Genomic DNA, 115343 nt, shown 5'->3' on the forward strand with positions numbered 1-115343 from the left:
CAACATTCTATGCTAACTAAACCGATCTCCTTTTCCTTGAAGCATATATCTTTCACCTTCAAAAGTCCCTTATTTCATCTTCAAAACATATATCTTTCGCATCCAAAATAAGGGACTTTCAAATTTTCAATCTTCAATTCTCCATTTTCAATTAAATCACGGTTCCCCTAAAAAATCGACAATCACCCCAACCTGTTTCGGTGTCAGTTTCCGTTGTCGTTCGCAGAACCCGGCTGCTCTTAATGTTTTAACCAGTTTCTCGTTTCTTACTATCCAACGATGTAACAAACGTGATGCAGAGTTCGGATGCAGATTCGGATTATAACAAAGTGCCAGTTCCGTCCATCCGTAACTGCGGATTTTAAATTTTTCGTCTTCCATTTCCATGTGTATTAATTACCTCTAAGATAAGAAATAAATACCATATAAAGAAATGAAAATCAAGGTTTAAACGTGCTATTTGTATATTTATTCTCCCTTATTAAACTCTTTATAACCGGTAATGCCATTTCATGTCACAGCCGTTTTTCTGGGTTCATATCTTTGTCATGTTATCGATAACCAACCAGTAATTTTCAATTATCAACTTTCAATTAATAAATTATGGCTTTAAGTTTCCACTTAGTAAAACGCCCCGACATGCGCAAAGACGCTGCCGCCGGTTCTAAATTATTTTATGCACAGGTCCGTTCATTGAAGAAACTCGATTTCAACAAGCTCTGTGATCTGATTGCCGTTCGAAGCACCGCTTTTATTGGTGATGTGATGCTCGTCATCGAAGGTCTTCTTTCCGTCATGGAAGAACGCCTGGAAGAAGGCGATGTAATCCAGATGGGCCGCCTGGGTAACTTCCGTATGGTTGCAGGCAGCAAAGGAACTGAAAACGAAAAGGACTTCAATGTCTCCCTCTTCAATAAGGCTCGTATCGTCTTCTCACCGGGTACCATGCTCAACGAGATCCGCAAAAATGCCAAATATGAAAAGATGGATACCGAAACCGTCACTCCGCCTACAGGAGGTGGTTCGGACCGTCCGGAAATCGAATAGTAACGTATCAATCATCCGTCATGTTAAAACAGGAATTTATCAAACTATATCACTCTCCCGCCCAAAAGGCGGGGGAATGTTTCGGAATCAATCCGGTCGTTATCCTTGCCCAATCCGCCATCGAAACAGGGTGGGGGGAAAGCACCCTGGCAAAGGAGTATAATAATTTCTTCGGTATCACTGCCTACGGACGTCCCAACGCCTTCTGGAAAGGAACAAAGACCGATCTTTCAGAAAACAGCGGTCATGCCTCTCTATGGTTCCGCTCTTACGAATCGATGGAAGACAGTTTCATGGACTTCGCCCGTCTGATCCACACCGCTTATCCGGTGGCTGCCTCACTCAGTGCCCATCCTTCGGCCTATGCCAAAGAGATTGCTTACAGCAAATACATCAGCGAAGTGAACGGAGACAACCGTGCCGCTTATCAAAGAATGTTGGTGTCGATCTGCCGATCGATCGAAAGGATGGCTGTTTAATTTTCAATCTTCAATTTATAATTTTCAATTAACATGAAGTACCTTGAAACCATTCTCAACTTCCTCGCCAGTCTTGCCCGGATCATCTTTCCCCGCAAACAAAAGCCAGCAGCCGGTAACTGCCCTTGTCCCTATCCTCGTCCTCTTCCTGATGGTGATCACCTTGTTGTCTCTCCTGACGGAACAGACGGAAGTGACGCTGACAGCTATCGGAGCGATACTCTCGCTCTCAACCAGGGCGACTTGGGAACCAAACAACATGTCGAACCTATAGATATTGCCGGTTACAGCCTGATGGCTGCGGGACTGATCGGCGGTCTGTACAAATTATTTACTACATGAGTTACAAAGAAAATTACCAACGCATGATCTGTTGCAACAAAGCGACCGGATATGCCATTTATCATTGCCTGTTGAAGGCTTACGACCAACATTGCCGTGAAATGGATATCTCCGGCATCACCGACCGTGATATTACCGCTATCAGTGAGAAGCTCTTGGTCAGCGAACGATGGATCCGTCATGTGATCTGCAGATATCATCTATTCTATATCATCCTCGATCAGTATTATCCGGAGCCGGGATGGGAGAAACAGAAGGATATTTGAAGATGAATGCCTATTGTCATATTGTATGGCGGTAGGCATTTTATTATAAACTCCAGATATTTTTATCTATTCACTCTTGAAAGTAATCCCTTCTGAAGCGTCATGAATAAATTCAAACTCTAATGTCCGGGCAAGTCCTTCCCCTAAAGTATAAGGAGCTTTAAATCCGGATTGCTGCACTTTACTTGCATCAAATTGTGTTGTGGCACAAAATTTTTTTACACGTACAGAACTTACAGTTAATTTTTTCCGGGTTAAGAGAGCCAGTACATCAAAACAATACCCTCCCATCATTCCCAACCAAAGTGGGAAATGAGTTGCCGGAATATGCTTCTTTAAAACTTTACTTACATGATCGACCAATTCATTCATCGTGAAATCCGGCTTATCAATGTAATTATATACATTATACCCCTCTGTCTTATTTTCAATTAGAAATTTAATAAAAGCAACAATGTTTCCCACATAGGCCATTGACTTTTTATTATTTCCTTTTCCAACCATAAGAAACTTTCCTCCGGAGATTTGTCGCAACAGGTTATAGACATTCCCTCTGTTACGTTCACCAAATATAACCGTTGGACGAAGAATATTTATATTCCAGTCCGGATGTGTTTTATACCATTCCTGAAGAACTTCTTCTGCCTGCCATTTGCTCTTACCATAATGGTTGAATGGATCAGCCGGATGTTCTTCGTTTGGATTCTTTTTATTCAAACCGTAGACAGCAACTGAGCTGGTAAAGACAATACGTTTGACACCATTAGCCTCCATTGCTTCCAATGTGTTCCGCATACCTCCGACATTAACGTCGTAGTAAAGTGAAGTAGGGGAGACATCATCACGGTGTTCAGCTGCAAGTAAGACAACTAAATTTGTTCCAACCAATAGTTCTGTTAGTTTATCTTTATCTAATACATTTGCTATTGTTGTTATTTCTGGATGGAAATGACTTTGTTGTTTGTCAATATTAGTAATATTTAGAGAAAAATCCTCTTTCAGTACTTCTATAAGACGAGTACCTACGAAACCTGAAGCACCAATGATTGTTATTTTCATATTAATTTTAGCTTACCTTTGATTATATTATATACTTTGGGAGCTAACCTGTATATTGGATAAAAAATAGAAACAGGAATTTTATTCTTCTTAAATGCTCGAAGAACATTTTTATTTCCTTCTATGATTTTGGATAAAGAGGAAGTACTTTCTCCTCCCATTCTCATTTTTACTATAGTTTTATCTAAATAATAAGTAGAGATTTGATATTTCTGAATAAATCTAAGCATTAATTCAAAATCAGCTGAAATATTGAATGAAGTATCAAAGTCTCCATATTTATCATAAATAATTTTTTTAACGAAAAAAGTAGGATGAGCAGGATGCCAACCATATTTAAATCCACATAAAGGATATTGACAACCTTTCCACGTTCTTATAACAGTGTTGAGATCATTTGCTTTTACAAATTCTAGATTAGCATAGACTGCATCTATGTTTTTATCACGGAATGCATTAGCAATATTGGTGAGAACTGTTTTATCAAAAAATATATCATCAGAATTCAAAATACCTACAATATAACCACTTGCTAATTTTATACCTTTATTCATTGCATGATAAATACCTTCATCTTTTTCAGATATCCATTTCATATTTCCTCTAAATAGCGGTTCATATTCTTTTATTATATCTAGAGTATTATCAGTAGAATTACCATCAATTACTATATACTCCAATTTAGAATAAGATTGAGCTAATACGGATTCGAAAGTATCACGAAGTGTACGTTCACTGTTATAGGTTACAGTAATTAAGGATATCTTAAGCATTCGATTGTTATTTTGTATCATACTTTATTTTATATAAGACAGATTTATTATTCTACTGTATCAGTATGAGTATTTATTCTCATGACTAAAATCTACCATTATTTAAAAGAATGAAAAAATTTTTAATAACTCCAGGTATTCTATAAACAAACAAGGAAAAATTGTAATTTCTCCAGTCGTTAAAATAGATATGTATATACTCTAAAATCAACAGAATAGTATCTTTACACAAACTTGAGATATTTACTTTCTTACGAGAAGCTGATCCATGCCTAATACGAACATAATAATAAGTATTAGTAAATCGTAACTTCTTAATTGAATTTGTAATTGAAGTGATAAATAAGGCGTCTTCACCATTTGTAAATCTCATATCAAAAGAATGATTTCCTATAGCCGTACGTGGAATCAACTTTGCCCATGGAACAGATAATATCGATCTATACCTGCAAAAATCAGAAGTGTCCTGAAAATTGTGATTTTTCAACCATTCATTTAAAAAAAAACTTTGCTCTTTTATATTATTAAAAGAATGTACATTACAAACTACTATGGCATTTTTAAAAGCTAGTTTATACAAATCGGACAAATAGCTGTTCGAAACGTAATCATCATCATCGACAAAAGCTATATATTCTCCACTAGCATATTTCAATCCCATATTTCTAGCATTTGATACACTCGGAATATCCGAATACAGGAGCCTGTAACAAAAGGTATATGTTCCTAAAAGATTATTCAAATATTCCCAATAAGGTTCTTTAGGACCATTTAAAACAATTAGGACTTCAAATTCATCATATCCAAAAGTTTGATTAGAAATTGAATTTAAACAATCCTGAATATAAAATGACGGAGAAAAGGAAGGTATAATAACTGAAATTTTTTTCATAATTATAATTAGGAAAATAACCAAAACGTTTGTTGAATTAATATTTCAATAACTTTTTCTGTTGTAACAAATACATATAAAATGTAAAATAGATATTTTTATTAGTATTATTTCGTTTTAGGAATGAACGCAAAAAATGAAGTCGATACAAATTAATATATTTGCATAAAGCTTTATGCCGATTTAAAGACATCTTTTCGCATACATACATGTAGGTAATAAAGCGTTGTTGTAATTCTTTTAAAGTCTCAGATCTACTGTGCATAGGATGAATATAAAAGAGTTTATTTTCATATTTTATATTGTATTTTCCTTGATGTAATAAGCGATAATGTATATCCATTTCTTCATTGTATAAAAATATATTTTCATCAAATTTTCCGATTTCTTCCAATGCTTTTTTTCTAATAAAAAAACAAGCACCATGGATGCAAAAATAACGAGGAGAATACTTATGAATCCATGTATATATTTTATACAATATTAATCCTCTAACAGAAGGTTGTAAAGGTAAAAATGATTGACGGAGAACTTCCTTCTGTTCACATTGCTGCATTCCTAATATTCCCATATTTTTATCAGAAAAATATGTCAGAGCATTTTTAAATATTGGACAAAATAATCTTACATCTGGATTCATTATCAAGATGACGGGTGAAGTTGCTGCTTCAACCCCAATGTTATTTCCCTGACCATATCCTCCGTTCCGATCATTAAACAGAATGTGAATATTTTTATTTGAAAACAATTTTACCATTTCTAGCATCTCTTCACGATCCTCACTGTTATTATCTACAATAATAACTTCGAGAGAATTTCCTATATCATTGTTTTTGAATAAAGAATCCAGACAGTCGTAAATATCGTTACTAGAATTATATGTCACAATTATAACAGAAACCAATTTTTCAAACATACGCGCAAAATAAAATAACCGATTAAGGTATAATAACCCTATAGAATAAAATCAATTGATAAAGTATAGCGCCAGAACTAATAATGAAAACCAACCGGAATGGAAGTTTGGTTGATTGTACCCAAAACATATACAAAATGAAGGTCAGAATCAAAAAATAATCCAGAACTCTGTACATCATTGTTATGGGGGCAAGAAAGGCGCCTAATACCAATCCTATGTAATAAATATTTAAAAAATAGAAATACATCTTGGGCATAGATATAAATCGGACAGATAGGAACAGAAAACCAGAAAACAGTTGAAACATAAACTTGAATGAAAGTTTTGTCTCCTCTTCAGTTATTGTCTCTCGATAAAGACTAATGGTATCTAAGTTGCTGTTAGATAGTATGTTTATGATCTTTTCAAAAAAGGAGTTAAATACATTCAATACCAAAATGTTTACTCTAGAAAAGAAAATCAAACAAGAGAATAAAATAATCAACAGGTATGTTCTCTTCGATAAACGAGGCATAAAATGAGCCAAAAATAATATCATCCAGAAAATAACAGATGATTTATGAAAGAAATAAGCTAGGAAACAAATTATGAATATCTTTATCTTATCACTTGTCGCTAAATCATCTTTGCACAAAAAGGAGAATGCTTGTATATATAATGCCATTGCTATACCTGCCCGTATCGTTATCGCATTGTAAAATAAACCATAGTAGGAAAATAGAAACACTAAACCATATAATAAAGGATTAATTGCAGAGTTTGTGTTGCTTTTTATTAATTGTTGAATTCTTTTTAAAGCATCAAATATTAAAATAGAATTCATAAATGTAATGCAAAAAAAATACAATTTGTCATTTCCTTTTAAAATGATTTTTAAAATGTAACTATAGCATTGAAAACCCAATTCAAATGTGTAAAATATAAAACTTTCAATCCCTTCTAGTGCATTATAATATTCCCTGTAATTTTTTGTATCGGGAACGCTATCATTTCTAATTGATGTTAAAAAAGATATAGCAATAATAAATAAGAAAATAGTTGTTTTATTGTGATTATTCTTAATAAAAGACCAAGATAAGAACAAAATGAAGAATATTATAATTATTATTATATTCATTGATCAATGAAATTATATTGACTTCTATTAATTTAAGAATGGTAAAATCTTTTTTACTTGCTGTATATAAGAAAGGCTTGTTGGTGAAAATTCATCTCCATAAACATTTATATCGATATCACCATTCACTATTTCTTGTAATATATTAGTTAAGTCTTCGGCATCATCCTGATTCACTATTCTACCATATTTGCCATTTTCATATAAATCTTTAAAAGCTCCAACATCCGTTGACAATAGGTAATTTCTGAATCTTTTGGCTTCATTTAGAACTAACCCGTAACTTTCCCAACGCGAAGTAAAAACAAAAACTTTTGCACGATTATACCATTCCCATAAGTCTTTTTTTTCGATAATATTTCCTATAAATATGACATCGTGTTTTTTAGTCGGATTTTTTTTATAAAATAAATCTATTTCTTGTTGGAATTCTTTTTCTATAGGACCTATTAAGCAAAATTTCCAGGATTTTAAGTCGACTTTTTCCAAAGCTTTCAAAATCATGTTCGTGTTTTTAGGAAGACTCCCTAAACGTCCTACTGTAATGATTAAATTTTCTTTTGACGAAAATAATCGTTCGGTAATGTTGTATGAATTTAACTTGTTTTCATCAAAACCATTTGGGACTAAAATTAATTTTTTCGCTAAATTATCTCCTAACAGACTATTTAAACACAAATTCTTATAAGTTTGGGAAGTCTCACAAGAAATTACATTTGATAGTTTTACGATCTGAGTGTATATACATTTACGTATGAATGAAATTATAGGTTTTCGTCCTATTGAAAATTCTTTTCCTAAATTTGAATCTAATTTTAAATATACTTTTCCTTTGTGATTCAGGGATTTATATAATATGATTTTCATTGCAGAACTTAATGTCCAATGGAAACACATTAATAAATCAATTTTTTTTGCATTAGTTAATAAGTAATATATATGTGAACAAAATATGGACCATCGACTATTTCCCATATTTCTATTAATAAAATTTATTTCATTATTTACATCATTTTCTTGTATCAGAAAAGTCTCCACTCCGTCTGTAAATTCACAAACTATATTTGTTTGAAAATTGAGAATCTTTCCCAAATAGTAAGGGAGTAAAACTACATCCTTTCCAACTTCCATTGGAATTAAAGTTCCCCATAATAAGGTTAAATTATTCATTTGTAGTTTTATTTTAAAGCTTTATCTAAAAAATAAAGAGATTTTTCTCGTTCATTTTGCAAAATCTCATTTACCAGTGTAAAGTCAATCCTATTCCAGATGCGATTAGAATAATCATTATAACAGTAAACTAGTCTATCAGTCAAATTGAAAGTATTCAATAACGACTCCATGCGTGTTATTCCCCTCCCTGGATTTGCTATTGCAATAAACTGTTTATTGAAAATAATAGAGAATACGATGCCGTGGAAACTATCTGTTACCACAAAGTTCGCTTCAACAAATTTTGTTAACCATGCTCTGATTGAAGGATACATGTAGTGTAGCAAATTTAAATCTCTTAGTAAAAATAAATTTTTAATTCTTTTTCGTTCTCTATATGCAAAAACATTTAAACCATTTGTTCTTGAATAAGATTCTATAATCTTTTCTTTATCTTTATTCTCATCAAGAATGTATGCGAATAAAAAATTTTTCTGAGAAACCTTTTTGCACAAATTTTCATACACCTCCCTCGGTTGGAGTAAAGTAGGATCTAGAACATGAATAGCTTTTTTCTTCAAATATTTATCACAAAGTTTCACACCCGAGGCCTCCCGTACAGATACAGCAATAAAAGAATCCAGTAGTTCATATATTTTCTTACGTTCTTCTTCACTATATTCCCAGTCTGAAATGCCAAAAGATGCGGCATAAGCAATTTTTTTAGAGTCATTACCTACAAATTCCAAAAAATAGTCATAAAGGCACCCATCGGTACATCCTTTCCTCCATACTTGATCACTACCTACGATGAATGCATCGTAATGATCTTTAATCTTTAGAAAATCATGGTGTGTACATATAGTTTGTTGTCCTAGGGTAATATACTTCTTTATAAAAAGAGATTGAAATAATGTTGTAAATTTCCTATAAGTACGCATCACCCTTCCTATTTCAGCACTATTCAATTTATTATTAATAGTTTCTACTTTATATCCCATATCACGTAAGGTCTTGTTTAAAGCGAATGCTTGCAATGTTCCTCCAACATTCATTCCAATAGGCAATGTTAGTATTCCAACTCGGTTCATCTTATCCATTTAATCGGTTCCACATTTATGTACATTTTCTTTAACAGTCATTATTATCGAATTGTCTTTTAAGGTTTATCTAATTTCATCATAGAATAAAAACGGAAAAATGAATTATCCCATGTGAAACTTTGAATAGACTCATATCCAGCCTGAGCTATCCGCAAACGTAAGTCATCATTATTAATTAATTTAATAATATTAATTGCCAATGCATGAGGATTCTTTATAGGAGAAAGCAATGCATTTTTGCCATCTGTACACATCATTTTGAATCCCCCATTATCCGTACAAGCGACAGCAGTTCCACACATCATCGCTTCACCTACCGTAAGTCCCCAACCTTCTTCATGGCTAGCTGCGATAAAGATGGATGATTCGTTATAAATACGATTATGCGTCTCTTTATCAGGATGGCGGAAGTAAGTAAACCATTCAGGTAAGTGGGCTGGAGCTTCAGAAACACCAAACATGTATACTTGTAGTTCGGGGATGATTTGTTTCACTTCATGTAATGCCTCTATTGCGTCTTTACACCCTTTTCGTTCCATATGATGGTACATCATAGTAACTAAATATTTATTCCTTTTCGAAAAATCTTTAAACTTGAAGAATTGTGAGAAGTTAAAACCATTTGGAATAACGGTAGCAGTACTTCCCATTTGCTCCACTTTATCCCGAAGCCAGTCTGCTATAACAATTTTTTGCAAATCCGGGAAATTATATGCCTCATTTACTTTAGTTTCCGGCATAGTAAAAATTTCATGATCTTGAATAAAATAGAATTTTTTTATATCTCTATTTAACGGTTTATAAGCATGAAGATAGTAGGCTGTGCTAACCGCTGTTGCTATATATAAATCTCCCAAAAGTAGATTCTTTTTATAAAGAGACCACACAACCTTGTTTGTTATACGTTCATCGAGCGGAAACCATGAGTAGAAGTGACATCCACGAAAAATAAATAAAATTATATTAGTCAACAATGACTTCAGTTTTTTTAAAAATGTAACCTGTGTATAATGACAAATTAAAGGATAGACAATAGTCACTTCATGACCAACAGCTACAAGTCTGTTAGCATATTCATAAACTACTTTAAATCCACCCACTGGTGACCATGCTAAACAAGGGAGTAAAATAATAATTTTTTTCTTTTTCATTATTTTCGTATTCTGTTTATTATCCTTTTCATTATCCTGCGTATCAGCCTGTTCCATCTCCCTTTTTTTAATGCTATTCTTGTTGATTTACTTGGAGAGTGTTTCTTCAATAAAGAGAAAAAATAAGCCCTATTAGGATGTTGATAAGGAGAGTGTTCTAAGGGTGAATTTCCAACGAAAACATCCTGATAAGTCAATTCTCGGTAATTCTCAATGAAAGGCTTCTGTATCATTTTACACGAAATGGAATTGTAGGCCAATACAGCACTAATTCCTTGTTCGTCATCATAGTCTGGTAATACATTTTCTATTCCCCAAAAATCACCTAATGTAATATCACTTCCACTCTTTCCGCACTTACTAGGGCAAGAGTAACAACTAGGACGTAGATATAGATCTGCTAAAAAACCTTTCATGAATATATTATTAGAGAATATATCTGAAAGCAAAATTTGTTTTTTTACTCTAGCTATATCGGGTATGAAAAGGGAGATAGCAAAACTGAATTTTTTCCATCCTAAATGTTTATCCCTAAAAGATATATTTTCTATAATAGCTTTCTCTTTGCATTCACGTGTGATTGTTTCTTTCAAATACATCCGCCATACTCCAGGACTGGGGACGCCATGGCAAATTATGTCTACCGTCAACAAATTATTATATTCTTTTCTCAAAAAACATTTTAACCCAGCTACCTGACAAGGTGTACCGGAAAACAGAACTTCACGGTCTTGTTCCAAAAAAGCCTTTACTAGACGATAGTTGTCTCCGATACGACTTTGAACATATTTACTTCCCCGGAATGCAGCCAATCCCTCCAATGTTTCTGTATAATCGTGTATCACTTCCCATTTCTCATTGAAACGAGCACCGAAAACAACACCGTTCCGTTGCAATATCTGCTCTGCAAGCATTGTAAAAAGACCTCCAGAGGAACTTGCCTGACGGATTATTTCGTTTGGGTTTTTTGCTGCATATACTTTCAGAGGTAATCTCGGATCACTCTGATTGATAACCGGACAAACTTGTTCACATAAACCACAGTTTATACAAAGCGAAGTATCAATATAAGGATAAAGAAAACCTTCCTCATCCTCTCGCATCAAAATGCATTGTTTAGGACAACGCTGTACACAAGCATGGCAACCACAGCAATCCTTTTTGTCATTCAGAATAATCATTTATATACTCGTTTTAGCGTCAATGTTATTTTTCTCAAAATGCTATAGAATAAAGGAACCTTTATTAATACGTTCAATAAGCGTTCTTTGGTTGTTAAATGTACGCCTCGGACAGATAATTCCCTGCCAATAAATCCAGCCTCCTCTTTTTTACAATGCTTAAAGCTGATTTTCAGTCTCTCACGCAAATACTTTTTGCGTATATTTTCTTTCAGTTCTTCTCTTTCCTGATCACACATTTCTTTGATTCTGTCCAAGGTATTCAGAATTGTATTTTCGTAAGAAGAGATTTTTTGAATTTCTTGGTTATAACTTTTGTATAACCCACGCGAATGAGAATTTGAACGTTCTAATACATTGAAATAAGAATCTTCTAACGTATAACATTTGAAAGAGTAAAATAACGGTAAGTACATCTGCCAGTTTTGACCTGCATCTTTCTCTACATAAATTTCACGGGCAGGATTAACTTTGTCAAGAGCCGATGTTCTAATCATATAGTTCCCTGGTGGCCAGATGAAATTTTGACTGAAAAGACATTTGTAAAATTGATTGTAATTTAGGTCGATGCCTTTAGAATGGATACTTCCTGTCATCTTTTTATCATCTATATAAGTAGGAAAGCATCTAACCGCACCAAACTCGATATCTAGCTCATTTAATTTATTTACAAAAGAAGATATAGCATCCGGTCTGTTATAAAAATCATCACTATCAGGCCATGTAAGAAATTTGCCTTTTACCCATTTCAAAGCATTATTTATTGCAACAGATTGGCCTTGATTACTTTGATAATAGTATTCAAGGCTGTATCCTTTTTTTTCAAAAAAAGGAATATAAGAGAGTATTACTTCTTTCGAATTATCTGTAGATCCATCATCTACAACAAGCATTTCTATCAAAGGAAAGTCTTGATTAAGTATGGAGTCTAGCAAACGATGAATGATATCTCCTGCATTATAACATGGAGTTATGATGCTGACTAAATCTTTTTGCATAGTTTATTCTTTATATATTGAAGAATCATCGTTCTCATTGGTCTATTTAAAACAATATAAAAGCCAAGTAAGGAAATGGAAATCGTAGAAACAGTAAGCACTACTATGAAACGAATGAGACCTTCTTCATGGAAAAGCTCCTTACCCCACCATACTAAACCATATGACATTAAAAATACGACTATACAGCGGGCAAAAACAGAAAAGAAATATTTTTTAAAAGAAAAAGTAGGTATATATTTATGTATTGTCCATACATTAGAAAACATACCTGCAATTACAGCTAATATATTAAAAATATAGGATGTCACGGGGGAAAATCCTAATTTGAAAGCTAAATAGGAAATAGGAATTACTGAAAGATACAGAGTCCCATTAATCAAACTTGGGCGCTTTATTCTTCCTATAGCATGTGCTGCCGTTACAACAACAATAGACATCGTAGCAAAGAAGTTAAACAGTAGTGTACATATACAGAATAAGACTGTATAGTCTGGTACTTCCTTCAACCATAAAGACAAAACGAAGTGCATTTCTATTATTAAAGGTAAGGATAATAGTAAAAGTAAAAGAAAAGTCAATTTAGAAGCATTTATCACAAGACTTTCCATACGCTCAAATTCTCCGGCAGCATAACTTTTTATTATCTGAGGCTTAACTGCTGTAACAATGTTTCCGGCAAATCCCATTACTGCGTTCTGAACTTGGCTGGCTATGCCGCTTGCAGCATTCAGTGCCGGTCCAAAAAATATATTAAGTAACATATTGACTCCTTGCGTACGAGCTACTGTTGACATATTACCGTATAAATCCCATCCTGAAAAAGAAAGCATAGGTTTGATAATCTCAAAATTCCAATGATAACGGAATTTACTTTCTTCAAAATGACGAACGCAATAAATACGATAAATAAATGCGATAATGGTTGAAACAGCAAAGACTAATAAGGCATATAAAATGAGTTTATCGAAGCCACTAATAACCAATAAATAAACTATTAGTAACTTCAAAATGACATTTATGATTTCTACATAAGCATAAACATTCATTTTTTCATGTGCTATGATGCAAGCATTATAGGGTACTTGTGTGACTGCTACTGCTGTGGAAAATATAGAAAATTGATATACCCATATAGCTGCATCCATCCTGTTTTCCGGAATAACAAGTTGTGTCTTTAAGAACCAAAGTCCAATAGTTTCTGCTATTAGAATGATTAATAATGCAATGGAAATATGGATTAATAGAGCTGAACTGAAAGTTACTTTTAGTTTCTCCTTATCTTCTGTTCCCATTTCATACATTAAAAAACGGGCAGTAGCTCCACTCATAGACGCGTTGAGAAATGAAAATAGAGCAACAATTCCACCAATAACATTATATATACCAAAATCTTCAATTCCTAAAACTTCTAATACTATACGCGATGTATAGAGAGTTACAGCCATAACCAAGAGCATTCTTATATAAAGTAATGCTGTATTCTTAGTTATTCGCTTGTTACTTTCAGATATATTAGATGTCATATTGAATTGTTAGAACTTAAGAATCAAAATTTACTTTTTGTCTCGTATCCAATCAAACCATACATTCAATCCAATCCAAACAACTATATCTGCCATAAGTAGCAGATTGTTGTCTATGACAGACGCCAATATAATATTAATAATACTAAATGATAATGCCATCGTTAGTATACAGATCATTGCTCTGCGGGGACTAAAGCCCATATCTAGAAATTTGTGATGTATATGATTTCTATCTGGTTGGAATAGGTGCTTACGTGTTCGCGCGCGTACAAGAATTACCCGAATCACATCAAACATAGGAACAATTAAGGTCGAGAAAGCGATAACGATAGCCCCTTCTGAATAAGGGGCTCTTTCCGGGTTGTTATTGGTATAGGAGATTGCTAAAAAAGCTAATATGTAGCCGAGTGTCAAACTCCCGGTATCACCCATAAATATCTTTTTGCAGCGATCTACATTTCCAAATACGTTGTAATAAAAGAAAGGAAGCAGTACCCCAAGAGTGGAAAACGCAAGCGTAGCATATATCCATTGATTGTAATAAACGTATATACTGCCCAAAGTCAACAACGATATGCTGCTAAGTCCTGAGGCTAACCCGTCGATACCATCGATCAGGTTAATCGCATTGACGATGAATACAGTTAATAGGATCGTAAGAGGGATTCCCAGCCAGGGGGCGAGTTCGTCAATGCCGAAGATGCCGTATAAGTTGTTGATCCATAAGCCGGATAGGGGAATGAGGCTGGCTGCTATGATCTGTATGACGAATTTACTTCTATAGCGTAGTCCTACCAGATCGTCTTTTATGCCTGATAAATACAATAACGTCAGGCCACAGGCCATGAAATAAAATTCAGGGATTATGAAATGAAGACTCTCTGAAGGGATTTCATAACCGATTAAATAACGAAGACCGGTCGTGAAACAGAGGGCAAAGAGGATAGTAGGGACAAAAGTGATGCCGCCTAAACGGGGAATTATGCCACTATGGACTTTCCGTTCATCTGGTATGTCAAATAACTTTTTTCGGAATGCAACTACCAGAACGCGCGGAATTATCAGTGCTGATAGGAATATTGATATAAGTAAGGATATAGCTATAAGTAGGTAAGCCATTATTTAATACTAGTTGTTTTTATACGACAAAGTTCGTCAGTCCCAGAGGTAGGATGACGAAATAGTGACTAGCCAAAACGATCGTTTTTTCTAGTCACTATTTTGTTCGCTTTAACAATTAGGATTATTTTTATGGATCTTTTGATTATTAGAATCTTACTACTTTTTCTTTGTTGTGGATATAAATAAAATGTATACCTTTGCAATGACTAAAAAAAACGATCGTTTTTTCTAGTCACTATTTTGTATTCTATATCTATGTGATATAGCTGTTTATCTATTAAAATGAATACTGAGTGTTGTTACAGTTTTGCGGTTTTTCGGAGAGTGTAATTATGTGTTAAACATTACAATAAGAAGCCGCTTTTTTATATATATTAAAAACTTCTTTTTACAGTATCTGAAATTTTAACCCAAACGATAAACTTAAAAAATCTTTCGGCTTTAGATATTTGTTCCCGATTTTGTTCAATATGTACAGGTCGCATGAGCTAAGTTCGTAAAATAACGTGACGGATTTATGCCAGCGTCCCGGATTATTGAACTTGAAAGTGACACGTTCGCCCAAAAAGATATGGGTTCGTATCCGGGTTGAAAAAAAGTAATATCCTTCGGGATATTTGTCCGGGCTATGGACCCAAAACTGCCTGTTGAGCAGAGTGTTTATGTATAGTCCTGTTGTTAACGGTTCGAAATCGATGTTTTTGTGCAATGGAACTCTCCAGGGAATATAATTTTGCTTTAATGTAAATGTAGCCATAGCATGACGCTTTTTGGCACTTTCTGCTTTCAGGTTACGGGTGGTTTTGGGGACAAAGCCGAGTAAAAGGTCTGTTTCCCAATGATGGCGGTAATAGTTCCAGCCGACTCCGAAGGAAAACATTCCCATCGATCCGGCAAATTGTATTTTGCTGTATCGGGGAATCAGATGATCCCATAATGACGTGTATCTTTCTATGCGTTTTTCATACCCTGTTATTGCCGGGATACTGTCCTGAGCTGTTGTGTAAAACGATAAAAGTATGAATATGAGTAGTAAGGGTGTTTTAAAATTTAATGATTTCATAGGAGTAGCTATCTGGTGTTACAGTAAAGAGTAAATAGGTACGTTTGCCGATATTGTCGCAGCAATAATAAATAATCCCGTCGTTGAATAACTCGCGGGCGGCAAAGTTATGATCATGGGCATGCAGGCAAAAAAGTGGGTTGGGGAATTCCCGAATCTTTTCCTGGAAGATATCTGCCACATTATTATTGAATTGCTCGCTTCCGGGTGGGACATGCATGACAAAGATCGTACATTTATCATCTTCCGTTGTACTGTTCAGTTCGCTCTTTATAAAGGAAAAATCAGGTACGGGGATAGAATAATCGTATTCGAGGGCATTCGTATTCAGGCAGATGAAACGAAATGCGGCTCCTCCGCCATAACTATGTGAAGGTCCGACCCGGAACGAAAAGTTTTTGGGACCGTACATGTCTTCGTATACCAGTTCCCCGTTACCAATAATATCATGATTACCGATCAGGGCGACATAAGGCATTTTTAGTTTGGACAGGATCGAATGTTGCCAGATATATTCTTTCTTAATACCGAAATCGGTCAGGTCTCCTCCATGAATGACAAAATCGATGGAATCCTGTTGATTGATATGCTTCACGAAATCGTTTGTTTCGTCCAACCAGCGTTGTGTGTCGCCTGTAAAGGCAAAACGAATGGTGTCTTTATTTTGGCAGGTGTTCTGTATCTTAAAGATATTCGTTTCATTAATATCTTTATCTTCTTTGTACGATATTCTTCCGTCGTACGGATGGTAGTCTATCAGATCGCATGAGGTGAGTAGAACGAATAGTAAAAAAACACATCTTTTCAACATAATAAAGCCCTATCTTTTTTATATGCAAAGATAGGGCGGCTTTTATTTTCTGAAAGGTTCTTATTGAACCATTGATGGTCAAAATGTCTACAGGGCGAAAGCCTTTTCCAGCTCAGGGAAATCCGTAATAACGAGATCAGCTGTTTCATTTCCTTCGTAATCGCTCCAGCCGATGCTTTTCAACCAGATTGTTTGGCATCCGATAGTAGTGGCCGGGACAATATCTTTGTCGTAGGAATCGCCGATAACGACGATCTCTTCAGCAGGAAGCGATAACTCTTTTACTCCTAATCCGAATATGGCAGGATCGGGTTTGCGGATACCGACTACGGCCGATTCGACAATCGACTGGAAATAGCTGTCCAGGTGGAAGTCCTTCAGGACCGATTCGATGTTTCCGTAGAAATTGGATACCAGTACCAGCGGGTATTTCTGCGATAAAGCCTCGAGTATGGGACGGGCTGTGTCGATGGATTTACGTGCATACGCATAGCACCAGTCGGCAAGCCGTTGTTTTAATCCGGATGTTGCGTATGCTTCCGGGATAAAATCACCTGCTTTGAGCCATTCGATCTGTATGTCTGTTTTCAGGCGCAGCATGTCGAGGAAAGTATGATGGGGTTTTACGATCGGATTTTTACCTAACGTCCGTTCGCCGTGCACATAAGCATTCCGGAAAGTTTCTTTACTGACCGGTACTTCCTCTGTCTGGTAAGCCATCCAGATCACTTCGGCCCAATGCATGCCATTGCTGTCGATGGTGCCGCCGTAATCGAATATGATTCCTTTTATCTTGTCTGGTTCGAACATATATTTATGATTTTGATTCAAGCTCTTTGGTGAATGCGGTACATATACGTTCGTGTTTGACGATCATATATGCCAGCATGATATTCAATACTGTCATCTCAAATACGAAATATAACCACGGCATGTCGATGAACAGACTGACAAATAGGGCAATGACACGCGTGTTGAAAGACAGCATATTGGTGTATTTCATCAACGGCAGACTTTTTTCACGGAAAGCTTTACGGAACCATTCCGGCGCTTCGTCGTGATATTTGGTGCGGATTATGTGCATCATTTTCTGAAACCTGGGCGACAGCGATTCCTGTCCGACCGTATAGTTGATATAAAATGTTTCAAAAAGTTTGTAGATGAAATCCTTTTTCCAGCTCATGGTCTTGTATTTCTCTTTCAGGGCAGGAGAGTGGGAGAGTTCGCTGCCCGCCTTTCCTTTCAGGAAGAGCAGGTGGATGTTCCGGTAATAATCTGCCATAGCTGCCTGTTTACTGTGGAAAAATCCGGTGATGGCTGCAAATATCCAGATCCAGATGCCCCATTCCGGTGTCAGGCGAAGGCAGATGGCTGCGTAGATGGCTATAAACCAGCAGTCTCCGGCTGTCCCGTCCAGGATACGTCCCAGAGGTGTTTTTTTACCGGTCATACGTGCCAGCTGACCGTCGGCACTGTCGTATGAGTTTGCCCAGATCAGCAGCAGCATACCTATTATATTAATAGTCAGGCTCTGGTAATAGAAGCAGATACCGGCGGCGATGCCGATGAATATGCTGGCGACCGTGATCGCATTGGGAGATACTCCCAGTTTATTGAAGAATAACGCCCAACGGTAACCGATCGGGCGATAGAAATGGATATCGATGAACTCTTCGGTATCCAGGGATTTGAGTGTGGACTCTATATCAGGTTTCTTTGTTGTCTCTTCCATTATTTGCTGATTAAATTATAGATACGGCGGGCAATGTGGGGGGCAGCCTCGTCACGGCAAGGGGCAAAGCTGGGCCAGTCGTTAAAATCGATCAGGCGGATCGAACCGTCTTCGGATATAATGCAGTCGCCTCCGTAAATATGTATATTCAGTACTTCCGCAGCCTGGCTACAAAGCTGCTGCAGCTTTGGCTTGTCAAACGGAATGCCTTTGGCTGTTCCGTTTATTTGTTCTAAACCGAACTTGCTGTGATGCTGGTTAGACGGATAGAACCAATAAAAGAAATCTGTTCCCGTCACGCCGTAAAATTTGACCAGGTCGCCGACCAGGTGTTCGTTGATCACGGCTGTTTTGATTCCGCGGATCGCGTATTCTTTCAGGATCGTTTTGGCTTCTTCCGGGTTTCTGACGTAAGTGACGTCTTCCCGGTGGATGGCATGAAAGTCACCCCGTTTGATCCAGCTGTTGAAAAAACCCGCTTCTTCAAGGGCGGCAGTCGGATCTTCGTCGGTCGGAAGGATCAGGCTGGCAGGATGTGAGATGTTGTTCGACATTAACAGGCGGGTCATTTTCTCACGTGTACAGTTCTCAATTCCATAACCGGAGTTGATAACCGTATAGCCCCGGTCTTCCATTTGCTGGAGTTTATGGATAGAGGTCCAGTTCCTTACCATATTGAAAATGGCTGATTCCTGGAAATGACGGACTATCAGGTCTGATTCTATGTATTCGTTTACTTCACATCCCAGATCGCGCAGGTGCTGAACGGTCAGGGCAAAGATGGCGGCATCGTTCCCGATATGATTGGGGGAAAACTGATTTTCCCGACGAATACCTGCTATAGTTAGTTTGCTCATTACTTTTTTAGTTGACAGTTGATAGTTGACAGATGACAGATGACAAGTGAGAGTTACCGAACGAACTGTCAATTGTCACTTGTCAACTGTTAACTGTTTAAAAACTCTTCGGCTTTTTGGATATCTTCTGCATGGTCTACGTCTACGATCTTGCTGAAAGGATATGCCTTTAGCTTTAATCCTTCGGCTATCAGTTGGCGCTGGTAATTGCGCATGCGCGACATGCCTTGTTCAATGGCATTGTTCAGCACTTTCAATCCGGAACGCCGCAGGCAGTAGATGCCGCCGGATATGTAGGTGCATGCCGGTTCTCCCTGTTTGTCCAGAAAGCCGCGGATCGTTAGATCTTCATCGGTATCTACGTATAACGGCTTTTCGTCGTCGATGAAATCCGTTACAGCCATCAAACCGTCCAGTTGGTTGTCTTTCAGGAATTCACGGATATATCCGCCGAATTCTTCTTCTCTGAAAATGGTATCGACGGTAGTCAGGCAGATGTTATCGCTGTCCAGATAGTGACTTAGCTCGTAAAAGCTGTGCATGGAACTGGGCGTGGACTTTACCAGCAGGTAAAAGGGAACGGGTAGTTCCATCTTACGCAGGTGTTCCTGTACTTCCGTCATTTCTTCATTGACGATAATACTGATAGACGATGCGTCGTTTTTCAGAAAAACATCGATCAACCGGTCTATTAATGTCGTACCGTTCAGTTGTACCAGTGGTTTGGGGCATTTTACTCCTTCTTGCACCAGCCGGGAACCCTCGCCTGCCGCAATGATTGCATAATCCATATTTTATCAGAAACTATTTGAATAAAGATGATTGATATATGAAAAAGAATTTCTTCTATCCGTGGAAAAACTTTTTGAACGGATAGAAGAAATCTTTCTTATATGTGTGTATCAATCCAGATAGCTAGGTGCTTTTTCTCCGATCATATCACGCAAAGTCTGTTTAACCATTCTCCACTGCTGGAACAGGTCGTGAACAGGCTGGTGTTCGAAGTCGTGCATCGGACTCTTGCAGAAGAATGACAGCCAGGTCTGGATACCAGACATGCCGGCACGCATGGCAAGATCGCTGAACAATACCAGGTCGAGGGCGATAGGAGCAGCGAGGATGGAGTCGCGGCAAAGGAAGTTTACCTTGATTTCCATCGGGTAACCCATCCATCCGAAGATATCGATGTTATCCCATGCTTCTTTGTTGTCTTTACGGGGCGGATAGTAGTTGATACGTACCTTATGATATACGTCACCGTACAGATCCGGATATTTTTCAGGTTCGAAGATGTTGTCGATCACTGACAGTTTACTTACTTCTTTTGTCTTGAAGTTTGCAGGATCATCCAATACTTCACCGTCGCGGTTTCCTAAGATGTTGGTAGAGAACCAGCCGCTTACACCCAGCATACGTGTTTTGAACATCGGAGCCAGTACGGTCTTCATCAGTGTCTGTCCACTCTTGAAGTCCTTACCGGAGATAGGGACATTCATCTGTTTGGAGAATTCCCACATAGCAGGTGTATCTACGCACAGGTTAGGAGCACCCATGATGAACGGAGCACCTTCTGCAATGGCTGCGTAAGCATAACACATACTCGGAGAAACAGCCTCGGTGTTGTTTTCCTTCATGGCTTTCTCCAATGCGGCAAGCGACATGTGTTCTTCTGACAGCGGAATGTAGATTTCCGTACTTGCTGCCCACAGAACTGCCATACGTTCGCAGTTATTTGCGGCTTTGAAGTCGCGGATATCCTGGCGCAGTTGTTCTACCATTTCCCAACGGGTCGCCGCTTTTTTAATGTGCGTTCCGTTTAAGCGTTTTGCCCAATTGTGATCGAATGCAGCCGGCATCGGTTTGATGGCCTGCAATTCTTCTTTCACGTTGTTCAGGTCTTTTTCTTTCAATACTTCTGCATACATGGCAGCCTCGTATGCATTATCGGGGAATATATCCCAACCGCCGAATACAATATCGTTCAGATCAGCCAAAGGCACGATGTCTTTGATTGCTTTCTCTTCTCCGTTCTCCAAACGCATAGTCGCCATCTGCGCGATCGAGCCGATTGGTTTTGCTACTCCCTTACGAGCAGCCAGAGTACCTGTAATCATGGTGGTTGATACTGCTCCACCTACACCCACAACGAGAATGCCAAGTTTACCTTTAGCTTCTTTTACTTCGATTTTTTCCATGTCAATTTAAGTTCAAAAAATAATTGTGCAAATTTAGCCCTTCTTAATCGGATTAAAAAGGAAAAATATGCGATATAATTGGTCAAAAATACTATAATTTTCAATAACTCGCCAATGTTGAAGGCAAATGGTTACCGTTTTTAGTTCTAAAGGCTTGTTTTTTGAGCCTTCTGCACGATGAAAAAATATTTCCTCCCTTGGTTATTTGTTACAAAAATATAAAAAGAGATTCGATTGACAAATAATTTAGGTGAATATAGTTGGTTATCGAATAAAAATACTTTCCTTTGCGACGTGTAAACAACATAGTTTTCAGAAATAGTTCTTTTATCTCAGATGTAATATTCAACAATGAATTTATTTTGTAGTAATCGACCTTTCCAAGATTATTTGTTACAAGTTTTTTTTATTAATTATTTTATATTATTTTTTGTATGAATATTTACATTGGTAACCTGAACTATCGGGTTAGAGAATCTGACTTACAGCAGGTTTTGGAAGAGTATGGCGTTGTAGAATCAGTTAAGTTGATCATCGATCGCGACACAAACAGATCTAAAGGTTTTGCATTCGCTGAATTCACAAACGAAAATGAAGGCAGAAATGCAATCAACGAACTGAACGGCGCAGAATACGAAGGTCGTCAGATGGTTGTTAAAGAAGCTACTCCGAGACGTTGAGATAGTTTTAACAAATAGCATAGGAAGGGATATGGAAGTTAAACTCCATGTCCCTTTTTTTATTGACGATTATTTCTTACGTTTGCTGCAAATTTTAAAATAGATGAAAACTCTTCTTATGAAACCTGCCCGCCTTCTTTTATCGGGCGTATGTCTCTTGATTATAAATCTGTTTATTATATCTCCGGTCCGTGCACAGATACCCGACCGGGTCTTTAAGTCGGACCATCGTATCGATCCGGAAAAGAAAGGACAGTTGCTTGTCGAGGTGGACAATATTAGTTTTTTTAAAGATAATGAATATTCAGGTTCTATTATGAAGGGATATTCGTTGCCGGGCTTCTGGTTACAGCCGAAAGCTGTCTTTTATCCTTTGAGTAATATTAAACTGGAGTTGGGCGTACATATGTTACGTTATTGGGGTGCCAAAAAATATCCGGCTTTGGCTTATCAGGATATTGCCAGATGGAAAGGCGACCAATTTCAGCATGGTTTTCATGTGCTTCCTTTTTTTCGTGCGCAGATAGCTTTGTCTGATCATGTGAATATCGTTCTCGGAGATATTTATGGCGGGGCTAATCATAATTTGATTGAGCCCTTGTATAATCCGGAGCTGAACCTGACGGCTGATCCGGAAGCTGGGTTGCAGTTATTATATGATTCACGCCGGTTCGATCTGGATGTGTGGGTGAATTGGGAGAGTTTTATTTTCCGTGACGATACACATCAGGAGGCATTTACCGTGGGGTTGTCGGGACGTTATAAGCTGAATGACCCGGATGCCCGCTTTCATTTCTATGCGCCGGTGCAAGGGTTGGCCCAGCATCGGGGAGGGGAGATCGATACGATTCTTACCAATTCGGTACAGACGCTGATGAATGGTTCGGTGGGTGTAGGGACAGTCTGGAATACGGGAAATCGGGTTTTCCGGAGCGTGAACCTGGAGTTTGACGTGACGGGCTATTATCAGCAGGCCGGAAAGTTATGGCCTTATGGTAGTGGTTCCGGTTTTTATGCCCGGGCTTCTGCGGATATTTATGATTTCCGGGTGAAAGCATCTTACTGGAACAGTAATAAGTTCATTTCAATGTTCGGAAGTCCGTTTTACGGGGCGGTGTCGACTTCGAAAGAAGGGGTTTCTTTTGACGGACAGAATATGGTTTATTTAGGACTGGAATATTCCAGGAGTTTCGGAAAGGGATTTTCTTTGGGCGTAGATGTGGATGTGTATCAGCATTTGTCGGTGAATAAGTTCGGTCCGGCTGCCGGTGAGGTCGGGAAATCCGGTAGTGCGACCAGCTTCTCTGCCGGTGTTTACCTCCGGATCAATCCGTCGTTCCTCATTAAGCGTTTCTGATCGGAAACATAGAAAGTAAATAAAGGTCTAATTCAAATTAGACCTTTTTTCTTTCTGATAGGATTCAAGCAGGAAAATCGTTTTTGCTAATGATGGAAAAGTGGGTAGAACCACCGGACGTTCCGGGTTCCATTCCGGGTCTTCCGTGATCATTGTCGATAATGTTCCTGCATGCATAAGTACCGTTTGTACATCTGTGATAGCCGTTACGATATGACGTTTTTCTGCCGGTAACAGGACGAAATAACCTGCATTGACTTCTACTACCGGCGTTGCTATCGAACAAATAAGAAGTTTTCCTGCTGTGACAAAAAGTAATATGTTTCCCATTTGTTCTGTGTCATATACTACTTCACCGGCTTTTACTTCTTTACACTCAAATTGATTAATAAAATTCTTCATAAAAAATTGCTACTCGCTCAGTAGTGCTTCGATCTTCCTGTTCGGAAGGAATTGGAGCATACCGGTAGAGTATTCTATCTGATGTTTACCGTTTTCGTCGGTGTAGATAACATAGTATTCGATTCCGGGGATATTCTTTGCAGCTTCGCGGGCTTTTTCGAGGCCCATAGCCATGAATGCTGTGGCATAAGCGTCTGCGGTGATACAGTCGTCCGCAACAATCGTCGCACTTAATATGCTTTGTTCGGATGGATAGCCCGTACGCGGATCGATGGTGTGGGCATATTTCTTACCGTCTTTGATATAATAGTTACGATAGTTGCCGGAGGTAGCTACGCCTCCTTTTTTGCATAATTCGACCACTTCGCCGACATCGTTCTTTATTCCTGTCGAATCGTCTTCAGGTTTGTTTATGCCTATACGCCAGCATTTTCCATTCTGGTTGACACCTTTCATCGTGACTTCGCCTCCGATTTCGACCATGTAATTTTCGACTCCTTCCCGTTCGAGCAGGCGTGCTATCACGTCGCTGGCATATCCCTTGGCAATGGCGGAGCAGTTCAGCAGGATACGGGGATCGTCTTTTATTACTTTCCGTCCGTCGAGCCTGACTTTCTGATAACCGACAAATTGTTTGATGCTGTCGATCATCTGAGGGGTTACGCTGTCCATTTTGCTGAAACCGAATCCCCACAGGTTGACGAGCGGGGCGCAGGTTATGTCGAAGACTCCTTCCGAATGATCGGATACTTCCTTGGCTTTGTTGAATACCTCGATGAACCAGTCGTCTGCTTCGACAGGTTCGTTCTGGTTCACTTTCGATATGATTGAGTTCGGATTGAACGGATTCAGAGAAAGATTGAATTTCTGAAGTTCGGCATCGATCTTTTCAGTCAATAATTCAGAACCTTCATATTTGATATGATAGATTGTATGGAAAACGGAACCACTTTCTTCAAAATATTGTTTCTGTTTTGTACAGGCTGTGAAAATGAGTATCCATAAGCTGAGCACCAGGTAAATCTTCTTGTACATCTCTTTAAATTTTAGCGCTGCAAAGATACTAAAATTTATTGTAATTCAACCAAGGTCAATGGTTAAGCCTTTCTGTTTTCCATATAGGCCCCTTTCATGGGAGAAGCACAATTGTGTGTGAAAATATCCAGGATGCCGTTTGTATGGCGGGATGCAGGTTGTATCCATCGCTTCCGGCGTTCTGACAAGATACGTTCTGTTTCTTCAGGGAGCAGTTGCTGTCCGTTTGTTCCGATGATGTCGAGCTTGCGTGCCGGGATGTCGATACGGATCAGGTCGTTGTCTTCCACCAGGGCGATAGGGCCACCCTCGTAGGCTTCCGGTGAGACGTGGCCGATGGCGGGACCACGGGTGGCTCCGGAAAAACGTCCGTCGGTAATGAGGGCGATGCTTTCCGCGAGTTCAGGATCGGAGGCGATCGCTTCCGTCGTGTAGAACATTTCAGGCATACCGCTGCCTTTCGGACCCTCGTAGCGGATAAATACGGCATCTCCCGGGTGGATATCTTTTTGTAATACGGCATGCAATGCTTCCTCTTCGCTGTTGAATACACGGGCTGTCAATGTTGCCTGCATCAGGTTGGGGGAGATGGCGGCGTGTTTGACAACGGCTCCTTCCGGCGCAAGATTACCTTTTAATATGGCAATGGCTCCTTGTTTCCGGATCGGGGTTTCAAAAGATTTGATAATATCTCCGGATTTTACTCCAAGCGGGGATAGGTATTTGTTGCATCCTTCGTAGAAGCCGTTTCTTTGCAGGGTTTCGAGGTTTTCTCCCAGGCATTTGCCGGTGACTGTCCGGACATCCAGGTTTAGTACGCCTTTTAGTTGTTCCATAATGGCAGGAACGCCACCGGCATACCAGAAGTATTCGCCCGGCCAGAATCCGCTCGGACGGATATTCAGCAGGAATGGGATTTGCCGGTGTATTTCATCGAACAGTTCTGCCGGAAGTTCGATGCCTAGTTCGTGAGCGATGGCAGGCAGATGCAGCAGGCTGTTGCTGGAACCGGCGATGGCGGCATGTACCATGATCGCATTCCTGAAAGCATCGATCGTCAGGATGTCGGATGGTGCTAATTCTTCTTTAGCCAATTCGACGGAACGTTGACCGGCATAGCGGGATACCTCTTTTAAATAATGTATATGAGTCGGGATCAAGGCTGAACCGGGGAGCGCGATGCCTAGTGCTTCAGCCATGACCTGCATGGTGGAAGCCGTTCCCATGAACGAGCAGGCCCCGCAAGTAGGGCAAGCCTCTTTCTTGTAGGTGAAGAATTGTTCTTCGGTAATCTCTTTCCGTTCATATTGGGCACTGTACGTTCCGATCTGTTCCAATGTCAGCAGATTGGGACCGGCTTTCATAATGCCTCCCGGTATGAGAAGGGCCGGCATATTCAGGCGGGCGATTGCCATCAGGTGAGCCGGGACCGATTTATCGCAACTGGTGATGAAAACGCCTGCATCGAAAGGGGTTGCTTTGACGTGTATCTCCATCATGGCTGCCATCAGGTCGCGCGATACGAGTGAGTAGTTCATTCCGTCATGGCCTTGTGCTTCACCGTCGCAAATGTCAGTAACATAGTAATTGGCTGCCCGTCCTCCGGCGTCGTTGATTCCTTTTCCGGCTTCTTCCACCAGTTTGTTCAGATGGGCGCTTCCGGGATGGCTGTGCCCGTAGCTGCTTTCAACGATGATCTGTGGTTTGCTCAGGTCTTCGATGCTCCAGCCGCTGCCAAGGCGAAGCGAGTCGAGTTCCGGTGCCAGTTTACGTAATTCCTGACTTTTCATATATTTCCTTTATTAGCTTAAGAACAGGTGTTCTATTAATATTTTTGCTCCGATACCTATCAGGATCAGTCCGCCGAGCAGATCGAGTTTCAAATCTACTTTCCGTCCGAAGCGGCTTCCGAAATAAACGCCGAAGGCCGACATCAGGAAAGTGACGATACCGATCAGGGATGCCTGGATAACGATATCCGATTTCAGGATTGCCAACGAGATACCGATAGCCAGCGCATCGATACTGGTGGCTATGGATAGTCCGAACAATGTTTTGTTGCAGAGCGGATTCGTTTTGCAATCCTCATCTTCCTCCTGGGTGCTGTCGTAAATCATCTTGCCGCCCAGGTAAAGCAACAGGACAAATGCGATCCAGTGGTCGAAGGCTGTAATGTATTTCTGGAATCCGACGCCAGCCAAATAGCCTAAAACCGTCATTGTGGCTTGTGTGATACCCATAAAAGAGCCGATCTTAACCATATTACAAACGGTGCAGTTCCGGATGACGGCACCGCCGGTTACAGACACGGCTAAACTGTCCATCGATAATCCGATGGCTAGTAACACTATTTCTATAATTGACATAAATTAAAATGTTTCCCTTTTGCTAACCTCGTCCGTCGCTTTCCTTTTCTTCGGAGTCTTAGCGAACAGATCCGGATTTTCGGGGTAACCTATCGCCAGGATTACCACCGGTTCTACCGTTTCCGGCAGATTGAAATGTTTCCGGCACAGGGCCGTATCGAAATTACAAACCCAGCAACTTCCCAAACCTTGTTCGGTAGCTGCCAGGCAGATATGTTCCGTAGCAATAGCTACGTCGATGTCCATGTGATCTTTACCGTCGGATTGCCGTTTCCACGACTGGCTGTGGTCTCCGCAAGCCAGTATCAGCAACGGGGCCTGTTTGAACCATTCCCGCGGATAGCATTCCTGTAGTTTGCGGCGTCCCTCGTCTTCCTTTACCACCAGAAAATACCAGGGTTGGAAATTAACAGCCGAAGGGGCCAGGCGTGCTGCTTCCAGAAGGTAGTCTATTTTTTCCTCTTCCACCGCAGTGGGTGCATATTGGCGGATCGAACAGCGTTTCTGTATCAGCTCAAGTGTATTCATATTTCTGATTCTATCTTATAGTTGTTTCTGTTGGGCGAGTTCCTCGAGATCAGTTCACCGATAAATCCAGCCAGGAACATTTGTGTTCCGAGGATCATCGCGGTAAGCGAGATATAGAAATACGGGGAATTGGTCACCAAAGGACGCAGATCGCCGGAGAACATAGAGATCAGCTTCATGGTTAATACGAAGACCAGGGCGATAAAGCCGATGAAGAACATCACGCTACCCCATAGTCCGAAGAAGTGCATCGGTTTCTTTCCGAATTTGGAAGTGAACCATAGTGTGATCAGGTCGAGATAGCCGTTCACGAAGCGGTTCAGCCCGAATTTGGTGGTCCCGTATTTGCGTGCCTGGTGTTGTACGACTTTTTCACCGATCTTGTGGAATCCGGCTATCTTAGCCAGATAGGGGATATAGCGGTGCATATCGTTATACACTTCGATATTTTTAATCACGACACTTTTGTAGGCTTTCAGTCCGCAGTTGAAGTCGTGCAGGTTGTCGATCCCGGAAAATTTGCGTGCTGTAGCATTGAACAGTTTGGTCGGGAGTGTCTTCGACAGCGGGTCATACCGTTTCTTTTTCCATCCGGAGACAAGATCGTATCCGTCTTCCTTAATCATACGGTACAGTTCAGGTATTTCATCCGGGCTGTCCTGCAGATCGGCATCCATTGTGATGACGACATCGCCTTTTGCCCGTTGGAAACCGCAATGCAATCCGGGGGATTTACCGTAATTCCGGCGGAACTTGATGGCTTTGATGCATGAGTTCTTTTGTTGTAACTCCTGGATCACTTCCCATGAATTGTCTGTGCTGCCGTCGTTTACAAATATTATTTCGTAAGTAAAGTTATGTTCTTTCATCACCCGCTCTATCCATGCTTCCAATTCGGGTAGAGACTCGGCTTCGTTGTACAACGGAATAACTACTGATATGTCCATTATTTGTATTGTTTCTCCTTATTGTTCTTGTCTGATTGCACCGGTTTCATTGTTCCTGCACAAGATGGCTGCTACCGGTATCGATAGTATGATTCCGTAGAATATATTATTGAAAATACCTTGAATAGCCATATGGATAGGAGTGAAATTGGTTTTTCCTATTGCTTCCATTACTTCGGTGCTTACCTGTGAATCTTTCAGGACATCTATCATCTGGTTGACCGAATTACTCAGGAAATCAGCCGGAGCGATGAACTGGAAGAATACGAAATGTTCCAAAGCAACGATCAGTGCGGCAAAAAAGTACAACATCGTACCGAAACGCCAGGCATGAAAGAAACTGATCTTACCGCCGATATCCTGTTTGTAACGTTTCGTCAGATAATAAGCGATGAACGGTACTGTCAGAGTGAGTACTATATATATAATGTTAAGCGCAGGAACCGTGTTGCTGAAAATAAAGAACAGATATTTTATCACCCAAAAGATTCCCATGGCTAATCCATAAGTCATCGCGCTTTTTAATAATAGACCTTTATTTTCTTCCATTATATTGCTGTTTTAAAGTTTCTATCAGCAAAATTAATCCTTTTGTTATAATATACAAGGTATATAATAATAAAAAAGAGGAAGCTTATTTAAATAAACTTCCTCATTTCTGAGCCTCTTGTCGGATTCGAACCAACGACCCCGAGATTACAAATCACGTGCTCTGGCCAACTGAGCTAAAGAGGCAGGTGGGTAAGCTTACTACATCGCGCCGCTACAACCAAGTACCCTTGCTGCGGTCAAGCCCTGGGGGATTCCGAGGGAGCATGCCGTGTAGGACTTACCCGGGTGCAAAAGTAGATATTATTTTTTACAATGCAAGTGTTTTTATGCTCCGGAGCATATTTTTATTTATAAATGGCTGTATTCCTTAATGTTTTATCATAGTTAAAAAATGTAATTAAATTAAAGCTCGGAAGTACGGGGTAGTAATAACCCGCTTTTTTCGATTGACAAAATGATATTTCTATAGCGGGAAAATAGGATTACTATACCGGATAAATAAAAATACCCCCGCGGGTAATATATTTTAACGTATCAAAAAGGACCGATTAGGAGAATTTCTGCGTCAAAATGAAAATGTGGTTGACATCTATGCGGAGAATATTATTTATAGGGTGGTTCTGATTGTATGCGATCTCTTTTAGTATATTCTAAATATTCTTGTAACTTTGTGCCCTAATTCAAAAATCAAAAACACTAAGGACAATGGGTGGTTTTTTCGGAACTATTTCTAATTCATCCTGTGCCACCGACTTATTTTACGGCACAGATTATAATTCCCATCTGGGAACCCGTCGAGGCGGTATGGCAACTCTTTACAATGGCGTCTTCAAACGCTCGATCCATAACCTCGAAAATTCTTATTTCCGTACTCGTTTTGAAAGTGAACTGGAGAAATTCCAGGGAAATTCCGGTATAGGTATCATTAGTGATACAGATCCTCAACCAATTTTCATTAATTCTCATTTAGGCAAATATGCAGTAGTAACGGTTGCCAAGGTGAATAACCTGGAGGAACTGCAGAATGAGTTGTTGGATAAAGGTTGTCACTTCTCGGAAATGAGTTCAGGACAGATCAATCAGACCGAATTGATCTCGTTGCTGATTTCCCAGGGTAAAACTTTTGTTGAAGGTATAGAAATTGTATTCGAAAAAATAAAGGGGTCTTGTTCGATGCTTGTCCTGACGGAGGAGGGTATTCTTGCCGCCCGTGATAAGTGGGGACGTACTCCGGTGTTGATCGGAAAGAAGGAGGGGGCCTATGCCGCTTCGAGCGAACCTTGTAGTTTCCCGAATCTGGGTTATGAGATTGAATATAATGTAGGGCCGGGCGAGATCGTTATGCTTACTGCAGACAAGATGACGCAGTTGCGTAAGCCGAATAAGAAAATGCAGGTTTGTTCATTCCTGTGGGTTTATTACGGTTATCCGGTGTCTGAATATGAAGGGGTGAATGTAGATGCTTCCCGTTATGCGAGCGGTATGACGATGGCGAAGAAGGATGAGGTGGATGCTGATTTCGTTTCGGGTATTCCTGATTCCGGTATCGGTATGGCTCTGGGGTATGCCGAAGGAAAAGGTATTCCTTACCGTCGTGCTATCGTAAAGTATACGCCGACATGGCCTCGTAGTTTTACTCCGGCCAACCAGGCTGTCCGTGATCTGGTAGCCAAGATGAAGTTGATCCCTAACCGGGAGCTGCTGAAAGGTAAACGGGTTATTTTCTGTGACGACTCTATTGTACGCGGTACACAGCTTCGCGACAATGTCAATATATTGTACGGATATGGTGCGAAAGAGGTACATATGAGAATCGGATGTCCTCCGATCCTGCATGCTTGTCCGTTTGTCGGTTTCTCTGCATCTAAATCACATCTGGAATTGATTGCTCGCCGGATCGTTAAAGAGCTGGAAGGCGACGATGCAAAGGATCTGGATAAATATGCAACGACCGGAACCGAGCAGTATAATCAACTGGTAGAACGTATCCGTGAAAAGCTGAATATTACTACATTGAAATTCAATACGGTTGAAGATCTGATCGCATCGATCGGCTTGCCGAGGGAATGTGTTTGTACGCATTGCTATAACGGCAATGGTTGTTTTTAACTACTTTCCCTGATGGAAAAGTAGGCAAAAGATCAAGGCTGCACTTATATATTATAACAGGTGCAGCCTTGATCTTTTGGTTACTTTTGGATCAAGCCAAAAGTAACGTTCAATTTATTTTGTTATTCGTTGCTCTTTATATACTTTTATGGTTTAAATATAAAAGTATAACTTATGACCGTATTAGATAGATTTCTGAAGTATGTCACGTTCGATACCCAGTCGAACGAAGAGACACGTACAACGCCGAGTACTCCGGGACAGCGAGTATTTGCAGAAGCATTGGTAAAAGAACTGGAAGAGTTAGGTCTGGATGATATTTCTTTGGATGACAACAGTTACCTGATGGCCACCCTTCCTGCCAATACAGATAAAAAAATACCGACTATCGGTTTTATTGCCCATTTGGATACCAGCCCTGATATGTCAGGTAAAGATGTGACTCCACGCATCGTAAATTATAAAGGCGGCGATATCGTATTGTGCGCTGAAGAGAATGTGGTTCTTTCTCCGCTGATGTTCCCCGAACTGAACGATTATAAGGATCAGGAGATTATCGTGACTAACGGTAAAACTTTGCTGGGTGCCGATGACAAAGGAGGCGTAGCGGCTATTATCGGAGCGATCCAGTATCTGAAAGAGCATCCGGAAATCGAACATGGAAAGATTCGCATCGGCTTCACTCCCGACGAGGAGATAGGAGAGGGTGCCAATCATTTTGATGTAGAGAAGTTCGGTTGCGAATGGGCCTATACCATTGACGGCGGACAGATCGGTGAATTGGAATACGAAAACTTCAATGCCGCCGTTGCCAAAATAACATTCAAAGGTCTGAATGTCCATCCGGGTTATGCGAAAAACAAGATGCTGAATGCTTCATTGCTGGCTATCGAGTTCGCTTCCTGGTTGCCTGCATCGCAACGTCCCGAACATACACAAGGATATGAAGGATTCTATCATCTGACCAATATGTCGGGTACGGTAGAAGAGGCTTCTTTATCTTATATCATTCGTGACCATGTACGCACTTTGTTTGAAGAAAAGAAGAAACAACTGGACATGTGGGTGAAACGTATGAACGAGATTCACCCGGGCAGCACGACGTTGGAGTTGCGTGACCAGTATTATAATATGCGTGAGGTGGTTGAACCGAAGAAACATATTGTAGACCTGGCATTCGAAGCGATGGAAGCAGCCGGTGTCAAACCGTTGGTTAAACCGATTCGTGGCGGTACGGACGGGGCACGTCTGTCGTTTATGGGATTGCCTTGTCCGAATATTTTTGCGGGCGGCCTGAACTTCCACGGACGTTATGAGTTCCTTCCGGTTAACTCGCTGGAAAAAAGTATGCAAACAATCATAAAAATAACCGAGCTGTTAGCTCAAAAATCTTAAACGAAATTAATAACATGAAGACGACTCCGTTTACCGATGTGCATATCGCATTGGGAGCAAAAATGCACGAATTTGCCGGCTATAACATGCCAATCGAGTATACCGGCATTATTGATGAACACATGACCGTTGTGAATGGCGTAGGTGTATTCGACGTATCTCACATGGGTGAATTTTGGGTGAAAGGTCCGAACGCACTGGCTTTTATCCAGAGTATTACTTCCAACGACGCGTCTGTTCTGCCTTTAGGCAAAGCACAGTATACTTGCTTCCCTAACGATAAAGGTGGTATTGTGGACGACCTGTTGGTTTACCATTTCGAACCGGAAAAATATCTGTTGGTTGTCAATGCCGGTAATATCGCAAAAGACTGGGATTGGTGTGTAAGCCATAACACTGTCGGTGCAGAACTGGAAAATTCTTCCGACCGTACCGCTCAGCTGGCCATCCAGGGACCGAAAGCTGTGGAAGTGCTTCAGCGCCTGACTCCGGTCGATCTTTCTTCCATACCTTATTATTCTTTTGTAACAGGTGAATTTGCTGGTTGCAAGAACGTGATCATTTCCAATACGGGTTATACCGGTGCCGGTGGTTTTGAATTGTATTTCTACCTGGATGATGCCATGACTATCTGGAATGCTATCTTCGAAGCCGGTAAGCCGGAAGGCATCAAGCCGATCGGTCTGGGAGCACGAGATACGCTTCGTCTGGAAATGGGCTTCTGCCTGTATGGTAACGACCTGGATGATACGACATCTCCGATCGAAGCCGGATTGGGTTGGATCACTAAATTTGTAGACGGCAAGGACTTTACTAACCGTGCGGAACTGGAACGTCAGAAGAAAGAAGGTGTGACACGTAGATTGTGTGCATTCGAATTAGTAGATAAAGGTATTCCCCGTCACGGTTATGAGATCGTTGATGCGGAAGATAACGTGATCGGTGTGGTTACATCCGGAACTATGTCTCCTGTATTGAAGAAGGGGGTCGGTATGGGCTATGTGAAACCCGAATATGCGAAAGTCGGTTCTGAATTTTTTGTAAAGGTTCGTAACCGTAACCTGAAAGCACAGGTTGTGAAAGCTCCTTTCCGTAAATAAAATAATATCATAGATAAGAAGAAGTTAGCCGGATAGAACTATTCGGCTAATTTTTTGTAAAGCAAAAACGTGCAGGGATGAAACAGATAAGAGTGGCAGATAAGCAATCTCCTTTATATGCAGATTTTGAACAGTTATATCGGATTAGTTTTCCAATCTTCGAGCAACGGACGGAGGAACAGCAGTTGTTGGCTTTCTCTTCTCCTTCTTATCATTTAGTTGCTTATGTGGAGGACGGGACGTTTGTCGGTTTTATTGCCTATTGGGAATTTACTCATTATTTATATATCGAACATTTCGCTATTCATACGGATCTGAGAGGAAAAGGATATGGAAGTATTGTGCTGAAAGCCTTGCAGGATAGTTGTGATAAAAGGCTTTTGCTGGAAATTGATCCGGTAACGGATGATGTTTCGGCCAAACGGCTTCATTTTTATGAATTGAACGGTTTTTCTGCAAATCCGTATCCGCATATCCATCCGCCGTATCGCGAAGGATTTCACGGTCATGATCTGGTTGTCCTGACAACGAAAGGGAAAATAACCCAGGATGAATATACGCAGTTTGCCTGGGATTTGAGAGGGATTGTGATGTGTTTTTAGTTTGCTCCGGAGAGCATTTGTCGGATTTCGGTGACATTATAGTCAGAAAGTAACAGATGTTTTGTAAGTTTGCAGCGGAATAAAATAGAATAGGTCTCATGTTGAAATTTCTGAAAAACTGGACATTGCCTATTGCAATGTTGGCCGGTGTGTTAGGTTATTTTGTGTTTGCCAACTTCACATTTCTGGAGCCGACAAAACCGTTTGTCAATACTTTCGTTGCTTATATTACCCCTTTCCTGATCTTTGCACAGTTACTGTTAACCTTTTGTAAGGTAGACTGGCGGGAATTGATGCCTTCACCCTGGCATGGATGGTTGTTGCTTTTTCAGATTGTTTCGGCTTCGGTTTTGGCTGCTTTATTGATATTCATCCCGATGGACGGTTCTTACCGGGAGGTGTTTGAGGCTGCTATGGTATGCCTTATCTGTCCGACGGCAACAGCTGCAGCGGTCATTACGGGGAAACTGGGCGGAAGTGCTTCCAGCTTGACTACGTATACATTATTATCTAATATATTGGCGGCAGTAGCTGTCCCTTTGATCTTTCCATTGGTAGAGCCGCATGCGGATATTACTTTTTTTACTGCATTCCTGAAGATATTGGGTAAAGTATTTCCTTTATTGCTGTTCCCGTTTTTCCTGGCTTTGTTCTTCCGATATGTCCTTCCGAAAGTTCATCATTTCCTGCTGGGCTTTCATGACCTGGCTTTTTATTTGTGGGGAGCAGCGTTGGCTATTGTAACAGGGCAGACGGTGAAGTCTTTGATGACCAGTGAGGTGCCGGGGAGCGTACAAATACTGATTGCTTTGGCCGGTTTTATCACTTGTGCCCTTCAATTCTACCTGGGTAAACGGATCGGTACGATCTATAAAGACCGTATCAGTGCCGGTCAGGCTTTAGGACAGAAAAATACTGTGTTGGCTATCTGGATGGCTTATACCTATCTGGACCCTGTTTCATCGGTGGGCCCGGGTTCTTACGTACTCTGGCAGAATATTTTTAATAGCTGGCAGTTGTGGAAGAAGCGGAAAAATGTGGAATAGCTGACTTTGATACTAACATGCAGGCGAAAAGAGAAAAACACCTTTGCTTTCTTTTTGATATCGTTATTTTGTACTTTTGCAAATAATAACACCAAAGTGTAAATGAATATAAATCAGAATTATGTAGAAGCAGTGAAGGCCATAAAAGAGGCTATTTTGCGCAGTCAACACCGTGCTGTCGTATCGGTGAATAAGGTGCAGCTGTCTCTTTATTACGGTATTGGACGTTACGTGTCGGAAAACTCTCGTACAGGCTTTTGGGGGAAAGGCGCAATTGAGCAGATATCTTCCATGTTGCAGAAAGAGTTACCGGGACTAAGAGGATTTTCAGCTTCGAATATAAAGAATATGCGGATTTTCTATGAAGAATGGGAGATCGTTTTAAATCGCCAGCCAGCGGTTGACGATTTTGTGTTGGATGAAAAATTGCTGTTGAATGCAATTCGCCAGCCAGCGGCTGACGAATTTAATTGGGCAGATTTCCTTTCAATCGGCTTTAGTCATCATACAGAAATCATATCTAAAGCTAAGAGTTTGGAAGCACGATTGTTTTATATACATGAGTGTGCCACTCGCTATTGGAGCAAATATACTTTAAGGGATTATTTAAAAGCAGACCTATACCGCCATCGGGGAACTTTACCTAATAATTTTGCACAAACATTACCCGATACAAAGCATGCACTTAAAGCTGTTTGTTCATTCAAAGATGAATACTTGCTTGATTTCATCAATGTGGAGGAATTGGATGAACAAGAGAAAAATTTAGATGAAAAGATAGTGGAAAAGGCGATTGTAGCCAATGTGAAGAAGTTCATCATGACCTTTGGACAAGATTTCAGCTTTATAGGCAATCAATACCGTGTGGAGGTTGCAGGAGAAGAAGTGTTCATTGATTTGCTCTTTTTCAATCGGGAACTTAATTCTCTGGTCGCGGTAGAGTTGAAATCAGGGAAATTCCGTACATCCTATTTAGGACAATTGAATACTTATCTATCTGCTTTAGATACATATATCAGAAAGCCACATGAAAATCCCTCTATCGGAATAATCCTTTGCAGAGAAATGAATCAAACCTTTGTAGAATTTGCAGTTCGTGATTATAATAAGCCGATGGGAGTCGCTACTTACCGTGCATCCAAAGATATGCCGGAACGACTTCGTAACGCCCTACCGGACATTGAGGAACTGAAAAAGCTATTGTAAAGCAAAAATATTGTTTCTTTTTGGGCAAGTAAATGTCTTTTGTTACCCACTATTAGTAATAGGTAGGATTGTTTATTGATAATCGGTTGTATGTGATGATTGGTGTGTAATATCTGGCAGAATATTTTTAATAGCTGGCAGTTGTGGAAGAAGCGGAAAAATGAGATTAAATCGAGTGAGTTTTAAGTTTGAATTAATTAAATAAAAGAGAGTATGAAAGTTAAACATTTATTCGGAATGCTATCGTTGTTCCTTTGTGTATTTAATTTGGTGAGTTGTGGTGATGATGAAATCAAAGATCCGGATGATGCCGTTACGCTGAATATGTTGAACGAGGAAGGGGATAAGACAATGTTAGGTAATTCTGATGTTTATATCAACAAATCCAACAACTTTAAAACTAATTATTGTTACATTGCCGATGCAGGAGAAACTTCCGGACTCGGGGTGGATGTCCAGTTGCAATTGAATAATCTTGCTCGGGAGGTAGCTGTTGTTCCGGGGCATTTATATCAGATATATGACCGGGATGTTTTGCGTGAATTTCCTTCGGGAAAGTGTGCCGTTTTGGTAGGATCAGGTTATTATAAGGCTTATGTGGTTTCTCCGATAGTTAATGAAAATGTGATGACAGGTGCTACTGTTAAATATGCATTGACCTATCCCGAAGCTCCGGAACTTCCTGAGTATGAAAAGCTCATGGGGTATATTGATTATGTAGGAGAAAGTCTTGAATATACGTTGCCTAAAGATGTAGAATGTGTATCAAATGCTTATTTAGACAGCGATAAGGATGCTTTCGATATACAGATTAATGATCGAAAATTAACTATTACATTATTGAAACCGGTTGATAAGAACTATGGTCCGTATGGAACCTATGGAATGTATCTTCGTTTAGGATCAGTATTTACGACTGTAGAATTTAATGTTGGCATGGGTCGGTAAAATAACGATTTTCAGTAAGTTTTTTACTGAAGGAGTTTTATAAACCAGTATCTTTGTCATCTAATACAAACAGGAAATAAAATAAATACATATGAAATTAAGCAATGAGTGGTTTACTGCGCTTTCGGAAGATGAGGCGGGGCATTTGGTTACGGTTAGCGGGCGTGATGAGTTGACGGAGTTTATCCAGTCGGGAAAATTCAAGGAACGTGCTGAGATCACCTGGAAGTATGAAGGAGATGATAAAGGTATGCCGGAGGATGAACTCGCTGAGAAAATGGAAACCGTTCAGGAAACTTTGCGGAAGGCGATGGAGAAAGATAAATTATCTATTCTGACAGGTGTTTATACCGGGGCAGGAGAGAAGGTGTGGGTTTATTATACCCGTACGGTCCGTGTCTTTGGCGAACGGTTGAATGAAGCGCTGGCACCGTTCGAATTGCTTCCGATATCTATCTATACAGAAGTCGATCCGGAATGGGAAGAGTATCTGGATATGTACGAGATGAAGCAGTGGGCGGTGGATTAATCTATGGTTAGTTCTTTTTTAACAAGCCAGCTGCCGATGCGGGATTCGGAGATTCCTTCTTTCAACTTGTAGCTACAGATGAAACGATCATCTTTTATTTCAGATTCCATATAGTTGAACTGACATGTCTTTTCATTATAAAAAGTCTCTGCAAGTTCTATGATATGAGTGGAAAGGAGGAATTTGCTCTTGGTATGTTTATTCAATAGGGCAAGTACTATTTCCGATGCTTCGTAGGCATCCCGGGCGTTTGTTCCCCGGAAAAGTTCGTCGAATACGATGAAGTAACCGTTTCCATCCCTTACCTTTTCCAATATACTCTTGATCCGCAGAACTTCTGCATAAAAATGACTTTCTCCCTTTTTTAAAGAGTCCGGTAAATTGATGGAAGTGAAAAGGCCATTATATACTGGGCAAAGCATTCGGCTTGCCGGTACCGGTACCCCCGCATGCGCTAGCCAGATGGCCGATGATAATGCTTTTAGTGTAGTCGATTTACCCGCCATATTGGACCCTGTGAAAATATTTATGTGTTTTTCTTCCAAATTCCAACTGTTAGGTACAGCCTTTGGCAATGCGGGGTGGAAGAAGTCGTGTATGACTAACCTGGAACTGTCGGAATACAATTCCGGATAACAGTAGCCTTTTTCGCAGGCTATTTTATGTGCTGATTGGAACGCATCCTGTTCATATACTATATCGAGTATTCCCTGAACCGCCACTTTACCTTTATTACGGAAAATATAATCGAGTTGGTCTGTTTCGTAGCAACTACATGCAGTCTCTTTGTCAGGAATAGAAGCGAATGTGCTACTTTCCATATAAGAACGGATCATTCGTATGGTTCGTCTGACTGCATTCGGTTGACCTGCTTCATATTCAGCAGATGATATTTTTCGCAATTCCCTGATCAGTTCGCATAAGTACAAACATCCCCGTTTTTTTATATAATTCCATGGATTATTCTGGAATTTGTTTTTTAGCCATTGATAGTAAGAGATAACTTCCAGTGTTGTTATAGGAGGCGGCTCGTCGTAATTCAAATAATATTCGATAAAATCCAAAGAATCACCATCTATTTTTAGATCTGCGATTCCTCCGACCCGAATGGATTCGATACGATTGTGAAGTACCCCCATGTCGCTGATGGGATAGGTTACCCAATTTTTTAGTAGCCTGTGTCCACCGATTGATTGGGTTTCATTATAGATGCTTGTCAACTCAAATTCTCCGTAAGGATTTTGTGTAACACATAGATCATTACGAGTTTGTATATCTGTCTCTAATTTTTTTATTCCTATCTGTCCCATTTAACAAAGATAGGTTTGTTTGTGAGATATGAATACTCAGAAGTCTGAAAAATATAAAAAGGAGTTGTCAATAAAGACAGCTCCTTTTTTGTAAATATATAAACTCTAAAAAATAACTTGCTGACCGTTCGGTCGTTTATTGTAATCTGACCAATCTGTAAAGCAACTGCTGGATCGCTTCCTGATAGTCGTCGATAATGGATTGTGAGAATGCTTCAGGGAATAGATCTCTGTGTTTTTCTACGTAGTTGTAGAAATCTGATGCATGTTTTACAATATCCTTCGGCGTTTTTGTTTCAGGAATAGTTATTTGCAGGTCGCCCACCATAGCGTATGTTGTTTCCGTAATTCTGTCGATCACATCGAGTACTGAAGCAACGGCTTCATCCAATGCCATGTGTTTAGCATAACTACCTGCTCCGGTTACGCTCCAATGAAAAAGTTTAAGACTGCTGTTGAATGAGAAAAGTTCTCCGATAAATGCTGCTAGCTCTTTGTTTGATGTATGGGCTGCTTTTTCTTTTTGTTCCGATTTTACTGTTGTACTCATAATACTTTTAGTTTTATGTTTTGTACTTAATAAACATCATGGACTGCTGGAAAGTTCTGAGAAAATGTAGAAAATATGGGAAAGAAATGAATGCTAACAATATGGCCATAAACCTTGTTTATATAGAAAATATAATACATAAATGGATATGACACAGATAAAGTTAAAACGGATATATGAAGATCCGGAAAGTTCGGACGGCTATAGGGTTTTTGTCGATCGTTTATGGCCGAGAGGTATGAAAAAAGAGGCTGTCCATTATGATTTATGGGCAAAAGACGTAACGCCTTCTCCTGAAATACGTGAATGGTTTCATCAGGCACCCGATGAAAGATGGAATGAGTTTGCCGCATTATACCAAAAGGAACTGAGCGGTTTGGATGCGGTAAAGCAGTTTGTTGAAGAGATAAAAAAGTATCCGGTAGTGACATTGCTTTACGCCGCAAAAAGTCCGGATCATAATCATGCTTTGATATTAAAAGAATATTTGGAACATGTGATATAAGCGGTAGATAGGTGCTTATAGTCAAAGGTATTGACTTTTTATTAACTTTGTAAGTCAATATCAGGGGTATGTTGTGTCTGACAGCGTGCTGATTGACTTTTAAATCTATGAAACTTATAATATGATGAACAGACGCTTATTTTTGAAAAAAACATGTGGGGGAGCATTGCTTTTGGCCGCTTCTCCTTCTTTTATATCCTGTGACCGTCAGCAACGTCCCGTTCGCTTTGGGATTGTGACAGATCTGCACTATTCACGACGTGAACCTTACGGAACACGTTATTTTCCTCAGACGATGGAAAAGTTGAAAGAGGCCATCGGTGTTTTCAATGAGTCAAATCTGGATTTCGTGATCGAGTTGGGTGATCTTAAAGATCAGAACAATGTACCTCAGAGAGAGCGAACCCTTACTTATCTGGATGAAATAGAAAAGGAGTTTCAGACTTTTCAGGGACCTGTTTATCATGTTTTAGGAAACCATGATATGGACAGTATCTCAAAAGAGGATTTTTTACAACATACCTCCAATCATGGTGATGCCGATAAGAAAACATATTACTCATTTATCTGTAATGATATAAAATTCATAGTACTGGATGCAAATCATAATCTGGACGGAACACCTTATGATAGAGGGAATTTTGATTGGACAAAGGCTTTTATTCCTAAAGATCAGGTGTTGTGGTTGCAGGAAGAATTAAAGGAAAAAGACAAACCTGTCGTCATCTTTATACATCAGTTACTGGATCGTTTTTCTGATATTGGCAAGGCGCTTTGTGTTAGTAATGCGGACGAAATCGTTCCTCTGTTGGAGGCAAATGGAAATATACTTGCAGTATTTCAGGGACATCATCATGCCGGACATTACAGTTTCCGTAATAATATCCACTATTGGACAATGAAAGGGATGATAGAAGGAAAGTTGCCCGATAATAATAGTTTTGCTGTTGTAGAAATCGATCCGCAAAACAATATTCATATCGATGGTTTCTATAATTGTGAAGATAAGGATTTAAACCGCATCACGGTGTAAAGCCATTCGGTCGATTTGCATAAAGCGGTCTAATGTTTTTCAAACAAAGGGAGGACTAAATAAAATTAGAGGTAGGTGTAATTCGAATTACATCTACCTCTAATTTATAAGACATGATAATGTGTCCTGGCGGTCAACGATTCCACCAAAGGATTTAATATACTTCTTTCGCTACTTTATAAACGCTGTCCGTTGCCATCATTGTATAAAAATGCAGGCTTGGTACTCCGTGAGCGATCAGGTCTTTACATTGTTGGATACACCATTCTACACCTACTGCTTTCACTTCATCGTCATTTTTGCATTTGCGCAGTTCGGCAGCAAAAGGTTCCGGAATATCAGAACGGAAGATCTTTGGTAATACAGTCAGCTGAGTTTTAAAGACGACCGGCTTGATTCCCGGAATGATCGGAACCGTGATACCTTCTGCACGGCAACGGTCTACAAAAGAATAATATTTTTCATTGTCGAAGAACATCTGTGTAACCAGGTAGTCGGCTCCGTTCTTCACTTTTTCTTTCAGGTAAAAGATATCCGATTCCATATTCGGAGCTTCCTCATGTTTTTCCGGGTAGCAAGCCATACCGTATGAGAACGGAGTTTCGTTAGCCTCAAAGGTTGAACCGTCTATAGCAATTCCTTTGTTAAAATTATTCACCTGTTGTTGCAGACCGGTTGCATGCTCGTGGTACAGGTCGGTGTTTTGTCCGGCTTCCAGTGTTTTCACATCTCCGCGGAGCAGTAGCAGATCGTAAACACCCAGGAAGTTGAGGTCAATCAAGGCATATTCCGTCTCATCTTTCGTAAACCCTTTACAGATGATATGCGGAACGGCCGGAATACCATATTTATTCTGAATAGCGGAAGCAATGGCTACCGAACCCGGACGTTTGCGGATGTTCACTTTCTGGAAACTTCCGTCAGGGAGAGTCTTATATATATATTCGCTATGATGTGAGGTGATGTTAATGTATTTAGGATTGAATTCTTTTAGTTTATCAATCACATTATACACTTTCTGTATGCTGTTCCCTTTCAAGGGTGGAAGTATTTCGAATGAGAAAGCAGTGCTTTTGCTGCCGTTGATCAGATCAATAACTTTCATATTTTAATTATTTTTGCTGCAAAAGTAACAATTATCATCTGAAATAGCTTACTTTTGCGTTCATAATCTAATTACGACATTATATGGAAAATATGAATTGGTCTGATCTTGCATTCGGTTATATGAAGACAGACTACAATGTACGGTGTTACTATCGCGATGGTAAGTGGGGTGAATTGGAAGTTAGTTCTTCTGAAATTATCAATATTCACATGGCAGCTACTTGCCTCCATTACGGACAGGAGTCGTTTGAAGGGTTAAAAGCATTCAAGGGAAAAGACGGGAAGATCCGTGTATTCCGTATGGATGAAAACGGCAAACGTATGCAAGCTTCCAGCCGTGGTATCAAGATGGCTGAACTTCCTGTGGAAATGTTTGAAGAAGCAGTTCGCAAGGTAGTGAAATTGAACGAACGTTTTGTTCCTCCTTACGAGAGTGGAGCAGCATTATATATCCGCCCGCTGATGATCGGTTTGGGTGCACAGGTTGGTGTGAAGCCGGCTCCCGAGTATATGTTCATGATATTCGTAACACCGGTAGGCCCTTATTTCAAGGGTGGTTTCAAACCTTCGAAGGTTTGTATCATGCGTGAATACGACCGTGCTGCACCTCAGGGTACAGGTACTATCAAAGTCGGAGGTAACTATGCAGCCAGTCTCGTTGCCGGAGAGAAAGCGAAAGAAAAAGGCTATGCAGCCGTTCTTTATCTGGATCCGAAAGAAAAGAAATATCTGGACGAATGCGGTCCGGCAAACTTTTTCGGTATCCGTGGCAATAGCTACATCACTCCGCAGTCTCATTCCATCCTGCCTTCTATCACCAATAAGAGTTTGCAACAATTGGCAGCCGATATGGGTCTGACCGTTGAACGTCGTCCGGTTCCGGTGGAAGAACTCGCTACATTCGATGAAGCGGCAGAATGCGGAACAGCGGCCGTTATCGCTCCGATCTCACAAATCGACGATTTGGATATCGATAAGTCTTATGTAATTGCCAAAGATGGCAAACCGGGTCCTGTTTGTGAAAAGTTATATAATAAACTACGTGGTATTCAGTATGGCGACGAGCCTGATACTTACGGATGGGTAACGATAATTGAATGAATAAGATAAGAGTATTGACAGTTAGTGGTTTATTTCTAAAAAGACCATTAACTGCCAACTCTGAATTCTCAAACGTCAATACGCATTGTTAACTTTAGATTGCCAACTGAAAATAAAATTGCTATCTCGGTATTGCAAAGTAGAGGATAATTTCTATCTTTGTGGCCTATATAGTAAGACAGTAAGGTGGAAGCATTCTTTAAAACACATAAATACCTTGTAGAACATTTGCATGCACCGGTACGCCGGGGGCTGATGGATGAGATTAACTGGAATGACCGGTTGATCGGTATCAAAGGCTCTCGTGGAGTAGGTAAGACTACGTTTTTACTGGATTATGCCCGCGAACATTTTGGTGCTGATAATAAAGAGTGCCTATATATTAATCTGAATCATTTTTATTTTACAGAACGTACTTTAGTCGATTTCGCTTCTGAATTCAGAGCGAAAGGAGGGAAGGTGCTGTTGATCGACCAGGTTTTCAAATATTCAGGATGGTCGAAAGAGTTACGTTACTGTTATGATAATTTTGAAGATCTGAAGATTATCTTTTCCGGTTCATCGGTTATGCGGTTGAAGGAAGAGAATCCGGATCTCTCGGGTAAAGTCGTTTCATATAATTTGCGTGGTTTTTCTTTCCGTGAGTTTCTGAATCTGATGTCGGGAAACAATTTTCCGGCTTACACATTCGAGGAAGTGCTCGCAAACCACCAGGAGATTGCCCGTAATATCTGTTCGGTAGCCAAACCGATGGCTTATTTTCAGGATTACCTGCATCATGGTTTTTATCCTTTTTTCCTGGAGAAACGCAATTTCTCCGAGAATCTGCTGAAAACAATGAATATGATGTTGGAGGTAGATGTCTTATATATAAAACAAATCGAGCAAAGTTATTTGCCTAAGCTCCGAAAATTATTATATTTGCTGGCTATCAGTGCGCCGTGTACGCCGAATGTAAGTCAGTTAAGTAAAGATATAGAAACATCTCGGGCGACAGTGATGAATTATATTAAGTATCTGACCGATGCCCGTTTGATGAATATGTTATATCCGGTAGGCGAATCGTTCCCGAAAAAGCCCTCTACCGTATATATGTATAATTCGAATCTGATGTACCCCATCCGTCCGATGGAGGTTAACCTACAGGCAGTGCGCGAATCTTTTTTCTATAACCAGCTTTTGAAAGACAATAGACTGAATGAAGGAATAAAGAATGCTCACTTTCTGGTAAATGAAAAGTATAATTTCAGGATAGAGGAAAGTATGAAGGTGAAAAACAATCCCGATTTATACTATGCTATTGATAAGGTTGAAGTAGGAGATGGCAACATGATCCCGCTTTGGCTTTTTGGCTTTTTATACTAATAAAATTCTTTTAAATACTAATAGTAAAAGTCTATGACAAAACAGAAGAAATTTTTGACCTGTGATGGTAACCAGGCTGCTGCACATATCTCCTATATGTTCAGCGAGGTAGCCGCTATCTACCCCATCACTCCGTCGTCTACAATGGCAGAATATGTAGACGAATGGGCTGCCGCCGGACGTAAGAACATCTTCGGCGAAACGGTTTTGGTGCAGGAAATGCAATCGGAAGGTGGTGCTGCAGGTGCAGTTCACGGTTCTTTGCAAGCCGGTGCCCTGACTTCAACTTACACAGCTTCTCAGGGATTGTTGCTGATGATCCCGAACATGTATAAGATCGCTGGTGAGTTGCTTCCTTGCGTATTCCATGTGTCTGCCCGTACATTGGCATCTCATGCTTTGTGTATCTTCGGTGACCATCAGGATGTAATGTCTGCCCGTCAGACAGGTTTCGCAATGTTGGCAGAAGGTTCTGTACAGGAAGTTATGGACCTGTCCGGTGTTGCTCATCTGGCTACTATCAAGTCTCGCGTACCTTTCGTGAACTTCTTCGACGGTTTCCGTACATCACACGAAATCCAGAAGATCGAAGCGTTGGAAAATGATGACCTGGCTCCGCTGATCGACCAGAAGGCGTTGGCTGAATTCCGTGCACGTGCATTGAATCCGGAAAAACCGGAAGCTCGTGGTATGGCTGAAAACCCGGATCATTTCTTCCAGCACAGAGAATCATCGAACAAATACTATGAAGCAGTTCCTGCTATCGTAGAAGAATATATGAACGAAATCTCCAAACTTACAGGCCGCAAATATGGTTTGTTCGATTATTACGGAGCAGAAGATGCAGAACGCGTAATTATTGCTATGGGTTCTGTAACAGAAGCTGCCCGTGAAGCTATCGACCACCTGACGGCTCAGGGTGAAAAAGTTGGTTTGGTTTCTGTTCACTTGTATCGTCCGTTCTCTGCTAAGCACTTCCTGGCTGCTGTTCCTAAGACTGCGAAACGTATTGCTGTTCTTGACAGAACAAAAGAACCGGGTGCTACCGGCGAACCTTTGTATCTGGATGTAAAAGACTGCTACTACGGAACAGAAAATGCTCCTGTTATCGTTGGTGGCCGTTATGGTTTGGGTTCTAAGGATACTACTCCTGCTCAGATCCTTGCCGTTTATGAAAACCTGGCATTGCCGATGCCGAAGAACCAGTTCACACTGGGTATCGTAGACGACGTTACATTTACTTCTCTTCCTCAGAAAGAAGAAATCGCTTTGGGTGGTGAAGGCATGTTCGAAGCTAAGTTCTACGGTTTGGGTGCTGACGGTACTGTCGGTGCTAACAAGAACTCTGTAAAGATCATCGGTGACAATACAAATAAATATTGCCAGGCATATTTCTCTTATGACTCTAAGAAGTCTGGTGGTTTCACTTGTTCTCACCTGCGTTTCGGTGACCATCCGATCCGTTCCACTTATTTGGTAAATACGCCTAACTTCGTTGCTTGCCACGTTCAGGCTTACCTGCGTATGTACGATGTAACTCGTGGTTTGCGTGAAAACGGTACATTCCTGCTAAACACTGTATGGAATGGCGAAGAGTTGGCTAAACACCTGCCGAATAAGGTAAAGCGTTATTTCGCTCAGAAAAATATTACTGTTTACTATATCAATGCAACTCAGATTGCATTGGAAATCGGTTTGGGTAACCGTACCAATACAATCCTTCAGTCTGCATTCTTCCGTATCACAGGTGTAATTCCTGTTGACCTGGCTATCGAACAGATGAAGAAATTCATCGTGAAGTCTTACGGTAAGAAAGGTGAAGATGTAGTTAATAAGAACTATGCTGCTGTCGATCGTGGTGGCGAATATACTCAGCTTGCTGTCGATCCGTCATGGGCTAACCTGCCGGATGATGAAGTTGTAGCAAACAACGATCCTGCTTTCATCAACGAAGTAGTTCGTCCTATCAATGCTCAGGATGGTGACCTGCTGAAGGTTTCTGCATTCGAAGGTATCGAAGACGGTACTTGGCATCAGGGAACTTCCAAATACGAAAAACGCGGTGTAGCTGCTTTTGTTCCTGTTTGGGAACCGGATAACTGTATCCAGTGTAACAAGTGTGCGTATGTTTGTCCTCACGCTTCTATCCGTCCGTTTGTGTTGGATGCTGCTGAACAGGCTGCTGCTCCGTTCAATAACTCTTTGAAAGCTACAGGTAAACAATTTGAAGGAATGCAGTTCCGTATCCAGGTTGACGTTCTTGACTGTCTGGGTTGTGGTAACTGTGCCGATGTTTGTCCGGGTAATCCGAAGAAGGGTGGTAAAGCGCTTAAGATGGCTGCTCTGGAAACTCAGTTGGCCGAAGCTCCGAACTGGGATTTCTGTGCAGAAAAGGTTACAAGCAAACAACATCTGGTTGACATCAAAGCTAACGTGAAGAACTCTCAGTTTGCAACTCCGTTGTTTGAGTTCTCAGGTGCTTGCTCCGGTTGTGGCGAAACTCCGTATGTGAAATTGATAACTCAGTTGTTCGGTGACCGTGAAATGGTAGCTAACGCAACAGGTTGTTCATCTATCTATTCAGGTTCTGTTCCTTCAACTCCGTATACAACAAACGAAAAAGGACAGGGTCCGGCTTGGGCTAACTCATTGTTCGAAGACTTCTGTGAATTTGGTCTGGGTATGGAACTGGCTAACGAAAAGATGCGTGCTCGTCTGACGAATGCAATGAACGCAATTATCGCTGGTGAAAATGCTCCTGCCGAAGTGAAAGAAGTGTTGAAAGCATGGGTTGAAAACCAGAACGATGCTGATAAGACAAAAGAACTGGCTCCTCAGATAATCGCTATTGCTGAAGAAGGTATCACTCACGGCTGTCCGCTTAGCGCACAGATCAAGGAACTTTCTCACTTCCTGGTAAAACGTTCACAGTGGATCATCGGTGGTGACGGTGCTTCTTATGATATCGGTTACGGTGGTCTCGACCATGTAATTGCTTCAGGTAAGAACGTTAATATCCTGGTTCTGGATACCGAAGTTTATTCTAACACTGGTGGTCAGTCTTCTAAAGCTACTCCGGTCGGTGCAATCGCTAAGTTTGCAGCTGCTGGTAAGAGAGTACGTAAGAAAGATCTGGGGCTGATGGCTACAACTTACGGTTACGTATATGTTGCCCAGATCGCAATGGGTGCTGACCAGGCACAGACATTGAAAGCGATCCGCGAAGCTGAAGCTTATGACGGTCCTTCATTGATCATCGCTTACTCTCCTTGTATCAACCACGGTTTGAAGAAGGGTATGGGTAAGAGCCAGCAGGAAGAAGCAGATGCAGTAGCATGTGGTTACTGGCACTTGTGGCGTTATAACCCGGCATTGGAAGAAGAAGGCAAGAATCCGTTCTCTTTGGACAGCAAAGAACCGGATTGGAGTAAGTTCCAGGACTTCCTGAAGGGTGAAGTACGTTTCGCGTCTCTGACAAAACAGTTCCCGGCTGAAGCAGGCGAATTGTTCCAGGCTGCTGAAGACAACGCTAAGTGGAGACTGAATAACTACAAGCGTCTGGCTAAACAGCAATGGGGTGTTGAAGAATAATTGATTATTTGATCATCTAAATAGTAAAAACGGAATCTTCGAAAGAAGGTTCCGTTTTTTTATGAAGTTAAATGAGGTTCTAAAACTGAATCTGTGCATTCAGGAATGGGAACTGTGCCTGATGCCAATAAGGATAAACGGGAGTGACCTGGCTGGCATCATCTAAACGTTTTACCTGTTCCGGTGTCAGATTCCACCCGACAGCTTCCAGGTTTTGTTTTAATTGTTCCTCTGTGCTGGCTCCAATGATCAGGCTGGAAACAGTAGGACGTTGCAATAACCAGTTCAACGCACATTGTGCAACAGTATGTCCCGTCTCTTCGGCTATTTCATCCAATACATCCATAATATTGTACAACCGTTCGTAAGATGTCGCTTCGTCTGGAATAGGGCTGCCGCCGCGAGCTACACGTCCGTCAGCCGGTATCGGATTATTTCTTCTGTATCTCCCACCTAAGCGGCCGGCAGAAAGAGGACTCCAGATAATAGAGCCGACTTTCTGATCGATACCCAGTGGCATTAACTCCCATTCAAACTCCCTGTTAAGCAATGAATAATGCACCTGCTGTGCCACATAACGGCTCCAGCCGTATCGTTCGGAGACTGATAATGCTTTCATCAGATGCCATCCGGAGAAATTCGAACAGGCAATATACCGTATTTTACCGGCTGTGATCAGATCGTCCAATGCGCGAAGCGTTTCCTCTACCGGAGTATTGGCATCGAACCCGTGCATGTGATAAATATCTATGTGATCGGTATTCAGCCGCTTCAGGCTGGCTTCGCAAGCTTCAATCAGATGAAAACGGGAAGACCCCATTGCATTACGGCTTTCCGGATTCAGGTTGAATGTCGCTTTAGTTGAGATCAGTAACTTATTTCTCAATCCCTCCATCGCTTTACCCAATATCTTTTCAGATAATCCGTCTGAGTATGCATCCGCCGTATCAAACAGATTCACGCCTGCGTCGAGGCAACGGTTTATCATGCGTCTGGCTTCTTCTACCTGGGTATGTCCCCAACCTTCGAAACCATTTGTACCTCCAAAAGTAGCAGTTCCTAAACAGAGAACCGGCACGTATAGTCCTGATCCTCCTAATTGTCTGTATTCCATAGTTTACCTATTAAATTGTTATTAAGATCTTACTTACAAAGGTATATAAAATATGCATGTGTTTATTTATTCTTATCTTTGTATCAAATTTAGGTTATTAAAAAGTATGGTTAAGGCAGTTTTTTTCGATATAGACGGGACATTGGTTAGTTTTAAGACCCACGAAGTTCCGCAGTCAACTATCGAAGCATTGGATATGTTAAGAAAGAAAGGTATTAAAGTTTTTATAGCTACAGGGCGGCACTTCAGTTCTATCAACAATCTGGGAGATTTACAGTTTGACGGATACGTTACATTGAACGGGGGATATTGCTTTGCCGGCGATAAAGTCATTTATAAACACAGTATTCCTGACAGGGATGTCGAAGCCCTGATCCGTTATATGGAAACGGAAGAATCTTTTCCATGTGCATTTGTCCGGGAGAAAGATATCTATATGAATTATAAGGATGAAACGGTGGAAGAGATATTCAATATGTTGAATTTTCCGGAGCCGCCTATCCGTCCGATGAGTGAAATACGGGGTGAGACCGTTTACCAGCTTGTTTCTTTCTTTACTGCCGATCAGGAGAAAAAGATCATGCAGATTTTGTCTCATTGTGAATCGACCCGTTGGAATCCTTTATTTACAGATGTTGTTCCTGCCGGGAGCAGCAAGCGAATCGGGATCGATAAGATGCTGGAATATTTCAGGATACCGTTGAATGAATGTGTAGCATTCGGTGATGGCGGCAATGATGTTGCCATGCTTGAACATGCCGGAATTGGCGTGGCTATGGGAAATGCGGAAGACGATGTGAAACGATATGCCGATTATGTAACCGATTCTGTCGATGAGGACGGAATATTCAAAGCGTTGAAACATTTGAACATTATCTGATCGTAAGTTGTTTCTATACTAAGAAGTAAACATATGATTGACGAATTACTAGTATTTAATAAAGAGTTCGTAAAGAACAAAGGATACGAAAAGTTTATCACGAATAAGTATCCGGATAAGAAAATTGCGATTGTATCTTGTATGGATACTCGCCTGACAGAACTTCTTCCTGCCTCATTGGGTATCAAGAACGGTGATGTGAAAGTCATAAAGAATGCCGGAGCAGTCATTTCGCATCCGTTTGGTAGTGTGATACGCAGTTTGTTGGTTGCCATCTATGATTTGGGGGTAACTGAGATCATGATCATCGGACATTCGGATTGTGGCGCACAACATATGGATAGCGATACGATGATAGAAGCCATGAAGAAACGGGGCATTCCTGCCGATCGTATCGATATGATACGTTATTGCGGAGTCGACTTTAAAGACTGGCTACATGGTTTCGACTCGTCAGAAGGTTCTGTTAGGAATACAGTGAATCAGGTTCTTCATCATCCGTTGATCCCTTCCGATATAACGGTTAGAGGCTTTGTAATTAATTCAGTTACAGGCGAATTGACAGAGGTGAAACAGGAAGTTTAGCTTCTAAAAAGATATGACTATAAATTAAATAAATGTAAAGATAGAAATTATTTATATGTTTTATAGCATAGTTTTGAATATAATGTCTATCTTTGCATTGTAAACAAAAAGAAAAGATTAGAGTTTAGGTTAATTATTAATGAGTCTTCCAAGCGTGGAAGACATAAAAATGTAAAGATTATGATGACAAGTAGAAATGAAGAAAATCTTCGTGCTTTAGCGATGTTGCGTTATCAGGCTGATCGTTATCAGTCAATGAGAAATGGTACAATGAGTCAGCGAGTAAATGCTGAAATCCGCCGCCTATTAGAAGAAATGGGCGCTAACGCAAAAAATTAAACAAAAAGATTAGTATATTATTAGATGTTTTCTCTTCACCAAAGTCTTTTAAAGACTGGTGAGAGACAAAAGATGGGCATTCGACACTGGCAGATCAGTGAAGATTAGCCTTTTTTTATTTTATAGCCCTTACAATTCTTCAATTTATCTTCTATCTTTGCCTTGGTAAACGAAGATAGGCTGTATTTGGCATAATCAAAACAAGTTTTGCTTCTGCTCTTATTTGCACTATCTTTGTACGCGAAAGCTGAAACTATATTATTTCCAATAATTTGTAAAACACAATCATACGATGAAAAGAGTAGGTTTATTTGTAGCATCCGTTATGCTATCTACAACCCTTTGGGCACAGTCGCCTATTGAAAAAGGACTGAATGTAATCAATAAAGAGAATGCGGAGGCATATATCGGTTTTCTGGCCAGTGACGAACTGGAAGGGCGTGAAGCCGGTTTCCAGGGAGGACGTATTGCCGGAGAGTATATCGTATCCAATCTGAAGACAATGGGGATTGCACCTTTGAATGAATCTTATTATCAACCTTTTGAAGCTTATAATAAAGAACGCCAGAAGCGAGGACGTTTCCAGGTACATCCGGATTCGATCGCTCAGTTGAAACAAGGAGTACATCAGAAATTATCCATGCGCAATATCCTGGGAAAGATAGAAGGAAAGAATCCGAATGAATATGTTATTATCGGTGCCCATTACGATCACCTGGGATTTGATCCGATGCTGGACGGCGACCAGATCTATAATGGTGCCGATGATAATGCTTCCGGGGTATCGGCTGTTCTGCAGGTAGCGAAGGCTTTCCTGGCATCGGGCCAACAACCGGAACGTACCGTGATCTTTGCTTTCTGGGACGGGGAAGAGAAAGGATTGCTGGGCTCAGAGTATTTTGTGCAGAACTGTTCTTTCCTGAAAGATATTAAAGGATATTTGAATTATGATATGATCGGTCGTAACTCGAATGAGGCGGTTCCTGAGCAGGTCGATTATTTCTATACAGAAGCAAACAAGGCTTTCGGGGATTGGCTGAAGAATGACATCAAGAAATACAACCTGAACCTGAAGCCAATTTATCATGCCTGGGACAAACCGGTAGGAGGGAGTGACAATGGTTCTTTTGCCAAACGTGAGATCCCTATTATCTGGTATCATACCAACGGTCATCCGGACTATCATATGCCGAGTGACCATGTAGAAAAGATCAATTGGAATAAAATAGTTGATATAACGAAAGCCTCTTTCCTGAATATGTGGAATCTGGCGAATGAAAAGAAGTATTAATGTTGAATTTAATCATGTGAGTAAAGAATGAAATCAATTTATGTAGCCCTATGTTGGGTGGTGGTGATGGTTACCGGTTTGGTAGCTTGCAGTGATGATGAGGGAAAGACGATACCTGCTCATACGGAAGCAGAGAAACTTTGGATTGCTCAGAATCAGGCATATTTCCAGGAAAGGAAGGCGATTGTGGAAGAGGATGGACAATTATTATATCAACAGTTGGTTGTGGAGGATGATACCTTGTTATACCGTGTATTGGAAGTTGGCCAGGTCGATTCTGTTCCGACGATAGACTCGGATGCGAAAGTTTCGATGTTGGGGATATTACCTGTCTCTAAGGATCAGATTGTCGGAGATAGCAAGGGAAATCCCGTAGAAATGACATTCGATCTGGATAGTCCGGATTTGATCAAGGGATTGGCTGCTCTTTTGTTGCAAACCCATAAAGGAGAAAGAGTGGAAACTATTATTCCTTATCAGTTAGGCTATGGAGAAAAGGATTATCCTTATCCGTATATTCCGTTGTGCTCAACGCTTCAGTTTACTTTGACCGTAAAAAGTTTTGAGTAATCCTAAAAAGAATTTCGTAATCCGGCGTCACTTTTATAGAGACGCTTTACAAGTTCTGATATATAATGTAAAACGGGTGACGCTGTCATAAAAAGCAGGATCACCCGTTTTTTATTTAACCTGATTATAATCCCAGGCAATAATTGACAAGTGTGATGACATCTTTTGCATTCTTCATGTCTGTTTTCGTTTCTTTTATATAAGTTTCGATGAGGTTCTCTTTGCCGGGAAAGAGTTTTAATAGCGATTTCTTATTTTTGAATTTCAACGGAGTACCATCACGGAATATGCAATATTCATTCTGATTGGCGAGCTTATACACTTCCGTGTATTGATTTTCGTAAGTGCTATAGTTTAACTGGTTCGTATTTAAAGTTTCCACTTTAGCCTGTTGCGTTACGCCGAAAGCATTTTTATATCCCTGGGAAGTATTCTTCAACAACCAGTTTATACCGATAAGACCATTCGGTATCTGTAGTATCTCATAGAAACTGGATCCGGTTGGAATGAATTTGGCATTTCCAATATAGACCGTATCGATCTGGGCAACGTTGGTAAGGAGCATTTCTTCCGAACCGTTTTTGAACATCATCTTCTGATTGCCGGCATCGTAATTGAGTTCTGCCATTGTCTTGGAGTTGTTCTTCATTAACACGACACCCTTCGAGTAATCTTCGAAAAGCATCTGACGTTTCTTCTGTGCATTAACACTACCTACGGTTGCTATACAGCACAGGATGGTGATTAACAGGTATGTTCTCATTGTTGTAGAATATGTGAAAGAGCAGTTACAGAATCTGTAACTACTCTTTCGAGGTTATTAATAGGAATTAATTCTTTGGCCCTTCACCCCATTGCGGAGCACCCTGATCCTGCCATGTACGTTCTGAATTCAGAATAGATGTATTCGCATCACCGGCACCTGTGATGGTGTAACCCTGTGCTGCATACGCATCTCTCTGGATCTGGTACAACTGGCTCATCTCGTTAGGAACACCAGTCTGGAAACGACGCGGGAAGTTGGTCACAGGAATAGAAGCATAATTCTCACGGCTGATAAACTGTGAATTGAATTTAGGCAAGCCTGAACGACGGGCGGTAACAAACTGATCGTAAGGATACATGGTAAAGTTGATCAACTGCTGCAAGTATACTTTTTCCAGTTGTTCGCTGGCTGAACCGGTCAACTGGTAATCGTCTGATGCCAGCATCGCTTCGATCTCTCCGCTTTTCAGTTCGATGGAAACTTCATTCGGATCATAATCATAAGTAGTACCGTAATAAGCGATCTGGTTTAATCCGGCTACCTTATCATATTCCTGAACAGACAGTTTAACACCTTGTGTGAAATAGCTTTCAGCCGTACCGGGCAAGTTTGCTCCTAATAGTTTGAACTCAGCCAGATACAGGTTTACCTCACTTCCACCCAGATACAAACCGTACCAGGGACGGCTGTCGTTTTTGGTGATTACAGGACCGCCGGGAACTGTTGGCAGGGTGAAATTATAGTAACGTCCGATAACCATCTGATGCTGGTACATAGAGTAGGGGCGATAGCTTTTTGCACTCTGGCCGTTTTCGTCGGTAATCTTGTAACGGTTTTCATAGTCAAACCATTCACCGTAAACAGCCGAATTGTTTTTGGCATTATATTCAACCGGAAGGCCGTAATAACGAACCCAAGGTTCACCCATTCCTTTCCATTTCACGAATGTTTTCTTTCCGCCGGACGTGGTATATTCAACGTTTTCTTCGATATAGGAAGGAATCGCCTTGCCCTGATCGTAGAATTCCTGAATGATTTTAGAGTTCCAGTCGTTTTTACGATAAAGGAAACGAACGCGAGGGTCTTTGTTTTCAAGCATGAAATCTACTATACGCTGGTTGGAAGCCATTCCGTCCATAAATCCGTTACTCCAGTGGTAAATGTAATCGTCACTGCTTGAGTTTACGACACTTTTGTTGAACAACATGGCATCATCCAAAGAATCGATATAGCCGCAGGAAGCATTTGCGACTTCCGAAGCAATAGTCAGAGCTCTTGCTTTATCCTGAGATATCAAACGGGCAGCAATTCTTAGTTTCAGCGAATTAGCCATTTTGGCCCACTTGGCACGGTCGCCTTTATAAACGATATCCTGCTCGTTTGTAAAAATCTGGTCGGTGGCAGTCGTGAATGTTGTAATAGCTGAATTTAATTGATCCAACCACAGCGTGTACAGATCGGCAATTCTGTCGTAAGCCGGGGTCAGAGTACCGCCATGTAAGGCATTGCCGGCTTCCGTAAACTGAATATCTCCATTGATATCGCTGCTTGAAAGTGCCAGATAAGTAGTAAGAACATCTACGCATGCGGCTGTTACGGCATGTTTGGCTGCATCTTCCTCGCTCATGTTCGAACGTAAATAAGTGATTTCGTGTGCCAGTTTCAAAGTGTTCACATAGCTTACGCCACCAGTAACAGTCGTCAATGCGGAGCTTTCGGTAAAGCTGCCGGTCGGTACCGCCATCTGACTCCATGATGTCAACATCGGTGCGTCATAAAACCAGAATGTATATCCAAAAGGTTCAAAGTCCATAGCGGCCATTGCGAACAGATAAGACGGGTCACCCACAGTCACCTGCGAAGGGCTGGAGTTGATATCTGCGAAATCATCACGGCATCCGGTGGTGCATACCAAGGCTGCACTCAGGCCGAATCCCATTAATATATTACTATATTTGTTCATGTCTCAATTAATTTAAAGTTTCTTGTTTTGTTTAGAATCCAACATTAATAGTAAATGTGTAGTTAGCAGTCAAGCCGTTGAAAGAACGGATACGGAACTCGGAAGCAGATGTACCGCGGACAGATTCCGGGTTGATCTTATTCGGCATCGTATTCAGCAGATAACCCAGGTTACGTCCGGATACCGACAGGTTCAGATGTTGTGCCCCCAGTTTGTGTGCAATCTTGTTAGGCATTCTGTAAGATACGGTGATTTCACGTACTGCGATGTAATTCAGTTTCTTCACCCAATCGTCGTTCACGACACCTGTTCCCCATGCATTGTTCCAGTAATGCCATGCCGAAGCATGCTGTGGGTCTACGAGGCCCTTGTCATACAAAGCCTGGTATGTTTCGCCACCGGCAGCTACCGTATAAGCGCTTCCGTCAGGAAGAGGAATAGATGTTCCGCCTTCGATCAGACCTACCGGAATCAAACCGTCGTTATACTGCTGACCGTCCCAGATGGAAGTATAGCTCATACCGCCGTTTTCTGCGTCACGCCATTTCAGGGAGCTTTCCGTAAAACCGTATGCCAGACCGTAACGGTTTGCATAAGACGCTACATAACCTCCGAAACGCATATCGAACAAAGCACGCAGACTCCAGTTTTTATACGTAAGCGAAGTACTTACAGAACCCAGGAAGTCAGGAACCATCGAACCAACCACTTCCGCTTCACCGCTACGCTGGTAATACATGGCATGCATACCTCTGTCGCCGCCATAATAAGAAGTGGCGTTCAATATAGGCAGGCCGGTCTTTTCGTCGATCTTTGCTTTCGAGTCACTCATCAATACCCCATAAGATTCACCTACTTTTGCCACCGAGCCAATGCGATAGTTTCCATATGCGACACTACCGGACAACTCTATGTAATCGGCTACATTCGGGTGCAGTTCAACGATTTTATTGTTGTTCTTGGTGTACGTAAAGTTCAAATCCCACTGCCAGTCTTTGTTTTTGAACGGTGTCGTATTCAAGGCAATTTCCAGCCCCTTGTTTTCGATATTACCGGCATTGATATGCTGATTGCTGATACCGGAGATACCCGGAACGCTGATCGACATGATCTGGTCCTTTGTATTTTCCTTATAATAAGTCATGTCGATACCGATACGGTTAGACAGGAAGCGCCAGTCCAGACCAATTTCCCAGGCATTCTTACGTTCTGGTTTCAGGTTCGTAGAATAAGCTGTCGACGGGATACTCAGAGCATATACGTTACCGCCTCCTTGTAACTGGGCAGTCAGCAATGAATAAGCCGAGTTGATCGTATAAGCATCCGTGTCATTACCAACCTGTGCCCATGATCCGCGCAGTTTGGCAAAAGAGATCCATTCCGGAAGCTGTTCGCGGAACGTTTCGTGAGCCAGCCAGGATGCGGAAATAGACGGATAGAAATAGGAGTAGTTACCATGTGTATCCGAATAAACCAGGGCAGACGACCAGTCATTACGTCCGGTCACATCCAGGAAGAGCTGGTCTTTCCAGCTGGCACTTGCCTGGAAGGATAAAGACAGCATACGTTTTTCCCCTTCTATCTTACCGCTGTAAGACGGCGTATTGATAGAGTTTGCAATAAAATACTGGTTAGGAACAACCAGACCGCCGTTTGTATTTTCAGCCATGGTCTGTTGCATATTGTTGAAATATTCACCACGGATGAACCCGCCGAATGTGAAATCGCCCACACTCTTGTTGAACGTAAACGCGGCATTCAGGTTGGTCTGTTCCTTTGTGTACAGTCCCATTCCATAATAACCGCTCTTCTTGTTTGCATAGTCGGAGCCGGGCTGTTTCTCTTCGTAACGTCTGTAATAATAGTTGTAGTTACCTTCCGCACGGAATTTCATCCAGTCGGTCAGTTCCATATTCAATACCAATGTCGGACGTACAGAAGTTTCTTTCTGTGAATAGTCATTTTCATAAATCGCCCACCAGGTACTTCTTCCCGGGTTGTTACCGTATTCGTCGCCATAGCTGGCACTTGCCAGACCGCCGTGAGTTCCTTTATAACGTTTACGGAAATACTGTGTATCGTATGTACGTCCCCAGGTACCGTCTACGAACAACTCACCGATATTCGGCTGCGCATTCTTCGGATTTGAATTGGCGAAAGCAATAGATGCTTCCACTTCGATCTTGTCGGTAATCTTATGGGATGCCTTAGCCAGGAACGATGTACGATCGAAGCTGTTGTTCGGTAATGTACCGCTTGCATACTTATAAGACAGAGAAGTATAGAAAGAGGTCTTTTCGCTGCTACCGCTGACGGATACGTTCGTATTGCTGTTGAATCCTAAATTATACGCATCCTTAAAGTTATTCTCAACCGGACTGTAGGCAATTGTCGAATAGTCATAGTTTTCAATGTCGCGTCCGTCGAATGCCGGTCCCCAATGACGACCTGTTCCGCCTGTAAGAGTCGGATTACCGGCTGAATTCAGATGGAACTGGCCGATGTTGTCATACAGATAATAGTTTCCACTGGCATCGGTTTCACCATAGCCGACATTACCGGTATAGTTTCCGCGTCCGTATTTATTCTGCAACTTCGGTTGTTTGAACATATGGTCGATACCGAACGTCTGCGAAACGTTCACACCGATACCCTGTTTGCCTTTACCCGATTTCGTCGTGATAACGACTGCACCGTTCAAACCGCGTGAACCGTAAAGGGCGGTAGCGGCTGCACCTTTCAGAACAGACACTGTCTCGAAGTCGTCCGGGTTCAGGTTCTTCAACTCATTACCGTAGTCGTAATTATGAGCTGTCCAGTCTGCATCCCCGTCGCGGATCGCGTTATCCAGGATAACGCCGTCTACTACATAAATAGGCTGGTTGTTTTTACCCAGTGTAGATGCACCACGGATCTGGATCTTGGTTGCACCGAACATACCACCGTCGGAACCGGCAATTTCAACCCCTGCCACTTTACCCTGTAAAGCAGAGACCGGGTTGATTGCGTTGTTCAGCAATTCTTCACCTTTTAATTCGGTAACGGCATATCCCAATGCTTTCGTTTCGCGTTTCATACCCAAAGCGGTAACAACCACTTCATCCAGAGCTTGTGAATCTTCCTTTAACGACACACGAAGAGAGGACTGTCCGGTATACCGGATTTCCTGTGTGGCGTAGCCGATAAACGAGACCTGGATGGTGGCTCCGTTTTGCACGTTTTCCAGTGTAAAATTACCGTTCACGTCGGTAATGGTACCATTTGTGGTTCCCTTCACAACTATAGAGGCTCCGGCAACGGGTCCGAAGTTGTCCTCTACTACTCCGGTGACTCTCCCATTCTGTTGGGTAATCCCGGTACTTTGCTTACTTGGCATCAGATCTGCGTATGCGCTCCCTGAGAAACCGAGTGCGCCAGCGATCAGAATTAAGCTGACAGGCTTTAAGTTTTTCAACATAATTGATAGTTTTTAGATTACTGAAGTGTTATTTTGGCGAATAAGCACTTCTATGTTTAATTTGATGTATTATTGTATATCTCTTGTAATTTAATATCTGTCTAAAATTGTGTTTAGCGATCATCATAGTTCTAAAAGGACTATAGTTATTTCGGTTAAAAATAAAAAGATGGATATAAGTACTAAAAGAACTTAAGTAATTATAGCTAATTATTTAGAAATCTGCCTATTGCATAATATGTTGTTTTGTAGTATGATATGAATTTTATGTATATATCTCACTTTGCAAATAGAATTATCTTTTCCTGATTTTTGAGTAAAATATAGACACCTTATAAATGTTAACAGGAAAATGTAATCATATTTCTTCAGAGAAGTTTTGTAAATCTATATTAACATATGAACCGTAAATCAAGTGTCCTGTTAACTTAATTACGATGGATTATTGTTAGCCAATGTGTTAAAAACAAAATCTTGTGATAATTTTTTGACGAAAAATAACACTGGGTAATAATTATTTCATATATTTGTCGCGGATATAAAATGTACAGAGTTCTTTTAGAACTGAGGTAACGCCAACTAAAATACACACTAGTTTCTAAAATATTACTGCGAATTATATCCAAAGAGATTTAGAACAGACCATTGTTTCGCCAAAGCAGTGTCTATTTTATGTTCAAATAAAACCATCAATTATGTTGAAAAACTTTAAGCCTGTGGGCTTATTGCTGTTAGCCGGAACACTAGGTATCCCCGGATATGTGTCTGCGGATACGGTTGCAGCAATGCCAAAAACCAGTATTTCCCAACAGAATGGGAAAGTGACGGGAGTAGTTGAAGATGAATTCGGTCCTGTTGCCGGAGCATCTGTCGTAGTGAAAGGTACAACTAATGGATCGATTACCGATATGGACGGTAACTTTACATTGGAAGGTGTGAAGAGCGGTGACATTATTCAGATTTCTTTTATCGGGTATGCTACCCAGGAAATCAAGTATACTGGTCAACCTGCTTTACAAGTGAAAATGGCTGAAGATGCTCAGAAACTGGACGAAGTTGTTGTAACAGCTTTGGGTATCAAACGCGAAAAGAAAGCACTGGGTTATTCAGTAAGTAGTGTAAAAGGTGAAGAACTGACCGAAGCCGGTACGCCGATGAATGCTATGCAAGCTTTGTATGGTAAAACTTCTGGTTTGCAGTTACAATCTACTGCTTCCGGTCCTTCTGGTGGTATGAACATTAAAGTTCGTAATGCTATTTCTTTGACAGAAGATTCTTCTACTCGTCCATTGATTGTAGTGGATGGTATTCCTATTCATGATGAAAATACAGGACAGTCTACTAATAGCCGTACCGGTGGTGACCATGGTACAGGTTTGAATGACATCAATCCGGAAGACATCGCTTCTATTGAAATCCTGAAAGGTGCAAAAGCGGCCGTTTTGTATGGATCGGAAGGTGCTAATGGTGTTATGTTGATTACTACTAAAACCGGCGGTAAAAAAGGATTAGGTATTGATTTTGGTATCAATCATTCTTGGAATATTGCTGCTTATCTGCCTGAATTACAGAATGAATTCGGTACAGGTTCGAGTGCAGGTACTGCTGCTTTAAAAGAAATCTCCAAAGATGGTTTCTATACAATGACCGATCCAAATACCGGACAAACAGTTGAGTCATTGTGGAGAGGTTCCAGTTATAATTTTGGTCCGCGTTTGGATGGCCGTCAGTTATTATGGTGGGATGGACAGTATCATTCTTATTCTGCTCAGAGAAATAATCAAAGGGATTTGTACCGTACAGGTGGTCAGACTAATGTGAATTTTGCATTGAGCAATGGAGGTGATTTGGGATCTTTCCGTTTGTCATACAACTATCGTGATTACAATGCTATCTCTTATGGTGCAGATAACAAAGCTCACTCATTTAGTTTTGCTGCAGACCTGAAAGCAAACGATTGGATTAAGGTGAAAATGAACACCAACTTTTCGAATACGAAGGATCATAATGCTCCGTACGCCATGCAAAGTTTTGCAACCTATGGTTTCCCGCGTGAACAGGATGTCAACCTGATCAAAGATATGTATTTGACAGATGAAGGTTACAATTATTTCAGCATGAATAATTCAGTTACGCAGATGGCTCCTTATACCAGTTATTTCTCTGATTATTATTGGGCACAATTACGTAATTCAAATGACTATGACCGTAATCACTTGATTCAGTCATTGAACGTTGATGTTACATTCAATGATAAGTTCTCCTGGACTACGTTGGGAGGTATTGACTGGACAGTTTCTGATCAGGAAATTAAGCAACATGTCAGCAAACCGTTGTCTTATGAAAATAAGCAAGGTTGGTATCAGATTGCAAGTAAACGTAATATGATTATGTATGGCCAGTCTTCTTTTAATTACAATCAGACATTTAATGATGTTTGGGATTTGTCAGCTATGGTCGGTGGTGCTGTTAAGTATAATAAAGAAGAATATCAGGAACAATCTGTGCAGGAAACTTTCGCTATTGAAAACTGGTTTTCTTTGAGTAATACTCGTGAGGATTTTGGTCCTCGTTCAAGTCGTACCCGTGGAAATGATTTGTTGTTAAGTGTGTTCGCTTCTGCTCAATTAGCTTATGCCAACCAGGTTTACTTGGAAATTCAGGCTCGTAATGACTGGTCTTCTATTCTTCCTCCTGAAAATAATCATTATTTTTATCCAGGAGCCAGTTTATCATGGATCTTCACGGAAGCATTCGATATTCCAAGCTTGAACTTTGGTAAGGTACGTGCTTCTTGGGCCGATGTAGGTCGCCCTGGACCTCGTTATTATGGAAACGTAGACTTCTCGTTAGGTGCGTATGGTGGACAGCCTACCATGTCTTTACCGGATTATTTGCCACCTGCAGACTTCGCCTCTGCCAATGGCGGATTCCCGGTTCCCAATTTGAAACCTGAACGTAAGCGTGAATATGAAATTGGTTTGGAAGGTGCATTTTTACCAGGTAACCGTATCGGCGTAGATTTCTCTTTCTTCCATAATAATACCTATGACCAGATCACAAAGTTAACAGTACCTTCTTCTTCTGGTTTGACAGAGGTTCGTATGAATGCTGGTGATATCGCTCAGAGTGGTATTGAATTTTCTGTAAATACAAAGCCGATCATGACTAAAGACTGGACATGGGAAGTCGGATTTAATTTGGCAAATTATTCAACAAAAGTAAAGAAGTTAGGTAAAGGTATCAATCAGTTGGATATGTGGGGTGCAACGGGTGCTTCTGTTCGGAGTATTCCTAATGGTGAATATGGTGAAATCTATATTTATCCATATCAGCGTGACGAAAATGGCAACCGTATCGTTAATCAGGGAACCGGTGTTTGGGACTTTGATAAAACACAGATGATCAAAGTTGGAAAAATTACTCCGGATGTTGTTGGTGGTCTTACAACTAGTCTTTCATATAAAGATTTTTCTTTGAGTGCTGTATTTGACTTCCAATTCGGGGCAACTATGATTTCTCAGACAAACATGTTTTTGTTGGGTAATGGTTCCGGTGTTGAATCATTAAAGTATCGTGATGAAGCACGTGGCGGTCTGCCTTATTATGTGAATACTGCTGGAGAGCGTATCCTGTTAGATAGCCACTCTGCAGCTGTTCCTGCTGATTCATTTTATCCATTCATCCTGCATGATGGTGTAATCACACCGGGTGTAACGAGTGATGGAAAACAGAATGAAAAACTGATTACTGCTGAACAATATTATAGCCAGTTATACTGGCAAGGAGGTATGGATTTGTCAGAAGATCAGATTTATAAAAGTGATTATATAGCTTTGCGTTCTTTGTCGTTTAATTACAATTTACCGAAAAGCTTCTTGTCAAAATTCAAGATTCAAAGTGCACGTATCAATGCTTTTGCAAACAACTTGTGCTATATTTATAAGGCAATTCCGAATGTAACACCGGAATCTACACAAGGTACTAACTCGTTTACAGAGGTTAGTAGTATCCCTGGTGTCCGTAGTTTTGGTTTGGGTCTTAATGTTTCATTCTAAATCAGTATAACAAAGTATGAATACAATCAGAAAATATATAACCAGTTTAGCTTTGGGCGTTGCCGTAACTGGAGCAATGGTGTCATGTGACACGCTGGATGAAAAATTTTATAATCCGGATAAATTGACAGAAGCTGACTTCAGTTTGTTGTTTGCATCTGCTCAAACAAAAGGGCATTTGTTCCGTTATGACTATGGTGCGACTTACCATTATATGAGAGGCTTTGGTAAGATGTTGGGATTAGGTGTCAGCCCATTATATTTGGATAAGACCCAAAATAATACGATTGTTCGTCCTTGGGATGGTTGGTCAGGTACTCCATTTAATGAGTTTATTTTTACGCAGACTTGTACCAATTATAGCAAAGAACTCAGTGGCATGAAATTATTATATGCAGACATGACGGAGGAGGAACAGGAACAAAACAAAGTGTATATGCTTTGTAGTGATATCATCCGTTCTTATGCATTCCAGCGTGCAACAGACTTGTACGACGATATGCCTTATTCGGAAGCCGGTGGTGCTTTTCAAGAACTGTTTTATCCTAAATACGATACGCAGGAAGAGATTTACATGAATATCATGGAAACTCTAAAAAGTGCAGCTGCCGACTTAACAGCTTTCCAGTTTCAGACTGATGCACAAAAGTCGAAGTTCTCATCCGTAGATATTTTGTGTAATGGTGATTTGGACAAATGGATTCGTATGGCTAATTCTTTGCGTTTGCGTATGGCAATGCGTCTCTGTCATGTGAAATCGGATGTAGCTCTTTCGACTATTAAAGAGTTGGTTGCCGAAAATCGTATGTTGACAGAATATTCACATGATCTTGGTTTTGAAGAACAAGATAAGACACATGCTTTCGAGGTGACATTCTTCCGTGGGTTGGATGAACGTGGATATGAATCAGGGGCACCGGCAACAATTATTAAAGATATCATGAATTATGAATATCAACCGGGCGATGAAAATGGTATCACTCGTCACGATTTTGACCCACGTCTGTATGCCATGTTCCAAACTGATATTCATGGACGTTATATAGGTTTGCCATTAACAATGGAAGAAGCAGAAGCAGAGCTTCCTAAATATTATACAGAACAGGAATTGACTGATATGTATAATTTTAACGATGTGGTTACAAATCCGTGGAATCCGGAACGTATTCCTACGATGTATAATCGTCGTACTTATTTCAATTTTGATATGAAATTTCCAGTGATGGGTTCAACGGAAACAAACTTGCTATTAGCTGAAGCCGCAGTGCGTTGGCCGGGTGAGTTTGGTAGTATTGATGTTAAAGGATGTATTAAGAAAGCTATTGATGCTTCTACTCGCTTCTATTACAATGTGAATAAAACAATGAGTTATAATGAATCTTCTCTGCCAAGTATTTTGTACGTTCAAGCAAAGGCTAAGGCTCCGGAGTTGGATGAAGAACATTTGGCTGATTATGAAGAATTCGCAGCTAATAAATTTGTTGCTTTGGCATCAACAAAGGATAAACTAAAATTTATTTTCGACCAGAAGTTCTGCCATATGAATATCATGAATCCATATGAAATTTATAATGAAGCACGTCGTTTGGTGAAAGACTTTGACGGAGAACTGCCATTTGTTGCTACTCCTAACGTTGTATTCCAGGAACGTATGTTCTACCCATCCAGTGAGTTGACTAATAATGCAGAAAATTTTGCAAAGGTTGCTTATAAAAATACGTATGACACACCGGTGTGGTGGACAGGGCGTACAACTGCTGCTGAGAATCATAATGGTAATGCATTGTAATAAACATTAGCATAATGCTATATAATAACAAAGGCTGTCGAGAAATTTTCGGCAGCCTTTATTTCATTATATAAATGTGATTTCAATCTATAATATACAATGAAAACAATATATTTTCTTTTCAAAACGCTCCTTATTTTGTTTACATTCCCTTTCATTTTAAGTGCGCAAGAAACAGTAGAAATGTCTTCGGATGTTTTCCTGTTCGATCGGTTTATCAATGGAAAGATCTTGTTGACCGATAAGAGCTATATAGAAACTCAGTTCAATTATGATTGTGAAAAACAGGAATTATACTACAAAGACGGTAATGAATACCAAATGATGTATAACACTTCGAATATAGATACTCTCTGGATCGGGAACCGGAAGTTCGTCCCGGCTCATGAAGGTGTCCGTTTCTTTGAATGTATTCCCGCTGGAGACCGAATATTGCTGGTCGATTGGAAAATAAAGTTATATTATAAAGGTAAACGTGGTGCTATGGGAGTAGTCTCTCAAGCCGGAGGACAAGCATCTTTTGATATGTCTTTGATGCAAAACAAAGGACTTAGTAATCCGGATAACAGTGTATATAAAAAGGATTACCAAAATACCTATCGAATTTATCTGGATGGACAGCAAGTATCTTTCAGTAACCTCAAATCATTCTTAAAACTCTATCCCGATACTCATCGGAAAGCCATCCGTCAGCTGGTAAAAGAGCAATCCATTCATTTTGATGATCCATGGCAAGTAGCTAAATTGATAGTTCTTTGTCAGACTATGTAGGAAGAAGGTTCTTTCTTCTTTATTTTCACAAATCCATTACAAGTATTTGTGATTAAAAATAAAAAAAAGTTATGCTCTGATTGAGTAACCAATAAAAAAGAGTTCTCATCCTCCTTTTGATTTATAGCTTGTACCTTTCGCCGGGAAGGCTTTTAGGGGGAACAAATCCCGTTGTTCCCCAATGTTAATCTTGCAACAACGCTTGTTTCTTTCTGTTTATATTACCAAATGACGTTGGTTGACGCCAAACACATTTAATCTAATAAATTAAACAAAAAACATCAGTATGTTGAAAAGATTCAAATCTGTCAGCATGATTCTCCTGGCGGGCGCGTTGGGTTTCAACGGAAACGCCTTTGCCAATCCGAATACCGGGAATCCTGCTATTGACATTTCCCAACAGGATACGAAAGTAACGGGAACAGTAGAAGATGAGTTCGGACCCGTCGCAGGGGCTTCTGTTGTAATAAAAGGTACTACCACAGGTACTATGACCGATATGGATGGTCATTTCACTCTGGAAGGCGTAAAGAAGGGAGACATTATCCAAATCTCTTTTATTGGTTTTGCCACACAAGATATTCCTTACACCGGACAAGCTACATTGAATGTTAAACTGGCAGAAGATGCCCAGAAGCTGGATGAAGTCGTTGTGACTGCTTTAGGTATGAAACGTGACAAGAAAGCACTGGGTTACGCGATGCAGGAACTGAAAGGTGACGAATTGCTGTCGTCACGCGAACCGAATCTTGCCAATTCATTATCAGGAAAAGTCTCCGGTCTGCAGATCGTGCGCTCCAGTAATGGGGTAGGAGGTTCTTCTAAAATCGTTCTGCGTGGTAACAACTCCCTGACCGGTAGTAACCAGCCGCTGATCGTAGTCGACGGTACGCCGATGGATAACTTCACAGGCGGTGTCGATGATGTATGGGGTAACTCCGGTGCCGATATGGGTAACGGTCTTTCCGATATCAACCCCGAAGATATCGAATCGATGACAGTGCTGAAAGGTGCTTCTGCTGCCGCTTTGTACGGGTCGCGTGCCGGTAATGGTGTGATCCTGATCACCACTAAGTCGGGAAAGAAGAACGAAGGTCTGGGTATCACGGTCAATGCCGGTATCACGACTGAATCGATTTTCCTTAAACCGGATCTGCAGAACAGCTTCGGACAAGGTTCGGTCGGTGCTTACGATAACCAGTCGCGTTTGAGCTGGGGACCGAAAGCGGAAGGACAGATGGTCTCCGACTGGCTCGGACGTCAGGTACCTTTAAAGACTTATGATAATATAGATGCCTTTTTCAATACCGGGACTTCCTTCAATGAAGGTGTCAGCTTCCAGCAGAATATAAAAGGGACATCGGTATTTTCTTCTATCAACCGTTCGGATGATGCCGGTATCACTCCCGAATCAAAACTGAACAAGACGAATATTACTTTGCGTGCAACCACTTTCCTCGATGAAGCCGAAAAGTGGAAGATCGATGCCAAAGTGAACTACATCAATATGAATGCCCACAACCGCCCGATCCAGGGTGTCAATCCTTCCAATGCATTCAACACGATCTATAATTTGCCCCGTTCACTGAATGTAGCTGAGTTCAAACAGGATGTGGATGAACAGGGAAACATGATCTGGTGGGATGCCTCGAAGAATCCGCAGGAAAACCCGTACTGGGTAACTAAATACCGGCAAAACAACGATACCCGTAACCGTTTGCTGGGTAATATCGCATTGAAATACGCTCCAACGAACTGGTTCGATATCGAACTCCGGGGGGGTACCGACTATTATACGACTACTAAAAACGAAAAAGTATATGCCGGTGGAAATACAACGCCAAGTGGTCTGTACAACGAAGGTTCTGAAACATTCTACGAAAATAACTATAGTTTCCTGGCTACAGCCCGTAAGGATAACCTGATCGACCGTCTGGGTGGATTTGTTTCTTTTGGTGGTAACCTGATGATGCAGAAACGAACGAAGATGAATGCTTCGGCAGGCGAACTGCTTGTCCCGAACCTCTTCTCCCTGAACAATGGTATCAATAAACCGACAGTCACCTCCGAACTGATCCGCCGCAAGATGAATTCACTGTATGGATCGTTGCAATTGAACTGGGACGGTTATCTGTTTTTGGATGTGACGGCACGTAACGACTGGTCGTCTACTATGTCGAAAGCCAATCGTTCTTATTTCTATCCGTCGGTCAGCTTGTCGGGCGTTATCTCCGATATGGTTCCGAAGTTGGGCGGGCAGATGCCTGAATGGTTTACCTTTGCCAAGGTGAGAGCTTCTTATGCAGAAGTAGGTAACGACCTAGATCCGTATCAGTTATACAATAACTTTACGGTAGGAAAAGATGAGAATGGGAATACGACGGCTGCTCCGGGTAATGTGCTCTTTGATTCTACGGTACGCAGTGAGTTGATCAAATCGTGGGAAGCCGGTTTCGATGTCCGCTTCTTCAATAACCGTTTGGGATTGGATGCTGCCTGGTATAAGACAAACGCCACCCGCCAGTTGCTGAACCTCCCGATGGACCCGTTCTCCGGTTATAGTTCACGGAAAGTAAACGCCGGTAATATCCAGAACGAAGGTATCGAGATCTCATTGAACGGTGCGATCCTCGATAACCCGAAAGGGTTGAGCTGGAATTCGACGGCACAATTCTCTCTGAACCGGAACAAGATCATCGACCTGTATCCGGGTGTTACCCTCTATGATATAAAAACATTGGATGCTATCCAGATCGTAGCCGTACAAGGTAGTTATTACGGTGATATCTACGGACAAACATTCCAGCGTGTAGAAGATAAGAACGATCCTAACTATGGTAAGATCATTGTAGGTGAAGACGGTCTGCCTCTGATCACGACCGGCAAATCGAAGGTCGGTAATCAAAGTCCCGACTGGATGCTGGGATGGACAAACAGCTTTGCGTATAAAGGTTTCAATCTTAGCTTCCTGGTAGACTTCCGTATCGGTGGTGACTTGTATTCGGCTACGGCTTCCAACCTGTATGTCCGTGGTAATGCCGCCGGAACAGTAGTCAACGGCAATCGTCAGGACTTCGTGGTCCCTAATTCTGTGGTACAGACCTCTAACGGTTATGCGGAAAATAAAGTCCCTGTAACTCATCAGAACTATTGGGAACGTATCGGTTCGACCGGAAACTACGGTTTGCCTGAAATGTTTACGTATGATGCTACCAATATCCGTCTGCGTAACATCACGCTTGGCTATGACTTTAACCGGGCCATGTTACAAAAGACACCGTTCCAGCGCCTGCGTCTGTCGGCCACTTGTAACAATGTATGGATGATCCATTATAACCTGCCGGGTATCGACCCCGAATCCGTATCGGCAACCAATACGAATGCCACCGGATTTGAAAACGGGGCTGCACCGACCAGCCGCTCATTTACATTCAACGTAACGGTAGGATTTTAAAGATGGTTTAATAAGAACAATAAAGAAATAAAACAAGATGAACACCAAGAATATATTACTGGCAGGCATGTTCTCGATAGCCGCTTTGTTTACATCCTGTAATGATTTTCAGGAAATAAACGAAGACCCTAACCAGGTAGGTGAGGACAAAGTGAAGCCTGAATGGTTCCTGAACGGCTCTATTGTCGGAGCACAGATGAACCCGGAGATTGCCGAACGTATCTTCATTGCCGAGTGGAACCGTGCTTCCCGTTTTAACCGGGGTAGCGGTTTTACGATCGGAACGGACAATAACGACTATATTACCCTATATCTGAGTAACTCATACGCTGTAGGTTGGTTGAACAAAGCCACCAAGGCGATCGAACTGGGTGAAAAGAAGGTTGCCGAAGGCGAAGCCGAACAATATCCTTATTATAAGAATGTGATACAGATGGCACGTATCTGGCGTGCTTACCTGAATGCGGAAGTATCGGATGGTTTCGGACCGATCCCGGCTTTGTCGGCTTTCACGGGTGTGCCTGCCGAATATGATAGTGTGGAAACTATTTACGGTTTTATCCTGAAAGAGCTGAAAGAAGCGGAGGCTGCCCTCGATCCTTCCATTAATATGGAACCGATGGCTGGTGAAGATGCTTTCTATGCCGGAAATATCAATGAATGGAAGAAATATGCAAACTCTTTGCGTATGCGTTACGCCATGCGTATTTCGGCTGTCTCTCCGGAACTGGCAAAGACTGAGTTCGAAGATGCAGCGGGCAAGACCTTTATCTCTTCACTGAACGACCTGGCTGGCGTACAGGAAAAAGATGGTTGGAACGATTTGACAAGTGTCATGTCGCGTACCTGGAATGCACAGGCAATGTCTGTCACTTTCAAGAATCTGGCAGAAGGGTTAGGCGGTATCGAATTTCCTGTTCCCGACTCACTGAAGAGTCATCTGAAAGATCCTCATACCTATATGGGGTTATATCTGGACAAACATTTCCCGCTGAAGACGAATGATCCGTGTGCCGGATTCTATTTTGATGCGATCCCTCAGTATGTCGATCCGCGTGGACCTAAACTGTTCAGCGTGGTAGGCTGGAATGACGGGGTGGTTTATTCCGATTATATCGGTGCGGCCAGCGAAGTACAGCCGGTCGAATTGATGGACCCGAACGATAATACTAAACCGATGCTGACGGTCGATCCTCGTTATACCTGGGGTACCTGGGTTGCCGGAGAATGGAATAATTTGTCCGGTCTGGTCAGTGCATTGACAGGAAAGAATTATAACTATCCTTCCATGTCGAAACAGTATCGTATGAATACTCAGAAACGTGTCTTCTTCGGTCCGTGGGAAAGTTATTTCCTGTTGGCGGAAGCTGCCCTGAAAGGTTGGACGGTTCCGGGTACCGCCAAGTCGAATTATGAGAGTGGCATCACTGCCAGTTTCGAATATCATGGCTTGCAAAACCAGGTTGCACAATATCTGACATCGACGGATTATAATCGTGTAGGTACCTCTGTCAGCTTTGACCATACGACAGAAGCGCAACCGTACACAGTCAATTATGTCGATCCTTATACAAAGGAAAATAAGACAATGACATATAATTATCCGAAGAATTCCATCTATCGCGGTGGCTCTTACAACAACGATGCACTGACGAAGATTATCACTCAGAAATACATTGCACAGGTACCCTGGTTACCGGAAGAAGCCTGGAGCGATCATCGCCGTCTCGGTCTGCCGTTCTTTGAGAATCAGGCTGTAGAAAAAGACTACAACCCATTGAACCAGGTTCCTCTGACTATGGCAACAGCCAAAGAATGCCGTTGGGATTTCTACCCTAAACGCTACCGTTATCCTGCCAATATCCAGACAAATAACCTGGAAGGGTATCAGAAGGCTTTGGAATTGCTGGGGGGACCGGATCTGACGACAACCCCGCTTTGGTGGAATCAACATTAACTACTTTTGGCTTGATCCAAAAGTAGACAAAAGATCAAGGCTGCACCGGCTTCTCCCTCCACGGACGCTCACCCGCTGAGGCCTTGATCTTTTGTTTACTTTTCTATCAAGAGAAAAGTAAAATTAAACAAACACAAATATGGTACATAAATTATTAATCCGCGACCTCACCCTCCGTGACGGGCAGCAGTCAGCATTTGCAACACGCATGTCACAACAACAAATCGACCGTGTATTATCTTTCTATAAAGAGGTTGGTTTCTACGCAATGGAAGTGTGGGGTGGGGCAGTTCCCGATGCTGCCATGCGATATCTGAATGAAGATCCCTGGGAGAGACTGGAAAAGATAAAAGCAGCCGTAGGTACGACAACCAAGCTCGCCGCCTTATGCCGTGGGCGCGACCTGTTCGGCTACAATCCTTATCCGGACAATGTCGTCAAAGGTCTTTGCCGTAACGCTGTCGAGTCGGGCATTAATATTATGCGTATCTTCGATGCTATGAACGATGTCGACAATATGAAGCCGGCTATCAAATATACCGATCGTTATGGAGGAATGGCCGATTGTGCTGTCTGCTATGCCATCGATCCACACCATTCCGCTTTGGAACGGATAGAAGCCGCCCTGCATGGCCGCCCGTTGCATAAGCCGATCTTTAAGAATGACTATTTCCTGGAAAAAGCCCGGCAAATGGAAAATTATAGTGCCGACATTATTACTCTGGAAGATGCCAACGGCCTGATCACTCCGGGAAAGACAGCCGAGCTGATACGTCTTTTCAAGAAGAATCTGAAGGCTCCCGTTGACTTCCATACCCGTTGTATTGCCGGATACGGCCTACCCTCTATGCTGACTGCTATTGTCAACGGTGTGGATATCGTCGATACGAATATCTGGTATTTTGCCGGAGGTTGCTCTGCACCCGCTATCGAACTGATCTATGTCTTCTGCAAGAAGATGGGAATAGAGTTGGAGATCGATATGGAAGCCGTCGCCCGTATCAATGCCGAACTTTTCAAGATACGCAAAGAGCTGCGGGCTTACGATTCCGCCAAAGAACTTCCTAATCCCTTTAACCCTCTGACCGATAAATTACCTACCGAAATAGACCGTTTCTTCAATGACGCTATCGAAGCAGCCCGCCATGACAAGGAAGACGACCTGATCATTTTCTGTCGCGCTATCGAAGAATATTTCAACTTCCCCGAACCGAATGAATTGGTTCAGAAGTCGCAGATCCCGGTAAATATGTATAATCAGATTGTAGCTTTGCTGAAGCAACAGGGACATCCTGAATTGTTGGAGAAAGCGATGTCACTGATTCCCCAGGTACGTATGGATGCCGGTTTGCCTCCTTTGGTTACCCCGGTAAGTCAGGTGATCGCTTCACAGGCTGTTGCCTGTGCATTGGATGAGCTGAATGGTCGCCCTCTCTACAGTAAACCTGTATATCCTTTTATCTCCCTGATCCGGGGAGAGTTTGGAAAAACACCTTTACCGATAGATCCGGAATTTCGTTTGAAAATAACCGGTAAACGGGAAGAACAATGTTATGATGCTTCGGATTATGAGATGCAGGAAAACCCGATGATAGATGAAGTCGGTATCCTGGTAGCCGAAAATGAGAAAGAAGTCTTGTTGCTGGAACTCTTTCCGATGTCGGCCCGTAATTTCCTGACGAAACGTAAAAAGGAAAACTTCAAAGATAATATGTTCTCCTAGTCACAAAGGTCTATGGAGCTGTTGGCATTATATACCTATAGGTATCAGCCCTATAATCCTACAACTGTTAACTCTATAGTGTCACAGGGGTTGACACTAATATAATAATCCCGTTGTTTTTACAACGGGATTTTGTTTATTCTTCGTATATGCCGACCGCCTTCGAAAGGAGTGTTCAGAAAGGCTTCGACAGCGCGGGTAGCTTCCTCCTGACTGATAAACCGACCGGGCATGACAAGTATATTGGCATCATTGTGCTCACGAGCCAGTCGTGCAATCTCTTCCTGCCAACATAAAGCGGCCCGTATTCCCTGGTGTTTGTTTAAAGTCATCGCAATACCGTTTCCTGATCCGCAGATTGCTATTCCGGGATATACTTCCCCGGCTTCTACAGCGTAAGCCAACGGATGGGCAAAATCGGGATAATCGCAACTTTCTGTTGAACAGGTTCCGAAATCCTTATAGGATAATCCTTTGGAGTCCAGTATTTGTTTCACATACTCTTTTAGTTCGTAACCTGCGTGGTCACAACATAAACCTAGTGTTTTCATCTTTATCTGTTAGAGGTAGACAAAAAGGGGCTGTTACACCCCTTTTTACTAATAGTTTCTTATGCTAATAATTCTTTTACCTGATTGTATACATTCTGTCCGGTGAAGCCCAGTTTTTCGTCCAAAACCTTGTAAGGAGCGGAGAATCCGAATGATTCGAGTCCCCAAACCTTACCGTTGGCTCCGACCAATCCTTCCAGGTTGACCGGCAGACCGGCTGTCAGACCGAAAATCTTCCTTCCTGTCGGAATAACAGCTTCCTGATATTCCTTGCTCTGACTGCGGAATAGTCCTTCAGACGGAACGGATACGATACGAACCTTTACGCCATCGGCGCGAAGCAGTGCAGCTCCTTCAACCAATGTGGCTACTTCCGAGCCGGAAGCGACCATGATAACGTCCGGGTTTTCATCGCTTTCTACAATATAAGCACCCTTTTCTGCCTGCAGAGCTTCGTCGTAACGGCTTCCTTTTGCGGGCAGGTCATTAATGTTCTGACGGGAAAGGATCAAAGCGGTAGGAGTGGCGGTATTTTCCATTGCCATCTTCCATGCAATTGTCGTTTCAATAACATCGGCCGGACGGAGAACCAGCATAGAGTTGTGTCCCTTGTGATTCTTCAGTTTTTCCATCAGGCGGATCTGTGCTTCCTGTTCAACCGGTTCGTGAGTAGGTCCGTCTTCACCGACACGGAAAGCGTCGTGCGACCAAATGAACTTAACCGGCTGCTCCATCAATGCAGCCATACGGATGGCTGGCTTCATATAATCGGAGAATACGAAGAAGGTACCGCAAGCCACGATCACACCACCGTGCAGTGACATACCGATACATACACATGCCATGGTCAATTCGGAAACGCCAGCCTGGAAGAAAGCTCCGCTGAAATCTCCTTTTATAAATGAATGTGTTTTCTTCAGGAAACCGTCTGTCTTGTCCGAGTTGGAAAGGTCGGCAGATGAAACAACCATATTTTCAACCTGGGTTGCCAATACGCCTAATACGGTAGCGGATGCGGCACGTGTTGCCTGGTTTGCTTTCTGTTCGATAGCTTCCCAGTCCAGTTTAGGAGCTTTGCCGGAGAACCAGAATTGCATTTTCTCTGCCAGTTCCGGATTGGCTTTCGCCCATGCTTCTTTAGCAGCATAACGTTCGGCTACGATAGCTTCCAGTTCTTTTGCACGCTTTGCATACAGTTCGGCAACGTCTGTGAATACAGTAAACGGATTCTTAGGATCGCCTCCCAGGTTCTTGATTGTCTCTTCGATCGATGCACCTGCAGCAGACAGGGGTTGACCGTGTGTGGAGACTTTGTTTTCGTAGCTGCTGTCGTCGGCTCCGCGGGCACCTTTACCCATAATGGTATCACCGATGATCAGGGTAGGACGTTGAGTTTCAGCCTTCGCTTCATTCAAAGCCTTACGTATTTCATTTACATCGTTTCCATTGATGCTGATCACTTTCCAGCCCCATGCCTCGTATTTCATAGCAACATTTTCAGTCGTTACTTCTTCTACGGTTGTAGAAAGCTGGATGTTGTTGGAGTCGTAGAACATGATCAGGTTGTCCAGTCCCAGTGTTCCGGCAACACGTCCGGCACCTTGTGAGATTTCTTCCTGGATACCACCATCGGATATATATGCGTAAATAGTCTGGTTCATTACATCTCCCAGGCGGGCTTTCAGGAACTTGGCAGCGATCGCAGCACCTACTGCGTAAGTATGGCCTTGTCCCAGCGGACCTGAGGTATTTTCGATTCCTCGCTTGACGTTTACTTCAGGATGACCCGGAGTAGGACTTCCCCACTGGCGGAACTGTGACAGTTCTTCCATCGTGAATTTGCCGGTAAGGGCGAGGGCTGAATAAAGCATCGGAGACATGTGTCCCGGGTCCTGGAAGTAGCGGTCCCTGCCTTCCCATTCCGGGTTCTTGGGATCATAGACTAAATACTCTGAAAATAGTACATTGATAAAATCAGCACCACCCATTGCACCGCCCGGATGACCGGATTTAGCCTTTTCTACCATTGACGCTGCCAGGACGCGGATATTATCCGCTGCTCTGTTCATTACTTTGATATCGTTCATTTTGATGAATTATTTTAATTTTTGCACAAAGATAGGGAATCTCTTCTTATAGACCGCTATATCATACAAACAATTCATTTTCTGTAAAGTTTCCTAATTAGCGATATTTCTGATAGAGAGCCGGATATACAAGGCGGTTTTCGTGATTCGGATGGTATGTTACAAGGAGAAATAGAAGCCCTGATCCAGTAAACGGTCGTATTTCTCTTTATTGAACATATAATAGAAAGCGCCTCTTTTAGAACTCTTTTTATCCTTCTCGTCCAGTTTTTCGAGAATGTCCATTGAGTTTAACTTCTTACGGAAATTACGTTTGTCTAACGGGGTCTGATAAATCGCTTCATATAGGCTTTGAAGCTGGGGTAGGGTAAATTTTTCCGGAAGAAGGTTAAATCCGACAGGGCGTGTCGCTGCTTTTTTCTTCAGGAGCGACAGGGTGTCGTTGATCATTTGGTTGTGGTCGAAGATCAATTCGGGAATATCGCTGATTTTAACCCATTCGGCATTATGTTCTTTCAGCAACTCCGGATTGAAATCGTTCATATTGACTAATGAATAGTATGCTACGGAGATAACCCGTTCTCCAAGATCGCGGGTAACATCTCCGTAAGCACCTACCTGCTCCATAAAAAGACGATCGATACCGGAACATTCGGTAAGAACGCGGGAAGCCGCTTCGTTTACACTTTCGCCCGATTTGATAAAGCCGCCCATCAGAGACCACTGTCCTTTTAGTGGTTCAAAATTCCGTTTGTAAAGTAATACGTTGAGTTCACCACTGTTGAATCCCAGAATAATACAATCTACTGCAACAAAAAATTTGACTTCGTTCTGATAAAATGCGGCTGTCATGATATTTTATGGATATTGAATTAATTTATTATGCGAGTTTGCGTGCGCCGTCGCTGATTACTACTTCGTAAACTTTAGGTTCGTGACCGAATTTCTTTGTATAAGACTCGAATGCTTCTTTGATGAAATCATCATGCAACTCGTCTTTTACAAGGTTGATCGTACAGCCGCCGAAACCACCGCCCATCACACGTGAACCTGTTACGCCACATTTCTTGGCTACATCGTTCAGGAAGTCCAGTTCTTCGCAGCTCACTTCGTACAACTTGCTCATGCCGTGATGAGTTTCGTACATTTTCTGACCTACAGTTTCGTAGTCGCCTTTTTCCAGAGCTTCGCAAACGTCGAGTACGCGCTGTACTTCTTCGATTACGTATTCGGCACGCATATAATCTTCTGCGCTGATATCGCCTTTCACTTCGTTCAGCATGTCCATTGTAGCGTCACGCAGGAATTCTACTTCCGGGTGATTGCGACGGATAGCAGCTGCTGCATTTTCGCAAGACTGGCGACGTTTGTTGTATGCAGAAGAAGCCAGTTCGTGTTTAACCACGGAATCCAGCAATACTAACTTATAGCCAACCGGATTGAACGGGAAATATTTATATTCCAAAGAACGGCAATCCAGACGGATCAGGCTTCCTTCTTTACCGAATACAGAAGCGAACTGGTCCATGATACCACAGTTAACACCACAATAGTTGTGTTCTGTAGACTGACCGATCTTAGCTAATTCGAATTTGTCGATACCCAGAGAGAAAAGATCATTCAAAGCAAAAGCATAGGTACTTTCCAGAGCGGCAGATGAAGACATACCGGCACCCAGAGGAACATCGCCTGCAAATACGGTATCGAATCCCTGGATCTGACCGCCACGTTTGATGATCTCGCGGCATACACCGAAGATATATCTTGCCCAGCTTGCTTTTGGTGCATCTTCTTCGTTCAGTCCGAATTCTGCATAATCGTTCAGGTCGATAGAGAATGCGCGAACTTTACCTGTGCCGTTCGGTTTGATCTCAGCGATCATGCCTTTATCGATAGCACCCGGAAATACGAAACCACCATTATAGTCTGTGTGTTCACCGATCAGGTTGATACGGCCCGGAGAAGCATATACACTACCTTCTGTATTAAATAACTCCTGAAATTTATTTCTAATTTTTTTCTGCATGATATTATTTCTTTTAAAGGTTATAAATAAAGAAATTATCCGGTTATAAGGTAAAACCGGATAATTTCATAAATTGGCATATTGTTTATTTATTCTGATTTTTTCGATGGTTTAGAACCGATAGCCGCATAGAATAAAATGTAAGCAGCACTGAAGAGTACAACCCAGTAGCTGGTCATATAATCAGTCATATCGGCAACCCAACCCTGAACAGCAACCATTACAGCGCAACCGAATACCATTGTCATAAAGATACCGCTGGCAATAGCTGTATATTTTCCTAATCCTTCTACAGCCATGTTGAATATACCACCCCACATTACGCTGGTACAAAGACCTACGAGAAGGAATGCCAGAATACCAACAGGAACTTCCTGCCAGATCACACTTAATGAAGCCCAGTCTACACCAGGAACTTCAACTGTATTTGTTTCAGGTGAGAACATACCGAAGCTAACCAACAGAAGAGTGGCAACCGATACGATAGTGATCATTGTGCGGCTGGAAACCTTACCTCCGATACTAGCTCCTACGAAACGTCCGATAAGCATCATAAGCCAGTAAACAGCTACGATAAGACCCACGGTGCTGGCCGGGATACCTTTTGCTGTAAGGTATTGAAGAATATAAGTAGGAGTACCTACTTCTACGCTCATGTAAAGGAAGATAGCGAGTGCTCCCAGTGCAAAATGGCGATGGCTCAAAGCGCCCTTGATCAAGCTGGTGTCAACAGGTGCCTGTTCAGGTTCTTCAATTTTTGTAAATATGATAACTACAAATGCGATAACGAAGATAGCAAGAGCGATCATCAATGCCGGTGTTGCGTCGGCAATATGTGCTTTGGCTGCGTCACCGATAAGAGCTCCCATCAGGATGTAGCAGGCAACGGCTGCAGTACTGTTGAATACACCGCCGAGCTGGATAAGCTGATTACCCTTGTTACCACCGCCACCGAGCAGGTTAAGCATCGGGTTAACCACACAGTTAAGAATACACATAGTGAAACCGCTGATAAATGCTCCGACCAGGTAAACCAGGAAAGCGCTCTCCTTGCCCACATGACCACTCAGCCATTGAACTAAAATACCTACGATACCTACAACAAGACCGATAAGTGCTGTTTTCTTATAGCCATATTTGGCGATAAGCATACCGGCAGGAATACCCATTACCAGATAGGCAATGAAGTTACCATAGTTTCCAATTTGGGCAAGAACATTGCTAGCCCCGAAGTCGTTCTTTACGATAATAGCCATTGGTGAACAAAGGTTAGTCACGAATGCGATCATTGCAAACAGTGCAATCATAATGATGATGGCACCCCATTGTTTTTTTTCTTGAGTCATTGATTGATATTTTTATTATTATTGATATATTAATTTTGTTATTTGTTATTCAGCAGAGAATTTATAAATGGTCTTGCTTTCAAAAACTTCTCCCGGACGGAGTACGGTAGAGGGGTATTCCGGTTTGTTCGGGCTGTCGGGAAAATGTTGTGTTTCCAGGCATAAAGCAGCTCTTGCCGGGTAACGCTGTCCGTTCTTTCCTTCGAAATTACCGGTCATCCAGTTACCTGTATATAATTGTACACCCGGTTCGGTTGTATATGCTTCCATGATAATACCGGTCTTCGGTGATTGACAACGGGCACAGAAACCCAGTTCGCTTTCTTCCTTATTTAATATATAGGTATGGTCGTAGCCTCTTGCCCAGGTCAACTGGTCGGTCGGTTCGTCTATGCGTGCACCTACCAGATAAGGGGTACGGAAATCCATTGGGGTACCTTCCACCTTTTCCGGTGCTCCGTAAGGGATGGCTGTTTCATCCGTAGGAAGATACTGATCGGCATTGATTGTCAGTGTATGATCTGCTACTGACGGATCGCCTGCTCCTGATAAGTTGAAGTAGGAGTGGTTGGTCAGGTTCAATACGGTCGGTTTGTCTGTTATGGCATGATACATGATTACGACTTCATTGTCGTCTGTCAGATGGTATGTAACAGTCACTTTTAATGTTCCGGGGAAACCTTCTTCACCGTCTGCTGACGTATATTTCAGTTCTACGGTCTGGTCATCGGTCTGATTGGCATCCCATACAACAGAATTAAAACCTTTGAGTCCTCCGTGGAGACTGTTGGGACCATTGTTGATGGCCAACTTATCGTACACAACGCCGTCGAGTGTAAATGAACCCTTGGCGATACGGTTCCCGTAGCGACCGCAGATTGCTCCGAAGTAAGGCTCTTCAGAAACCAGATAATCATCGATTGAATTATGTCCGGTAACAACATCGGTTAACTTGCCGGACCGATCCGGTACCATAAGCGATACAATTTTTGCACCGTAGTTGGTAATGGTAAGTTCTGCTCCTTTCTTATTGGTCAGGATACATAGCATCGTCTCCTTCCCGTCTATTTGCTTGCTGAAATTAGCCACAGTCAAGCCAGACAGTGTATTCTTGTTCTTCATGTATGTAATGTTATCAAAATTGCGTGTAAAATTAGCCTACTTCTTCGTAAATAGGATGCACGAAAAGATGTTATAGAGCATAAAGCCGCTTTTTGTCTACCAATTTAGTGTATTAGTCCACCTTTTAAATATGTATTTAGTGTACATTTGCAACTAAATAAATCTTTTATTTACGGAAAAACACTTGATATGAGAAGAAGCATGAAAAACGCTATCTCCCTGTTCCTCTTTAGTATGGGGGTAAGTAGTCTGATGGCACAGACCAATGAATTTAAAATAGACGTGCAGCAAACGGGTGCGCCTATCCAATCCACCATGTACGGTATCTTTTTTGAAGATATCAACTTCGGAGCGGACGGAGGATTGTATGCAGAGCTGATTAAGAACCGTTCTTTTGAGTTTGAAAATCCTTTCGGGGGCTGGGTTCCTTTTGGAAATGTAACGGTACAGACCAAATCCCCCTGTTTTGACAAGAACCCGCATTATGTACGTCTTTCTTATAATAAAGAACTGACCGGTACAGGGCTGGATAACGAAGGTTTTAAAGGTATTGGTATTAAGGCAGGGGAGAAGTATGACTTTTCTTTCTATGCCCGTACGGTAACTAACGGTCCGATCAAGTTTCGTATAAATCTGGTAAATAGTGGGCATGACATTTATGAAACAAAGGAAGTTGAGATAAACGGTAAAGATTGGAAAAAGTATTCCGTTGTCCTGACTCCTGCGGCAACAGAAGCCCATTCCCGTTTACGTATCACGATGCTTACACAGGGAACGGCTGATCTGGAACATATATCTTTATTCCCTCAGAAAACATTCAATAACCGTTCGAATGGTATGCGTGCCGATCTTGCACAGGCATTGAAAGATCTTAAGCCGGGTGTATTCCGCTTCCCCGGAGGTTGTATCGTGGAAGGAACGAACCTGGCCACCCGTTATCAGTGGAAAAATACGGTTGGTCCGGTTGAAAACCGTCCGATCAATATCAATCGTTGGAATTATACATTTCCTCATAAGAAGTTCTCCGATTATTATCAGTCTTACGGTTTAGGTTTCTTTGAATATTTCCAGTTGAGTGAGGATATCGGTGCCGAGCCGCTTCCTGTATTGAACTGCGGTCTTTCTTGTCAGTATGAAAATGATGATCCGAAAGAAAACTGTCCGGTCGATAAATTGCAACCTTATATTGACGATGCACTTGACCTGATCGAGTTTGCCAACGGTCCTGTGACTTCTAAATGGGGAAAACTGCGTGCCGATATGGGACATCCGGCTCCTTTCAACCTGAAGTTTATTGCTATTGGTAATGAGCAGTGGGGCACTTTGTTTACCGAACGCCTGGAACCTTTTGTAAAGGCTATTCGTGCCAAATATCCGGATATTAACGTTATTGGTAGTTCCGGTCCACAAGCGGAAGGGGAAGATTTCGACTTTTTGTGGCCTGAAATGAAGCGAATGAAAGTCGATTTGGTAGATGAACATTTTTACCGTTCTCCCGAATGGTTCCTGAATGGTGCTAAGCGCTATGACTCATACGATCGTAATGGTCCTAAGGTTTTTGCCGGTGAATATGCCTGCCATCCGAACAATCGCGAGAATAGTTTCCTGACGGCATTGGCTGAGGCTGCTTTTATGACTGGCTTTGAGCGTAATGCGGATGTAGTACATATCTGTACTTATGCACCTCTGTTTGCTCATGTGGATGCCTGGCAGTGGCGTCCGGATTTGATCTGGTTCGATAATCTTTCTTTGGTGAAGACACCGAATTATTATGTGCAGCAACTTTACGGTCATAATGCCGGTACGAATGTCGTGCCTTTAACTATGCAGAACGAACCGGTTACCGGACAAAATGATCTGTATGCAACAGCAGCAGTCGATAAGAAGACAAATGAGTTGATCATTAAGATCGCCAATACCGGCATTCAAAACAGAAAAGTGAAACTGGATTTAAACGGCCTTTCCGGTGGAAAACATAAAGGTACAGTAACCGTACTTCACGCCTCTGACCTGGAAGCTAAAAATACGATCTGCAAACCGGACCAGGTAGTGCCTGTTGTTTCAGAAATTGAACTGGAAGCTCCGGCTGCAGAAGTAGTACTTCGCCCGTTAAGTTTCTCTGTTTATCGCATTGCGTTTTGATATTAGTTTTCCCTCAATCCGGAGTTTGTTAGGCTTTAGAAATTTGCCGTTTGGGGCAAAAATCTTAAACAGATAAACATGAGCTTCTCAAGAAATATTTAAGATAGGAGTGAATTTTAGCGCAAAGACGTGCAATATAGAAGAGTGGAAAATAGAATCATGAGTGATGACTTATGAAAGTTAGAATTATCAGATAGTTGTTAAAAAAGAACTCATGTTGATATTTTTCACATATTTAGCTATCTTTGTGATATGAAGTAGTTATATATGAAGGTTTCAATTTTAAATAAACTGTCCTCATTTTTCTCTATGCAACCTGTTCAAAGGGCATGGGTGTTCGGTTCTTATTCCAGAGGGGAGGAATCGAAGAAGAGTGATATTGATATTTTGGTTCAATTTTTACCGGATGCTAATATTACTCTTTTTAAATATGCAGGAATGGTCGATGCACTTCAAAAACTACTGAAAAAGAAAGTAGACCTTGTGGAAGAAGGGCAACTAAAAGATTTTGCTAAAGAGAGTGCTAACCTAGATAAACTGTTGATCTATGAGAGAAAAGCCTAAAGATGAAAGTCGGTTACTTCATATAATTGAGGCTATCGATAATATAGTAGAGTTTACACAAGGCGTAGATTTTGAATCTTATAAGCAAAATAAAATCCTTCGCTTTGCTGTAATTAAGAATCTTGAAATAATTGGTGAAGCAGCATATTTATTAACGAAAGAATTTCGTGATTCTCATTGCAAGATAGAATGGAATGTAATAATCGGTATGCGTCATGTTTTAGTTCATGGTTATTATCAGATCAGAGATGAAATTGTTTGGGCTACAATTATGCAAGAACTTTTACCTTTAAAAAAGCAGATTCAAGAAATATTGGATAAGTAATTATCATTTTGACAATCAGTTAATTCATGTACTCTTTCTTTGTCGTGTATAGAGGTAAAGGAGAGTTTAAAAACATATATCCCCTTGATCCGGAGTTCAGCAATGACGGATTGAGGGGATTTTCTTTTTAGCGGAAACATTTAAGTGGGGAAAATGTAATCATCATAATGATTTCGGAGTTAGTGACAGGGAAAAGGCGGAACCTACTATTATTTGTCAAATGAAAATGAATCGTTCAGAAAGAGCTTCCAGCTATCAGAAAGCCGTATCAGCCCTGTTTAAGAGCATAATCCCGAAGCAAATCTCCCAATATCTTGTAGTGTTAAAATTTTCATCATAATGATTGTCCCAATTCATTGTGATGAGTGCGTGAAGTCATTGTGATGACTCTGTCGGGACATTGTGATGATAGGGAAGATTCATTGCAATGATTTCCGAAAGGAGAGGTTATGAAGGGTGGAAAACAGGGTGATAAGGCGGGTTTTTCTTCCGGAACAGCTGTTTGAGTGAAAACGGCTGTTAGCCTGATCGGTAAAAATCGAACATTCTGAAAGTTATGAATGTTTATCTTTATCTTTTTGATTAATCCGAATAAAATGGAGGAAAAGTAATGAAGAAAAGAGATTTTTATGGACAGATGCTGTTGCAGGAAGAGGATAAACGTTCCTGCGGCGATGAAAGTACGGCAGACCTGTATCGGGCAGTGCGTAATCATTTTATATGTTTCTCGGGTGGTAAGGAATTGTGCCTGAAAGAAGTGACCCCGGCTTTGGTTGAGGCGTTTCTGAAATGGTTGCGTGAGAAAGGGCTGCGTGTGAATACGGTGAACAGTTACATGAGTAACCTTCGGGCGATGTATAACCGAGCCCGCCGGGAGTCGAAGGAGAAAAGGGGAGAGTCGCCTTTTGCCGGGATTCACCTCAGACGGGAGGAGACGCACAAGCGTGCTGTGCCGGTGGAAGTGATAAAGGAAATAGCCGCTCTGGATTTGAAAAATGAGCCGAAGAAACAGCTTGCTGTCGATCTGGCACTGTTTTCGTTTATGGCTTGCGGTATTCCTTTTGTGGATATCGTGCATCTGACGGGTGAGAATTTGGTGGAGAACGGTACGGTATTGCAATACCACCGGCAGAAGACGGGAGCCTTTATCCAGATGGAAGTGACTTCGGGGATGCAGATGCTGCTCGACCGGTATAAAGGCGAAGAGAGGCGTTACCTTTTCCCTGTATTGCCGGAAAATGCGACCTACGAACAGTATAAAAGCTGTCTGGCGACGGAAAACCGGTACCTGAAAGAAATCAGTGTGATGCTGGATTTGCCGGAAACGTTGACGACCTATTCGTTCCGTCATGCCTGGGCTTCGGAGGCGTACCGCCTGCATGTCGCTATCGGCGTGATCAGCCAGGCACTGGGGCATACGTCGGAAAAAACGACCCGTATCTATTTGCAGAAGTTTGACGTATCGGAAATAGCCAAAGCAAACCGGCAGGTTTCCGAAGCGGTCGGCAGCTGTTTGCGGGTGGGGTAAACCTTATTTATATAATAAGGGGAAACATCCTCTTTCTCTCTTACAATCAGTGTCTTATAAATAAGAAAAAACCTGAATTGTAATGAAGTACGTGGCAAACGTAAGAATAAAAAAATGAAAAAACAAGGAGTGTAGGGTGTTTTCTTAAAAAACGCATATTTATTTTACTAAATTTCACAAGTTAACCTATTTTTTTAGCCATATAATATGAATTTCATTACAAGATGGTATAAAACAGGCCCGGACTGCCATCGTTTTTAAATCTGTTAAGAGAAAACTGTTATTTCCGCAGTTCCGTTTCTTCCTCCAAAAAGACTCAAAAAGACATCAATCCTTCATTTTTTACCCTAAAAACTCCCAAAGGAGGTTCTTCGGGAAAGGGCTTTTTTCACCCTCTACCCTTATTATATAAATAAGGTGAACATTTACAGAGAGTTAGTGATAATCATGGCAACTGCCTAATATTGAACAAACTGGTATTATATATTAATATGTATAGGATAAAAAGTTCACACCGGAGAATATGGGAAAGAATGATCTTCCTGTTACTGCTTAACTTCCTTCAGGGGATGGAAACGGATGCCCAGACTACGACCTATTATAAGGCTGAATCATTCCTTTTCTCTTTCCGCCAGGATAATGACCTGTTCCTTGCTGACTACGGAGACAACGCTTATCAATTGGAACGGATGGGCGGTTTACTCGACGTATCCCGTGACCAAATCCTAAAAGGTGATTGCCATTTGTTGATCGTCTCGCATGTGAATGCCTATGAATACGAAGATGAAGAGGTTGTAAACGAAGCCTCGCTGCGTGCGGGTCGTATCCGTGCCTACCTGAAAACCCGTTTCGATATTCCCCATGATTGTGTTGCCTTCTATATCGACCGTAGCGGAAACTACCGTGACCAGGTACATGTATATAAGGTTCATAAACCATTGCCCTGGTTCGCCAATATAGCCATTCATTACAGCGAAAGCCGTTACCCTAGTGCTATAAAGGCAGCCATTAGTCGGTATGGAGTTGTGCCCTATGTCGACCTGTACCGTCGTGGGGTAACGGGCCATAATGACCATGAAGTATATCGGATAGACGATCCTCTTTTCGACCCTTCGGAACTGGAAGATTACCGGCTGGCATCGGTGGTGGATACCTTGCAACAATATAAAGTGGCAGACGTTTCAGCCGTCCTTTTGGTTACGAAGGAAACAATGCCGGTAAAAAATGAACATAATTTAGCCGCCCGGCAGGAAGTAAAGGAGATACCGGCTATTGTAGAAAAAACGGAACGAAGAGCGGCATATCTTGCTGTAAAAACGAACCTGCTTCCCTGGTGTACATTGGTCCCTTCGGTGCGTTTGGGAACCGGTCAGACAGAGATAGAGACCGGTTCGTTCATGCCTAACTTAGAGATTGAATGGTATTTTGCCGGGCGTTGGTCGGTCGTTGCATCAGGAATGTACGCTGATTTCTCTTATGAAGATAAGATACGCGACCGCTGGTCGGTCTCTGAATTTTCAGTCGAACCCCGTGTGTGACCGTTGCGTTCCGGTTGTTTTGCCGGGCTGAATACTGGATTATTCGGTGAGTATGGAGATTTTGATGTGTGTGGTAGTGAGATTGATCCCGATAGCGAGGTACTTTATGGCAGAACGGGTCGTTTTTGGACGTTAGGTGCTTCCATAGGCTGTCTGATACCTTTAGGAAAAGGCTTCTGTTGTGAGGTTAGTATGCGGACTGGTTATCGTTCGGTTTTCGACGGAAAGAAATATCGTTACGATAAAATAGATGACAAAAATTATTTGGAGACCCATTTTTCGTCGACGGGTTTTATGATTGGTTTGAAGGTAAGTTTGGTATATCGTTTTCAAATCAGATAAAGAAAGAATAGAAATATGAAGAAGCAGGAAAAAAATAGAATTAGGGAGTGGGTGGTACTTCTTGTATGCGCTCTTGCTCTACCGGCTTGTACTTATCATACGCCCGATGAAGATTGGGAAAGGAACGGAAAAGTACGTTTGCATCTTAATTGGCAGACACGGATCGATCATCCTTCGGTGATGACTTATTATTTTTATAAAGACGGGATCGGATTTCCGGTTATCCGGCAAGGATCTGCTTCAGGCTACGAGGGGACACTTCCGGCGGGACAATATAAGGTGGCAGTTTGCAATACCGATTGTGAGAACGTCGTGCTGGAAATGGATAACGGTTATGAACAGGCTTACGGTAAAGTACGGCAGATATCCGGATTAAAATCGTCCTCTGTGCATATTGAGCATCCTGGTAATTTATCTGGCACGGGTTGCCAGATAATCGATATAGGAGGGAAGCAGGCCGTAGTGGAAGAGCTGTATCCGATCAATCTGGTCAAGACATTGGAACTGAATATAAAAGTAAAAGGAGGGGAAGAAGTGCTTTCGTTAGAGGGATTGTCCGGTCGTTTGACAGGTGTCTCTGCGCGGATACACATACCGGACGGGCAACCGTTGTTTGATACGGTTGCTTTTATGGCATTCGAAGCGGTGGTTGCTGCTTCGGGTGTGTATACCGCTTCTCTAAACCTGTTCGGTTTATCGGGAGGAACGGAGAATAACGATCCGGTCGAACTTTATTTGACGCTCAGGACGAAAGACGGGAAGGAGATTACCTCATTGACCAACATAACCGGTGAAGTAATCGACGCATTGGAAAAAAGCATATCGGCCTATATCGTATTGGATATGGAGATTGTCTATGATAAAGTGGATGGATTTAAAATCATTCTTTCAGAGTGGAAAGAAGGGACGGGAGAGGTGAGCAATCGGGCTATGTGACAGTTATTAAGAATATTTGAAATGACAGATATGAAAATAAAAATTGAAAATAAACATGTTCAACGGTACACTTTACCGATACTGGTTTCCTTTCTGTGGGGAATGATGACGGCGTGTTCAGGCAATGACATACAACTTTCCAACCAGAATGGACAGGAATTGGTACTTTATGCTTTTTTGAAGGAACTCTCAGGAGAGGCTTCTTTTTCCAACCCGGTGTTTTTTGCCAAGGGGAATGAATCGAGGAAGTATACGGAGATCTGGAAAGCCTCTGTAAAACCGGACGGAAGTACCGACATGGCAGGACCGAAATATTATCCTTCCGACGACAGCCGTATATACCTGTGCGGTTTTGCCCCTGAAGGCAAGCAGGATAGCGCCGGGAAGAGAAAGTATTCGGTTGATGGACAGCAGGATATTCTGGTGTCGAATGAGCAAAGCGGCTCTCTGACGGATATGTTCTGGAGGGAAGAAAAGTCGTTTGAATTTCTTCATCTGCTGACCCAACTCCGTTTTCGCCTGTGTTGTGATGCAGTAGGCGAAGCACAAGGATGGAAATTACGTAGCCTGGTTGCGGAGGGAATGCAACAGGAAGCTGTACTGTCGTTGGTGGATAAAAGATTGTTATTCAGTGGCGAAAGGGGAATGGTGGTGGTTGTGGACCGGATGAAGGAAGAAGAAAGGCTTTCTTTAACAACCACCTGGACGGATATCGGGAAAGTGACCATGATACAATCCGGCATAGCAGTCAACCTGACGATAACGATAGAAGACAAAGACGGCAATTTGGAGTGTTTCGAGCATCTGCCGGTCACATTCCATGAAGATGATAAGCTGTCGGTTGCAGGTACTTCTTACTTGTTGTCGGTCAGACTTCGCGTGAAGGATGAAGCTTCCCTTTCCGTTGCAATAGCACCCTGGAAAACCGGTGCTTCCGGAAACGGAACGATAACGGAAGAATAAAGAAAAAAGAATCAAGTATCATTTTATCAATAAACACTAGTATAATATGAAAACAAACAAGTTTCTGGTAATAAGTATGCTGTCGGCTACTTTTATCTGTAGTTGTAGCAGCGGGGAGGAGCCTCTTGAGAGTGGTTCCGGAGGGACGATCGAGATAAGTGCCGGTATCGGAGAGTCTACCCGTGCGGTGATAGATACCGATTATGCAGATAATCTGGATGTGTCGTTTGCCCGTTTCGATAATCCGGGTTCAACTGGTAACTGGACAGCGGTCAAAGCCGTCCGTGCCGGTGGTACTAATAATACGGCTATCACATTCGATGCCAGGCAAACCTATCTGAATACTAACGGACAGTCGGTCTTGATCGGCTTTCATCCCCAGGCTACTCTGACGACGGACAGCGATCCTGCAACTGTTGTATATGCCATTACCGGCGATGAAGATATAATGGCTACAGAATTACAAACCGGAGCATCCGATAATCATTTCACTCCGTTTACATTCCGCCATTTGCTGACTCAGTTGCAGTTCTTGTGTACAGGCTCTACCGAGGCGATAGCGAAATGGACCGCCATTTCTTCGATAAAGTTACAGAATGTAGCGACTTCGCTGACGCTTTCACTCGATAAGGTAAATGGTGCATCTGTGATAAACGGAACAGCAAACCAGGTACTTCCGGTAGTGAACTGTCCACAAGAAGTGGTGTCGTCTGCTGAAGTTAATCCTGCAATCGGTCACTTGATGGTTTTTCCCGTTGCAGATATGGGAACGGCTGCTTCTGCTATCAATCTGGAAGTTGTAGCCACTTATAATGGAACTGAAAAAATACTGGCTGTACCTATCGACAATATCAATGGTGGTGTCAAGGCCGGTGAGTCCCACCTGATCATGCTCAACTTTACGGTTGATGGCGAGATTAGTATAGAAGCCGGTATTGCTCCCTGGCAAACCGGTAACGGTGGTGGTTCAGAGATAACTCCTCCATAATCCCTTTACGCGTAGCAGGAGATGAAGAAAAGAATAGTGATAACGGCGTTCGTTTGCCTGAGTGGGGGAATGGCCTGTTCAGACGGAGGCAACAATGGGTTACAACCTGTCGAGACAACGGTTCGACTGGAAGGGTCGATCGGACTTTCTTCCCGCGCGGTGATCGGTTCCGGCTATGCGGATGCTTTGGCTGTCTGTTTTGCCCGTCAGGATGAAACTGTGCCTCAATCGGGAACGTATGGTGCATGGCACGTGTGCAAGGCTGTGCGTAACGGTGGAGATGGCAGGCAACCAATTTTGTTTACTGTCCCGCAGTTTTATCCGGTCGATGGACGTACTATCCGTATGCAGGGCTATTTTCCGATGGAGGGTGAAACTGTAGAGGCAGATACGGCGGCGGGAATGGTCCAGTTTACGGTGGATGGAACAACCGATATTATGGCAACCGATTTCCTGAATGGAAATGCATATACACCGTTCAATACATGCATTTTCTACCATCTGTTGACGCAGATACAATTGGTTTGTTACAGCAGGGATGCCGATAAATGGGGAAGCGTCACTCAGATTGATGTGGAAAATGTGCATACCCGACAGCAACTAACTTTTTCGGTAGTTCCTCCTTTCCTTACAGATGTTTCTTCAGCTACCGACATAAAGATAGTATCTGTGCCGGATATGCCTGTATTTCCGATTCCCGAGATTGAGGAAGAAGAAGAATTACCCGATCCACAGGGTATTGTCTTGCTTCCGGTATCGGGTGGGTCGTATCGTCTGCAGATTGTTACGACCAAAGATGGAAGAGGTAATGAAACAGAGACGACATCGGAGGTGGCTATAGGGGTAGAGGGTGGTTTTCTGACAGGAAAAAGCCATGTAATCTCGCTACTTTTCACAGAGGAGAGCCAAATAAAAACAACCTTCGTTGGCGTGGCTGCCTGGACAGAACATGACGAGGTAGATATACCTATATAAATAGTATATAATTAAAAAAACGAATGAAAATGAAAAAGAGTATGACAATGGGGGCTCTCTTTATAGCCCTGCTGACAGCTACAAGCTGTTCGGAGACAGAAACTGAGATTGTTGACGGTACCGGTGATGACGATCTGGTTACTTTGGGCATCACACCTAATTTAAAGGTGGATGCTGGATCAAAGGCATCTACCAAATCGGTGGTAAGCGGTGATCTTATAACCTATAATGCAGCTGATTATGGCCAGGCTGATATTGCACCGGGTTTGGGTATTGTGATTACAGATAAGAATGCAACCGACTGGTATCAACCTGATGCCGGGGGATATACCGGTCACCATGTGTGGTATATGGGAGATGCAAGAGGAGCAAACTGGATTTCCATACAGACAAAAGGAGTCGATTTTGAAACAACGAGAGAAGTTCCTTATTTTCTGACCAAAAACATCGGGCAGGTCTATGCTTATTATCCTTATGATCCGACTCTAAACATAGCCAGTGCAACCGACCTGAAAATTCCGGTAACAATTCTGGCAAGCGGAAATATCGATGCATCGACCAATAATGCGAAGAAATATTGGAATGGTGGGGTATGGACGAGTACACCCAGAACAAATCTGATAAACCTCTCTTTGTCTACAGAGAAAGACTACCTGTACTTTGGTGCTGACGGCGGACGTTATGTCAATAACGGACGTACTGTCGGACAACAACCGGTCAAGCCGGAAGATGAACCGGATAATACGAATGATGTCAATCCCGGTTATAAGATCAATCTGGATATGAAGCATGCTATGGCGATGGTCACTTTCCGTGTGTATGACGGCGGTAAACTGAGTGATAATGATGTGAACTTTACAAAGTTCCGGATAAAGAATATGACCGGCGGGTCAGATCCTTTCAAGATGGGTACAGCCTATATGTCTTTGGTCGATGGTACGATTACGCCCAATGCACTGGTGAATGGAGACATCAGCCGTACGATTGATAACTATATATTAATGAGACAAGTGGAAACCGGTGGAACGGAAGGGCAATATAGCTTTGTAACGAATGGTACTACCGTGAATGCAAAAGTTGTATCCAAAGCGGTCAGTAACATTGTGTATCCTACCACATTCGGTGATAATGATATAGAGGTGATCGTAACATTGAAAGAAGGTGTGGACGCTGCAGTGGATTACCCCGTTGTCCTGCCTGCGAATAGCTGGGATGCTAACAATAACTACATATATACGCTTTCAGCCGGACGTAATAAGTTGACTGTGATGGATGTAACTGTTGAAGCATGGATTGACAACGAGGAGGACGAAATACCTCTGTAATCAGTATCATTATAAACAAAGCCCATGAAACAGTTCATATATATGCTTTCGGTTGTTTTCTTTCTCTTGTTGTGTGTAGGTTGTACGCAAGCAGATATTGTTTTGCCTGAAGCTGGAGGCAAGGATGACATAGAACAAGGTGTTCCTTTATCCGTTAAGCATCTGGGCTTGTCGTTAGAGATCGAATCGAGAAGTGTCGTGACCGGCGGTCCGATGGATGGTGCTATAAATCCAAATCCGTTGACAACAGTCGGTCTTTGCGTCACGAAGCAAAGCAGTAATGGTGTTGTGAGTGCCTATGCAAGCGGAAATAATACACAGGTGTTTACTTTCGATGCGTTGGCTGTTCCTGCAGCCTGGCAACTAGCGGAAGGTGAAGAGATACTTTTACTGTTTTCGGAGGAAGGAACGGTATATGGCTTTTCGCCTGCAGAAAGGAATGTGTCGTTGTCGGGTACTCCGAGAGAACCCTTGATGAGTGGCGTTAAGATGTTGGATAAGCAGAAATTTTACTTCAGCGACGGGGGAAATCCGGTAGACGCATCGACTGACATACAGTGGGAGACAGATCAGGATGATTATCTGTATTGTACGGTTCCGGATAAAGTTGATCGTTGGCATCCGGAAGTTTCTTTAACCATGAATCATGCTTTGGCAAAAGTTAGTTTTCGGGTGTTGGAAATGGATGGAGGGGCAGTATTTGCTGACGCGAGTGTAAAAAAAGTAGTATTGAAAAGTGCTGACGGTTTTAAGAAATCTTCGAGTGCCAAGTTAAATCTGGCAACGGGTGACTTGAGTGGTACGATGACTGCTGTCGATGAGTTGTGGTTTACTGCCGATGGCGATATGCGTACGGTAGGGAGTAATGTTGTCGATGTATCCGATGTGGCGGTGCAGGCTTTCGGGTTGGTTATTCCTGTGACAGGTGTGGTTGCGACATTGGAAATGACGCTTGACGATGATCGCATGTTTACGATGACTCCTCCCGGAGGCAGCGGTTCTGTCGGCTCATTTATGGTTAACTGGATAAAAGGGAATAATTATATCTACAATATTCGGTTGTCTCCGCAAGGTGTTGTAATTGACAATATAGAGGTTGCAGACTGGGGTGACGGCGGGTCGACCGAAGTACCGGTAGAATAGGCCGCAACGATCAGGACGGGTGGGGAGCGATACCCCCTCCGTTCACTATAGAGAATTGAAAATTAAAATGAATAAGATGGTAGGGAATCGAGTACAATTATTTCTATTGAGGCTACTGGCCGGTAGTCTGCTGGCGGGGTGTACGGCAGGCCCGGTGGAGGAGATCGTACCGGAAGAGAACCGGTCGGTAGTACTCAGTTTTGGAAAACCTGACCTGGGTGTACCTGAACTTTTGACTCGTGCGGGTGAAACCGTCATCCCGTCACCCACTCCTTTGCCTGCGGGAAGTACCGTTCGTATTGGAGCCTATTTTAGAAGCAAGACAGGCGAAATATCGCCACCGGTCTCTTTTTCTACGGTAGCCCCTTCATTTGAAGCAACCTATGTGGTAGGATCCGATGGTGATTTGACCCCTTGTTGTGTGGATGCGGATGGTAAACAGATACCGGGGGATGCTCAAAAGCTGGTCGTGCGGGGCGGTATTTTCGATTTTTATGCTGTTTCACCGGCGCGTTCGTTGCTGAATGGAACCGACAGAATGTATGGAATAACCGGGATTCTCCATAAAGAAGATGTGATGACCTCTTTCGTGCGTGACGTTACGGTTTCAGGAAATGCAGGTCAGATCACGTTGAACACTTTTTGTCGGAAATGTGCACAGGTAGTATTTAATGTGATGCCTTGGCCGGGGAATGCACTCCCTTTCGATCAGTTATATGGGACCAGGCTGGTGATAAAGAATATCTCTTCTTCAGGTGCCTCCCTAATTGCAGGAGAGGATACCGGTATTCCTCCTACGGGAGGAGGTACAGGTATAAACGCACAAGTGACATTTGTTGCGGACGAGTTTGAACTTGTGGAACCGGACTCTGATCCGGATGGTCTTGGTCTGAATAAAACAAAAGGTGTTATTTTACCAAAAGACAGCCAACCTTTTGATGTAGAAATAACAGTGGTTCGAAATCAGGAGACAGCGACCCTGAGAGCTACTATAGACAGGAATATAACATTTGATGCGGGTAAACGATATATTTTCACACTTGAGGTGAAAAATAATGAAAGTTGTTTGCTTATGAGGGTACTGGCGTGGAATGCGATCTCTTTTAGAGATGATAATGTGGGAGCCCCTGACAGTCCTTATCCTGACCCGGATATCAATGAAGGGATAGGCACAACTGTAACAGTTGCCCAGTGGAGTGAAATACTTTGGAGCGGAAATGGTGATGTCGGTGGATAAGTCCTGAAAAGAACTGATAATACGAATCTTAATTAAAAAAAGAAATACAATGAAACGAGTAAATAAAGCGTGGTCGCTTGTGTTGTTGCTTCTGTTATTTGCCGGCAGTTGTACGCAGACCGATGTGGAAGAAAACGAAATTCCTCCGCATGCCTTGAAAGATGTGGATGCCGGATTCAATCTTAATGTACTGGCTAATCGGATTCCTGTAACACGTAGTATCACTTTCACTGCCGATGGTTCGATCGAATCGGATACGTTGACTGTCGGAGTAAGAGATTCGGTGCAGACCAAAGCTACTACCTCATTGTCGGAAGCGCAAGAAAGTCAGATAGCTAGCTTATGGGTAGGGCAGTATGATGTTACGACAGGCCTTCGTTTGTTTAATCAGTATCTTCCCTCTCTGACAGCAACAACTGTCAACCTGAAACTGAAACATAACCAGAATGGCAACAGGAGTCGTGTGTATTTTGTCTCGAATGCCGGTGACTTGGGTGCGATAGCAGATGAAACGACATTAAAGAAACATACATTGACTTATACACCCACAAATGCCGGCTTACCAGCTAATGATTTGTGTCAGATGGTGGGTATGTGGGAAGGCGAAGTGTTGGTCGGCGGTATAAGAAATATTACAGTAGAACTGACACGCCTGATAGCGAAGATCGAATTTACCTATTCGACAGGGGCTGAATTGAGTTTTACTCCGACTTCGGTAGTTTTAAAGAATGCCCCTGCTATATCGTTGGTGGAAGTTCCTACAGGACAGCTGGCGGATATAAGTTATGAAACTTATACCGGTACGGCTAGTCCGTTGGGTGCAACTGTTTATTGGTATCTGCCGGAGAATATGGCAGGAACTGTTGACGGTCCTGATGCTGTCGATTCCGAAAAGAAGAAAATCGGAACCGGTGTGACGAATGCAACCTGTATCGAACTGACGGGTGATGCCGTGCAGGGCAGAGTAACATATTCCGATGTTACTTTTCGTTTTTTCCCGGGTAGTAATATGAATAACTATGACGTAATACGTAATGCTCATTATACCATGACTGTTACATTGTTGGGCATAGACATTTCCGATGAACGTATTACCGTAGGCGGAATACCTCCTATTGAGGTTGATCCGGGCGATATGCCTGCTAATAAAGGCGGAGAAAAAGAGATACAAATCACAGCCCGTCCGGGGCAACAATGGGTATTCGATATGCCTGCTTGGTTGTCTGCCCTTCTGAACGGTCAGCATATTCCATCGGGTGCAACCATAACATATCAAGGTCCTGCTAATGTTGTGTTCAAGGCTGAAGAAGCCAATCCGAGAGCGGAAAGCCGTAGTGTTTCCTTTAATATTAATATAAATGACACGAGTCAGTCCGTAACAATCACCCAAAGTGGTTCTACCTTGGCGAAAGGAAATGATATTTTGCTGAATGCGGAAGCCGGCTCTGGTGGTGCTTCTTCTTTTACTGCTACCGAAGGATTACAGTGGTTGGCAACTTTAAGTGGTGACGGCTGGCTGGATTGGGCGACTACAAATCCGGGTACGTCAGGTAGTGAGGCTCTGGCTGGTGTACAAACGTTAGAGGTAGAAGCGACTACATGTAATCCGCTAGCTCAGGAGCGTATCGGAAAAATAACGGTGAAGGCGGGGGCTTCGGTGGGCGATCCCGGTTATATGGATCTAAAACAGGAAATAACTGTCAGACAAGAAGGATCTGCTGTGACCGGCTCAACAGTAAATATGAATGCGGAAGCGGCAGTCGATCAGGCATCGGCATTCATTGCTACATCCGGTTTGAGTTGGATAGCTAATGTTACGAACGGAGATTGGATTACATTATCAGGAGCGACGTCAGGAAGTCTGACAACGGGTAGTGCCCAAAATATAACTTTTGAGGTATCGCTAAATCCGTTTTCAACCCTGCGAAGCGGTGAAATCACTGTTCGTGCAGGCGATCCGATTGATGGTCCGACAGGAACGATCGCTATAAACCAGGATCCTTCTTCTTTTAGTACTACCAATGCTACAACTGTAATCGATGCTGCTGCTACCAGAACATCTGCCGGTTTGGTTACTGCTACTGCCGGTTTAGCGTGGACTATATCTCCGGAAACAAGTAATGGTATAACAGTGAGTCCTATCAGTGGTAGTGGAAATGATTCTTTGACCTTTACTGCATCCGTCAATACCGGTGCTGAACGTACGGGCATATTTACAGTGGCAGTTACAGAGGCTCCGACGCGTACAGCTACGGTTACGGCTAATCAGGAACCGGAAATTCCGGCTTATCTTGGTGCTATTCAGGTCTGTAAGACGGAAGTAGACAGTAGAGTGACTTTTAGTAATGCTAATTCTTATTGTAATAATTTGATAACGGAAGAGAGGAGTGATTGGCGTATACCTTCAAAGACTGAGTTGATACAAATATGGCAAAATAGAAATACGTTAGAGGGGATAAGTGGCTTCACACCGTTTGTTCGTTATTACTACTGGTCTGTTACAGCCGGTGGTACCTATGGTCGCTGGGTAGTGAGTCTTGGTAATGGTGATGTCGGTAGTGACTACGATACTTACAGCAATTGTATTCGTTGCGTCCGTACTAGATAGGTCTACACATTTGACACTAAATCACGGTTTGTCGTTTTTGTCAAATGGTAGAGGTATTGAACGGAAGAGCGAAAAGTAGAAGAAAAGAATCGTGCCAAGCGTACGCGGAATATCGAAAAACGTATTTAAACGGGAGAGTTGCTTGTTGTAAATTAGTAATATATTTTTAAGTAGTGGCTTATGAATAAAGCAGAATTAGTAAACGAGTTGGCTGTGAAAATGAATATCACGCAAGAACAGTCACGTAAATTTGTCAATGTCTTTCAGGAAGTATTGACAGAAGCGTTCAAACAAAATGTACCTGTCATGTTACAGGGATTTGGAAGTTTCACCTCTTGGAAACAAAACGAGCGGGAGGGGCGAAATCCCCGCACAGGTATTTCCTGTATGATACCGGCACGTACAAGTGTCAAGTTCAAACCTGGTAAGTTTTTACTCGAAGAGTTGAATGTCTGAAAATGGATCGTATTTGGGGTGCAGATTTTTAATATAATGAATTGTGAATCTGCGTCCCAATACATCTGCTATTTGTTTTTCCTATTAATTATTCAACGCCTGTCAGAATATATCATGAAGAAACAAAACAAATTAGAAGCCTTATTCCCCAATGGAAAAGTGCCGGACATAAGAGTCTTTAATCGGAGCCTCGACAAAATGTCGAAAGAAGGCCGTATCCATTTCCTTGAAAAAATCTACAAAATAGCTTTTACCGTCTGGTCTACCTTACCCCAAAAGCACCAGAAATTCATCCGGGAAGTAATCATCCACGACCGCCAGTCATACATTGATTTCATTCAGCAAAGAACCGTCATGTCCTGTCTCCGTTGTCCTCTCCGTTATCCTGTTTTGTTTATCCGAATGCTCCACCTAACCGAAATCGTAGAACGTACTGCACAAACCTCTGTAAACCATATCGCAATGTCCGTCCTGATCAGCTTCCAGATTTGTGGCAAGGTCGGAACTCTAGCTGGGCATCTCGGCAAAGATGAGATTGCTTATGAAGAGGCGTTAGTGTTGGTAGGGAAGATGACGATTGTGGAGTTTTGCGGGGGATAGGATATTATTGAGGTTTTCTTTGTCTGATTTTGTATTGATTGTGCTTTTTTATATATTTACCGCAAAATATACGGAGATTATGAGTGCTATCTATATTTGGCAACAGACAGAATGGCCTAATTTTACTTGGGATGATACAAAGTTATCCTATAAATTAGGGAAGGTACGAGGACTACAAGGTAAGCTTGTTGGCAAAATGAGTGCGTTAGGTTTTGATCTGAAGAATAGTGCGATGCTTGATACATTGACTGCTGATATTACCAAATCTTCAGAAATAGAAGGGGAAATATTGAATAGTGATCAGGTACGTTCTTCTGTTGCTCGTCATTTGGGCATGGAAACTGAAGGGTTACCTGAGGCAGATCGTTATGTCGATGGAGTAGTACAGCTAATGATGGATGCCACTCAAAATTATATGAATCCGTTGACTGATGAACGTCTTTTTAATTGGCACGCTGCGTTGTTTCCGACAGGTAGAAGTGGTATATATAAAATTACGGTTGCAGATTGGAGACAAGGGGTAGAACCTATGCAGGTTATATCAGGACCGATGGGTAAAGAGAAAGTTCATTATCAAGCTCCAGATTCGGATAATATACCTTTCCAAATGAAATTGTTTTTGGAGTGGGCGAATGATAATCAGAAGATTGATCCGGTTTTAAAAGCTGCTATTGCTCATTTATGGTTTGTAACTATCCATCCATTCGATGATGGAAACGGACGTATAGCTCGTACAATCATGGATTTATTTTTGGCTCGTGCCGATGAAATGCCACATCGTTTTTATAGTATGTCTACAGAGATACGTAAGCAGCGTAAAGGTTATTATGAGATATTGGAGAAAACACAAAAAGGCGGTTTAGATATAACCGGCTGGCTTGAGTGGTTTCTCGATTGTCTGGAAGCGGCATTGATCAATACAGAAAAATCAATCAGTAGTGTTTTACAGAAAGCAGCTTTCTGGGATAAGTATCGATTAGTCCCTATGAATGAACGACAAATCAAAATGGTAAATTTGCTTTGGGATGGTTTTGATGGAAAATTGACATCCTCTAAATGGGGTAAAATCACAAAATGTTCAGCTGATACGGCTTTGCGTGATATACAGGATTTGATAACGAAAGGTGTGTTACGTAAAACGGATGAAGGTGGAAGAAGTACTAATTATGAACTTGTAATATGATAGTTTGCGGGGATTAATATTTGTATTTGCCGTATAGTATGCGGAGATTAATTGCCATATTCTCCGCATATGGAATATGACTACCCAAAAGTACATTAGTTAAACTTATTTCGTATCTAACCTGTTCCTATGAAAAACGTTTATCATGGAAAAGTTCAGTTTTGTATTTTTGATTCGTGAAGACACTTGCTGGAATCAGTTGTTTTCACATGTGGATAATTTGAAGAAATCATCTAACGAAGTTGGAAACATCGCTGTTGTTGCTGTAGGAACCGCTTTACTTTCTTGTTTACGATTCACGAATTTGGAAACTATCAAAGAAACTATATCACGCCTGTCGTATGAGGGTACACAATTTTATTTATGTATAAATACGATGTCTCGTTATGGCATACAGGAAGACATGTTACTTCCCCAGATAGCCATTGCCCATGAAGGTGGCCTTTTGAAAGTCGCAAAACTGGAATCAATGGGCTATCATCAGGTTGTTTTGGGATAATATGAAAGAATATAAGTGATTCTACTTTCTTCATATTTATAAACTGGATCAATGGTAGGGTTTGTAAAAGTAAGTCGTATCTTTGTATTTCAATCAGTTTGTATGATAGAAGAAGAAAACTTACAAGCACTCATTCATAGCGGAGAAGGCTATAATGTAGAATTTAAAGTTCGTGTTCCCTCAAAAGTTCGTGAACTGACAGAAGAAATTTGCGCTTTTGCTAATGCAGACGGAGGTTATTTACTTATTGGAGTAGATGATAGTGGACAGGTTATTGGAACTAATTTAGAAAATGACAAACGTTCTGCTATCCAGGGTTCTATCAGTGAAATATCTCCGGCTCTCCACTGTGATATGTATGCTGTAAACATTGAAAATACAACGGTATGGGTTATCGATGTTCCGTCAGGAAAAGATAAACCTTATATATTTTCCGGTTCTATTTTTGTCCGTGAAGGAGCTAATTCTCAGAAACTTCGCACAGCAGAAGAAATGCGTAGTTTTTTTCAGGAATGTAATAAGATTTTTTTTGATGCAATTCCTTGTCTCAAGTTCAATATCTATTCAGATGTAGATGAACAAAATTTCAGGGACTTCCGCAGAGAATCCAAACTTAGTCCTGAAACTTCAGATAAACAGATTTTTGAGAACTTGATGTTGTTTAATGAGAAGGGAATAGCGAAGAATGGGGCAGCTATGTTTTTCGGCAAGCATCCAGAAAATATGTTTCCTCATGTTGTTGTGAGATGTATTCTTTTCAAAGGAACAACTAAAGTTTATATCATAGATGATAAATCTTTCGGTGGGCCACTGTATCAACAATATGTGCAAGCAATGGCGTGGCTTGAAAGCAAACTTCAAGTTGCATATAAAATAGAAGGTCCTGGACAGAGAGAAGAAATATGGGAAATACCGTTGACTGTATTTAAGGAGGCCATTATAAATGCTTTGTCCCATCGTGACTATTACGAAGAAGGAGCAACTATTACGATAGAAATGTTCGATGACAGAGTAGAGGTTTCCAATCCCGGAGGATTGTTACCGATAGTTGCTAAAAATTTTGGTCATAAAAGTATGGCACGTAATCCATTAATATTTGGATTGTTTACCCGTATGCTTTTGGTTGAAAGAGTTGCATCTGGTATTCCTCGTATGCAAGAAGCGATGAAGGATGCCAATCTTCCTGAACCAGAATTTCGAACAGATGGGATGTTTACGGTGATATTCAAGAGGCAAATAAAGAACTATGCCACCAATGACATAGTAAATGACATAGTAAATGACATAGTAAATGAGAATGAACAAGCGATAATAAACCTACTTAGAACTAAACCAGGATTAAATGCCTCAGAAATAGCTGAAAATATTTCTAAAAGTTGGAGAACAACAATGCGTTACCTTAAATCTCTTAACGAAAAAGGAGTGATAGAGTTTAGGGGTGCTCCAAAAACAGGAGGATATTATTTGAAATAAATCATTCATTATGCTCCTTACGGCATCTGTATCCAATCTGTTCAATTCCGTTATAGAGGTTTTTCCGATACGGCACAGACACACCGATTGCAACAGCGGATTGAATAGACTTTTTGAAATGTAGATTATAAAAACTCTTGCAATATATCGAAGAGTTTTGTTTTATCGATAGGCTTCATCAGATATTCATTGCAACCGGCGGTCAAAGCTGCTTGGCGGTCTGCATCGAATGCGTGAGCTGTGAGGGCTATAATCGGTAGTTTGGTGTTGAACTGCCGGATCTTCTCTGTTGCTATCAATCCATTCATAATAGGCATTTTCATGTCTATCAGCAGTAAATCGACAGGCTGACTTTTGATAATATCCATAGCTTCCTGCCCGTTTTTAGCCCGGATCAGGTCATAATCTTTCTTTAAGATAGTCGAAACCAATAAGTAATTACTTTCGATATCCTCTGCTATCAGAATCGTTTTCCGTTCGTTTGAAATGGATGATTTGTTTGGAACCGGGACGGTTTTTTTCTCCGTTTGAAGCTGTTTTTCCTGGTGTATCTCCGTTTCGCAAGGCAGAAAGGCCCAAAACAAAGAACCCTGACCAAACGTTGATTCAAAGCCGACGTTACCGCCCATCGCTTCGGCAATAGCTTTGCAGATGGATAGTCCTAATCCTGTGCCTTGAGCAAATTCGTCCAACTTTTCGAAACGCTGGAAGAGTTTATTCTTCTTTTCATCGGGAATGCCGATGCCACTGTCTCTCACATAGAGGCGAATGCCATTCTCTACCACCTCGTATCCCATTTCGATAAATCCTTTTGGGGTATATTTGATCGCATTGCTGACGTAGTTGGTTATGATTTGGGTGACACGGTTCCGGTCCAGATTAACTTTGCAATCCGGATAGGGATTATGAGAAAGCAATCGTACATATGAATTTGTTATCCGCTGCTTCATCGAGATGACCAGGTCCTCGAAGTAGGTTGAGATATCGAATTTGTCATACTTCAATTCAACGGTTCCGGATTCGATTTTCGATAAGTCCAGGATGTCGCTGATTAGTTTCAGCAACAGTTCGTTGTTGATATTGATGATTTTGATGTATTCGGCTTTCTCTTCCGGCTCGGTTGTCTCCATCAACAGATCGGAAAATCCGATGATAGCGTTCAATGGAGTCCGTATTTCGTGACTCATATTGGCAAGGAATGCAGACTTGAGTTTGTCGGACTGTTCTGCAAGGGTTTTGGCATGTTTCAGTTCCTGTATCATATTTTCCCGTTCGGTTACATCGTCCATGCGGATGACAATACCATCTGCTGTCCCGTCCTCTTTGAAAACGGGGGTACAGAAAATTTCAAGGGTATGTCCGTTTTCAAACGTGTTTTGCATCTGTTCCGTTTGTCGGGAAAGGATTGCTTGTTGCATAACGCAATCCTCGCAAGGGGAAGTAAACCCGTAAGACTCATAACAGTGGCTTCCTTTTTTGTAAGCTTCGTAGGTGAGGCTGGCTGAACAGTTGGCGACGTTTTCCCATTGCACGATATAGTCCGTGGTGATATAGACCAGGCCGGAGTAGGTATTGTTGAGTATAAGCTCGTTTTGTTGGATGAGGCCGTTCAGTTTCTTTTCGTTTTCCCGCATCATCGTCAATTCATTTTGCTTGTGCTTGTCGATGCTGATGGTCATACCGAACATAAATGTATAAAGACCTTCGTCGCGTTGGGTTGTTTCGACTAATCCTTGTGTCTGCCACCAGTTATAGGTGCCGTTATTATTCAGGTCGGCACGGTACTCTACGTTCCACTTTTCGTTTTCATGGGTTATTGCATGTCGGAAAGAGTCCAGGAAGAGTTTCCGGTCGTCGGGATGGACGAAGCTGATGAATTTTTTTAGAGAATCGTGCAATACGGGGTTAATTATAAGATTATCGGAGCCTTCGCCAAAACTGAACTTATCCTTATCCGGCTCGTAGAACCAGGTATGGGCGTTCATTATTTCCATGGACAGGTCGAGCATCTTAGTCCGTCGTTTAAGGTCGTTTTGCAGACTCTGGTCCCAACGGACAGTAAGCAACATACGCTTGCCACTGTCGAATATAACACTTTTACGAACGAGTGCGTCGTAACTCCGGCCGTCCTTCAATTCGATATGCTCCAATCCGTTGTAGGGGTTGCCAGTGGCGAATACTTCCTTGTCGGTCTTTTCGATGCGGCTGACACGTTTAGCCTCCATCACATCGTAAATCGTTTTATCGACACTGATTCCGAACAACCGCTGACTCTCATCATTACAGAATACATAACGCGAATTATCTTCTATATCTTTAATTTGTATGCAAGCCGGAATACTGTTGAGAATGTTGTCCTGTAATTGTTTTTTTTCTTCGAGTTGCCTGGTGGCACGTACTGTCTCGGTTACGTTCTGTACGATAAACAGATAATTTTCGAGTTGTCCACGGGCATCTGTAATAGGTCGGCCGATACATTCAATATGGATGTCACCATCTTGAGAGGTCGAATAATAACTGGAATCTTTTACTGTATTGAAACTATATGGAAAGGAACAGCGGATATCACCACCTTCCATCACTACTTTTTTTACTTTGTCGGGGAGGTTTGGATTGCCATTAATATTTACGCCGCTGATGTCAAAAGTCTCTTTGGGGATACCGAATATCTTGAAATCTGTGTCGTTAAGGAATTGCATCTTACCGTCCGGTGAGTATATCTCAACACCTACTGGCAACGTATTCACGATGGTGGTCATCTGATTGTATAAGGATTCGTATTTTTGCTGGAGCAACCAGCTTTCGGCTGTATTTTCGAGTTTCCCGTATTCCTTTGTCTCTATCTGGTTTCGTTTGATTACGATATCGGTGATGTCACGGATTTCGTTGAGTATCTGCCCGTCGGATAATTTGCTGATCGTCGATTCTAGGTAGTTGTCGAGGATTTTGAAATGGTATTTTACCGGAACTCCTGTCGTGGAAACGGATTCGAATGCGTCGTTCAGCATTGAGCAAGCCTGATGGAATGGTGAAGTAGGATCGCTGGCATACATGAGAATATTCGTACCGAGGATATCGTCAACCGATTTGCCTGCCAGTATTTTTAGTGAGAAGTTGAAGATACCGATTATATTTTTGTCCTTATCCAGAAGTATCATCGATTGTGGCAAAACCTTTACTATGGTTTTGTAGAATTTCAACTCTTCTTCTAGGGTGTAATCCTGAATGAATTTCATGGCTTATGTGTATTGTACATGACAAAGGTAATATAATTCATCATCTTTCAACTAAAAAGTAACCGAAAAGTCATGATATACATTCGACATAGAGAAAACCAACTGAATACGGCTCTTACATTCTCCGGAAATGCTAAAGAAACGGTAGTGGGGGGATACCAAAAACTGGTTTTGTTTGATGGCATTCGTTAGATACTCCTTGTAATTGACTAAAATAAGCAATAAATCGTTATCTTTGCCCCGAAATTATAAATATTCACGTTTTGGGAGCAATTCTTAAATTTATACTGGCTTAATATTAGCCTCATAAACCGCAGGCTGATAATTCTTTCGTTTGAGTAGTCCTACTCGAATAGGTTTCTTATTTATTTTTTTTCATTTACAGCATTGAGCTTTAAGGGCATAGGCCTTTGATGTGGTTGTTTATGGCGACTTCTGAGTTTGCTATAACTGTAATGCTGTGGATCATAATCAAATATTTCAAAGAATATCAAGCACAGTATAAAGAATGGAAACTGAATATATATGGGAGATAAAGCCTAAAAATACTCCTGCCTTAAAAAGAAAATGTAATCACTGTAATTGCGACCGGTTTTATTGTAGTAACAAATTTAGAATGAATGCGCAAAAAAGGAATATCGATGTCTGGTTGATTTATAGATGCATAGAATGTGATAGTACATATAACCTAACGATTTTGTCACGCACAAAACCTGAAAAGATAAAGAAAGAGTTATTTCGTAAGTTTTCGGAAAACGATGAAGAACTTGCGTGGGAGTATGCTTTTTCTTCAGAAACAGGGCGAAAAAATAGTGTCGAGTTAGATTATAGCAGTGTCGAGTATGAGATATTGCATGACGATATTTCGATAAATGATATCTTGAACGCGGATGATGAGTTTGTAACATTCAAGATTCAAACCCGTTTTGAGTTTGGGTTAAAGTTGTCTTCTGTCATTCGAACTTGTTTAGGGTTGTCTGCAAATCTGTTAAATCGGCTGATAGAGGCAAAAGCGATATTCAGTCCTGAGGGTTATCCGCTAAAGAAACATAAAGTAAAGGATGGAGATGTTGTGCTGGTAAACAAACATATTGCGGGAATGTTTTAATTTTGTAGTGATATAGAAAAGTATTTTAATCAAATAAGTCAGCATTATGAATTTAGAAGAAGTCCTCAATTACCGCCGTTCGGTACGGGCGTATGATAAAGAAAAACCGATGGATCCGGAAAGGGTGAAGCATTGTCTGGAACTGGCGACATTGGCTCCCAACAGTTCGAATATGCAGTTGTGGGAGTTTTACCATATTACGGAGCCCGAATTGTTGGCGGAAGTTTCAAGAGCTTGTCTCGACCAGAAAGCGGCTTCGACTGCTTCGCAAATCGTTGTTTTCGTTGTACGGCGAGACTTGTACAGGAAGCATGCTCGGTTTGTTCTCGATTTCGAACGGGAGAATATTCGTCGGAACAGTCCGAAAGAACGTCAGGATAAACGTATCAAAGACCGGGAATTATACTACGGGAAATTGATGCCGTTTGTTTATGCCCGGTTCTTCGGGGTTTTGGGGTTGTTCAGGAAGCTGCTGGCTAATACCATCAGTATCTTTCGTCCGATGATGCTCGAAGTATCCGAGAATGATGTGCGTGTGGTTGCCCATAAATCGTGTGCACTTGCTGCCCAGACGTTTATGATTGCGATGGCAAACGAAGGGTATGATACTTGTCCTTTAGAAGGGCTGGACAGCCGACGGCTGAAAAAGGCACTGAAGTTACCTCACGGGGCTGAAATAAATATGGCTATTCCCTGTGGAATACGAGACGGAAATAAGGGAATCTGGGGAGAACGGTGCAGGCTGCCGTTTGAGGATGTTTATCGGAGGGTTTGAGGTAGCTCTTTAAGCTAAACCGCTCATACATTACTTTCTTGCTGCATTTACATTTTATATTATTTTTATATTGTATCTTTGTAATGCACATAAACAAAGAAAGAGAGTAACAAAATGAAAACAACTGCTGAAATTGTAGAAATGTTGCGCGATTTCAAAGCTCATTCGGCGGAGAAGTACGGCATTATGACTCTTGGCCTTTTCGGCTCCGTTGCCCGTGGAGAACAACGAGAAGGGAGTGATATTGATGTTTGTGTGAAGCTTCGGGAAACCAGCTATCATACCTTGATGGATATTCAGGAAGATTTAGAAAAACTCTTTCGAACAAGAGTGGATGTTATAACCCTGCATGATACAATGAGAGCATTGTTTCGGCGCAATATTGAGAAAGATGCAATCTATATCTAAGGAAACAATACTCGATATGTTGGATTTCGTTGTGATGCGCACGGAATTGGCCATAAATTGTACACAAGGAGTGGTGCGTCATCATGATTTCTTGTTATCGAATGAAGGTATGAATTTGTTTGATGCTACATGTATGCGGCTTCAAACTATTGGTGAGACGATGAAAAAGATTGACCTTCCTACAGAAGGACGGTTATTGGAATGTTATACAGACGTTTCATGGCGGGATATTTTTGGATTAAGAAATATAATTTCTCACGATTATCTATCAGTTAACCCGGAGATTATATTTGATATTGTAAAGAATGAGCTTCAACCTTTACTTATAACTTTAAAAAAGATCATTTCAGATTTGGAGTCAGGACTTTATGACGACCTGTTTGTATAAGCAGGTCGTTTTCCCTTTATTTTCTGACACAGCTTTTAACCCTAAAAGCTTTCTAAAGATTACTTTTTAAGAGATGGTATGCCAGTAAATACAATTAAATTACTTGAACTGCTCCTGATTTAGCGAGTAATATATCCCTTTTAAGCGGAGAAGTTCTTCATGATTTCCTCGTTCTACGATCTGTCCGTGTTCGAGTACCAGGATCACGTCTGCGTTTCTGATGGTAGAGAGGCGGTGGGCGATAATCAGGCTGGTGCGTCCCTGCATAAGTTGGTCGAGACCTTTCTGGATAAGTATCTCGCTACGGGTGTCAATATTGCTGGTTGCTTCGTCCAATAATAGGATAGGAGGGTCGGCAATAGCGGCACGGGCGATGTTGAGCAACTGACGTTGTCCCTGGCTGAGGTTGGCACCGTCGTTTTCCAGCAAGGTATCGTATCCCTGGGGCAGACGTTTGATGAAAGAATGGGCGGCAGTCAGTTTGGCTGCTTGTACAACTTCTTCATCGGTCGCGTCAAGACGTCCGAAACGGATATTTTCGCGGACAGTTCCTGTGAACAAGTGAGTGTCCTGCAAGACGATCGCCATGGATTGGCGCAGGCTGTTTCGTTTGATCAGTTGTATCGGGTGACCGTCTATGGCAATTTCGCCCGACTGGATATCGAAGAAACGGGGGAGCATGTTCAGTATGGTTGTCTTCCCGGCTCCGGTGGCACCGACTAATGCTATTTTACAACCGGCAGAGGCATGGAGCGAGATACCTTTCAGGATCGTTTTCTCCGGTTTGTATCCGAAATAAACGTCTTTCATGGAAACATCTCCCTGTACCTGCTGTAAAGCGATGGCTTCGGGGGAGTCCGGTGTTTCCGGTGCTTCGTCGATCACTTCGAAGATACGTTCGGCTCCGGCAATGGCGGCCTGGATACTGTTGTAAAGGCTGGCCAATTCATTGATCGGACGTCCGAACTGGCGGGAATATTGCAGGAAGGCTGCAAGACCGCCGACATCAAAACCACGAAAGATGGCGAGTAGGGCACCTACAATCGTGATAAAGACGTAATTCAATGTGTTCAGGTTCTGCATGACGGGCATCATCATACCGGAATAGAACTGAGCTTTCTCTGATTTGCCTTTCAGGTCGTCGTTGAGCGTGTCGAAGTCGGACTGTACTTTCTTTTCGTGTCCGAATACTTTGATCACCTTTTGGCCGCTTATCATTTCTTCGATATAACCGTTCAGGGTACCGATAGACTCCTGCTGGGCTTTGAAGTATTTGCGGCTTCGCTGAACGATCCCTTTGGCAAAGAGGAACATTAGTGGAACGGTGATCAGAGTTACCAAAGTAAGTATCGGACTGATATATAACATCAGGCAGAAGATACCGATCAGGGTAAGAGCGCTCGACAACATATCCGACAGGCTGTCGGTCAGTGCATCACTGATCTTGTCTATGTCATTCGTGTAACGGCTCATCAAGTCGCCGTGCTGGTGTGTATCGAAATATTTGACCGGCAGATGTTCCATCTTTTGGAAAAGGTCGGCACGCATACGGGTAACGGTGCGCTGGCCTATTTTATTCAGTAGGATATATTGGATATAGACGGCGGCAACTCCTGTCAGGTAAATGGCGGCAAGGATAGCCAAGACCCTGATCAATCCGTGAAAGTCTCCGGGAAGGATATAATCATTGATAATCGGACGCAACATGTATGACCCCAACAGATTAGCCACGATACTGACAATGATCAGGAAGCCGATCACGAACAACAGCCGCTTGTCGCAGGACAGGTACGAAATCAGCCGGAAGAAAGTTTTCTTTCCTTCCCGGGGCTTTGCATTTTCTTTTAAATGATCTCCGTGTGCCATATCCTATAATAATACTTGTTGTGAATGATAGATTTCCTGATAAACGGTAGATGTTTCGATCAATTCATCCGGAGTTCCTATGGCGTTGATCTCGCCCTCTTCGAGTACGATCACCCGGTCGGCCGATTGCATCGTATTGATCCGCTGGGTGATGATAAATACAGTCGTGTCGTGTAACAACGCATTCAGGTTGTTCCGTATTTTCAGTTCTGTTTCCGTATCGACAGCACTCGTACTGTCATCCAGGATCAGTATCTTAGGTTTACGGAGCAACGCACGGGCGATGCAGATACGCTGTTTCTGTCCGCCGGAAAGATTGATGCCTCCGCGTCCCAGCAACGTATTGTAACCGTCCGTGAAGGACTGGATAAAATCGTGTGCTTCGGCGGCACGGGTGGCTTCTTCTATCTCTTCCATCGATGCGTCGGGTTTTCCCCATCTGAGGTTCTCGACGATCGTTCCGGTGAATAGCTCGTTTTTTTGGAGGACCATGCCGATCCCCTGGTGAAGTTCATCCAGGTTATAGTCTTTTATCGGGATGTTGTCGATCCGGATTTCTCCGGCAGTAACATCGTATAACCGTGGTATCAGTTGTACCAGGGAGCTTTTAGCAGAGCCGGTAGCACCGACCAGCGCAATCGTTTCGCCGGGTTCGGCCCGGAAGCTGATATGCTGTAGAATGTCATTTTCTCCACCGATATAACGGAAACTGACATCATTAAATGTCACTTCTCCTTTCTCTACCCGGTGTTTGTTTTGAAGCCCTTCCCGGGTGTTTGTCAGGGAGGGTTCCGTATTGAGCACTTCCATGATGCGTTTAGAGGAAGCGGAGGCGCGGGAGTACGACATAATGACCATTGAGAGCATCATCAGAGACATCAGTACCTGAAAGACGTAATTCACGAATGAGATCAGTTCGCCCACCTTCAACTCGCCATCCATCACCTTTTGTCCGCCCAACCAAAGGATGGACAGTATGGATAAATTCATGACTAACTGCATGACCGGGAAGATGGAAACGACGATGTTGGACGCACGGATAACCATATCGCGCAGTTCTTCGCTGCTTTTGACGAATTTATCCGTCTCAAAATCTTCTCTGACAAAAGATTTGACGACACGGATATTGATGAGGTTTTCCCTGACTACGCCATTCAGTTGGTCTACTTTCTGTTGTACTTTCAGGAAATAAGGAAATCCTTTACTCAGGATCAGGTAGACACTTCCTCCGAGGATCGGGATAGCAGCTATCAGAACCAATGCCAGTTGTTTATTGATGCTGACGACAAAGAAAACGGCCATGATGAGCATCAGTGGAGAGCGTAATAAAAGTCTCATCGACATCAGAACGATCTGCTGTATGCGGGATATATCGCTAGTAAGCCTTGTGACAAGAGAAGCTGAACTGAATTTGTCGATATCGAAAAAGGATAGTTGTTGTATTTTATTGAAAAGTGTTCCCCGTAGATCTGTACCGAAGCCGATTCCGATGCGGGAGGAAATGTAAGTATTCACAATACTGACCAATAATCCCCCGACGGATACCAACACCATATAGGTCCCGATCCGGGTAATAACCGACAGGTCACGCGGCATGACCCCATTGTCAATGATTTCAGCCATGAACATCGGCTGAACCGTTTCACACAGCACAGTGATCAGTACAAGAAGCGGGCTGATCAACAATCCCACTTTATATCGTTTAAGAATTTGCCAGTATTTTCCCATATCGTTGTTACAAAGATAGAACATAATTGGGAAATGATATGTTTTCGGGTTTCTGAAATACGGAGTTACTGGTTATTGTAACCCCGTATTCCTTTCCACCAGTATCTCTGCAAACGCTTTGTCGGTCAGTTTGCTTTCTATCCAGGAAAGGATATCGAATGTTTTAAGTAACTGTTTCTCGTATTTATCCTGCCTGATTTTCGTTATTTCTCTTTGGAATTGCATCCACAATTTATTCCGGGCTTTCTCATAAGATGGCAACGGATACCCCATGACAAAGCGGAACAAAAGTTTCTCTGTCTGGTACGTCTGTTTTTCATAACGCATATTTCGTTTGATGGAGTTGATCTCATTCTCAAAGAAACTGTAATCCCCGAGTTCCGCCTGTATAAGGAGGTTGATCAGACGTGCTGTTTTATAAGATGGTAACGCATAAAATTGTTTGCCAGCACTGAATATCTTCTTCATGCTTTTACGTGCTTTACCGGGATTTCCCAGACATAGATGAAGGATCGCAGTATTCAGATACAATTTAAGTTGTGTTTCCGGCCTGAGTAAACCGACCTTTTTGAATAAGCTGTCTTCGTTTTCTTCCGATAGGTGGAGTGCCTCTTCCAATTTCCCTGTATTTATCAGAGCAGCCTGTTCGTATTGATAGATGCAAGCACTTATTTCCAGAAGAAATTCGGTTGCGTAGTTGCCTTGTTGTATCTTTTTCAACCGTTCGATAAAGAAGGGCATTTCTTTATATAAACCTGCTGTATGGAGGCTGTCCAGTACACCCTTTATTGCGCTTAGATAATAGATCGGAGGATTAAGGATCAGATGCTGGTTCGATTCAAAAAGAGCGATAAGTTCCTGATAAAAGCGGATCGCTGATTTATAATTACCCGTATTCAGATAGTAGGCCGCCTGGAACAGCAGGTGTAGTTTCTTGGCCTCAAAACCTTTATATGAACTATTGGCTATCAGATTGAGTTCGCTCAATACCAGATCGTTCAGGTTATCTTTCTGTTTGTCCGACCGGACATATCCTTTATAGGTGATGCGGTGCTTTAGAATATCATATAGTTGCAGATGAAGGTTCGTATTTCTTGAATACTTCATAATGTCGTTTATTTTCATCTGCTTACTGACTAACTCCCTTTCGGAAATCTCCTTAAAGCCAAGCGAACTGAGATATTTCAGTTCTGTTCTCCGGATGAGAAGGAGAAGAGGGTCGTTCTCATAAGTCACTGCCAGGCTTTTGGCCTTATCCAACTGGCTGAAAGCGGCATCGAAGAGTTCCCTTTCAAAAAGTATCTCGGCTTTGGTGATATGGTCGAAGATCGCTGTCTGTACATCTTCTTTCTTTCGTAGATGGGCCAGGCAATCCATGATCACCCGGTAAAGATGTTTTGCTGCCATCTCAAAGTTACCTTTGCTCTGTTCCTGACAGTAAAGTTTACAGATATCCTCGGAGGAGGTCCCTTTATTGATCAGGTCGAACAGAAGGAGATAGTTCTTTTCACCGCTTTGCAAATTCGCGTACAGGCGGAAATATCTTTTTTCCGCTTTGGTAAGTGATTGGATAAGCAGGATCAGATGATCCGGATTTGTGTATTTCATATCTGTATCGGATTGTTCTTTCAGGATATTAGTTCCTGTTGCACGACGAAATTAAATAAACTTTTTCATATGAAGACTGTAAAAATGTTTTTTCTATTCTTGTTTTACTCTTGGTAATAGGAAGATTTATAACTTGTTTTGTGAATTATATTCATTTGTTTATTAGTGATTTATTGTTCTGTAGTAGAAATAAATCTTAGATTTGGGTTTATCTGTATACTCGAATTATTCATAGAATAGTAGAGAATATAAAGTTATATTTGTATCGCTTCATTGCAGACTTTAAATTTTATAGATATGGACACTGAACAATTAGACCGGCATAATATCCTGGTGGTTGGTAGCAGCAATACGGATATGGTTATCAAAGCCGGACATCTTCCCCGTCCGGGGGAAACCATTGTGGGAGGGACATTCTTTATGAACCCCGGTGGTAAAGGGGCCAACCAGGCAGTCACTATTGCCCGTTTGGGAGCTTCCGTCACTTTTATATGTAAAACGGGCAGTGATATTTTCGGTCATCAGTCGCAACAACTTTTTGAGGAAGAAGGCATCAATACCTCGTATATCTTTTCTGATTCGGAGCATCCTTCCGGGGTCGCTTTGATTACCGTGGACGATCATGCCGAAAACTGTATCGTTGTTGCCTCGGGAGCAAATGCCAATTTATTACCGACCGACCTGGCAAAAGCGGAAGAGGCGATCGATCAGGCGGATATTGTCCTGATGCAGTTGGAGATTCCGATGGAAACAGTCGAGTATGTTGCGGAAATAGCTTATCGCAAACATAAAAAAGTGATACTGAATCCTGCTCCGGCGCATCCATTATCTCCTTCATTACTGAAACATCTCTACATGATCACCCCAAATGAGACGGAAGCTGAAATGATTTCCGGTGTGAAGATAACCGACCGGGAATCGGCAGTTAAGGCAGCCCGTATACTTTCTGAAATGGGAGTGGAGAATGTTATCATTACGCTGGGTTCGAAAGGAGCATTGGTGTATGGTGCTGAGGAAGCGGATTTTGTACCGGCTCTGAAAGTGGAAGCCGTGGATACAACCGCTGCCGGTGATGTCTTTAACGGTGCACTGACTGTTGCTTTATCGGAAGGACGGAGTCAATTGGAGGCAGTCCGTTTTGCTTGTAAGGCTTCGGCAATCTCGGTAACCCGGGTCGGGGCACAATCTTCTGTCCCTTACCGGAGTGAAGTCGATATATTTGAGTAAACATTATAATCTGCTAATTATGAAAAATCTGATTGTACCTATTTTATCCGGCTGTTTATTCCTGTTGGGAACTGTAGCCTGTTCGGAACAACCGTCTGCCGGAAAGCAAATCGTCTTACCGTCGGAAATAGCCATCAGTAAGGAGAAGCTGATGGATAAAATCAAAGGAGGATGGGCCGGACAAACGATCGGTTGTACGTACGGAGGACCGACGGAGTTTCGTTATAACGGGACGATGATACAGGATTATGTCCCTATTTCCTGGCCGGACGGCTATATCAAATGGTGGTATGAGAACAATCCCGGTCTGTATGATGATGTCTATATGGACCTGACCTTTGTGGATGTCTTCGACCGTTTGGGATTGGATGCACCGGTCGATTCGTTTGCGATGGCATTTGCAAAAGCCGGATATATGCTGTGGCATGCCAACCAGGCTGCACGGTATAATATTTTGCAGGGTATCATGCCTCCGGCTTCCGGTCATTGGCTGAATAACCCGCATGCGGATGACCTGGATTACCAGATCGAGGCCGATTATGCCGGTCTGATGTCTCCTGGAATGCCGAATACCGCTTCTGAAATTTCGGATAAGATCGGTCATATCATGAATTATGGTGACGGTTGGTATGGAGGTGTTTATGTAGGAGCCATGTATTCGCTGGCATTTGTTTCGGATGATATCGGGTTTATCGTTACCGAAGCCCTCAAAACTATACCAAAGGAGAGCCGTTACTATCAATGTATGAACGATGTGATCCGTTGGCATAAAGAATTTCCGGATGACTGGAAGCGGACTTGGTTTGAATGCGAAAAGAAATGGAGTGAAGATGTCGGTTGTCCGGACGGTGTTTTTGTCCCGTTCAATATTGATGCGGTGATTAATAGTGCCTATATTGTGATCGGCCTGTTGTATGGCGAAGGTGACTTCTATAAAACAATGGATATTGCTACCCGTTGCGGTCAGGATTCCGATTGTAACCCGGCTTCTGCTGCAGGTATTTTAGGTACAGTGCTGGGATACAGTAAAATCCCTGACTATTGGCTGAAGAACCTGAAAGAAGTGGAGGATATGGATTTTGCCTATACAACGATTTCGCTTAATAAGGCCTATCGGATGAGTTTCGATCAGGCTTTGCAGGTCGTTGAACGGAATGGAGGAAAGATAGAAGG

98 protein-coding genes and 1 tRNA gene (1 of these 99 running past the window's edge) are annotated in these 115343 nt (G+C 42.0%); 54 read left to right on the forward strand and 45 right to left on the reverse strand.

Annotated features, from left to right (window positions below):
- Positions 1-156 precede the first annotated feature (156 nt).
- Positions 157-381, reverse strand: a complete 225-nt coding sequence (locus tag DWX23_RS08635; RefSeq protein WP_122374404.1) for a DUF4248 domain-containing protein — start codon at positions 379-381, stop codon at positions 157-159.
- 222 nt (positions 382-603) lie between these two features.
- Here DWX23_RS08635 and DWX23_RS08645 point away from each other — a divergent pair, with 222 nt between their 5' ends.
- From DWX23_RS08645 to DWX23_RS08660, 4 genes are read left to right on the forward strand one after another with little or no spacing between them, the layout of a single operon-like run.
- On the forward strand, positions 604-1047 hold the full coding sequence (locus tag DWX23_RS08645) for an HU family DNA-binding protein (protein WP_122357375.1): 444 nt from the start codon (positions 604-606) through the stop codon (positions 1045-1047).
- 20 nt (positions 1048-1067) lie between these two features.
- Positions 1068-1526: a glucosaminidase domain-containing protein gene (locus DWX23_RS08650; RefSeq protein WP_122374189.1), complete on the forward strand. Its 459-nt coding sequence runs from the start codon at positions 1068-1070 to the stop codon at positions 1524-1526.
- A gap of 33 nt (positions 1527-1559) precedes the next feature.
- Positions 1560-1868 carry a hypothetical protein gene (locus DWX23_RS08655; protein WP_122374190.1) on the forward strand — a complete coding sequence of 103 codons (309 nt, stop codon included), beginning with the start codon at positions 1560-1562 and terminating at the stop codon, positions 1866-1868.
- Positions 1865-2134, forward strand: a complete 270-nt coding sequence (locus DWX23_RS08660; protein ID WP_122374191.1) for a hypothetical protein — start codon at positions 1865-1867, stop codon at positions 2132-2134. The genes DWX23_RS08655 and DWX23_RS08660 overlap by 4 nt, the downstream gene beginning before the upstream one ends.
- A 66-nt stretch (positions 2135-2200) precedes the next feature.
- Here the strand turns inward: DWX23_RS08660 and DWX23_RS08665 are convergent, their stop codons facing one another.
- The 19 genes from DWX23_RS08665 to DWX23_RS08755 form a co-directional block, all read right to left on the reverse strand.
- On the reverse strand, positions 2201-3193 hold the full coding sequence (locus tag DWX23_RS08665; RefSeq protein ID WP_122374192.1) for an NAD-dependent epimerase/dehydratase family protein: 993 nt from the start codon (positions 3191-3193) through the stop codon (positions 2201-2203).
- Positions 3190-3966 carry a glycosyltransferase family 2 protein gene (locus DWX23_RS08670; RefSeq protein ID WP_122374405.1) on the reverse strand — a complete coding sequence of 259 codons (777 nt, stop codon included), beginning with the start codon at positions 3964-3966 and terminating at the stop codon, positions 3190-3192. The genes DWX23_RS08665 and DWX23_RS08670 overlap by 4 nt, the downstream gene beginning before the upstream one ends.
- 85 nt (positions 3967-4051) lie before the next feature.
- The gene (locus tag DWX23_RS08675; protein ID WP_147382528.1) at positions 4052-4858 is read right to left on the reverse strand and encodes a glycosyltransferase family A protein; all 807 of its coding nucleotides are present in this window, start codon (positions 4856-4858) and stop codon (positions 4052-4054) included.
- A 37-nt stretch (positions 4859-4895) separates the two neighbouring features.
- Positions 4896-5774, reverse strand: a complete 879-nt coding sequence (locus DWX23_RS08680) for a glycosyltransferase family 2 protein (RefSeq protein WP_122374194.1) — start codon at positions 5772-5774, stop codon at positions 4896-4898.
- Positions 5775-5796: 22 nt separating this feature from the next.
- Positions 5797-6894 (reverse strand): EpsG family protein, encoded by a 1098-nt coding sequence (locus DWX23_RS25300; protein WP_122374195.1) that lies wholly within the window; start codon positions 6892-6894, stop codon positions 5797-5799.
- 27 nt (positions 6895-6921) lie between these two features.
- On the reverse strand, positions 6922-8064 hold the full coding sequence (locus DWX23_RS08690; RefSeq protein WP_122374196.1) for a glycosyltransferase family 4 protein: 1143 nt from the start codon (positions 8062-8064) through the stop codon (positions 6922-6924).
- 8 nt (positions 8065-8072) lie between these two features.
- Positions 8073-9146, reverse strand: coding sequence for a polysaccharide pyruvyl transferase family protein (locus DWX23_RS08695; RefSeq protein ID WP_122374197.1), 1074 nt, complete (start codon positions 9144-9146; stop codon positions 8073-8075).
- Positions 9147-9205: 59 nt separating this feature from the next.
- Complete coding sequence (locus tag DWX23_RS08700; protein WP_122374198.1) at positions 9206-10357, reverse strand: glycosyltransferase family 4 protein; 1152 nt, start codon at positions 10355-10357, stop codon at positions 9206-9208.
- The gene (locus DWX23_RS08705) at positions 10300-11481 is read right to left on the reverse strand and encodes a Coenzyme F420 hydrogenase/dehydrogenase, beta subunit C-terminal domain (RefSeq protein WP_122374199.1); all 1182 of its coding nucleotides are present in this window, start codon (positions 11479-11481) and stop codon (positions 10300-10302) included. Before DWX23_RS08705 ends, DWX23_RS08700 begins: the two co-directional genes overlap by 58 nt.
- Entirely contained in the window at positions 11478-12479 is a 1002-nt protein-coding gene (locus DWX23_RS08710; RefSeq protein WP_122374200.1) for a glycosyltransferase family 2 protein, read from the reverse strand. The genes DWX23_RS08705 and DWX23_RS08710 overlap by 4 nt, the downstream gene beginning before the upstream one ends.
- A complete protein-coding gene (locus tag DWX23_RS08715) occupies positions 12464-14005 on the reverse strand; it encodes a polysaccharide biosynthesis protein (protein WP_122374201.1) in 1542 nt (513 codons plus the stop codon). Before DWX23_RS08715 ends, DWX23_RS08710 begins: the two co-directional genes overlap by 16 nt.
- A gap of 30 nt (positions 14006-14035) precedes the next feature.
- Positions 14036-15127 (reverse strand): MraY family glycosyltransferase, encoded by a 1092-nt coding sequence (locus DWX23_RS08720; RefSeq protein ID WP_122374202.1) that lies wholly within the window; start codon positions 15125-15127, stop codon positions 14036-14038.
- Positions 15128-15518: 391 nt separating this feature from the next.
- Entirely contained in the window at positions 15519-16193 is a 675-nt protein-coding gene (locus DWX23_RS08725) for a hypothetical protein (protein WP_199673256.1), read from the reverse strand.
- Positions 16174-17004, reverse strand: coding sequence for a metallophosphoesterase (locus DWX23_RS08730; protein WP_122374204.1), 831 nt, complete (start codon positions 17002-17004; stop codon positions 16174-16176). Before DWX23_RS08730 ends, DWX23_RS08725 begins: the two co-directional genes overlap by 20 nt.
- Before the next feature lie 87 nt (positions 17005-17091).
- Positions 17092-17814 carry an HAD family hydrolase gene (locus tag DWX23_RS08735; RefSeq protein WP_122374406.1) on the reverse strand — a complete coding sequence of 241 codons (723 nt, stop codon included), beginning with the start codon at positions 17812-17814 and terminating at the stop codon, positions 17092-17094.
- Between the two features lie 4 nt (positions 17815-17818).
- Positions 17819-18736 carry a CDP-alcohol phosphatidyltransferase family protein gene (locus tag DWX23_RS08740; RefSeq protein ID WP_122374205.1) on the reverse strand — a complete coding sequence of 306 codons (918 nt, stop codon included), beginning with the start codon at positions 18734-18736 and terminating at the stop codon, positions 17819-17821.
- The gene (locus tag DWX23_RS08745; RefSeq protein WP_122374206.1) at positions 18736-19593 is read right to left on the reverse strand and encodes a hypothetical protein; all 858 of its coding nucleotides are present in this window, start codon (positions 19591-19593) and stop codon (positions 18736-18738) included. The genes DWX23_RS08740 and DWX23_RS08745 overlap by 1 nt, the downstream gene beginning before the upstream one ends.
- Positions 19594-19682: 89 nt before the next feature.
- Positions 19683-20384 (reverse strand): NDP-sugar synthase, encoded by a 702-nt coding sequence (locus tag DWX23_RS08750; RefSeq protein ID WP_122355026.1) that lies wholly within the window; start codon positions 20382-20384, stop codon positions 19683-19685.
- Positions 20385-20495: 111 nt separating this feature from the next.
- Positions 20496-21788: an inositol-3-phosphate synthase gene (locus DWX23_RS08755; protein WP_122355024.1), complete on the reverse strand. Its 1293-nt coding sequence runs from the start codon at positions 21786-21788 to the stop codon at positions 20496-20498.
- A gap of 434 nt (positions 21789-22222) precedes the next feature.
- Here DWX23_RS08755 and DWX23_RS08760 point away from each other — a divergent pair, with 434 nt between their 5' ends.
- Both DWX23_RS08760 and DWX23_RS08765 read left to right on the forward strand, forming a co-directional pair.
- Positions 22223-22468 (forward strand): RNA-binding protein, encoded by a 246-nt coding sequence (locus DWX23_RS08760; RefSeq protein ID WP_122355022.1) that lies wholly within the window; start codon positions 22223-22225, stop codon positions 22466-22468.
- Between the two features lie 103 nt (positions 22469-22571).
- The gene (locus DWX23_RS08765) at positions 22572-23825 is read left to right on the forward strand and encodes a hypothetical protein (protein ID WP_122374207.1); all 1254 of its coding nucleotides are present in this window, start codon (positions 22572-22574) and stop codon (positions 23823-23825) included.
- 27 nt (positions 23826-23852) lie between these two features.
- Here the strand turns inward: DWX23_RS08765 and DWX23_RS08770 are convergent, their stop codons facing one another.
- The 8 genes from DWX23_RS08770 to DWX23_RS08805 form a co-directional block, all read right to left on the reverse strand.
- Complete coding sequence (locus DWX23_RS08770; RefSeq protein ID WP_122355018.1) at positions 23853-24227, reverse strand: hypothetical protein; 375 nt, start codon at positions 24225-24227, stop codon at positions 23853-23855.
- A gap of 9 nt (positions 24228-24236) precedes the next feature.
- On the reverse strand, positions 24237-25262 hold the full coding sequence (locus tag DWX23_RS08775) for an FAD:protein FMN transferase (protein WP_122355016.1): 1026 nt from the start codon (positions 25260-25262) through the stop codon (positions 24237-24239).
- A 62-nt stretch (positions 25263-25324) separates the two neighbouring features.
- Positions 25325-27052 (reverse strand): dihydroxy-acid dehydratase, encoded by a 1728-nt coding sequence (gene ilvD / locus DWX23_RS08780; RefSeq protein WP_122374208.1) that lies wholly within the window; start codon positions 27050-27052, stop codon positions 25325-25327.
- Between the two features lie 12 nt (positions 27053-27064).
- Positions 27065-27628 (reverse strand): manganese efflux pump MntP family protein, encoded by a 564-nt coding sequence (locus tag DWX23_RS08785; RefSeq protein WP_122355011.1) that lies wholly within the window; start codon positions 27626-27628, stop codon positions 27065-27067.
- Positions 27629-27631: 3 nt separating this feature from the next.
- A complete protein-coding gene (locus DWX23_RS08790) occupies positions 27632-28156 on the reverse strand; it encodes a nitroreductase family protein (protein WP_122374209.1) in 525 nt (174 codons plus the stop codon).
- Positions 28153-29103, reverse strand: a complete 951-nt coding sequence (locus DWX23_RS08795; protein ID WP_122355007.1) for a glycosyltransferase family 2 protein — start codon at positions 29101-29103, stop codon at positions 28153-28155. The genes DWX23_RS08790 and DWX23_RS08795 overlap by 4 nt, the downstream gene beginning before the upstream one ends.
- Before the next feature lie 18 nt (positions 29104-29121).
- Positions 29122-29652 carry a DUF4199 domain-containing protein gene (locus DWX23_RS08800; RefSeq protein WP_122355005.1) on the reverse strand — a complete coding sequence of 177 codons (531 nt, stop codon included), beginning with the start codon at positions 29650-29652 and terminating at the stop codon, positions 29122-29124.
- A 112-nt stretch (positions 29653-29764) separates the two neighbouring features.
- Positions 29765-29838, reverse strand: a tRNA-Thr gene (locus DWX23_RS08805).
- A 522-nt stretch (positions 29839-30360) separates the two neighbouring features.
- Here DWX23_RS08805 and DWX23_RS08810 point away from each other — a divergent pair.
- From DWX23_RS08810 to DWX23_RS08845, 8 genes are all read left to right on the forward strand, one after another.
- On the forward strand, positions 30361-31764 hold the full coding sequence (locus DWX23_RS08810) for an amidophosphoribosyltransferase (protein WP_122374210.1): 1404 nt from the start codon (positions 30361-30363) through the stop codon (positions 31762-31764).
- A gap of 174 nt (positions 31765-31938) precedes the next feature.
- Positions 31939-33159 (forward strand): peptidase T, encoded by a 1221-nt coding sequence (gene pepT, locus DWX23_RS08815; RefSeq protein WP_122374211.1) that lies wholly within the window; start codon positions 31939-31941, stop codon positions 33157-33159.
- A 14-nt stretch (positions 33160-33173) separates the two neighbouring features.
- A complete protein-coding gene (gcvT, locus tag DWX23_RS08820) occupies positions 33174-34259 on the forward strand; it encodes a glycine cleavage system aminomethyltransferase GcvT (protein WP_122374212.1) in 1086 nt (361 codons plus the stop codon).
- Between the two features lie 77 nt (positions 34260-34336).
- A complete protein-coding gene (locus DWX23_RS08825; RefSeq protein WP_122374213.1) occupies positions 34337-34861 on the forward strand; it encodes a GNAT family N-acetyltransferase in 525 nt (174 codons plus the stop codon).
- 98 nt (positions 34862-34959) lie between these two features.
- Positions 34960-35907, forward strand: coding sequence for a transporter (locus DWX23_RS08830; protein WP_122374214.1), 948 nt, complete (start codon positions 34960-34962; stop codon positions 35905-35907).
- A gap of 102 nt (positions 35908-36009) precedes the next feature.
- The gene (locus DWX23_RS08835; RefSeq protein WP_122374215.1) at positions 36010-37113 is read left to right on the forward strand and encodes a YhcG family protein; all 1104 of its coding nucleotides are present in this window, start codon (positions 36010-36012) and stop codon (positions 37111-37113) included.
- 213 nt (positions 37114-37326) lie between these two features.
- Entirely contained in the window at positions 37327-38061 is a 735-nt protein-coding gene (locus tag DWX23_RS08840; protein WP_122374216.1) for a DUF5036 family protein, read from the forward strand.
- A 91-nt stretch (positions 38062-38152) separates the two neighbouring features.
- On the forward strand, positions 38153-38590 hold the full coding sequence (locus DWX23_RS08845) for a DUF695 domain-containing protein (RefSeq protein WP_122374217.1): 438 nt from the start codon (positions 38153-38155) through the stop codon (positions 38588-38590).
- Here the strand turns inward: DWX23_RS08845 and DWX23_RS08850 are convergent.
- Entirely contained in the window at positions 38587-39900 is a 1314-nt protein-coding gene (locus tag DWX23_RS08850) for a hypothetical protein (protein ID WP_122374218.1), read from the reverse strand. The two genes, DWX23_RS08845 and DWX23_RS08850, sit on opposite strands and share 4 nt — an antisense overlap.
- A 136-nt stretch (positions 39901-40036) precedes the next feature.
- A complete protein-coding gene (locus DWX23_RS08855) occupies positions 40037-40450 on the reverse strand; it encodes a DUF5856 family protein (protein ID WP_122354989.1) in 414 nt (137 codons plus the stop codon).
- A 148-nt stretch (positions 40451-40598) separates the two neighbouring features.
- Here DWX23_RS08855 and DWX23_RS08860 point away from each other — a divergent pair, with 148 nt between their 5' ends.
- Positions 40599-40955 carry a DUF488 domain-containing protein gene (locus DWX23_RS08860; RefSeq protein ID WP_122374407.1) on the forward strand — a complete coding sequence of 119 codons (357 nt, stop codon included), beginning with the start codon at positions 40599-40601 and terminating at the stop codon, positions 40953-40955.
- A 142-nt stretch (positions 40956-41097) separates the two neighbouring features.
- The gene (locus DWX23_RS08865; protein WP_233587551.1) at positions 41098-41988 is read left to right on the forward strand and encodes a metallophosphoesterase; all 891 of its coding nucleotides are present in this window, start codon (positions 41098-41100) and stop codon (positions 41986-41988) included.
- A 154-nt stretch (positions 41989-42142) separates the two neighbouring features.
- Here DWX23_RS08865 and metF read toward each other — a convergent pair whose 3' ends face one another.
- The gene (gene metF / locus DWX23_RS08870; RefSeq protein ID WP_122354987.1) at positions 42143-43093 is read right to left on the reverse strand and encodes a methylenetetrahydrofolate reductase [NAD(P)H]; all 951 of its coding nucleotides are present in this window, start codon (positions 43091-43093) and stop codon (positions 42143-42145) included.
- 83 nt (positions 43094-43176) lie between these two features.
- On the opposite strand from metF, the gene DWX23_RS08875 reads away from it, so the two are divergent.
- From DWX23_RS08875 to nifJ, 3 genes are all read left to right on the forward strand, one after another.
- Positions 43177-44196 (forward strand): branched-chain amino acid aminotransferase, encoded by a 1020-nt coding sequence (locus tag DWX23_RS08875; protein WP_122354985.1) that lies wholly within the window; start codon positions 43177-43179, stop codon positions 44194-44196.
- A gap of 186 nt (positions 44197-44382) precedes the next feature.
- A complete protein-coding gene (locus DWX23_RS08880; protein WP_122354983.1) occupies positions 44383-45561 on the forward strand; it encodes an ATP-binding protein in 1179 nt (392 codons plus the stop codon).
- 33 nt (positions 45562-45594) lie between these two features.
- The gene (gene nifJ / locus DWX23_RS08885) at positions 45595-49152 is read left to right on the forward strand and encodes a pyruvate:ferredoxin (flavodoxin) oxidoreductase (RefSeq protein WP_122374219.1); all 3558 of its coding nucleotides are present in this window, start codon (positions 45595-45597) and stop codon (positions 49150-49152) included.
- 79 nt (positions 49153-49231) lie between these two features.
- Here nifJ and DWX23_RS08890 read toward each other — a convergent pair whose 3' ends face one another.
- Entirely contained in the window at positions 49232-50266 is a 1035-nt protein-coding gene (locus tag DWX23_RS08890; protein WP_122354979.1) for an aldo/keto reductase, read from the reverse strand.
- 106 nt (positions 50267-50372) lie between these two features.
- On the opposite strand from DWX23_RS08890, the gene DWX23_RS08895 reads away from it, so the two are divergent.
- The 5 genes from DWX23_RS08895 to DWX23_RS08910 all read left to right on the forward strand — a co-directional run bounded on the left by DWX23_RS08895 (position 50373) and on the right by DWX23_RS08910 (position 53931).
- Positions 50373-51146, forward strand: a complete 774-nt coding sequence (locus DWX23_RS08895; protein WP_122374220.1) for a Cof-type HAD-IIB family hydrolase — start codon at positions 50373-50375, stop codon at positions 51144-51146.
- A gap of 33 nt (positions 51147-51179) precedes the next feature.
- A complete protein-coding gene (locus tag DWX23_RS08900) occupies positions 51180-51731 on the forward strand; it encodes a carbonic anhydrase (protein WP_122354975.1) in 552 nt (183 codons plus the stop codon).
- 180 nt (positions 51732-51911) lie between these two features.
- The gene (locus DWX23_RS24965; RefSeq protein WP_165359927.1) at positions 51912-52070 is read left to right on the forward strand and encodes a hypothetical protein; all 159 of its coding nucleotides are present in this window, start codon (positions 51912-51914) and stop codon (positions 52068-52070) included.
- Between the two features lie 292 nt (positions 52071-52362).
- On the forward strand, positions 52363-53361 hold the full coding sequence (locus DWX23_RS08905) for a M28 family metallopeptidase (RefSeq protein WP_122374221.1): 999 nt from the start codon (positions 52363-52365) through the stop codon (positions 53359-53361).
- 27 nt (positions 53362-53388) lie between these two features.
- Positions 53389-53931: an FKBP-type peptidyl-prolyl cis-trans isomerase gene (locus DWX23_RS08910; protein WP_122374222.1), complete on the forward strand. Its 543-nt coding sequence runs from the start codon at positions 53389-53391 to the stop codon at positions 53929-53931.
- Positions 53932-54055: 124 nt separating this feature from the next.
- Here the strand turns inward: DWX23_RS08910 and DWX23_RS08915 are convergent, their stop codons facing one another.
- The 3 genes from DWX23_RS08915 to DWX23_RS08925 form a co-directional block, all read right to left on the reverse strand.
- Complete coding sequence (locus DWX23_RS08915) at positions 54056-54694, reverse strand: hypothetical protein (protein ID WP_147382529.1); 639 nt, start codon at positions 54692-54694, stop codon at positions 54056-54058.
- 67 nt (positions 54695-54761) lie between these two features.
- Positions 54762-56660: a SusD/RagB family nutrient-binding outer membrane lipoprotein gene (locus DWX23_RS08920; protein ID WP_122374224.1), complete on the reverse strand. Its 1899-nt coding sequence runs from the start codon at positions 56658-56660 to the stop codon at positions 54762-54764.
- Between the two features lie 31 nt (positions 56661-56691).
- Complete coding sequence (locus DWX23_RS08925; protein WP_122374225.1) at positions 56692-60117, reverse strand: SusC/RagA family TonB-linked outer membrane protein; 3426 nt, start codon at positions 60115-60117, stop codon at positions 56692-56694.
- 695 nt (positions 60118-60812) lie between these two features.
- Here DWX23_RS08925 and DWX23_RS08930 point away from each other — a divergent pair.
- The 6 genes from DWX23_RS08930 to DWX23_RS08955 all read left to right on the forward strand — a co-directional run bounded on the left by DWX23_RS08930 (position 60813) and on the right by DWX23_RS08955 (position 73869).
- Positions 60813-64175 carry a SusC/RagA family TonB-linked outer membrane protein gene (locus DWX23_RS08930; RefSeq protein WP_122374226.1) on the forward strand — a complete coding sequence of 1121 codons (3363 nt, stop codon included), beginning with the start codon at positions 60813-60815 and terminating at the stop codon, positions 64173-64175.
- Between the two features lie 16 nt (positions 64176-64191).
- Entirely contained in the window at positions 64192-65964 is a 1773-nt protein-coding gene (locus DWX23_RS08935) for a SusD/RagB family nutrient-binding outer membrane lipoprotein (protein WP_122374227.1), read from the forward strand.
- A 99-nt stretch (positions 65965-66063) separates the two neighbouring features.
- Entirely contained in the window at positions 66064-66735 is a 672-nt protein-coding gene (locus tag DWX23_RS08940; protein WP_147382530.1) for a hypothetical protein, read from the forward strand.
- A gap of 286 nt (positions 66736-67021) precedes the next feature.
- Positions 67022-70189, forward strand: a complete 3168-nt coding sequence (locus DWX23_RS08945; protein ID WP_122374229.1) for a SusC/RagA family TonB-linked outer membrane protein — start codon at positions 67022-67024, stop codon at positions 70187-70189.
- 37 nt (positions 70190-70226) lie between these two features.
- Entirely contained in the window at positions 70227-72146 is a 1920-nt protein-coding gene (locus DWX23_RS08950; protein WP_122362553.1) for a SusD/RagB family nutrient-binding outer membrane lipoprotein, read from the forward strand.
- A 139-nt stretch (positions 72147-72285) separates the two neighbouring features.
- Positions 72286-73869 carry a carboxylase gene (locus DWX23_RS08955; protein WP_122374230.1) on the forward strand — a complete coding sequence of 528 codons (1584 nt, stop codon included), beginning with the start codon at positions 72286-72288 and terminating at the stop codon, positions 73867-73869.
- 119 nt (positions 73870-73988) lie between these two features.
- Here DWX23_RS08955 and rpiB read toward each other — a convergent pair whose 3' ends face one another.
- From rpiB to DWX23_RS08985, 6 genes are all read right to left on the reverse strand, one after another.
- Positions 73989-74420 carry a ribose 5-phosphate isomerase B gene (gene rpiB, locus DWX23_RS08960; protein WP_122362551.1) on the reverse strand — a complete coding sequence of 144 codons (432 nt, stop codon included), beginning with the start codon at positions 74418-74420 and terminating at the stop codon, positions 73989-73991.
- 59 nt (positions 74421-74479) lie between these two features.
- Positions 74480-76507 (reverse strand): transketolase, encoded by a 2028-nt coding sequence (locus DWX23_RS08965; RefSeq protein WP_122374231.1) that lies wholly within the window; start codon positions 76505-76507, stop codon positions 74480-74482.
- Positions 76508-76666: 159 nt separating this feature from the next.
- On the reverse strand, positions 76667-77359 hold the full coding sequence (locus DWX23_RS08970; protein WP_122354957.1) for an NUDIX domain-containing protein: 693 nt from the start codon (positions 77357-77359) through the stop codon (positions 76667-76669).
- Positions 77360-77387: 28 nt separating this feature from the next.
- Complete coding sequence (gene galK, locus DWX23_RS08975; RefSeq protein WP_183669366.1) at positions 77388-78533, reverse strand: galactokinase; 1146 nt, start codon at positions 78531-78533, stop codon at positions 77388-77390.
- A gap of 89 nt (positions 78534-78622) precedes the next feature.
- Positions 78623-79879: an MFS transporter gene (locus DWX23_RS08980; protein WP_122354955.1), complete on the reverse strand. Its 1257-nt coding sequence runs from the start codon at positions 79877-79879 to the stop codon at positions 78623-78625.
- A gap of 45 nt (positions 79880-79924) precedes the next feature.
- Positions 79925-81001: an aldose epimerase family protein gene (locus tag DWX23_RS08985; RefSeq protein ID WP_122374232.1), complete on the reverse strand. Its 1077-nt coding sequence runs from the start codon at positions 80999-81001 to the stop codon at positions 79925-79927.
- A 189-nt stretch (positions 81002-81190) separates the two neighbouring features.
- On the opposite strand from DWX23_RS08985, the gene DWX23_RS08990 reads away from it, so the two are divergent.
- The 18 genes from DWX23_RS08990 (at position 81191) to DWX23_RS09075 (ending at position 101826) form a co-directional block, all read left to right on the forward strand.
- Entirely contained in the window at positions 81191-83143 is a 1953-nt protein-coding gene (locus DWX23_RS08990) for an alpha-L-arabinofuranosidase C-terminal domain-containing protein (protein WP_122374233.1), read from the forward strand.
- Between the two features lie 267 nt (positions 83144-83410).
- Entirely contained in the window at positions 83411-83707 is a 297-nt protein-coding gene (locus tag DWX23_RS08995) for a nucleotidyltransferase family protein (protein ID WP_122374234.1), read from the forward strand.
- A complete protein-coding gene (locus DWX23_RS09000) occupies positions 83691-84032 on the forward strand; it encodes a DUF86 domain-containing protein (RefSeq protein ID WP_122374235.1) in 342 nt (113 codons plus the stop codon). Before DWX23_RS08995 ends, DWX23_RS09000 begins: the two co-directional genes overlap by 17 nt.
- Positions 84033-84642: 610 nt before the next feature.
- Positions 84643-85560 carry a site-specific integrase gene (locus tag DWX23_RS09005; RefSeq protein WP_122374236.1) on the forward strand — a complete coding sequence of 306 codons (918 nt, stop codon included), beginning with the start codon at positions 84643-84645 and terminating at the stop codon, positions 85558-85560.
- A 533-nt stretch (positions 85561-86093) separates the two neighbouring features.
- Positions 86094-87098 (forward strand): DUF3575 domain-containing protein, encoded by a 1005-nt coding sequence (locus tag DWX23_RS09010; RefSeq protein ID WP_233587553.1) that lies wholly within the window; start codon positions 86094-86096, stop codon positions 87096-87098.
- A 357-nt stretch (positions 87099-87455) separates the two neighbouring features.
- Positions 87456-88376 (forward strand): DUF5119 domain-containing protein, encoded by a 921-nt coding sequence (locus DWX23_RS09015; protein WP_122354949.1) that lies wholly within the window; start codon positions 87456-87458, stop codon positions 88374-88376.
- Positions 88377-88406: 30 nt separating this feature from the next.
- On the forward strand, positions 88407-89339 hold the full coding sequence (locus DWX23_RS09020; protein WP_158607062.1) for a fimbrillin family protein: 933 nt from the start codon (positions 88407-88409) through the stop codon (positions 89337-89339).
- A 46-nt stretch (positions 89340-89385) separates the two neighbouring features.
- The gene (locus DWX23_RS09025; RefSeq protein ID WP_122374238.1) at positions 89386-90327 is read left to right on the forward strand and encodes a fimbrillin family protein; all 942 of its coding nucleotides are present in this window, start codon (positions 89386-89388) and stop codon (positions 90325-90327) included.
- 21 nt (positions 90328-90348) lie between these two features.
- The gene (locus tag DWX23_RS09030) at positions 90349-91302 is read left to right on the forward strand and encodes a fimbrillin family protein (RefSeq protein WP_122374239.1); all 954 of its coding nucleotides are present in this window, start codon (positions 90349-90351) and stop codon (positions 91300-91302) included.
- 29 nt (positions 91303-91331) lie between these two features.
- Positions 91332-92627, forward strand: coding sequence for a fimbrillin family protein (locus DWX23_RS09035; protein ID WP_233587555.1), 1296 nt, complete (start codon positions 91332-91334; stop codon positions 92625-92627).
- A gap of 24 nt (positions 92628-92651) precedes the next feature.
- On the forward strand, positions 92652-93770 hold the full coding sequence (locus DWX23_RS09040) for a fimbrillin family protein (RefSeq protein WP_122374241.1): 1119 nt from the start codon (positions 92652-92654) through the stop codon (positions 93768-93770).
- A 67-nt stretch (positions 93771-93837) separates the two neighbouring features.
- Positions 93838-95007, forward strand: coding sequence for a fimbrillin family protein (locus DWX23_RS09045; RefSeq protein WP_233587556.1), 1170 nt, complete (start codon positions 93838-93840; stop codon positions 95005-95007).
- Positions 95008-95056: 49 nt separating this feature from the next.
- Entirely contained in the window at positions 95057-97615 is a 2559-nt protein-coding gene (locus tag DWX23_RS09050) for a BACON domain-containing protein (RefSeq protein ID WP_122374242.1), read from the forward strand.
- 180 nt (positions 97616-97795) lie between these two features.
- Positions 97796-98071: an HU family DNA-binding protein gene (locus DWX23_RS09055; RefSeq protein WP_122354942.1), complete on the forward strand. Its 276-nt coding sequence runs from the start codon at positions 97796-97798 to the stop codon at positions 98069-98071.
- Between the two features lie 114 nt (positions 98072-98185).
- Positions 98186-98671, forward strand: a complete 486-nt coding sequence (locus DWX23_RS09060; RefSeq protein ID WP_122374243.1) for a hypothetical protein — start codon at positions 98186-98188, stop codon at positions 98669-98671.
- Positions 98672-98750: 79 nt separating this feature from the next.
- A complete protein-coding gene (locus DWX23_RS09065; RefSeq protein WP_122374410.1) occupies positions 98751-99854 on the forward strand; it encodes a Fic family protein in 1104 nt (367 codons plus the stop codon).
- A 145-nt stretch (positions 99855-99999) separates the two neighbouring features.
- On the forward strand, positions 100000-100353 hold the full coding sequence (locus tag DWX23_RS09070; protein WP_122374244.1) for a DsrE family protein: 354 nt from the start codon (positions 100000-100002) through the stop codon (positions 100351-100353).
- Positions 100354-100455: 102 nt separating this feature from the next.
- Entirely contained in the window at positions 100456-101826 is a 1371-nt protein-coding gene (locus DWX23_RS09075; protein WP_122374245.1) for an ATP-binding protein, read from the forward strand.
- A gap of 125 nt (positions 101827-101951) precedes the next feature.
- Here DWX23_RS09075 and DWX23_RS09080 read toward each other — a convergent pair whose 3' ends face one another.
- The gene (locus DWX23_RS09080; RefSeq protein WP_122374411.1) at positions 101952-104585 is read right to left on the reverse strand and encodes a response regulator; all 2634 of its coding nucleotides are present in this window, start codon (positions 104583-104585) and stop codon (positions 101952-101954) included.
- 985 nt (positions 104586-105570) lie between these two features.
- Between DWX23_RS09080 and DWX23_RS09090 the strand changes: the two genes are divergently transcribed.
- From DWX23_RS09090 to DWX23_RS09105, 4 genes are all read left to right on the forward strand, one after another.
- A complete protein-coding gene (locus DWX23_RS09090) occupies positions 105571-106170 on the forward strand; it encodes a DUF1062 domain-containing protein (protein ID WP_122374246.1) in 600 nt (199 codons plus the stop codon).
- Positions 106171-106216: 46 nt separating this feature from the next.
- On the forward strand, positions 106217-106945 hold the full coding sequence (locus DWX23_RS09095) for a nitroreductase family protein (protein WP_122374247.1): 729 nt from the start codon (positions 106217-106219) through the stop codon (positions 106943-106945).
- A 114-nt stretch (positions 106946-107059) separates the two neighbouring features.
- Complete coding sequence (locus tag DWX23_RS09100; RefSeq protein ID WP_122374248.1) at positions 107060-107353, forward strand: nucleotidyltransferase family protein; 294 nt, start codon at positions 107060-107062, stop codon at positions 107351-107353.
- 16 nt (positions 107354-107369) lie between these two features.
- A complete protein-coding gene (locus tag DWX23_RS09105; RefSeq protein WP_229800959.1) occupies positions 107370-107741 on the forward strand; it encodes a DUF86 domain-containing protein in 372 nt (123 codons plus the stop codon).
- A 99-nt stretch (positions 107742-107840) separates the two neighbouring features.
- Here the strand turns inward: DWX23_RS09105 and DWX23_RS09110 are convergent, their stop codons facing one another.
- From DWX23_RS09110 to DWX23_RS09120, 3 genes are all read right to left on the reverse strand, one after another.
- Entirely contained in the window at positions 107841-109607 is a 1767-nt protein-coding gene (locus DWX23_RS09110) for an ABC transporter ATP-binding protein (protein ID WP_122374250.1), read from the reverse strand.
- Between the two features lie 3 nt (positions 109608-109610).
- Entirely contained in the window at positions 109611-111335 is a 1725-nt protein-coding gene (locus tag DWX23_RS09115; RefSeq protein WP_122374251.1) for an ABC transporter ATP-binding protein, read from the reverse strand.
- A 72-nt stretch (positions 111336-111407) separates the two neighbouring features.
- Positions 111408-112943 carry a hypothetical protein gene (locus DWX23_RS09120; protein ID WP_122374252.1) on the reverse strand — a complete coding sequence of 512 codons (1536 nt, stop codon included), beginning with the start codon at positions 112941-112943 and terminating at the stop codon, positions 111408-111410.
- Positions 112944-113240: 297 nt separating this feature from the next.
- Between DWX23_RS09120 and rbsK the strand changes: the two genes are divergently transcribed.
- Both rbsK and DWX23_RS09130 read left to right on the forward strand, forming a co-directional pair.
- A complete protein-coding gene (rbsK, locus tag DWX23_RS09125; protein WP_122374412.1) occupies positions 113241-114170 on the forward strand; it encodes a ribokinase in 930 nt (309 codons plus the stop codon).
- 19 nt (positions 114171-114189) lie between these two features.
- A protein-coding gene (locus DWX23_RS09130; protein WP_122374253.1) for an ADP-ribosylglycohydrolase family protein crosses the window boundary here: on the forward strand, positions 114190-115343 show its 5' portion. 403 nt of this gene lie beyond the right edge of the window; only the first 1154 of its 1557 coding nucleotides appear in the window; it begins with the start codon at positions 114190-114192; its stop codon lies beyond the right edge, outside the window.

Source organism: Parabacteroides sp. AF18-52 (assembly GCF_003479145.1).
Lineage (GTDB): Bacteria > Bacteroidota > Bacteroidia > Bacteroidales > Tannerellaceae > Parabacteroides > Parabacteroides faecis.

What these genes read in the sequence shown, in the direction of transcription:
- DWX23_RS08645 (WP_122357375.1), top strand. Translation starts at nt 604, where the DNA reads ATGGCTTTAAGTTTCCACTTAGTAAAACGCCCCGACATGCGCAAAGAC.
- DWX23_RS08895 (WP_122374220.1), top strand. Translation starts at nt 50,373, where the DNA reads ATGGTTAAGGCAGTTTTTTTCGATATAGACGGGACATTGGTTAGTTTT.
- DWX23_RS09015 (WP_122354949.1), top strand. Translation starts at nt 87,456, where the DNA reads ATGAAGAAGCAGGAAAAAAATAGAATTAGGGAGTGGGTGGTACTTCTT.
- DWX23_RS08980 (WP_122354955.1), bottom strand. Translation starts at nt 79,879, where the DNA reads ATGACTCAAGAAAAAAAACAATGGGGTGCCATCATCATTATGATTGCA.
- DWX23_RS08860 (WP_122374407.1), top strand. Translation starts at nt 40,599, where the DNA reads ATGACACAGATAAAGTTAAAACGGATATATGAAGATCCGGAAAGTTCG.
- DWX23_RS08935 (WP_122374227.1), top strand. Translation starts at nt 64,192, where the DNA reads ATGAATACAATCAGAAAATATATAACCAGTTTAGCTTTGGGCGTTGCC.
- DWX23_RS08670 (WP_122374405.1), bottom strand. Translation starts at nt 3,966, where the DNA reads ATGCTTAAGATATCCTTAATTACTGTAACCTATAACAGTGAACGTACA.
- DWX23_RS08690 (WP_122374196.1), bottom strand. Translation starts at nt 8,064, where the DNA reads ATGAATAATTTAACCTTATTATGGGGAACTTTAATTCCAATGGAAGTT.
- pepT (WP_122374211.1), top strand. Translation starts at nt 31,939, where the DNA reads ATGACCGTATTAGATAGATTTCTGAAGTATGTCACGTTCGATACCCAG.
- DWX23_RS08890 (WP_122354979.1), bottom strand. Translation starts at nt 50,266, where the DNA reads ATGGAATACAGACAATTAGGAGGATCAGGACTATACGTGCCGGTTCTC.
- DWX23_RS09025 (WP_122374238.1), top strand. Translation starts at nt 89,386, where the DNA reads ATGAAAACAAACAAGTTTCTGGTAATAAGTATGCTGTCGGCTACTTTT.
- rpiB (WP_122362551.1), bottom strand. Translation starts at nt 74,420, where the DNA reads ATGAAAACACTAGGTTTATGTTGTGACCACGCAGGTTACGAACTAAAA.
- DWX23_RS08940 (WP_147382530.1), top strand. Translation starts at nt 66,064, where the DNA reads ATGAAAACAATATATTTTCTTTTCAAAACGCTCCTTATTTTGTTTACA.
- DWX23_RS08655 (WP_122374190.1), top strand. Translation starts at nt 1,560, where the DNA reads ATGAAGTACCTTGAAACCATTCTCAACTTCCTCGCCAGTCTTGCCCGG.
- DWX23_RS08795 (WP_122355007.1), bottom strand. Translation starts at nt 29,103, where the DNA reads ATGGACATATCAGTAGTTATTCCGTTGTACAACGAAGCCGAGTCTCTA.
- DWX23_RS09090 (WP_122374246.1), top strand. Translation starts at nt 105,571, where the DNA reads ATGGAAACTGAATATATATGGGAGATAAAGCCTAAAAATACTCCTGCC.
- DWX23_RS08715 (WP_122374201.1), bottom strand. Translation starts at nt 14,005, where the DNA reads ATGACATCTAATATATCTGAAAGTAACAAGCGAATAACTAAGAATACA.
- DWX23_RS08770 (WP_122355018.1), bottom strand. Translation starts at nt 24,227, where the DNA reads ATGAAGAATTTTATTAATCAATTTGAGTGTAAAGAAGTAAAAGCCGGT.
- DWX23_RS09065 (WP_122374410.1), top strand. Translation starts at nt 98,751, where the DNA reads ATGAGTGCTATCTATATTTGGCAACAGACAGAATGGCCTAATTTTACT.
- DWX23_RS08755 (WP_122355024.1), bottom strand. Translation starts at nt 21,788, where the DNA reads ATGGAAAAAATCGAAGTAAAAGAAGCTAAAGGTAAACTTGGCATTCTC.
- DWX23_RS08730 (WP_122374204.1), bottom strand. Translation starts at nt 17,004, where the DNA reads ATGTTGAAAAGATGTGTTTTTTTACTATTCGTTCTACTCACCTCATGC.
- DWX23_RS08840 (WP_122374216.1), top strand. Translation starts at nt 37,327, where the DNA reads ATGAAAGTTAAACATTTATTCGGAATGCTATCGTTGTTCCTTTGTGTA.
- DWX23_RS09020 (WP_158607062.1), top strand. Translation starts at nt 88,407, where the DNA reads ATGAAAATAAAAATTGAAAATAAACATGTTCAACGGTACACTTTACCG.
- DWX23_RS08740 (WP_122374205.1), bottom strand. Translation starts at nt 18,736, where the DNA reads ATGGAAGAGACAACAAAGAAACCTGATATAGAGTCCACACTCAAATCC.
- DWX23_RS08765 (WP_122374207.1), top strand. Translation starts at nt 22,572, where the DNA reads ATGAAAACTCTTCTTATGAAACCTGCCCGCCTTCTTTTATCGGGCGTA.
- DWX23_RS08735 (WP_122374406.1), bottom strand. Translation starts at nt 17,814, where the DNA reads ATGTTCGAACCAGACAAGATAAAAGGAATCATATTCGATTACGGCGGC.
- DWX23_RS09080 (WP_122374411.1), bottom strand. Translation starts at nt 104,585, where the DNA reads ATGACCACCATCGTGAATACGTTGCCAGTAGGTGTTGAGATATACTCA.
- DWX23_RS09120 (WP_122374252.1), bottom strand. Translation starts at nt 112,943, where the DNA reads ATGAAATACACAAATCCGGATCATCTGATCCTGCTTATCCAATCACTT.
- DWX23_RS09000 (WP_122374235.1), top strand. Translation starts at nt 83,691, where the DNA reads ATGAGAGAAAAGCCTAAAGATGAAAGTCGGTTACTTCATATAATTGAG.
- DWX23_RS09030 (WP_122374239.1), top strand. Translation starts at nt 90,349, where the DNA reads ATGAAGAAAAGAATAGTGATAACGGCGTTCGTTTGCCTGAGTGGGGGA.
- DWX23_RS08760 (WP_122355022.1), top strand. Translation starts at nt 22,223, where the DNA reads ATGAATATTTACATTGGTAACCTGAACTATCGGGTTAGAGAATCTGAC.
- nifJ (WP_122374219.1), top strand. Translation starts at nt 45,595, where the DNA reads ATGACAAAACAGAAGAAATTTTTGACCTGTGATGGTAACCAGGCTGCT.
- rbsK (WP_122374412.1), top strand. Translation starts at nt 113,241, where the DNA reads ATGGACACTGAACAATTAGACCGGCATAATATCCTGGTGGTTGGTAGC.
- DWX23_RS08915 (WP_147382529.1), bottom strand. Translation starts at nt 54,694, where the DNA reads ATGAGAACATACCTGTTAATCACCATCCTGTGCTGTATAGCAACCGTA.
- DWX23_RS09100 (WP_122374248.1), top strand. Translation starts at nt 107,060, where the DNA reads ATGAAAACAACTGCTGAAATTGTAGAAATGTTGCGCGATTTCAAAGCT.
- DWX23_RS08925 (WP_122374225.1), bottom strand. Translation starts at nt 60,117, where the DNA reads ATGTTGAAAAACTTAAAGCCTGTCAGCTTAATTCTGATCGCTGGCGCA.
- DWX23_RS08665 (WP_122374192.1), bottom strand. Translation starts at nt 3,193, where the DNA reads ATGAAAATAACAATCATTGGTGCTTCAGGTTTCGTAGGTACTCGTCTT.
- galK (WP_183669366.1), bottom strand. Translation starts at nt 78,533, where the DNA reads ATGCAGAAAAAAATTAGAAATAAATTTCAGGAGTTATTTAATACAGAA.
- gcvT (WP_122374212.1), top strand. Translation starts at nt 33,174, where the DNA reads ATGAAGACGACTCCGTTTACCGATGTGCATATCGCATTGGGAGCAAAA.
- DWX23_RS08720 (WP_122374202.1), bottom strand. Translation starts at nt 15,127, where the DNA reads ATGGCTTACCTACTTATAGCTATATCCTTACTTATATCAATATTCCTA.
- metF (WP_122354987.1), bottom strand. Translation starts at nt 43,093, where the DNA reads ATGAAAGTTATTGATCTGATCAACGGCAGCAAAAGCACTGCTTTCTCA.
- DWX23_RS08905 (WP_122374221.1), top strand. Translation starts at nt 52,363, where the DNA reads ATGAAAAGAGTAGGTTTATTTGTAGCATCCGTTATGCTATCTACAACC.
- DWX23_RS08745 (WP_122374206.1), bottom strand. Translation starts at nt 19,593, where the DNA reads ATGAGCAAACTAACTATAGCAGGTATTCGTCGGGAAAATCAGTTTTCC.
- DWX23_RS08680 (WP_122374194.1), bottom strand. Translation starts at nt 5,774, where the DNA reads ATGTTTGAAAAATTGGTTTCTGTTATAATTGTGACATATAATTCTAGT.
- DWX23_RS08845 (WP_122374217.1), top strand. Translation starts at nt 38,153, where the DNA reads ATGAAATTAAGCAATGAGTGGTTTACTGCGCTTTCGGAAGATGAGGCG.
- DWX23_RS08700 (WP_122374198.1), bottom strand. Translation starts at nt 10,357, where the DNA reads ATGGAACAGGCTGATACGCAGGATAATGAAAAGGATAATAAACAGAAT.
- DWX23_RS08800 (WP_122355005.1), bottom strand. Translation starts at nt 29,652, where the DNA reads ATGGAAGAAAATAAAGGTCTATTATTAAAAAGCGCGATGACTTATGGA.
- DWX23_RS08790 (WP_122374209.1), bottom strand. Translation starts at nt 28,156, where the DNA reads ATGAATACACTTGAGCTGATACAGAAACGCTGTTCGATCCGCCAATAT.
- DWX23_RS08775 (WP_122355016.1), bottom strand. Translation starts at nt 25,262, where the DNA reads ATGTACAAGAAGATTTACCTGGTGCTCAGCTTATGGATACTCATTTTC.
- DWX23_RS08825 (WP_122374213.1), top strand. Translation starts at nt 34,337, where the DNA reads ATGAAACAGATAAGAGTGGCAGATAAGCAATCTCCTTTATATGCAGAT.
- DWX23_RS08650 (WP_122374189.1), top strand. Translation starts at nt 1,068, where the DNA reads ATGTTAAAACAGGAATTTATCAAACTATATCACTCTCCCGCCCAAAAG.
- DWX23_RS25300 (WP_122374195.1), bottom strand. Translation starts at nt 6,894, where the DNA reads ATGAATATAATAATAATTATAATATTCTTCATTTTGTTCTTATCTTGG.
- DWX23_RS08970 (WP_122354957.1), bottom strand. Translation starts at nt 77,359, where the DNA reads ATGACAGCCGCATTTTATCAGAACGAAGTCAAATTTTTTGTTGCAGTA.
- DWX23_RS09075 (WP_122374245.1), top strand. Translation starts at nt 100,456, where the DNA reads ATGATAGAAGAAGAAAACTTACAAGCACTCATTCATAGCGGAGAAGGC.
- DWX23_RS08910 (WP_122374222.1), top strand. Translation starts at nt 53,389, where the DNA reads ATGAAATCAATTTATGTAGCCCTATGTTGGGTGGTGGTGATGGTTACC.
- DWX23_RS08990 (WP_122374233.1), top strand. Translation starts at nt 81,191, where the DNA reads ATGAGAAGAAGCATGAAAAACGCTATCTCCCTGTTCCTCTTTAGTATG.
- DWX23_RS24965 (WP_165359927.1), top strand. Translation starts at nt 51,912, where the DNA reads ATGATGACAAGTAGAAATGAAGAAAATCTTCGTGCTTTAGCGATGTTG.
- DWX23_RS08830 (WP_122374214.1), top strand. Translation starts at nt 34,960, where the DNA reads ATGTTGAAATTTCTGAAAAACTGGACATTGCCTATTGCAATGTTGGCC.
- DWX23_RS08950 (WP_122362553.1), top strand. Translation starts at nt 70,227, where the DNA reads ATGAACACCAAGAATATATTACTGGCAGGCATGTTCTCGATAGCCGCT.
- DWX23_RS09110 (WP_122374250.1), bottom strand. Translation starts at nt 109,607, where the DNA reads ATGGCACACGGAGATCATTTAAAAGAAAATGCAAAGCCCCGGGAAGGA.
- DWX23_RS08955 (WP_122374230.1), top strand. Translation starts at nt 72,286, where the DNA reads ATGGTACATAAATTATTAATCCGCGACCTCACCCTCCGTGACGGGCAG.
- DWX23_RS08810 (WP_122374210.1), top strand. Translation starts at nt 30,361, where the DNA reads ATGGGTGGTTTTTTCGGAACTATTTCTAATTCATCCTGTGCCACCGAC.
- DWX23_RS08965 (WP_122374231.1), bottom strand. Translation starts at nt 76,507, where the DNA reads ATGAACGATATCAAAGTAATGAACAGAGCAGCGGATAATATCCGCGTC.
- DWX23_RS08725 (WP_199673256.1), bottom strand. Translation starts at nt 16,193, where the DNA reads ATGAAATCATTAAATTTTAAAACACCCTTACTACTCATATTCATACTT.
- DWX23_RS09050 (WP_122374242.1), top strand. Translation starts at nt 95,057, where the DNA reads ATGAAACGAGTAAATAAAGCGTGGTCGCTTGTGTTGTTGCTTCTGTTA.
- ilvD (WP_122374208.1), bottom strand. Translation starts at nt 27,052, where the DNA reads ATGAAAAGTCAGGAATTACGTAAACTGGCACCGGAACTCGACTCGCTT.
- DWX23_RS08635 (WP_122374404.1), bottom strand. Translation starts at nt 381, where the DNA reads ATGGAAGACGAAAAATTTAAAATCCGCAGTTACGGATGGACGGAACTG.
- DWX23_RS08930 (WP_122374226.1), top strand. Translation starts at nt 60,813, where the DNA reads ATGTTGAAAAACTTTAAGCCTGTGGGCTTATTGCTGTTAGCCGGAACA.
- DWX23_RS09040 (WP_122374241.1), top strand. Translation starts at nt 92,652, where the DNA reads ATGAAACAGTTCATATATATGCTTTCGGTTGTTTTCTTTCTCTTGTTG.
- DWX23_RS08835 (WP_122374215.1), top strand. Translation starts at nt 36,010, where the DNA reads ATGAATATAAATCAGAATTATGTAGAAGCAGTGAAGGCCATAAAAGAG.
- DWX23_RS08660 (WP_122374191.1), top strand. Translation starts at nt 1,865, where the DNA reads ATGAGTTACAAAGAAAATTACCAACGCATGATCTGTTGCAACAAAGCG.
- DWX23_RS09010 (WP_233587553.1), top strand. Translation starts at nt 86,094, where the DNA reads ATGATCTTCCTGTTACTGCTTAACTTCCTTCAGGGGATGGAAACGGAT.
- DWX23_RS09105 (WP_229800959.1), top strand. Translation starts at nt 107,370, where the DNA reads ATGTTGGATTTCGTTGTGATGCGCACGGAATTGGCCATAAATTGTACA.
- DWX23_RS08675 (WP_147382528.1), bottom strand. Translation starts at nt 4,858, where the DNA reads ATGAAAAAAATTTCAGTTATTATACCTTCCTTTTCTCCGTCATTTTAT.
- DWX23_RS08900 (WP_122354975.1), top strand. Translation starts at nt 51,180, where the DNA reads ATGATTGACGAATTACTAGTATTTAATAAAGAGTTCGTAAAGAACAAA.
- DWX23_RS09115 (WP_122374251.1), bottom strand. Translation starts at nt 111,335, where the DNA reads ATGGGAAAATACTGGCAAATTCTTAAACGATATAAAGTGGGATTGTTG.
- DWX23_RS08995 (WP_122374234.1), top strand. Translation starts at nt 83,411, where the DNA reads ATGAAGGTTTCAATTTTAAATAAACTGTCCTCATTTTTCTCTATGCAA.
- DWX23_RS09060 (WP_122374243.1), top strand. Translation starts at nt 98,186, where the DNA reads ATGAAGAAACAAAACAAATTAGAAGCCTTATTCCCCAATGGAAAAGTG.
- DWX23_RS09035 (WP_233587555.1), top strand. Translation starts at nt 91,332, where the DNA reads ATGAAAAAGAGTATGACAATGGGGGCTCTCTTTATAGCCCTGCTGACA.
- DWX23_RS08875 (WP_122354985.1), top strand. Translation starts at nt 43,177, where the DNA reads ATGGAAAATATGAATTGGTCTGATCTTGCATTCGGTTATATGAAGACA.
- DWX23_RS08850 (WP_122374218.1), bottom strand. Translation starts at nt 39,900, where the DNA reads ATGGGACAGATAGGAATAAAAAAATTAGAGACAGATATACAAACTCGT.
- DWX23_RS08695 (WP_122374197.1), bottom strand. Translation starts at nt 9,146, where the DNA reads ATGGATAAGATGAACCGAGTTGGAATACTAACATTGCCTATTGGAATG.
- DWX23_RS08705 (WP_122374199.1), bottom strand. Translation starts at nt 11,481, where the DNA reads ATGATTATTCTGAATGACAAAAAGGATTGCTGTGGTTGCCATGCTTGT.
- DWX23_RS09095 (WP_122374247.1), top strand. Translation starts at nt 106,217, where the DNA reads ATGAATTTAGAAGAAGTCCTCAATTACCGCCGTTCGGTACGGGCGTAT.
- DWX23_RS09005 (WP_122374236.1), top strand. Translation starts at nt 84,643, where the DNA reads ATGAAGAAAAGAGATTTTTATGGACAGATGCTGTTGCAGGAAGAGGAT.
- DWX23_RS08945 (WP_122374229.1), top strand. Translation starts at nt 67,022, where the DNA reads ATGTTGAAAAGATTCAAATCTGTCAGCATGATTCTCCTGGCGGGCGCG.
- DWX23_RS08710 (WP_122374200.1), bottom strand. Translation starts at nt 12,479, where the DNA reads ATGCAAAAAGATTTAGTCAGCATCATAACTCCATGTTATAATGCAGGA.
- DWX23_RS09045 (WP_233587556.1), top strand. Translation starts at nt 93,838, where the DNA reads ATGAATAAGATGGTAGGGAATCGAGTACAATTATTTCTATTGAGGCTA.
- DWX23_RS09070 (WP_122374244.1), top strand. Translation starts at nt 100,000, where the DNA reads ATGGAAAAGTTCAGTTTTGTATTTTTGATTCGTGAAGACACTTGCTGG.
- DWX23_RS08750 (WP_122355026.1), bottom strand. Translation starts at nt 20,384, where the DNA reads ATGGATTATGCAATCATTGCGGCAGGCGAGGGTTCCCGGCTGGTGCAA.
- DWX23_RS08920 (WP_122374224.1), bottom strand. Translation starts at nt 56,660, where the DNA reads ATGAACAAATATAGTAATATATTAATGGGATTCGGCCTGAGTGCAGCC.
- DWX23_RS08985 (WP_122374232.1), bottom strand. Translation starts at nt 81,001, where the DNA reads ATGAAGAACAAGAATACACTGTCTGGCTTGACTGTGGCTAATTTCAGC.
- DWX23_RS09055 (WP_122354942.1), top strand. Translation starts at nt 97,796, where the DNA reads ATGAATAAAGCAGAATTAGTAAACGAGTTGGCTGTGAAAATGAATATC.
- DWX23_RS08785 (WP_122355011.1), bottom strand. Translation starts at nt 27,628, where the DNA reads ATGTCAATTATAGAAATAGTGTTACTAGCCATCGGATTATCGATGGAC.
- DWX23_RS08855 (WP_122354989.1), bottom strand. Translation starts at nt 40,450, where the DNA reads ATGAGTACAACAGTAAAATCGGAACAAAAAGAAAAAGCAGCCCATACA.